At 59.6% G+C, this 112,151-nt stretch carries 113 protein-coding genes, 2 tRNA genes and 2 pseudogenes (2 of these 117 running past the window's edge); 60 read left to right on the top strand and 57 right to left on the bottom strand.

Going from position 1 to position 112,151, the window contains the following annotated elements; genetic code table 11:
- The 3 genes from HU765_RS06445 to ntrC form a co-directional block, all read left to right on the top strand.
- Positions 1-341: the 3' portion of a DUF4124 domain-containing protein gene (locus HU765_RS06445; RefSeq protein WP_186619447.1), read on the top strand. It extends 274 nt beyond the left edge of the window; the window shows 341 of its 615 coding nt (coding positions 275-615); its start codon lies beyond the left edge, outside the window; its stop codon occupies positions 339-341.
- Between the two features lie 230 nt (positions 342-571).
- Entirely contained in the window at positions 572-1,657 is a 1,086-nt protein-coding gene (gene glnL / locus HU765_RS06440) for a nitrogen regulation protein NR(II) (RefSeq protein ID WP_186552131.1), read from the top strand.
- Complete coding sequence (ntrC, locus tag HU765_RS06435; RefSeq protein ID WP_186552132.1) at positions 1,654-3,090, top strand: nitrogen regulation protein NR(I); 1,437 nt, start codon at positions 1,654-1,656, stop codon at positions 3,088-3,090. Before glnL ends, ntrC begins: the two co-directional genes overlap by 4 nt.
- A gap of 555 nt (positions 3,091-3,645) precedes the next feature.
- On the opposite strand, the gene HU765_RS06430 is transcribed toward ntrC, so the two are convergent.
- Both HU765_RS06430 and HU765_RS06425 read right to left on the bottom strand, forming a co-directional pair.
- On the bottom strand, positions 3,646-6,114 hold the full coding sequence (locus HU765_RS06430) for a leucine-rich repeat domain-containing protein (protein ID WP_186619446.1): 2,469 nt from the start codon (positions 6,112-6,114) through the stop codon (positions 3,646-3,648).
- A 186-nt stretch (positions 6,115-6,300) separates the two neighbouring features.
- Positions 6,301-6,741 (bottom strand): hypothetical protein, encoded by a 441-nt coding sequence (locus HU765_RS06425; RefSeq protein ID WP_186552134.1) that lies wholly within the window; start codon positions 6,739-6,741, stop codon positions 6,301-6,303.
- On the opposite strand from HU765_RS06425, the gene trmL reads away from it, so the two are divergent.
- Positions 6,740-7,195, top strand: coding sequence for a tRNA (uridine(34)/cytosine(34)/5-carboxymethylaminomethyluridine(34)-2'-O)-methyltransferase TrmL (gene trmL / locus HU765_RS06420; protein WP_042608646.1), 456 nt, complete (start codon positions 6,740-6,742; stop codon positions 7,193-7,195). The two genes, HU765_RS06425 and trmL, sit on opposite strands and share 2 nt — an antisense overlap.
- 217 nt (positions 7,196-7,412) lie before the next feature.
- On the opposite strand, the gene secB is transcribed toward trmL, so the two are convergent.
- From secB to HU765_RS06405, 3 genes are read right to left on the bottom strand one after another with little or no spacing between them, the layout of a single operon-like run.
- Positions 7,413-7,898 (bottom strand): protein-export chaperone SecB, encoded by a 486-nt coding sequence (gene secB / locus HU765_RS06415; protein WP_016772114.1) that lies wholly within the window; start codon positions 7,896-7,898, stop codon positions 7,413-7,415.
- A gap of 57 nt (positions 7,899-7,955) precedes the next feature.
- Complete coding sequence (grxC, locus tag HU765_RS06410) at positions 7,956-8,210, bottom strand: glutaredoxin 3 (RefSeq protein ID WP_186548424.1); 255 nt, start codon at positions 8,208-8,210, stop codon at positions 7,956-7,958.
- 1 nt (position 8,211) lies between these two features.
- A complete protein-coding gene (locus tag HU765_RS06405) occupies positions 8,212-8,625 on the bottom strand; it encodes a rhodanese-like domain-containing protein (RefSeq protein ID WP_186533775.1) in 414 nt (137 codons plus the stop codon).
- Positions 8,626-8,778: 153 nt separating this feature from the next.
- Between HU765_RS06405 and gpmI the strand changes: the two genes are divergently transcribed.
- From gpmI to HU765_RS06380, 5 genes are all read left to right on the top strand, one after another.
- Positions 8,779-10,308 carry a 2,3-bisphosphoglycerate-independent phosphoglycerate mutase gene (gene gpmI, locus HU765_RS06400; protein WP_186619445.1) on the top strand — a complete coding sequence of 510 codons (1,530 nt, stop codon included), beginning with the start codon at positions 8,779-8,781 and terminating at the stop codon, positions 10,306-10,308.
- 230 nt (positions 10,309-10,538) lie between these two features.
- Entirely contained in the window at positions 10,539-11,825 is a 1,287-nt protein-coding gene (locus tag HU765_RS06395) for a murein hydrolase activator EnvC (RefSeq protein WP_186619444.1), read from the top strand.
- Positions 11,826-11,856: 31 nt separating this feature from the next.
- Entirely contained in the window at positions 11,857-13,176 is a 1,320-nt protein-coding gene (locus tag HU765_RS06390; RefSeq protein WP_042608642.1) for a S41 family peptidase, read from the top strand.
- A 2-nt stretch (positions 13,177-13,178) separates the two neighbouring features.
- Positions 13,179-13,955, top strand: a complete 777-nt coding sequence (locus HU765_RS06385; protein WP_186548430.1) for a divergent polysaccharide deacetylase family protein — start codon at positions 13,179-13,181, stop codon at positions 13,953-13,955.
- A 118-nt stretch (positions 13,956-14,073) separates the two neighbouring features.
- On the top strand, positions 14,074-15,387 hold the full coding sequence (locus tag HU765_RS06380) for a Vps62-related protein (protein ID WP_186619443.1): 1,314 nt from the start codon (positions 14,074-14,076) through the stop codon (positions 15,385-15,387).
- Here HU765_RS06380 and HU765_RS06375 read toward each other — a convergent pair.
- The 7 genes from HU765_RS06375 to HU765_RS06345 form a co-directional block, all read right to left on the bottom strand.
- Positions 15,368-16,123, bottom strand: a complete 756-nt coding sequence (locus HU765_RS06375; RefSeq protein ID WP_186619442.1) for an ABC transporter substrate-binding protein — start codon at positions 16,121-16,123, stop codon at positions 15,368-15,370. The genes HU765_RS06380 and HU765_RS06375 overlap by 20 nt on opposite strands.
- A gap of 72 nt (positions 16,124-16,195) precedes the next feature.
- Positions 16,196-16,966: an imidazole glycerol phosphate synthase subunit HisF gene (gene hisF, locus HU765_RS06370; protein ID WP_007909211.1), complete on the bottom strand. Its 771-nt coding sequence runs from the start codon at positions 16,964-16,966 to the stop codon at positions 16,196-16,198.
- 9 nt (positions 16,967-16,975) lie between these two features.
- Positions 16,976-17,713 (bottom strand): 1-(5-phosphoribosyl)-5-[(5-phosphoribosylamino)methylideneamino]imidazole-4-carboxamide isomerase, encoded by a 738-nt coding sequence (hisA, locus tag HU765_RS06365; protein WP_064363356.1) that lies wholly within the window; start codon positions 17,711-17,713, stop codon positions 16,976-16,978.
- 42 nt (positions 17,714-17,755) lie between these two features.
- Entirely contained in the window at positions 17,756-18,016 is a 261-nt protein-coding gene (locus HU765_RS06360; RefSeq protein WP_137218353.1) for a DUF2164 domain-containing protein, read from the bottom strand.
- Entirely contained in the window at positions 18,017-18,655 is a 639-nt protein-coding gene (gene hisH, locus HU765_RS06355) for an imidazole glycerol phosphate synthase subunit HisH (protein WP_186619441.1), read from the bottom strand.
- Positions 18,655-19,248, bottom strand: a complete 594-nt coding sequence (gene hisB / locus HU765_RS06350; RefSeq protein WP_007909204.1) for an imidazoleglycerol-phosphate dehydratase HisB — start codon at positions 19,246-19,248, stop codon at positions 18,655-18,657. The genes hisH and hisB overlap by 1 nt, the downstream gene beginning before the upstream one ends.
- Positions 19,249-19,510: 262 nt before the next feature.
- Positions 19,511-21,175 carry an OFA family MFS transporter gene (locus HU765_RS06345; RefSeq protein WP_186619440.1) on the bottom strand — a complete coding sequence of 555 codons (1,665 nt, stop codon included), beginning with the start codon at positions 21,173-21,175 and terminating at the stop codon, positions 19,511-19,513.
- A 221-nt stretch (positions 21,176-21,396) separates the two neighbouring features.
- On the opposite strand from HU765_RS06345, the gene HU765_RS06340 reads away from it, so the two are divergent.
- The 6 genes from HU765_RS06340 to HU765_RS06315 all read left to right on the top strand — a co-directional run bounded on the left by HU765_RS06340 (position 21,397) and on the right by HU765_RS06315 (position 26,039).
- A complete protein-coding gene (locus HU765_RS06340; RefSeq protein WP_186619439.1) occupies positions 21,397-21,801 on the top strand; it encodes an acetyl-CoA sensor PanZ family protein in 405 nt (134 codons plus the stop codon).
- A gap of 78 nt (positions 21,802-21,879) precedes the next feature.
- Complete coding sequence (locus HU765_RS06335; protein ID WP_186619438.1) at positions 21,880-24,096, top strand: AsmA family protein; 2,217 nt, start codon at positions 21,880-21,882, stop codon at positions 24,094-24,096.
- Positions 24,093-25,160 carry an A/G-specific adenine glycosylase gene (gene mutY / locus HU765_RS06330; protein WP_186548447.1) on the top strand — a complete coding sequence of 356 codons (1,068 nt, stop codon included), beginning with the start codon at positions 24,093-24,095 and terminating at the stop codon, positions 25,158-25,160. The genes HU765_RS06335 and mutY overlap by 4 nt, the downstream gene beginning before the upstream one ends.
- Positions 25,157-25,429 (top strand): oxidative damage protection protein, encoded by a 273-nt coding sequence (locus tag HU765_RS06325; protein WP_186619437.1) that lies wholly within the window; start codon positions 25,157-25,159, stop codon positions 25,427-25,429. Before mutY ends, HU765_RS06325 begins: the two co-directional genes overlap by 4 nt.
- Before the next feature lie 91 nt (positions 25,430-25,520).
- A tRNA-Phe gene (locus HU765_RS06320) sits at positions 25,521-25,596 on the top strand.
- 95 nt (positions 25,597-25,691) lie between these two features.
- Positions 25,692-26,039, top strand: coding sequence for a hypothetical protein (locus tag HU765_RS06315; RefSeq protein ID WP_186619436.1), 348 nt, complete (start codon positions 25,692-25,694; stop codon positions 26,037-26,039).
- Between the two features lie 12 nt (positions 26,040-26,051).
- Here HU765_RS06315 and HU765_RS06310 read toward each other — a convergent pair whose 3' ends face one another.
- Positions 26,052-26,342 carry a YceK/YidQ family lipoprotein gene (locus HU765_RS06310; RefSeq protein ID WP_186548453.1) on the bottom strand — a complete coding sequence of 97 codons (291 nt, stop codon included), beginning with the start codon at positions 26,340-26,342 and terminating at the stop codon, positions 26,052-26,054.
- Between the two features lie 93 nt (positions 26,343-26,435).
- Positions 26,436-26,642 carry a hypothetical protein gene (locus tag HU765_RS06305; RefSeq protein WP_186548455.1) on the bottom strand — a complete coding sequence of 69 codons (207 nt, stop codon included), beginning with the start codon at positions 26,640-26,642 and terminating at the stop codon, positions 26,436-26,438.
- Between the two features lie 32 nt (positions 26,643-26,674).
- Between HU765_RS06305 and HU765_RS06300 the strand changes: the two genes are divergently transcribed.
- From HU765_RS06300 to vapC, 5 genes are all read left to right on the top strand, one after another.
- A complete protein-coding gene (locus HU765_RS06300) occupies positions 26,675-27,616 on the top strand; it encodes an alpha/beta fold hydrolase (RefSeq protein WP_186619435.1) in 942 nt (313 codons plus the stop codon).
- A 28-nt stretch (positions 27,617-27,644) separates the two neighbouring features.
- Positions 27,645-28,058: a hypothetical protein gene (locus HU765_RS06295; protein ID WP_186548459.1), complete on the top strand. Its 414-nt coding sequence runs from the start codon at positions 27,645-27,647 to the stop codon at positions 28,056-28,058.
- 6 nt (positions 28,059-28,064) lie between these two features.
- Positions 28,065-28,517: a hypothetical protein gene (locus HU765_RS06290; protein WP_186619434.1), complete on the top strand. Its 453-nt coding sequence runs from the start codon at positions 28,065-28,067 to the stop codon at positions 28,515-28,517.
- A 164-nt stretch (positions 28,518-28,681) separates the two neighbouring features.
- Positions 28,682-28,912 carry a type II toxin-antitoxin system VapB family antitoxin gene (gene vapB, locus HU765_RS06285; RefSeq protein ID WP_039756568.1) on the top strand — a complete coding sequence of 77 codons (231 nt, stop codon included), beginning with the start codon at positions 28,682-28,684 and terminating at the stop codon, positions 28,910-28,912.
- Positions 28,912-29,319 (top strand): tRNA(fMet)-specific endonuclease VapC, encoded by a 408-nt coding sequence (vapC, locus tag HU765_RS06280; protein ID WP_186548463.1) that lies wholly within the window; start codon positions 28,912-28,914, stop codon positions 29,317-29,319. The genes vapB and vapC overlap by 1 nt, the downstream gene beginning before the upstream one ends.
- Positions 29,320-29,389: 70 nt before the next feature.
- Here the strand turns inward: vapC and gabP are convergent, their stop codons facing one another.
- Positions 29,390-30,781, bottom strand: a complete 1,392-nt coding sequence (gene gabP / locus HU765_RS06275; protein ID WP_186619433.1) for a GABA permease — start codon at positions 30,779-30,781, stop codon at positions 29,390-29,392.
- Between the two features lie 554 nt (positions 30,782-31,335).
- On the opposite strand from gabP, the gene HU765_RS06270 reads away from it, so the two are divergent.
- The 10 genes and pseudogenes from HU765_RS06270 (at position 31,336) to HU765_RS06225 (ending at position 38,503) form a co-directional block, all read left to right on the top strand.
- Positions 31,336-32,109 (top strand): ABC transporter ATP-binding protein, encoded by a 774-nt coding sequence (locus tag HU765_RS06270; protein ID WP_186533794.1) that lies wholly within the window; start codon positions 31,336-31,338, stop codon positions 32,107-32,109.
- Positions 32,110-32,122: 13 nt separating this feature from the next.
- Positions 32,123-32,872 (top strand): ABC transporter substrate-binding protein, encoded by a 750-nt coding sequence (locus HU765_RS06265; RefSeq protein WP_186548467.1) that lies wholly within the window; start codon positions 32,123-32,125, stop codon positions 32,870-32,872.
- Positions 32,873-32,950: 78 nt separating this feature from the next.
- Complete coding sequence (locus tag HU765_RS06260; protein ID WP_186548469.1) at positions 32,951-33,646, top strand: ABC transporter permease; 696 nt, start codon at positions 32,951-32,953, stop codon at positions 33,644-33,646.
- On the top strand, positions 33,643-34,332 hold the full coding sequence (locus tag HU765_RS06255) for an ABC transporter permease (RefSeq protein ID WP_186619432.1): 690 nt from the start codon (positions 33,643-33,645) through the stop codon (positions 34,330-34,332). Before HU765_RS06260 ends, HU765_RS06255 begins: the two co-directional genes overlap by 4 nt.
- A complete protein-coding gene (locus tag HU765_RS06250) occupies positions 34,313-35,548 on the top strand; it encodes a methyltransferase (RefSeq protein WP_186619431.1) in 1,236 nt (411 codons plus the stop codon). Before HU765_RS06255 ends, HU765_RS06250 begins: the two co-directional genes overlap by 20 nt.
- Positions 35,549-35,892: 344 nt before the next feature.
- Positions 35,893-36,726, top strand: a complete 834-nt coding sequence (locus tag HU765_RS06245; protein ID WP_186619430.1) for an FkbM family methyltransferase — start codon at positions 35,893-35,895, stop codon at positions 36,724-36,726.
- Positions 36,727-36,801: 75 nt separating this feature from the next.
- Positions 36,802-36,877 (top strand) — tRNA-Thr (locus HU765_RS06240).
- 82 nt (positions 36,878-36,959) lie between these two features.
- A complete protein-coding gene (locus tag HU765_RS06235) occupies positions 36,960-37,466 on the top strand; it encodes a hypothetical protein (protein WP_186619429.1) in 507 nt (168 codons plus the stop codon).
- A 193-nt stretch (positions 37,467-37,659) separates the two neighbouring features.
- Positions 37,660-38,040 (top strand): annotated as a pseudogene (locus HU765_RS06230) (integrase); the annotation flags it as partial.
- A 193-nt stretch (positions 38,041-38,233) separates the two neighbouring features.
- Positions 38,234-38,503: a hypothetical protein gene (locus tag HU765_RS06225; RefSeq protein WP_186619428.1), complete on the top strand. Its 270-nt coding sequence runs from the start codon at positions 38,234-38,236 to the stop codon at positions 38,501-38,503.
- A gap of 550 nt (positions 38,504-39,053) precedes the next feature.
- On the opposite strand, the gene HU765_RS06220 is transcribed toward HU765_RS06225, so the two are convergent.
- The 4 genes from HU765_RS06220 to HU765_RS06205 all read right to left on the bottom strand — a co-directional run bounded on the left by HU765_RS06220 (position 39,054) and on the right by HU765_RS06205 (position 41,125).
- Complete coding sequence (locus HU765_RS06220) at positions 39,054-39,527, bottom strand: transcriptional regulator (protein ID WP_186548701.1); 474 nt, start codon at positions 39,525-39,527, stop codon at positions 39,054-39,056.
- A gap of 52 nt (positions 39,528-39,579) precedes the next feature.
- A complete protein-coding gene (locus HU765_RS06215) occupies positions 39,580-39,933 on the bottom strand; it encodes a type II toxin-antitoxin system HigB family toxin (RefSeq protein ID WP_186548483.1) in 354 nt (117 codons plus the stop codon).
- A gap of 552 nt (positions 39,934-40,485) precedes the next feature.
- Positions 40,486-40,911: a type II toxin-antitoxin system HicB family antitoxin gene (locus tag HU765_RS06210; protein WP_186619427.1), complete on the bottom strand. Its 426-nt coding sequence runs from the start codon at positions 40,909-40,911 to the stop codon at positions 40,486-40,488.
- 31 nt (positions 40,912-40,942) lie between these two features.
- Positions 40,943-41,125 (bottom strand): type II toxin-antitoxin system HicA family toxin, encoded by a 183-nt coding sequence (locus tag HU765_RS06205; RefSeq protein ID WP_186619426.1) that lies wholly within the window; start codon positions 41,123-41,125, stop codon positions 40,943-40,945.
- 470 nt (positions 41,126-41,595) lie between these two features.
- Here HU765_RS06205 and HU765_RS06200 point away from each other — a divergent pair, with 470 nt between their 5' ends.
- Positions 41,596-41,877: a DUF3077 domain-containing protein gene (locus HU765_RS06200; protein ID WP_186619425.1), complete on the top strand. Its 282-nt coding sequence runs from the start codon at positions 41,596-41,598 to the stop codon at positions 41,875-41,877.
- A gap of 44 nt (positions 41,878-41,921) precedes the next feature.
- Here HU765_RS06200 and HU765_RS06195 read toward each other — a convergent pair whose 3' ends face one another.
- The gene (locus tag HU765_RS06195) at positions 41,922-42,602 is read right to left on the bottom strand and encodes an RES family NAD+ phosphorylase (RefSeq protein ID WP_238344650.1); all 681 of its coding nucleotides are present in this window, start codon (positions 42,600-42,602) and stop codon (positions 41,922-41,924) included.
- Positions 42,599-43,006: an MbcA/ParS/Xre antitoxin family protein gene (locus tag HU765_RS06190; RefSeq protein ID WP_186619424.1), complete on the bottom strand. Its 408-nt coding sequence runs from the start codon at positions 43,004-43,006 to the stop codon at positions 42,599-42,601. The genes HU765_RS06195 and HU765_RS06190 overlap by 4 nt, the downstream gene beginning before the upstream one ends.
- 320 nt (positions 43,007-43,326) lie before the next feature.
- On the opposite strand from HU765_RS06190, the gene HU765_RS06185 reads away from it, so the two are divergent.
- The gene (locus tag HU765_RS06185) at positions 43,327-44,253 is read left to right on the top strand and encodes a LysR family transcriptional regulator (protein WP_122611119.1); all 927 of its coding nucleotides are present in this window, start codon (positions 43,327-43,329) and stop codon (positions 44,251-44,253) included.
- Here HU765_RS06185 and HU765_RS06180 read toward each other — a convergent pair.
- The 5 genes from HU765_RS06180 to HU765_RS06160 form a co-directional block, all read right to left on the bottom strand.
- Complete coding sequence (locus tag HU765_RS06180; protein WP_024011198.1) at positions 44,170-44,487, bottom strand: AzlD domain-containing protein; 318 nt, start codon at positions 44,485-44,487, stop codon at positions 44,170-44,172. The genes HU765_RS06185 and HU765_RS06180 overlap by 84 nt on opposite strands.
- Positions 44,466-45,182, bottom strand: coding sequence for an AzlC family ABC transporter permease (locus HU765_RS06175; RefSeq protein ID WP_186619423.1), 717 nt, complete (start codon positions 45,180-45,182; stop codon positions 44,466-44,468). Before HU765_RS06175 ends, HU765_RS06180 begins: the two co-directional genes overlap by 22 nt.
- Positions 45,179-45,556, bottom strand: a complete 378-nt coding sequence (locus tag HU765_RS06170) for a GNAT family N-acetyltransferase (RefSeq protein ID WP_186619452.1) — start codon at positions 45,554-45,556, stop codon at positions 45,179-45,181. Before HU765_RS06170 ends, HU765_RS06175 begins: the two co-directional genes overlap by 4 nt.
- 79 nt (positions 45,557-45,635) lie before the next feature.
- On the bottom strand, positions 45,636-46,382 hold the full coding sequence (locus HU765_RS06165) for a 2OG-Fe dioxygenase family protein (RefSeq protein WP_186619422.1): 747 nt from the start codon (positions 46,380-46,382) through the stop codon (positions 45,636-45,638).
- Positions 46,383-46,612: 230 nt separating this feature from the next.
- The gene (locus HU765_RS06160) at positions 46,613-47,899 is read right to left on the bottom strand and encodes an OprD family porin (protein WP_186619421.1); all 1,287 of its coding nucleotides are present in this window, start codon (positions 47,897-47,899) and stop codon (positions 46,613-46,615) included.
- Between the two features lie 443 nt (positions 47,900-48,342).
- On the opposite strand from HU765_RS06160, the gene HU765_RS06155 reads away from it, so the two are divergent.
- A complete protein-coding gene (locus HU765_RS06155; RefSeq protein ID WP_186619420.1) occupies positions 48,343-50,436 on the top strand; it encodes a TonB-dependent siderophore receptor in 2,094 nt (697 codons plus the stop codon).
- A gap of 185 nt (positions 50,437-50,621) precedes the next feature.
- Here the strand turns inward: HU765_RS06155 and HU765_RS06150 are convergent, their stop codons facing one another.
- The 4 genes from HU765_RS06150 to HU765_RS06135 form a co-directional block, all read right to left on the bottom strand.
- Positions 50,622-50,834, bottom strand: a complete 213-nt coding sequence (locus tag HU765_RS06150) for a hypothetical protein (RefSeq protein WP_186548505.1) — start codon at positions 50,832-50,834, stop codon at positions 50,622-50,624.
- A gap of 246 nt (positions 50,835-51,080) precedes the next feature.
- On the bottom strand, positions 51,081-52,187 hold the full coding sequence (gene aguA, locus HU765_RS06145; protein ID WP_186619419.1) for an agmatine deiminase: 1,107 nt from the start codon (positions 52,185-52,187) through the stop codon (positions 51,081-51,083).
- On the bottom strand, positions 52,187-53,065 hold the full coding sequence (gene aguB, locus HU765_RS06140) for an N-carbamoylputrescine amidase (RefSeq protein WP_186619418.1): 879 nt from the start codon (positions 53,063-53,065) through the stop codon (positions 52,187-52,189). The genes aguA and aguB overlap by 1 nt, the downstream gene beginning before the upstream one ends.
- Positions 53,066-53,368: 303 nt before the next feature.
- Positions 53,369-56,281, bottom strand: coding sequence for an aminotransferase (locus HU765_RS06135; protein ID WP_186619417.1), 2,913 nt, complete (start codon positions 56,279-56,281; stop codon positions 53,369-53,371).
- 162 nt (positions 56,282-56,443) lie between these two features.
- On the opposite strand from HU765_RS06135, the gene rfbC reads away from it, so the two are divergent.
- Genes rfbC through HU765_RS06115 form a run of 4 tightly spaced genes read left to right on the top strand, consistent with a single transcriptional unit; the run spans position 56,444 to position 60,674 of the window.
- Positions 56,444-56,989, top strand: coding sequence for a dTDP-4-dehydrorhamnose 3,5-epimerase (gene rfbC / locus HU765_RS06130; protein ID WP_186619416.1), 546 nt, complete (start codon positions 56,444-56,446; stop codon positions 56,987-56,989).
- 42 nt (positions 56,990-57,031) lie between these two features.
- Entirely contained in the window at positions 57,032-58,840 is a 1,809-nt protein-coding gene (locus HU765_RS06125) for an ATP-binding protein (RefSeq protein WP_186619415.1), read from the top strand.
- Positions 58,837-60,222 carry a sigma-54 dependent transcriptional regulator gene (locus tag HU765_RS06120; protein WP_186619414.1) on the top strand — a complete coding sequence of 462 codons (1,386 nt, stop codon included), beginning with the start codon at positions 58,837-58,839 and terminating at the stop codon, positions 60,220-60,222. Before HU765_RS06125 ends, HU765_RS06120 begins: the two co-directional genes overlap by 4 nt.
- Positions 60,219-60,674: a YiiD C-terminal domain-containing protein gene (locus HU765_RS06115; protein ID WP_186619413.1), complete on the top strand. Its 456-nt coding sequence runs from the start codon at positions 60,219-60,221 to the stop codon at positions 60,672-60,674. The genes HU765_RS06120 and HU765_RS06115 overlap by 4 nt, the downstream gene beginning before the upstream one ends.
- A 50-nt stretch (positions 60,675-60,724) precedes the next feature.
- Here the strand turns inward: HU765_RS06115 and cysQ are convergent, their stop codons facing one another.
- Both cysQ and nudE read right to left on the bottom strand, forming a co-directional pair.
- Positions 60,725-61,552, bottom strand: a complete 828-nt coding sequence (gene cysQ, locus HU765_RS06110; protein WP_186619412.1) for a 3'(2'),5'-bisphosphate nucleotidase CysQ — start codon at positions 61,550-61,552, stop codon at positions 60,725-60,727.
- A gap of 7 nt (positions 61,553-61,559) precedes the next feature.
- Complete coding sequence (gene nudE / locus HU765_RS06105) at positions 61,560-62,129, bottom strand: ADP compounds hydrolase NudE (protein ID WP_186548521.1); 570 nt, start codon at positions 62,127-62,129, stop codon at positions 61,560-61,562.
- 88 nt (positions 62,130-62,217) lie between these two features.
- On the opposite strand from nudE, the gene yrfG reads away from it, so the two are divergent.
- A complete protein-coding gene (gene yrfG, locus HU765_RS06100) occupies positions 62,218-62,880 on the top strand; it encodes a GMP/IMP nucleotidase (RefSeq protein WP_186619411.1) in 663 nt (220 codons plus the stop codon).
- Between the two features lie 150 nt (positions 62,881-63,030).
- Here the strand turns inward: yrfG and lysM are convergent, their stop codons facing one another.
- Positions 63,031-63,471, bottom strand: a complete 441-nt coding sequence (lysM, locus tag HU765_RS06095) for a peptidoglycan-binding protein LysM (protein ID WP_101156843.1) — start codon at positions 63,469-63,471, stop codon at positions 63,031-63,033.
- Positions 63,472-63,608: 137 nt separating this feature from the next.
- On the opposite strand from lysM, the gene HU765_RS06090 reads away from it, so the two are divergent.
- The 4 genes from HU765_RS06090 (at position 63,609) to HU765_RS06075 (ending at position 68,588) form a co-directional block, all read left to right on the top strand.
- Positions 63,609-64,496: a LysR family transcriptional regulator gene (locus HU765_RS06090; protein ID WP_186619410.1), complete on the top strand. Its 888-nt coding sequence runs from the start codon at positions 63,609-63,611 to the stop codon at positions 64,494-64,496.
- 92 nt (positions 64,497-64,588) lie between these two features.
- On the top strand, positions 64,589-65,425 hold the full coding sequence (gene fdhD / locus HU765_RS06085) for a formate dehydrogenase accessory sulfurtransferase FdhD (protein WP_186619409.1): 837 nt from the start codon (positions 64,589-64,591) through the stop codon (positions 65,423-65,425).
- Positions 65,422-67,770 carry an FdhF/YdeP family oxidoreductase gene (locus HU765_RS06080; RefSeq protein WP_186619408.1) on the top strand — a complete coding sequence of 783 codons (2,349 nt, stop codon included), beginning with the start codon at positions 65,422-65,424 and terminating at the stop codon, positions 67,768-67,770. The genes fdhD and HU765_RS06080 overlap by 4 nt, the downstream gene beginning before the upstream one ends.
- Positions 67,771-68,102: 332 nt before the next feature.
- A complete protein-coding gene (locus HU765_RS06075; RefSeq protein WP_186548533.1) occupies positions 68,103-68,588 on the top strand; it encodes a glycine zipper domain-containing protein in 486 nt (161 codons plus the stop codon).
- Between the two features lie 51 nt (positions 68,589-68,639).
- On the opposite strand, the gene HU765_RS06070 is transcribed toward HU765_RS06075, so the two are convergent.
- The 3 genes from HU765_RS06070 to HU765_RS06060 form a co-directional block, all read right to left on the bottom strand.
- Positions 68,640-69,071 carry a thioesterase family protein gene (locus HU765_RS06070; RefSeq protein WP_186619407.1) on the bottom strand — a complete coding sequence of 144 codons (432 nt, stop codon included), beginning with the start codon at positions 69,069-69,071 and terminating at the stop codon, positions 68,640-68,642.
- 131 nt (positions 69,072-69,202) lie between these two features.
- Entirely contained in the window at positions 69,203-70,429 is a 1,227-nt protein-coding gene (locus HU765_RS06065) for a 3-hydroxyacyl-CoA dehydrogenase (protein WP_186619406.1), read from the bottom strand.
- A 123-nt stretch (positions 70,430-70,552) separates the two neighbouring features.
- Positions 70,553-72,487: an ATP-dependent DNA helicase RecQ gene (locus tag HU765_RS06060; protein ID WP_186619405.1), complete on the bottom strand. Its 1,935-nt coding sequence runs from the start codon at positions 72,485-72,487 to the stop codon at positions 70,553-70,555.
- A gap of 423 nt (positions 72,488-72,910) precedes the next feature.
- Between HU765_RS06060 and HU765_RS06055 the strand changes: the two genes are divergently transcribed.
- Both HU765_RS06055 and nadS read left to right on the top strand, forming a co-directional pair.
- Positions 72,911-73,225, top strand: a complete 315-nt coding sequence (locus HU765_RS06055; RefSeq protein WP_186619404.1) for a type II toxin-antitoxin system RelE/ParE family toxin — start codon at positions 72,911-72,913, stop codon at positions 73,223-73,225.
- A gap of 2 nt (positions 73,226-73,227) precedes the next feature.
- Positions 73,228-73,515 carry a NadS family protein gene (nadS, locus tag HU765_RS06050; protein ID WP_186619403.1) on the top strand — a complete coding sequence of 96 codons (288 nt, stop codon included), beginning with the start codon at positions 73,228-73,230 and terminating at the stop codon, positions 73,513-73,515.
- A gap of 127 nt (positions 73,516-73,642) precedes the next feature.
- On the opposite strand, the gene HU765_RS06045 is transcribed toward nadS, so the two are convergent.
- Together HU765_RS06045 and hslO are read right to left on the bottom strand one after the other, a co-directional pair.
- Positions 73,643-75,184: a phosphoenolpyruvate carboxykinase gene (locus HU765_RS06045; RefSeq protein WP_186619402.1), complete on the bottom strand. Its 1,542-nt coding sequence runs from the start codon at positions 75,182-75,184 to the stop codon at positions 73,643-73,645.
- Positions 75,185-75,365: 181 nt separating this feature from the next.
- On the bottom strand, positions 75,366-76,268 hold the full coding sequence (hslO, locus tag HU765_RS06040) for an Hsp33 family molecular chaperone HslO (RefSeq protein ID WP_186548548.1): 903 nt from the start codon (positions 76,266-76,268) through the stop codon (positions 75,366-75,368).
- Positions 76,269-76,374: 106 nt separating this feature from the next.
- Between hslO and HU765_RS06035 the strand changes: the two genes are divergently transcribed.
- The gene (locus tag HU765_RS06035) at positions 76,375-77,178 is read left to right on the top strand and encodes a phosphatase PAP2 family protein (protein WP_186619401.1); all 804 of its coding nucleotides are present in this window, start codon (positions 76,375-76,377) and stop codon (positions 77,176-77,178) included.
- A gap of 154 nt (positions 77,179-77,332) precedes the next feature.
- Here HU765_RS06035 and HU765_RS06030 read toward each other — a convergent pair whose 3' ends face one another.
- Complete coding sequence (locus HU765_RS06030; RefSeq protein WP_186548552.1) at positions 77,333-77,740, bottom strand: S4 domain-containing protein; 408 nt, start codon at positions 77,738-77,740, stop codon at positions 77,333-77,335.
- A gap of 116 nt (positions 77,741-77,856) precedes the next feature.
- On the opposite strand from HU765_RS06030, the gene HU765_RS06025 reads away from it, so the two are divergent.
- From HU765_RS06025 to rimK, 3 genes are read left to right on the top strand one after another with little or no spacing between them, the layout of a single operon-like run.
- Positions 77,857-78,636 carry an EAL domain-containing protein gene (locus HU765_RS06025; RefSeq protein ID WP_186619400.1) on the top strand — a complete coding sequence of 260 codons (780 nt, stop codon included), beginning with the start codon at positions 77,857-77,859 and terminating at the stop codon, positions 78,634-78,636.
- Between the two features lie 34 nt (positions 78,637-78,670).
- Positions 78,671-79,132 (top strand): ATP-dependent zinc protease, encoded by a 462-nt coding sequence (locus tag HU765_RS06020; protein ID WP_186548710.1) that lies wholly within the window; start codon positions 78,671-78,673, stop codon positions 79,130-79,132.
- Complete coding sequence (gene rimK, locus HU765_RS06015) at positions 79,129-80,034, top strand: 30S ribosomal protein S6--L-glutamate ligase (RefSeq protein WP_007949201.1); 906 nt, start codon at positions 79,129-79,131, stop codon at positions 80,032-80,034. Before HU765_RS06020 ends, rimK begins: the two co-directional genes overlap by 4 nt.
- 70 nt (positions 80,035-80,104) lie before the next feature.
- Here rimK and HU765_RS06010 read toward each other — a convergent pair whose 3' ends face one another.
- From HU765_RS06010 to HU765_RS05995, 4 genes are all read right to left on the bottom strand, one after another.
- Entirely contained in the window at positions 80,105-80,506 is a 402-nt protein-coding gene (locus tag HU765_RS06010) for a biopolymer transporter ExbD (RefSeq protein ID WP_186619399.1), read from the bottom strand.
- A gap of 1 nt (position 80,507) precedes the next feature.
- Positions 80,508-81,233: a MotA/TolQ/ExbB proton channel family protein gene (locus tag HU765_RS06005; RefSeq protein ID WP_186619398.1), complete on the bottom strand. Its 726-nt coding sequence runs from the start codon at positions 81,231-81,233 to the stop codon at positions 80,508-80,510.
- A gap of 45 nt (positions 81,234-81,278) precedes the next feature.
- On the bottom strand, positions 81,279-82,082 hold the full coding sequence (locus HU765_RS06000; RefSeq protein WP_186619397.1) for an energy transducer TonB: 804 nt from the start codon (positions 82,080-82,082) through the stop codon (positions 81,279-81,281).
- Positions 82,083-82,355: 273 nt separating this feature from the next.
- Complete coding sequence (locus HU765_RS05995; RefSeq protein WP_186619396.1) at positions 82,356-84,722, bottom strand: TonB-dependent receptor; 2,367 nt, start codon at positions 84,720-84,722, stop codon at positions 82,356-82,358.
- A 165-nt stretch (positions 84,723-84,887) separates the two neighbouring features.
- Here HU765_RS05995 and HU765_RS05990 point away from each other — a divergent pair, with 165 nt between their 5' ends.
- A complete protein-coding gene (locus HU765_RS05990) occupies positions 84,888-85,832 on the top strand; it encodes a LysR family transcriptional regulator (RefSeq protein ID WP_186619395.1) in 945 nt (314 codons plus the stop codon).
- 178 nt (positions 85,833-86,010) lie between these two features.
- The gene (locus tag HU765_RS05985) at positions 86,011-87,627 is read left to right on the top strand and encodes an alkaline phosphatase family protein (RefSeq protein ID WP_186619394.1); all 1,617 of its coding nucleotides are present in this window, start codon (positions 86,011-86,013) and stop codon (positions 87,625-87,627) included.
- 107 nt (positions 87,628-87,734) lie between these two features.
- Here HU765_RS05985 and HU765_RS05980 read toward each other — a convergent pair whose 3' ends face one another.
- On the bottom strand, positions 87,735-88,655 hold the full coding sequence (locus HU765_RS05980; RefSeq protein WP_186619393.1) for a TauD/TfdA family dioxygenase: 921 nt from the start codon (positions 88,653-88,655) through the stop codon (positions 87,735-87,737).
- Positions 88,656-88,836: 181 nt separating this feature from the next.
- Here HU765_RS05980 and HU765_RS05975 point away from each other — a divergent pair, with 181 nt between their 5' ends.
- On the top strand, positions 88,837-89,757 hold the full coding sequence (locus HU765_RS05975; protein WP_186619392.1) for a LysR family transcriptional regulator: 921 nt from the start codon (positions 88,837-88,839) through the stop codon (positions 89,755-89,757).
- A gap of 95 nt (positions 89,758-89,852) precedes the next feature.
- Here the strand turns inward: HU765_RS05975 and HU765_RS05970 are convergent, their stop codons facing one another.
- Positions 89,853-90,866 (bottom strand): ABC transporter substrate-binding protein, encoded by a 1,014-nt coding sequence (locus tag HU765_RS05970; protein WP_186548572.1) that lies wholly within the window; start codon positions 90,864-90,866, stop codon positions 89,853-89,855.
- Positions 90,867-91,264: 398 nt separating this feature from the next.
- Here HU765_RS05970 and HU765_RS05965 point away from each other — a divergent pair, with 398 nt between their 5' ends.
- The 3 genes and pseudogenes from HU765_RS05965 to HU765_RS05955 all read left to right on the top strand — a co-directional run bounded on the left by HU765_RS05965 (position 91,265) and on the right by HU765_RS05955 (position 95,307).
- A complete protein-coding gene (locus HU765_RS05965) occupies positions 91,265-92,863 on the top strand; it encodes an ABC transporter permease (protein WP_186619391.1) in 1,599 nt (532 codons plus the stop codon).
- Positions 92,860-93,675 (top strand): ABC transporter ATP-binding protein, encoded by an 816-nt coding sequence (locus HU765_RS05960; protein WP_186548577.1) that lies wholly within the window; start codon positions 92,860-92,862, stop codon positions 93,673-93,675. The genes HU765_RS05965 and HU765_RS05960 overlap by 4 nt, the downstream gene beginning before the upstream one ends.
- Positions 93,676-93,689: 14 nt before the next feature.
- Positions 93,690-95,307: pseudogene (locus tag HU765_RS05955) on the top strand (arylsulfatase).
- Positions 95,308-95,422: 115 nt separating this feature from the next.
- Here the strand turns inward: HU765_RS05955 and HU765_RS05950 are convergent.
- Positions 95,423-96,496 carry a fatty acid desaturase gene (locus HU765_RS05950; RefSeq protein WP_186619390.1) on the bottom strand — a complete coding sequence of 358 codons (1,074 nt, stop codon included), beginning with the start codon at positions 96,494-96,496 and terminating at the stop codon, positions 95,423-95,425.
- A gap of 100 nt (positions 96,497-96,596) precedes the next feature.
- Here HU765_RS05950 and HU765_RS05945 point away from each other — a divergent pair, with 100 nt between their 5' ends.
- Entirely contained in the window at positions 96,597-97,601 is a 1,005-nt protein-coding gene (locus tag HU765_RS05945) for an AraC family transcriptional regulator (RefSeq protein WP_186619389.1), read from the top strand.
- A 3-nt stretch (positions 97,602-97,604) separates the two neighbouring features.
- On the opposite strand, the gene HU765_RS05940 is transcribed toward HU765_RS05945, so the two are convergent.
- The 4 genes from HU765_RS05940 to HU765_RS05925 form a co-directional block, all read right to left on the bottom strand.
- On the bottom strand, positions 97,605-98,828 hold the full coding sequence (locus tag HU765_RS05940) for a type II toxin-antitoxin system HipA family toxin (RefSeq protein ID WP_186619388.1): 1,224 nt from the start codon (positions 98,826-98,828) through the stop codon (positions 97,605-97,607).
- Positions 98,821-99,069 carry a helix-turn-helix transcriptional regulator gene (locus HU765_RS05935; RefSeq protein WP_186619387.1) on the bottom strand — a complete coding sequence of 83 codons (249 nt, stop codon included), beginning with the start codon at positions 99,067-99,069 and terminating at the stop codon, positions 98,821-98,823. The genes HU765_RS05940 and HU765_RS05935 overlap by 8 nt, the downstream gene beginning before the upstream one ends.
- A 111-nt stretch (positions 99,070-99,180) precedes the next feature.
- Complete coding sequence (locus HU765_RS05930) at positions 99,181-100,569, bottom strand: heavy metal sensor histidine kinase (protein ID WP_186619386.1); 1,389 nt, start codon at positions 100,567-100,569, stop codon at positions 99,181-99,183.
- A complete protein-coding gene (locus HU765_RS05925) occupies positions 100,559-101,239 on the bottom strand; it encodes a heavy metal response regulator transcription factor (protein ID WP_186548591.1) in 681 nt (226 codons plus the stop codon). The genes HU765_RS05930 and HU765_RS05925 overlap by 11 nt, the downstream gene beginning before the upstream one ends.
- A 136-nt stretch (positions 101,240-101,375) precedes the next feature.
- Between HU765_RS05925 and HU765_RS05920 the strand changes: the two genes are divergently transcribed.
- Together HU765_RS05920 and uraH are read left to right on the top strand one after the other, a co-directional pair.
- Positions 101,376-101,861: a heme-binding protein gene (locus tag HU765_RS05920; protein WP_186619385.1), complete on the top strand. Its 486-nt coding sequence runs from the start codon at positions 101,376-101,378 to the stop codon at positions 101,859-101,861.
- Positions 101,862-101,872: 11 nt separating this feature from the next.
- Entirely contained in the window at positions 101,873-102,283 is a 411-nt protein-coding gene (gene uraH / locus HU765_RS05915) for a hydroxyisourate hydrolase (protein WP_186619384.1), read from the top strand.
- Positions 102,284-102,443: 160 nt separating this feature from the next.
- On the opposite strand, the gene HU765_RS05910 is transcribed toward uraH, so the two are convergent.
- Complete coding sequence (locus HU765_RS05910; protein ID WP_186619383.1) at positions 102,444-103,121, bottom strand: Crp/Fnr family transcriptional regulator; 678 nt, start codon at positions 103,119-103,121, stop codon at positions 102,444-102,446.
- 84 nt (positions 103,122-103,205) lie between these two features.
- On the opposite strand from HU765_RS05910, the gene HU765_RS05905 reads away from it, so the two are divergent.
- Complete coding sequence (locus HU765_RS05905) at positions 103,206-103,730, top strand: Mpo1-like protein (protein WP_186619382.1); 525 nt, start codon at positions 103,206-103,208, stop codon at positions 103,728-103,730.
- A 107-nt stretch (positions 103,731-103,837) separates the two neighbouring features.
- Here the strand turns inward: HU765_RS05905 and HU765_RS05900 are convergent, their stop codons facing one another.
- The 6 genes from HU765_RS05900 to dibA all read right to left on the bottom strand — a co-directional run bounded on the left by HU765_RS05900 (position 103,838) and on the right by dibA (position 110,279).
- Entirely contained in the window at positions 103,838-104,827 is a 990-nt protein-coding gene (locus tag HU765_RS05900; protein ID WP_064361636.1) for a sulfate ABC transporter ATP-binding protein, read from the bottom strand.
- A gap of 3 nt (positions 104,828-104,830) precedes the next feature.
- Positions 104,831-105,703, bottom strand: a complete 873-nt coding sequence (gene cysW, locus HU765_RS05895; protein ID WP_007917679.1) for a sulfate ABC transporter permease subunit CysW — start codon at positions 105,701-105,703, stop codon at positions 104,831-104,833.
- A gap of 12 nt (positions 105,704-105,715) precedes the next feature.
- Complete coding sequence (cysT, locus tag HU765_RS05890) at positions 105,716-106,534, bottom strand: sulfate ABC transporter permease subunit CysT (RefSeq protein WP_007917680.1); 819 nt, start codon at positions 106,532-106,534, stop codon at positions 105,716-105,718.
- 173 nt (positions 106,535-106,707) lie between these two features.
- Positions 106,708-107,721 carry a sulfate ABC transporter substrate-binding protein gene (locus HU765_RS05885; protein ID WP_186548603.1) on the bottom strand — a complete coding sequence of 338 codons (1,014 nt, stop codon included), beginning with the start codon at positions 107,719-107,721 and terminating at the stop codon, positions 106,708-106,710.
- 156 nt (positions 107,722-107,877) lie between these two features.
- Positions 107,878-108,060 (bottom strand): sulfur starvation response protein OscA, encoded by a 183-nt coding sequence (oscA, locus tag HU765_RS05880; RefSeq protein ID WP_186548605.1) that lies wholly within the window; start codon positions 108,058-108,060, stop codon positions 107,878-107,880.
- Positions 108,061-108,359: 299 nt separating this feature from the next.
- A complete protein-coding gene (gene dibA, locus HU765_RS05875; protein WP_186619381.1) occupies positions 108,360-110,279 on the bottom strand; it encodes a phosphodiesterase DibA in 1,920 nt (639 codons plus the stop codon).
- 146 nt (positions 110,280-110,425) lie between these two features.
- Here dibA and desA point away from each other — a divergent pair, with 146 nt between their 5' ends.
- The gene (gene desA, locus HU765_RS05870) at positions 110,426-111,604 is read left to right on the top strand and encodes a delta-9 fatty acid desaturase DesA (RefSeq protein WP_186619380.1); all 1,179 of its coding nucleotides are present in this window, start codon (positions 110,426-110,428) and stop codon (positions 111,602-111,604) included.
- Between the two features lie 238 nt (positions 111,605-111,842).
- Positions 111,843-112,151: the 5' end (the start) of a sensor domain-containing diguanylate cyclase gene (locus tag HU765_RS05865; protein ID WP_186619379.1), read on the top strand. The gene runs 681 nt beyond the window's last position; only the first 309 of its 990 coding nucleotides appear in the window; it begins with the start codon at positions 111,843-111,845; its stop codon lies beyond the right edge, outside the window.

The raw sequence follows: 112,151 nt of genomic DNA, 5'->3' as shown, positions 1-112,151 counted from the left end.
GGGAACTGATCGTCAGCGTCACCAGCGAACCCGGCCTGCAGAGCGGCCATCGCTATCGCCTGCTGCTGGACGGCAAAAGTACCGGTGAGCCTGGACTCAGCCCGGTGTTCCCGCTGGCCAACATCGATCGTGGCAGTCATAACCTGTCGATTGAAATTCTCGACGCTCAGGGCCGGACGATCGAACGCACGGCCAACCAGCCTTTCCACATGCTGCGCATCTCCCTGGCGCAGAAACGCCAGGTCAAACCCTGCGTTGCCGATGACTATGGCGTGCGTCCCGAATGCCCGCTGAAAGACAAACCGCCCGAGCCGAAAAACCCCTTCCTGCGTTTCTTCTAACGCCCTTGTGCATTGCGCACTATATTGGTGCAACAACTCGCAGCGTACTCATATCCCAACCCATTTTGGTTCGAAACTTCCCGTTTGAGCTGGCTCCGTGCCATACAAACGCGCGTCAAACGCCTGTTTCAGGCGCCGAACGCTTCTTTTCGGAGCCTTGGTTTGGTTTTTGCATTTTCCTTTTATCAGCGCTTTGTTCTCGCGCACGCCTTGCTCCAAAAGGGGTCCAGATGACCATAAGCGACGCAATCCACCGTTTGCTGCTCGACAACCTGACCACGGCGACCATCCTGCTCGATGCCGAACTGCGCCTTGAGTACATGAACCCGGCGGCAGAAATGCTCCTGGCCGTGAGCGGCCAGCGCAGCCACGGACAGTTCATCAGCGAGCTGTTTACCGAATCCCCCGAGGCGCTCAATTCCCTGCGCCAGGCCGTGGAGCAGGCGCACCCGTTCACCAAGCGCGAAGCGATGCTCACTGCCCTTACCGGACAGACCCTGACGGTGGATTACGCGGTAACGCCGATCCTGAGTAATGGCGCGACTTTGCTGCTGCTGGAAGTTCATCCCCGGGACCGCTTGCTGCGCATCACCAAAGAAGAGGCGCAACTGTCCAAGCAGGAAACCAGCAAGATGCTGGTGCGCGGCCTCGCCCACGAAATCAAGAATCCGCTCGGCGGCATCCGTGGCGCCGCGCAACTGCTGGCCCGCGAGCTGCCGGAAGAAAGCCTGCGCGACTACACCAACGTGATCATCGAAGAGGCCGACCGTCTGCGCAATCTGGTCGACCGCATGCTTGGCTCGAACAAACTGCCGTCATTGGCAATGTGCAACGTCCACGAAGTGCTGGAGCGCGTCTGCCATCTGGTCGAAGCTGAAAGCCAGGGCTGCATCACCCTGGTGCGCGATTACGATCCAAGCATTCCCGACGTATTGATCGACCGCGAACAGATGATCCAGGCCGTTTTGAATATCGTGCGCAACGCCATGCAGGCGATCAGCAGCCAGAACGAACTGCGCCTGGGCCGCATCAGCCTGCGCACCCGCGCCATGCGCCAGTTCACCATTGGCCACATCCGCCATCGCCTGGTGACCAAGATCGAGATTATCGACAACGGCCCGGGCATCCCGGCGGAACTGCAGGAAACCATTTTCTTTCCGATGGTCAGCGGTCGTCCGGACGGTACCGGGCTGGGCCTGGCCATCACCCAGAACATCATCAGTCAGCACCAGGGCCTGATCGAGTGTGAGAGCCATCCAGGCCACACCACCTTCTCGATCTTTCTGCCACTGGAACAAGGAGCCACATCGACATGAGCCGTAGTGAAACCGTGTGGATCGTCGATGACGACCGTTCTATCCGTTGGGTTCTGGAAAAGGCCTTGCAGCAGGAAGGCATGACCACCCAGAGTTTCGACAGCGCCGACGGCGTGATGAGTCGCCTGGCCCGGCAGCAGCCGGACGTGATCATTTCCGACATTCGTATGCCGGGTGCCAGTGGCCTGGACCTGCTGGCGCGGATTCGCGAGCAGCATCCACGATTGCCGGTGATCATCATGACCGCGCACTCCGATCTGGACAGCGCTGTCGCCTCCTATCAGGGCGGTGCCTTCGAATACCTGCCCAAGCCCTTCGACGTGGATGAAGCGGTGTCGCTGGTCAAACGCGCCAACCAGCACGCGCAGGAACAGCAAGGCCTGGAAGTCGTGCCCGCGCTGACCCGCACCCCGGAAATCATCGGCGAAGCGCCGGCGATGCAGGAAGTGTTTCGCGCCATCGGCCGCTTGAGCCACTCCAACATTACCGTGCTGATCAACGGCGAATCCGGCACCGGTAAAGAACTGGTTGCCCACGCCTTGCATCGTCACAGCCCGCGCGCGGCCTCGCCGTTCATCGCGCTGAACATGGCGGCGATTCCCAAGGACTTGATGGAGTCGGAGCTGTTCGGCCACGAGAAAGGCGCGTTCACCGGCGCGGCAAATCTGCGCCGCGGACGCTTCGAACAGGCTGACGGCGGCACGCTGTTCCTCGACGAAATTGGTGATATGCCCGCCGACACCCAGACCCGCCTGTTGCGCGTACTGGCCGATGGCGAGTTTTATCGCGTTGGCGGTCATGTCCCGGTCAAGGTCGATGTGCGCATCATCGCGGCGACGCACCAGAATCTGGAAACCCTGGTTCACGCCGGGAAATTCCGTGAGGACTTGTTCCACCGCCTCAACGTGATCCGCATCCATATCCCGCGCCTGTCTGATCGTCGCGAAGACATCCCGACCCTGGCCAAACACTTCCTCAGCCGCGCCGCGCAGGAGCTGGCGGTCGAGCCGAAGCTGCTGAAAAGCGAAACCGAGGAATACCTGAAAAACCTGCCGTGGGGCGGCAACGTACGGCAGTTGGAGAATACTTGCCGCTGGATCACGGTGATGGCTTCCGGACGCGAAGTGCATATCAGCGACCTGCCGCCGGAACTGCTCAACCTGCCACAGGACTCGGCCCCGGTGACCAACTGGGAGCAGGCGCTACGCCAGTGGGCCGACCAGGCCCTGGCCCGCGGCCAGTCGAGTCTGCTCGACAGCGCAGTGCCGGCCTTCGAACGGATAATGATCGAGACGGCGCTGAAGCACACCGCCGGGCGTCGGCGTGATGCTGCGGTGCTGCTGGGTTGGGGGCGTAACACCCTGACGCGCAAGATCAAGGAACTGGGCATGAAGGTTGATGGTGGGGATGACGATGAGGGGGAAGAGGGTTAATCCGCCTTCATTACACCCGGTAGCTCCTGTGGGAGCGGGCTTGCTCGCGAATGCGGTGGATCATTAAAAATATAAGGTGACTGACACGACGCCTTCGCGAGCAAGCCCGCTCCCACATTCTGTTCCCCGGTGCACCGCAGCAAGGCACGATGAACCGTAATCGCGCACAGCATTACTGCCAAAATTCTCGGCAAGACCCTTGGTATTCCCACCCGCAATAAATACGAAAGCCCCAGATTCCGGGGCTTTCGTTTTGGCGATACGATTTTTTGTTTCCGCAGATTTAAACCTGGCACGCCCCCTGCAATACCTCTCACAGGTGATTCGTTTCACCACCCGTTTCGGGGACCTTGGTACAGGCAGGCCGGGGATTCCCCTCTTTACACCGGGTCGCACCGCCGCGCGATGCGTCCACCCTTTTGGGATCCTTGGTACAGGCAGGCCGGGGGTTCCCTCTTTATACCGGGCTAACGCGGCAAGCGAAGCCCACTTTTTTGGGAACCCTGATACAGGCAGGTCAGGGATTCCCGCTTTTTCATCGCCGTTCGCGCCACGTTAATCAAACCGTGGCCGCTTGGGCAAATGATGCAAGGGCTGGTGTTGCGCCGTTGGGTCAAATTTTCTTGTTTCCTCTTCGAGCCTTTCCAGCATTCTCCCTGGACTGGGCTCAGCGAACGCGATTTCTCGCAAAGTTTCTTGCTCACCCAGACTTGCCTTTTCGAAATGCTCAAGAAAGGACCAGACTCGGCGCTGCAAAAGTGCGCGCTCGACGAGGAACTCAGGCGTACGAATCAGATCCCTGATTTTTTTCATCATCGCAATGTTCGTCTGGTGGGTCAGCGAGCCCCAAAGGGCAATTTTCGCGGCGTGTTGCGCCTGTGGAATATTGTGCATCCAATGATCGATCACCAGATCGTGCGAGGATTTTCCCAACCAGAAATCTTTACCTGTTTGCCGACGTGCAGCGATTAACCGCCGAAAAGAGGCAGGGTCAGAAATCAGCGCGCCGGTCAGATCCAGCTCTGTTCTGAGTTCAACGGTTTCGGGGATAGATCTGATCAGGCTATAGGCCAGATCCAAACGTGTCCTGGGAATTTCGGGTGTCACGCCGTCCGGGAAGCTATTTATCCGAGTACGGCTAAGATCGACTTCCAGCAACGCCGTCATTCCCTGCAATGAGGGTGCTATCGCAAGCGGAGTTTGCGATAAGTTCAATATCTCAAGTCGCGACGGACCGTTCTGCAAACCGAGCCCGAGCGGTGGCGCGGATATGTCGGTATAGGACAGATCCAATATTCGCAAATCAGACATGTGGGTGACATCAGGCGCATGGCGCAATTCAGGATTATGGTAAAGATCAAGCACCTGTAACCGAGACGCTGCGGGCGCATTACCCAGTCCGAGAGGCACAAAGAGTAAATCACAAGAACGTGCGCGCAAGACGCGCAACTCGGTCATTCCCTGCACAGAAAGAGTCGGCCAAATACTGCAGTTCGTCAGGCTCAACTCCTGCAAGCGGGTCAACCGCGTGAAATGTTCAGAATTGGCCGGCAGCAAGAGCCGGCTGTCCTGCATCATCAATACGCTCAACGCAGGAAGTTTATTGATCTCGGCAAACAGCTCTTGGCTCTTGCCCCTGAATCCGCGCACGTCGAGGGATTCAATGTGGGAAAACATCGAGAATAAATTTTCCAGACTTCTCGAGGGGCTGCCCTCCAGGCGAAGAGAGACAATGGATTCAAGTCGAATCGAAAAACCCGGTAGCGCCAGATTCCCTCGACTTCCCAGGTCAAGTTCCAACTTGAAGCCGACCAGCCGCCCCTCACGGTAGACTTTCTCCGAACTCTCTCCCTGCCACTTGTACAGCCGGCGTATCTTGGCACCTATTGCCAGTCGCCGACTACGCTCTGCATCATCCTTGCCCTTATAACCCGCCTCCCAAGCCGTAACCTCACGGTTCAGTTGAGGAAACTCAAGCTGGAGCCGCTTCAGTTCCACCTCTGCGTCGGCCGCTTCACCAAATCGCGCAATGTAATCATCGGCATGCTGATCCGTCGCGTCTGCAAAGTAGCGTTTGACCTGCGCCCGCGTGGCCGCGACAACGACCGGCGCTTGCCCACCCGAGGGTGCCGCGCCGGTGAGCCAGGGGCGATGAAAGTTGAACGGGTTGGCATCTGCCGGGGCATTGCCGTCCGCGCCGCCGCGCAAACCTGTGAGGATGCAAACCCAGGTGTTCCGCTCGTTCCGGGTGATGGCAAGGGTTTCACCGCTACGGCTGGCGCGGTAAATATTCGCGCTGTCGGTGGCGACGGGGTCCTCGGGATGAACCAGACGCCAAGTCTTGTATTCCGGGCGGGACGCATCAAGATCCTGCATCACCTGATACGCCTGTTCATTGATGGCCACATAGAGCTTGCCATCGTGTCGTATCACGCCGTCGCTGCCCGGTTCTGCACCACTGACATCCACTCCGGTACGAAAGGCTTGCAAGTTTGCGTCGGTCAGAGGATTGGTGCGTGCATTGAAGTCGCTGTGCGGATGCCAGATGCCGCTCTCGATATCACGCAGCAACCATGGGCCGGAGGGCAGCAACTCGCTGGGAAGTCGTGCGCGATACAACCCCGTGTCCAGATCCACCCCGACAAGAACGATGCCACCGTCAGGCACCTCCACATACTGGCGATTTCTGTGCACCCTGAAACCTTCGCTGTCGGCATCCGGCAGTCCGGTCGCTGACTCCAGCCTGTAATGCTCAAGCGACCTGTATTTGAAGAGAAGGGTTTCAGCAGGCCGCGGCTGCGGGCGACCTTCGACCATCGGTGTCCGCAAGATCGTATCCCGGCCTGCATCATCGCCGAGCGAGGTGCTTCGCAGCTTCGAATCATCGACACGAACCGAAGAGGCCGTGCCATCGCGGCCGGGCGTGCCAGCCGGTGAAAAATCCTTGTCCGGATTCCGATTCGAGTGGGTGTAAACCTCCGTATCCACGCGGATGCTGCCACCGCGAGGTGGTTTTACTGGCATATTTCCATCCTTGAAAAGTCGCCCCTTGCATTCGTGCAAGAGACGATGGGTATTGGCATCCTGCCGTTTGAAGGGGCGAACGATAGCGTGCGCGAGCCTCGAATGGAGGTCGGAAAGATGGATAGTATCCGTGGGAAACAACGCCAAAGAGCGTCGGAGCGGACGGCGGTTAGGGGAACACCCTGCCTAGCGCTCTTGTAGGCGGATTTCCAGCCGCCAGCGATCATCGACTTCGCTGCCGGCCCAGTCACCCTGCAGCGGTCGTGCCGCCAGCACCGTCAGCAATAATCCGCCATCGCTTTTGCGCGCGCGCCAGTTCACGTCCTTGCCGTTGAGCCTGAGCTGGCCTTTTTGCGCCCGGCCCTCAGCCTGAAACAGTAATGCGATAGTGCCGTCGATGATTTCACCATGCAGTTTCGGTTCGTTGTTGAACCACACCACCAAGCCGCCATCGGTGACCTCAACCTGCTCCAGCACGCTCGGATCCGGCGTGGTCAGACGGCCGATCATCAAACCGACCATCAAACCGAAAATCGCCAGGGAACCGATCACTCGCGGGAATAGTTTCGAACGCCAGTCCGCTTGCGGCGTAGAATGCGCGTCATCTTTACCTTCGGAGCCGTGCATGTTTCACGTCATCCTTTTTCAACCAGAAATTCCGCCGAACACCGGCAACGTTATCAGGCTGTGCGCCAACAGTGGCTGCCACCTGCATTTGATCGAACCGCTGGGTTTCGAGATGGACGACAAGCGATTGCGCCGCGCCGGTCTCGACTATCACGAATATGCCACGTTGCAGCGTCATGCTGATCTGGCCAGTTGCCTGGAAAGCCTGGGCAATCCACGGCTGTTCGCCTTCACGACCAAGGGTTCGCGGCCGTTTCATGATGCTGCGTTCGTGCCTGGCGATGCGTTTTTGTTTGGCCCGGAAAGCCGTGGCTTGCCAGCGGACGTTCTCGACGCCTTGCCTGCCGAACAGCGCCTGCGCTTGCCAATGCGAGAGGGTTGCCGCAGCCTGAACCTGTCCAACACCGTGGCGGTTGCCGTGTACGAAGCGTGGCGCCAGAACGACTTCAAATAACCACCACTGATCGTTCCCACGCTCTGCGCGGGAATGCAGCCCGTGACGCTCCGCGTCCCTTGAGGCATTCCCACGCGGGAGCGTGGGAACGATCAGCAAATGTGGGAGCGGGCTTGCTCGCGAATGCAGAGTGTCAGTTGACATCAATGTCGCCTGACACACCGTATTCGCGAGCAAGCCCGCTCCCACATTGGACTTGCGTCAACGCATCGACCGATTATTGAACGGTCGGGGTCTCGCCGCTTTCCTGCATGCGCTGCAGCTCTTGCGCGTACAGGGCGTCGAAGTTCACCGGGGCCAGCATCAGCGCCGGGAACGAACCGCGGGTCACCAGGCTGTCCAGGGTTTCACGCGCATACGGGAACAGGATGTTCGGGCAGAACGCGCCCAGGGTGTGGCTCATCGAAGCCGCGTCCAGGTTCTTGATCAGGAAGATACCGGCCTGTTGCACTTCTGCGATGAAGGCGACTTCTTCACCGTTTTTCACGGTCACCGACAAGGTCAGCACGACTTCGTAGAAATCGCCTTCCAGCGCTTTCTGACGAGTGTTCAGATCCAGGCCGACCGCCGGGTCCCACTGCTGGCGGAAGATCGCCGGGCTTTTCGGGGCTTCGAAGGACAGGTCGCGTACGTAGATGCGCTGCAAGGAGAATTGCGGTGCGGTTTCTTCTTCGCTGGCTGCAGTGTTCTGTTGGTCAGTCATCTCAGATCCTTATCGATCTTGGGTCTTTTAGGGAGTGCTGTACGTGGGTGCAGCCGTTCAGGCCTTGAGCAGCGCGTCGAGTTTGCCGGCGCGCTCCAGGGCGTATAAATCATCACAACCGCCGATGTGCTGGCTGCCGATCCAGATCTGCGGCACGGACGTGCGCCCGGCCTTTTTGGTCATTTCGGCGCGCAGCTGCGGCTTGCCATCGACCTTGATCTCTTCGAAAGCCACGCCTTTGCTGAGGAGCAGAGACTTGGCTCGGGAGCAGTAAGGGCAGTAATCGCTGGAGTAGACGACGACATCTTTCATATCACTTCACCAATGGCAGGTTGTCGCCTTTCCAGCTGGAAATCCCGCCGGACAGCTTGGCGGCCGTGAAACCAGATTTCATCAGCTCGCGGGCGTGGGTGCCGGCGGTCTGGCCCAGAGCGTCGACCAGAATGATGGTCTTGGCTTTGTGCTTTTCCAGCTCGGCAACGCGGGCAGTCAGTTTGTCGTGGGGAATGTTCAGCGCGCCAACGATGTGGCCAGCGGCGTAATCCTTGACGGGACGGATGTCCACCACCACGCCTGCATCTTTATTGACCAGCGCGGTCAGCTCGCCGGTGCTCAGGCTTTTACCGCCGCCCTGCATCGTGTGCGCCAGCAACAGAGCCAGCAGTACGACGAAGATACCGACAAGAATGTAGTGGTTAGTGGCAAATTCAATCAGGTGAGCAACCATCGAAGGAGGTTCCAGGGCGTTAAAATGTCGGCCAGTATACACAGCCACTATGGTCGGCCAAACCCCGTCCGGCGGTGACGCGGTCGGAACTTCGCTTTAAACTCCAACTCCGTTTTGCATCGCCCTCTTCTTTATTAGCCACGAGTGGATTCCATGACGACTACGCCTAAACCTTTGGTCCTGATGATTCTCGACGGCTTCGGTCACAGCGACAGCCCCGAATCCAATGCCGTGTTTGCGGCGAAGAAGCCTGTCCTCGATCGCCTGTGGGCCACTGTTCCAAACGGCTTGATCTCGGGCAGCGGCATGGACGTCGGCTTGCCGGACGGCCAGATGGGCAACTCCGAAGTCGGCCACATGAACCTCGGCGCCGGGCGCGTGGTGTATCAGGATTTCACCCGTGTGACCAAAGCGATCCGCGACGGCGAGTTCTTTGAGAACCCGACCATCTGCGCCGCTGTGGACAAAGCCGTGGCCGCCGGCAAAGCCGTGCACTTCATGGGCCTGCTCTCCGATGGCGGCGTGCACAGCCACCAGGATCACCTGATCGCCATGGCCGAACTGGCCTTCAAGCGCGGCGCCGAAAAAATCTACCTGCACGCCTTCCTCGATGGCCGCGACACGCCGCCGAAAAGCGCCGCGTCGTCGATCGAACTGCTCGACGCAACGTTCCAGGCCTTGGGCAAAGGCCGGATCGCCAGCATCATCGGCCGTTACTTCGCCATGGACCGTGACAACCGCTGGGACCGCGTGGCCCAGGCGTACAACCTGATCGTCGATGGCAACGGCGAATTCAACGCCGCCACCGCGCAGGAAGGCCTTGAAGCCGCCTATGCCCGTGGCGAGAGCGACGAATTCGTCAAAGCCACCTCCATCGGCGAGCCGGTGAAAGTCGAAGACGGCGACGCCGTGGTGTTCATGAACTTCCGTGCCGACCGCGCCCGCGAGCTGACCCGCGTATTTGTCGAGGACGACTTTAAAGAGTTCGAACGCGCGCGCCAGCCGAAACTGGCCGGCTTCGTCATGCTGACCCAATACGCCGCCAGCATCCCCGCGCCATCGGCGTTCGCCGCTGGCAGTCTGGAAAACGTCCTCGGCGACTATCTGGCGAAAAACGGCAAAACTCAGCTGCGCATCGCTGAAACCGAGAAATACGCCCACGTGACGTTCTTCTTCTCGGGCGGGCGCGAAGAGCCGTTCCCGGGCGAAGAGCGCATCCTGATCCCGTCGCCAAAAGTCGCCACCTACGACCTGCAACCGGAAATGAGCGCGCCTGAGGTGACCGACCGCATCGTCGACGCCATCGAAAACCAGCGCTACGACGTGATCGTGGTCAACTACGCCAACGGCGACATGGTCGGCCACAGCGGTGTGTTCGACGCGGCGGTAAAAGCCGTTGAATGCCTGGATACCTGCGTCGGTCGTATCGTTGAAGCGCTGGAAAAAGTCGGCGGCGAAGCATTGATCACCGCTGACCACGGCAACGTCGAGCAAATGGCCGACGAATCCACCGGCCAGGCGCACACCGCACACACCACCGAGCCGGTGCCGTTCATCTATGTCGGCAAGCGCGACCTGAAAGTGCGCGAAGGCGGCGTGCTGGCGGACGTGGCACCGACCATGCTGATGTTGCTGGGGCTGGAAAAACCGGCGGAGATGACCGGTACCTCGATCCTGGTCTGACCGAATAGCCCAAACACCGCAAAACCCTTGTAGGAGTGAGCCTGCTCGCGATAGCCATCTGACAGTCAACTACCCTGTTGAATGTGAGAAAGCCATCGCGAGCAGGCTCACTCCTACATTGGTGTGCAGTGTTTTTCTGTCCAGTTATCACACAGCCCCAATTGGGCGTTTTTTTTGCAGCCTCGGGCGGGCATACTAGGCCGTCCCTTACCCTGGTGCCGCCCGCCCCTATGCTTCGCGTCCTGATCGCCCTTGCTCTGACCTGCCTGCTCCAACCGGCCTTCGCTGACGAGCGCGCGCAAACCCAACAGCAACTGGACGCCACGCGTCAGGACATTGCCGAGTTGAAAAAACTCCTGGGCAAGCTCCAGGAAGAAAAGTCCGGCGTGCAAAAAGAGCTCAAGGGCACTGAAACCGAGATGGGCAAGCTGCAGAAGCAGGTCGACGCGCTGCAGAAAGAACTGCAGAAAAGCGAATCCGAGCTGCAGCGGCTCGATGCAGAGAAAAAAAAACTCCAGAGCGCGCGCACTGAACAGCAGCGACTGATCGCCATTCAGGCCCGGGCGGCCTATCAGAACGGTCGCCAGGAATACCTCAAACTGCTGCTCAACCAGCAGAATCCCGAGAAATTCGCCCGCACCCTGACCTATTACGATTACCTGAGCCAGGCGCGCCTGGAGCAGTTGAAGAGTTTCAACGAAACCCTGCGCCAGTTGGCCAATGTCGAAAAAGACATCGGTTTGCAGCAGGCGCAACTGCTGGTGCAGAAAAGCGACCTCGACACCCAGCGCGAAGCACTCGAGAAAGTCCGCAAGGAGCGTCAGCAGGTCCTCGCCAAACTCAACGATGACGTGAAAGCCCGCGATCAGAAACTTGCCGCCCGCGAGCAGGATCAGGCAGACCTGTCTAAAGTCCTTAAAACTATTGAAGAAACCCTGGCCCGCCAGGCTCGTGAGGCAGAAGAAGCGCGGCAAAAAGCGCTGATCGCCCAGCAGGAAGCGGAAAAAAAGCGCTTGCGTGAGGCGCAGGCTGACACCAGCGACGCCCCACGCAAACCCGTCAGATCAAGCCCCGGCGCACTGGTATCGAGCAGCGGCGAAACGTTTGGCGGGCCTTTTGCTGCAACCCGGGGAAAACTTCCGTGGCCGGTTGATGGTCGATTACTCGCACGCTTCGGTGAAAGCCGTGGCGACGATGCCCGGACCAAGTGGGATGGCGTGATGATCAGCGCTTCCGCCGGCAGTCAGGTGCACGCTGTACACGGCGGGCGCGTAGTGTTTGCCGACTGGCTGCGCGGTGCCGGGCTGCTGGTGATCCTTGATCACGGCAACGGTTTTCTGAGTCTTTACGGCCACAACCAGACGCTGCTCAAGTCAGCGGGGGATGTGGTCAAAGCGGGCGAGTCGATTTCCACTGTCGGTAACAGTGGCGGTCAGGACACGCCCGCGCTGTATTTCGCAATTCGTCAGCAGGGTCACCCGAGTGATCCGGCGCAATGGTGTCGTGCGCAAGGATAAGCACGTAACCTAATTCAGGAGTTCGTTCGACATGCTGCATTTGTCCCGCCTTACCTCGCTGGCCCTGACGATCGCCCTGGTGATCGGCGCGCCTCTGGCGTTCGCCGCGCAACCGGCCCCGACCGTCGCTCCGGCAGGCACTGCCGCGACCGCCAAGGCACCGTTGCCGCTGGAAGAGTTGCGCACTTTCGCCGAGGTCATGGACCGGATCAAAGCCGCGTACGTCGAACCGGTGGACGACAAGACCCTGCTGGAAAACGCGATCAAGGGCATGCTCAGCAACCTCGACCCGCATTCGGCCTACCTCGGCCCGGAAGACTTCACCGAACTGCAGGAAAGCACCAGCGGTGAGTTCGGCGGCCTGGGCATCGAAGTCGGCGCCGAAGACGGCTTCATCAAGGTCGTCTCGCCGATCGATGACACGCCCGCGTCGAAGGCTGGTATTCAGGCTGGCGACTTCATCGTCAAGATCAACGGCCAGCCGACCCGCGGCCAGACCATGACCGAAGCCGTCGACAAGATGCGCGGCAAGATCGGCCAGAAAATCACCTTGACCCTGGTTCGCGACGGCGGAACGCCGTTCGACGTGACCCTGGCGCGCGCAGTGATTCAGGTGAAGAGCGTCAAGGCGCAACTGCTGGAATCGGGCTACGGCTATATCCGCATCACCCAGTTCCAGGTCAAGACCGGTGAAGAAGTCTCCAAAGCCCTGGCCAAGCTGCGCAAGGACAACGGCAAGAAGCTCAACGGCATCATCCTCGACCTGCGCAACAACCCCGGCGGCGTGCTGCAATCGGCGGTGGAAGTGGTCGACCACTTCATCACCAAGGGCCTGATCGTCTATACCAAAGGCCGAATCGCCAACTCCGAGTTGCGTTTCTCGGCTACCGGCAAGGACGAAAGCGAAGCGGTGCCAATGGTCGTGCTGATCAACGGTGGCAGCGCCTCGGCCTCGGAAATCGTCGCCGGCGCCCTGCAGGATCAGAAACGCGCCGTGGTCATGGGCACCACCAGTTTCGGCAAGGGCTCGGTGCAAACCGTATTGCCGCTGAACAACGACCGCGCGCTGAAGATCACCACCGCGCTGTACTTCACACCGAACGGCCGCTCGATTCAGGCCCAAGGCATCGTCCCGGACATCGAAGTGCGCCGCGCGAAGATCACCAACGAAGCCGACAGCGAATACTTCAAGGAGGCCGATCTGCAAGGTCACTTGGGCAACGGCAACGGCGGCGCCGACAAACCTTCCGGCTCCGCAGGCAAGGCCAAAGCCATGCCGCAGGATGACGATTACCAGTTGGCCCAGGCCCTGAGCCTGCTCAAAGGGCTGAGCATTACCTCCGGCCGCTGAGGATGTTGCTGCGCTTTCTCGGCGTCCTGTTGTGCTGTCTGGCGGGTGCTGCGCATGCAGAGCCCACCAGTCCAGCGCCGCACAAGGCCTATCTGACATTGATCATCGACGATCTGGGGCAGAATCTGCCCCGGGATCGCCGTGTACTCGCCCTGCCCGGCCCGGTGACGGCAGCGATCATGCCCGACACCCCTCACGCCACCGAGTTTGCGCGCGAAGCCCATCGCGCCGGCAAGATCGTCATCCTGCACATGCCCATGGACCCGGCCACCGGCCCCTATGCCTGGCATCCTGAACTGCCCATCGAAGAACTGCAGAAACGCCTGAACGCCGCGTTTGAAAAAGTACCGTTCACCGCCGGTATAAACAACCACATGGGCAGCCGCATGACCGCACAGCCAGCGGCAATGGCGTGGCTGATGGGTGAGTTGCAGCGACGACACAAGTTCTTCGTCGACAGCCGCACCAGCGCGCAGACCGTCGCCGCTCAGCAAGCGCAAAAAATCGATCTGGCCAGCGTTTCGCGGGATGTTTTTCTGGATGACGAGCGTACCGAAGCGGCGATTACCAATCAGCTTCAGACCGCGATCGCATTGGCGCACAAGCAGGGTTCAGCAGTCATGATCGGCCATCCGTATCCGCAGACCCTGGCAGTGCTGGAACGCGAACTGCCGAAGCTGAAGGCGCAGGGCATCGACTGGATCGATGTCAGGCAAATGATCAGCGTGCGCAGCAATCGCGCCATGGCGGGTCATGGCAAGGGCGGCGTGTATCGGTAATACGCTGTCACGCGTGAACATACATAGTTACCGCCATGGGCCTTGCCCGCATCCGGATAGTGAGACCTGCAAAAGGTCGCGACTCCCCCGAGTCGCATTCAACTATCGAGGATTGACCATGAGCACGCATGACAAGACGGCCGTCTCGGCCGAGCAAATGAAAACCATCCGTTACGACAACCTGCTGATCAATTTCACAACGGAACTTCTGCGCATCTGGGACACCACCGGTTCGCGAGCAAAACCAGCAGCCTTTTGGCGCCCAACGCCCCCAGCAGATGTGCTTCCCGGCTTCTTTTCGTTGGGCGACGTTGTGATCGATGAGCACAAAAACATTAGCGGCAGACACGTGGTAGCCGTGGTTTGCGAGGACGAAGCAGCCCGTACAGATCCGGCCAAAGGCAAAGCACTGGCTCGGCCTGATGATTACGAGCTTATCTGGAAGGATTCAGGCTCCGGATCGAAGAAAGACGGGGCCATCTGGCGCCCTGTTCCTCCCGAGGGTTACGTGGCGCTGGGATCGGTATGCTCCGACGGCCACGACAAACCTTCATTCAACGCGATACGTTGTGTGCGCGCCGATCTGGTTATCGCTTCAGCCTCCGGCGAACCGCTGTGGTCCGACAAAGGCAGCGGAGCTCGACAAAGCATTTGCGCCTGGGGCGCCATACCGCCAGTGCCCTCTGCGGATGAAATCCACTTGGCGCCAGGTACGTTTCTTGGCTTCAACGGTTACTCCAGACCGGCTCATTTTCTCGCCTACTCGTTGCGCTTCAGGATGCCGGTCGAGGACCGCCCTTTACCTCCCGCACCGGTACTTGAGGGTGTAACACCACCTTCTGTGCAAAAACCAGAACAACCGACCGGTTGCGTCCGACTGCCGTGGTTCACGGTAAAAGATCCGCAGCTCTCGCCACCCGAGCAACTGCGTAACTCGCCCTTCTACGACTTGCAGCGCACGGATCATTATCAGCTCGTCGGCCATAGTCATAACCGCACAAACGCTACCACCACGTCCCGCTGGACCGTCGCCCGCAGTCAGCGCACAGGCAGCTTGCTAGCGTTCAGCGAACTCACCTCGATCGAGTTTGATGCGCAATGGCAAAACCAGGCTGCACAGCCATTCCAGTTCAAAGCGCGATTAAATGGTGGATTCACCCGCAGCGACATCCACTCAAACCAATGGCACGACACCGGGCGCCTCGAGGTCGCCGCCATCGTCCCCAGAAACAGCGCACTAGCAGTCTATGTGCTGCAAAGTGACTACACGCTGCTGCGCGCGGACGGTAGTCGCGTTACCAGCGACATCAGTCACACCGACTGCAGCAGCCTGCATTTCAGTGAATACACGCCACCGGAACCGACGGTAACAGGCACCGCCGCCGAGCCAGTGCTCGCACAAGCGCCAGCCGCTACAGATAGCGCCCCATGATTTCATCGACCACGCCTTCTTTGCGCAGTTGATCCAGCGCGGTCTGAAGCTTGTTCACGACTTCGTCGGAAACATCCTTGTTCAGCGCCAGATACAACTCGGCGCTGTTAAAGCGCAGCACGGTCTTCAGACCGGTCACGCCATCCTGCCGCGCCAGATAACGCCCGGCAGGATCGCCGGTGGCCCATAGATCAATCTGACCGTTGACCAGTTTCTTCGCATTGTCCTGATCGCGCAGCACCACCACAGGCTTGAGGCCCTGCTTGGTCAGGGTCTCGGCAATCGCATCGCCCTTGTAGGCGCCGATCCTGTATTGGCGGGCGTCATTGAGGGTTTGGAGGGTGATCTTGCTGTCGGCCCTGGCTAACAGGATCCAGTCGTCGGGGCCGATCGGGCCAACCCATTTGAAGCGGTTTTCCCGATCGGGCAAACGCGCCATTACAAAGGCGCCGTACCCTGGATTTTCCAGCGCAAGCTTGTAGACACGCTCCCAAGGGAAACGCAGGGTCAGGCTGTACGTGAGGCCGGCGCGCTGGAACATTTCACGGACGATGTCGGTGGCGATGCCGTTGATGTTCTCGCCCTGGGCGAAATTCTTGCCGTTCTTCGCCATGTTGTACGGCGGGAAGTTTTCGGTGAGCAGCACCAGATCGGTGGCGGGGCTGGTTTCGGCCCGGGCGGTGTTAAACAACAACACCGAGGCACTGGCAAGCACAAGAAGCAGGTGTTTGATCATGTCGGGCTACCGGAATCCATGGCGTGCCCAAGAGTGCCTTGGGTACGCCATGCTGTCCACTGGCCTGTATGTTTAGCGCATGACGATGCCGCGCTTGGCCATGTACGCCTTGGCTTCCTGCACGGTGTATTCGCCGAAGTGGAAAATACTCGCCGCCAGCACCGCGCTGGCATGGCCTTCGAGAATGCCGTCAGCCAGGTGCTGAAGGTTGCCGACACCACCGGAAGCGATCACCGGTATGCCCAGCGCATCGCTGATGGCGCGGGTCACGCCGAGGTCGAAGCCATTCTTCATGCCGTCCTGATCCATGCTGGTCAGCAGAATCTCTCCGGCCCCCAGGCCTTCCATTTTCTTTGCCCACTCGACCGCGTCGAGGCCGGTTGGCTTGCGTCCGCCATGGGTGAAGATCTCCCAGCGCGGGGTTTCGCCGGGGCCGGAGACTTTCTTGGCGTCGATGGCAACGACGATGCACTGCGAGCCGAAATGCTGCGCCGCTTCGCCAACGAATTCCGGGTTGAACACGGCGGCGGTGTTGATCGACACCTTGTCCGCGCCGGCATTGAGCAGGTTGCGGATGTCCTGCACGGTGCGCACGCCACCGCCGACGGTCAGCGGAATGAACACCTGGCTGGCCATGCGCTCGACGGTATGCAGCGTGGTGTCACGCCCATCGACGCTGGCGGTGATGTCGAGAAAGGTAATCTCGTCAGCGCCCTGCTCGTCATAACGACGGGCGATTTCCACCGGGTCACCGGCATCGCGGATGTTTTCGAACTTCACACCTTTGACGACCCGGCCGTTGTCCACGTCCAGGCAAGGGATGATGCGTTTGGCTAACGCCATGGTCAGTCCTCAGCCTTGGTACGAATCGCAGAAAGCTTGCGCTTCGGCGACATCGAGAGTGCCTTCATAAATCGCCCGGCCGGTGATTGCACCGATGATGCCCGGTGCCTTGGCGTCGAGCAGCGACTTGATGTCACCGAGGTTATGGATGCCGCCGGAAGCGATCACTGGGATCTTCGTCGCAGCGGCCAGCGCGGCGGTGAACGGTACGTTGCAGCCCTGCATCATGCCGTCTTTGGCGATGTCGGTATAAACGATCGATGACACGCCGTCGGCTTCGAACTGCCTGGCCAGATCGATGACCTGCACGGTGCTGATTTCAGCCCAGCCGTCGGTGGCGACGAACCCGTCTTTGGCATCCAGACCGACAATGATCTTGCCCGGGAAGGCGCGGCAGGCTTCAGCGACAAACGCCGGATCCTTCACCGCTTTGGTACCGATGATCACGTAGCTCACGCCGGCCTTGACGTAGTGCTCGATGGTTTCCAGCGAGCGGATACCGCCACCGATCTGAATCGGCAGGGTCGGGTAGCGCTTGGCGATTGCGGTGACCACTTCGCCATTGACCGGCTGACCTTCAAAGGCACCGTTGAGGTCGACCAGATGCAGACGACGGCAACCGCCCTCCACCCACTTGGCAGCCATGCTCACCGGATCATCGGAGAACACCGTGGAATCTTCCATGCGGCCCTGGCGCAAACGGACACAGGCGCCGTCCTTGAGATCGATAGCGGGAATAATCAGCATCTGGCAAACCCTAAAATTGGAATGTTCAGCTTGGCTCGGGAATCAATTTTTCTCGAGCGCCCACAGGTCGCTTTCGATGCTTTCAAACCGCTCTTTGAGGTGGGTCTGCACATCGAAAATCGCCCTGTTGTAATAGTGCGGAGCAATCTCGCGGGTAAACAGCTCAAGAATTTCCGCCGCCTCGAATGAACCCAGGTCCAGTTCGAAACGGTCTTCCATGAACCGCTGAATCTTGCGATTGGCCTCGCTCTCCTGCTCGGCAGTGAGCGTCAGGATCGGCGGCTTGGACTTCTTGGCAGCCATTTACCAGCGACCGTCCCACGCGGCGAAGTTCTGCAGCAGTTGCAGGCCGTGGGTATGGCTTTTCTCCGGGTGGAACTGCACGGCGAAACGCGAACCATCGGCCAATGCTGCGGCGAAATCGACCCCGTAATGACCGCTGCCCACCACCTGCCGCGCGTTGGCTGCGGCGATGTAGTAGCTGTGCACGAAGTAGAAACGCGCCAGATCCGGAATGTCGTGCCAGAGCGGGTGACTGATGTTCTGCTTGACCTCGTTCCAGCCCATGTGCGGAACCTTGAGGTGCTCGCCGTCTTCATGCAGATCCTTGCCGAAGAACTTCACCGCGCCGGGGAACAGGCCGATGCAGTCGACGCCGTCGTTCTCTTCGCTGCTGTCGAGCAAGGCTTGCATGCCGACGCAGATGCCGAGAAACGGCCGATCCTGGCTGACCTCACGCACCAGCGAGTCAAAGCCGAGGCGACGGATCTCCGCCATGCAATCGCGAATCGCGCCAACACCGGGGAAGACCACGCGGTCGGCTTCGCGAATCACATTCGCGTCGCTGGTGATCATCACCTTGCCGGCACCGACGTGCTCCAGGGCCTTGGCCACCGAGTGCAGGTTGCCCATGCCGTAGTCGATAACTGCAACCGTCTGCATTACAGAACGCCTTTGGTCGACGGCATTTGCCCGGCCATGCGCTCATCCAGCTCGACGGCCATGCGCAGCGCGCGGCCGAAAGCCTTGAACACGGTTTCGATCTGGTGGTGAGTGTTGGTGCCGCGCAGGTTGTCGATGTGCAGGCTGACCAGCGCGTGATTGACGAAGCCCTGGAAGAACTCCTGGAACAGGTCAACGTCAAAGCCGCCGACGGTGGCGCGGGTGTACGGCACGTGCATCTGCAAACCCGGACGACCAGAGAAGTCGATGACCACACGCGACAGCGCTTCATCGAGCGGCACGTAGGCGTGACCGTAACGACGGATGCCTTTCTTGTCGCCGATGGCTTTGGCGAAGGCCTGGCCGAGGGTGATACCGACGTCTTCCACCGTATGGTGGTCGTCGATATGCAAATCGCCCTTGCATTCGATATCCAGGTCGATCAACCCGTGACGGGCAATCTGATCCAGCATGTGCTCAAGAAAAGGGACACCGATATCGAATCGGGCCTTTCCGGTGCCATCAAGGTTGATCGAGGCTTTGATCTGGGTTTCCAGAGTGTCGCGCTCGACAGACGCCTTACGTTCGGCCATCACCAGCTCCGCAAAATCATTGGGCGAAAAAGGCAGCCATTATAGGCACGCAGGAGGCAAACAGAAACACGAGAGGTGAGATGCCTGACGGATAGAACGCCCGGCTGTCGCAGGTAGACATGTCCATACAAGCCATTACAGGCACCCAGAAACAATTGTAGGAGTGAGCCTGCTCGCGATGAGGGCCTGACTGTCACCATTTCTGTGACTGTCAGACCGCTATCGCGAGCAGGCTCACTCCTACAGGGGTACTACATTTTACTTAGTGAAACAGTACCGCCGTCTTCTGCAGGGTCACCCATACACCCCACGCCAGCGGAATACCGACCACCAGCCACGCAGCAATAGCCAGCGGCTTGCTGCCCGGCGCGGCTTTCCACTCCAGCACGGTGCTGGCATCGGCACCCTTGTCATGGCCCAGCGCCTGTTCGGCCGCCAGTTCGGCGTCGGTCATGAAGTACTTGTCGGCCACCGGGCGCACCATCAGGTTGCACAGGAAGCCCAGCACCAGCAGGCCGGCGAGGATATACAGGGTGATGTCATAGGCAGCTGCGCGTTCCACGCCGATGCTCAATTGATATTCACGCAAGTAGTTCACCAGCACCGGACCGAGCACACCCGCAGCGGCCCAGGCAGTCAGCAGACGACCGTGGATCGCACCGACCATCTGCGTACCGAACAGGTCGGCCAGATAGGCCGGAACCGTGGCAAAACCACCGCCGTACATCGACAAGATGATGCAGAACGCCGCCACAAACAGCGCAACGTTGCCCAGATGGCCCATGTTCGGAATCAATGCGTACAGAGCAAAACCCAGAGCGAAGAACACGAAATAGGTGTTTTTGCGGCCCAGGTAGTCCGAGAACGAAGCCCAGAAGAAGCGGCCACCGATATTGAACAGGCTCAGCAGACCGGTGAAGCCGGCTGCGATCGCGGCAATCGAGGCCAACTGGCCTGCATCGAGTTGACCGAACGGCACGTCAACGCCCAGCAGTTTGCCGCCGAACACTTCCTGCAACAGTGGCGAGGCCATGCCGAGGATGCCGATGCCCGCCGAAACGTTCAGGCACAGCACCAGCCACACCAGACGGAATTGCGGGGTTTTCCACGCTACGTTCACATGGACGTGACGGTTGGTGATCATCGCGTTCGAGGCTTTCTTCGCCGGTGCGGTCCAGCCTTCAGGCTTCCAGCCTGTTGGCGGCACGCGGTACGACAGAGCGCCACCGATCATGAACACGAAGTAGATCGCGGCCATGGCCACGAAGCTCTGCCATACGCCCACGCCTTCTGGCGAAGCGAAGTGGCTCATCAACGCGGTTGCCAACGGTGCGCCGACCATCGCGCCGCCGCCGAAGCCCATGATCGCCATGCCGGTCGCCATGCCGCGCTTGTCCGGGAACCACTTGATCAGGGTCGACACTGGCGAAATATAGCCCAGGCCCAGGCCGATACCGCCGATCACGCCGGAGCCGATCCACATCAGCCAGATCTGGTGGGTATAGATACCCAACGCAGAAATCAGCAGACCGCCGCACCAGCACAGGGCCGAGACGACGCCTGCCTTGCGCGGACCGGCGTGTTCCAGCCAGCCACCCCAGATCGCTGCCGAGCAGCCGAGGAAGATGAAGAACAGCGTATAGATCCAGCCGAGCATGGAGATCGGCCAGTCGCAGTTCGAAGAAAACACCTGTGCGATGAAGCTCATGTCCGGTGCACAAGCCACTGGAGCGGTAACGCCCAATGCCTTGGACAGCGGCAACCAGAACACCGAGAAGCCGTAGGCCATGCCGATGCACAAGTGAATGGCCAGCGCGGCCGGTGGCACCAGCCAGCGGTTGAAACCGGGCTTGGCGATAATGCGTTCCTTGGACAGGAACCCAGGCTGGGCGGTGTCGAGACCGTCCGCCGTAATGCTCGTGCTCATTGTGTATCCCCCAATTATTAGTATGGTTCGCCAGCCACTGTTCACCCTCGGCCTTATGCACGCAGGCATGACCGTTTTTTTAGGTGAAGCTCCTTGAAGGCGCGACGTTAAGTCGCAGAAGGGCGGACGAACTGGCGAAGGTTACCATTCTCAGGTGACAGAAAAACCAAACTGATATCACCTTTTTTCAGTCATCTGATCTCTACACCTCGGGGAAACGCATGCCAATCATTGTCCAGACGCTGAAAGACGCCACTTATCAGGATCAACAGGATTTGCAGAAAATCTATCGCGACGCGCCCCAATGGCTGTTTGCACCGTTTTCCGCCGAGGCCGATCTGATCGAAACTGCGTTGGCGGATGGTTCTTTTATTGCCGGGCGTTTCAATGATCGGCTGCTCGGCGCCGGGCGCCTGCAAAGGCACCAGGACGTTTGGTATTTGTCTCATTTATGCGTACGAAAAGTTACTCGACGCCGCGGGGTCGCTGAACGCCTGGTGAACCAAGCGCAGAAAATGGCGTCGCAAGCGGGGGCTGACTTGCGCCTGCTGGCGCCTGCCGGGCATCTTGAGATTGAGGCTCTGGCCGCCAGGTTACAGGTACCGCTGACGGTACTGGCCACATGACGCCACCCCGAAGCAGGCCGTTGCAGCGCTATACTGCGCGGCTAGATGACGAATTCGACTAATTACAAGGACTCGCCCATGAAAGCGTTCGGCAAAATCCTGGGTCTGGTACTTCTCGGGCTGTTGCTGATCATTGTGGCGGCAGGTTTCGCCCTGACCCACCTCTTCGATCCCAACGACTACAAAGACGAGATCCGCCAGATTGCCCGCGACAAGGCCCACATCGAGCTGACGCTCAATGGCGATATCGGCTGGAGCCTGTTCCCCTGGCTCGGCCTGGAACTGCACGAGGCCAGCGTCGCCACTCTGGCAAAGCCTGCCGAACCGTTTGCCGACTTGCAGATGCTCGGCCTGTCGGTGCGCGTGCTGCCACTGCTGCGCCGCGAAGTGCAGATGAGCGACGTGCGCGTCGAAGGTCTCAACCTGCGCCTGAACCGTGACAAGAACGGTCATGGCAACTGGGAAGACATCGGCAAGGTGCCGGTGGCGCCCGGCGCGACTGCGCCAGCCACGCCTGCCGCTGCCGCCAGCGAACCGACGGTCGCCGTGGAAAAACCGGCGCAGCCCATTCGCCTCGACATCGACAGCCTGACCGTCAACAACGCCCGCGTCGAATACACCGATGAGCTGACCGGCAAGCAGTTCAGCGCTGAAAGCATCCAGTTGAGCACCGGCCCGGTCCACGATTCGACCAACATTCCGGTGAAGGCCACCGCGTTCCTCGGCACCAATCAGCCGGTGCTGCGCGTGCGCACCGAGCTCAGTGGCGAACTGCGCTTTGAACGCGCCCTGCAACGCTACAAGTTCGAAGACCTGAAGCTGTCCGGTGAACTCGCTGGCGATCCGCTGCAAGGCAAGACCATGACCTTCTCGGCCCAGGGACAACTATTGCTGGATAAAGCGGCGAACGTCGCCGAATGGACCGGCATCAAGATCTCCGCCAACCAGTTGCGGGCCTTGGGTGAGCTGAAAGCCAACGACCTCGACAAGACACCACAGATCAGCGGTGGTATCTCCATCGCGCAGTTCGATCTGGCGAAGTTCGTCGACAGCATCGGCCAGACCTTGCCGAAGATGGGCGAAGGCAGCCTGAGCAAGGTCGAGCTGGTCAGCCGCGTTGCGGCTACCCCGACCAGTCTGTCGTTCGACAACATCAACCTGAAACTCGACGACAGCAGTTTCAGCGGACGCATCGCCATCGAAGACTTCGCCAAACAGTCGCTACGCGCGATCCTCAAGGCTGACACGTTCAACGTCGACCGCTACTTGCCACCGAAATCGGCTCAGGCCAATAGCGCCACGCAAACACGTCAGGCTGAAGTCGCCAATACCGAGGCAGGTGCCGTGGCAGGTACTACGCCACTGCCGGATAAACCGAGCAAAACCGCCTGGAGCACCGAGCGCCTGCTGCCGGTTGAGCGTCTGGCCAAACTCGACGTCGATGCCGACCTGACCTTCGGCCAACTGACCCTCGACAAACTGCCGATCCAGAACGCTGCGCTGAAAGCCACCGGCCAGGGCGGTCTGCTGACACTGACCAACCTCAGTGGCGACCTGTACAACGGCGGTTTCGTCGCCAACGGCACGCTGGACGTGCGCCCAAGCGCCCCCGTATTGAATTTGCAGACCCGCCTCAATCGCGTTCCGGCGGAAAAAATCATCGAAAGCCAGGGCAAGAATCCGCCGGTCAAAGGCTTGGTGACTCTCACCAGCACCGTCACCGGCAGCGGCAACAGCCAGCAGGCGCTGATCGACACACTGAACGGCAACGCCAGTTTCGTCATCAACAACGGTGTGTTGCTCAACGCCAACCTTGAGCAGCAATTGTGCAAAGGCATCGCCACGCTCAATCGCAAAACCCTCAGCGGCGAGCCTCGAGGCAAAGACACGCCGTTCGAGGAACTCAAGGGCAACCTGACCGTGCGCAACGGGGTTGCCAGCAACCCGGACCTGAAAGTGCGTATCCCCGGCATGACCGTCAACGGTGACGGCGATATCGACCTGCGCGTGCTGGGCATGGATTATCGCGTCGGCATCATCGTCGAAGGCGACACCAGCGCCATGCCCGACCCGGCCTGTCAGGTCGGCGATAAATTCGTCGGCATCGAGTGGCCGCTGCGCTGCCGTGGCCCGCTGGAGCTGGGCGCGAAGGCGTGCCGCATCGACAATGACCGTCTCGGTCAGGTGGCGAGCAAACTGGCCGGCAACAAACTCAGCGAAAAGATCGACGAAAAACTGGGTGACAAAGTCAGCCCGGAACTGAAAAACGCATTGAAGGGGCTGTTCAAGCGATGACAGCGGAGCAGTTTTCCACGGCGGTGCTGGAGTGGTTCGACCGCCACGGCCGCCACGATTTGCCTTGGCAGCAGAACATCAGCCCGTATCGGGTGTGGGTCTCGGAGATCATGTTGCAGCAGACCCAGGTCAGCACCGTGCTCAATTACTTCGACCGGTTCATGGCCGCGCTGCCGACGGTCGAAGCACTGGCCGCCGCGCCGGAGGATGAAGTGCTGCACCTGTGGACCGGGCTGGGTTACTACACTCGCGCACGCAATCTGCAAAAGACCGCAAAGATTGTCGTCAGCCAGTACGGCGGCGAATTTCCACGGGATGTGGAAAAACTCACCGAGCTGCCGGGGATTGGGCTGTCCACTGCTGGCGCCATCGCGAGCATCAGCATGGGCCTGCGCGCGCCGATCCTCGACGGCAACGTCAAACGCGTGCTGGCGCGCTTCACCGCGCAAGAGGGTTATCCCGGCGAACCGAAAGTGGCCAAACAGCTGTGGGCCAACGCTGAGCGCTTTACCCCGCACGACCGGGTCAACGCCTACACCCAGGCGATGATGGATCTCGGCGCCACACTCTGCACGCGCAGCAAGCCGAGCTGCCTGTTGTGTCCGCTGGAACGCGGCTGCGAGGCACACATGCTCGGCCTGGAAACCCGCTACCCGATCCCCAAGCCGCGCAAGGCCATCCCGCAAAAACGCACATTGATGCCGATGCTCGCCAACGACGAAGGCGCGATCCTGCTTTACCGCCGCCCGTCGACGGGTCTGTGGGGCGGTTTGTGGAGCCTGCCGGAACTTGACGACCTCGACGATCTGCAGCATCTGGCCGATCAACACTCGCTGACAATGGGCCAACAGCAGGCGCTGCCAAGCCTCGTCCACACGTTCAGCCATTTCCAGCTGTCCATCGAACCCTGGCTGGTTCAGGTGCAGGAAGCCAGCCACCACGTGGCCGAGGCCGACTGGCTCTGGTATAACCTCGCCACCCCGCCGCGCCTGGGCCTCGCTGCCCCGGTCAAGACCTTGCTCGAACGCGCGGCCGCCGTCTTGAATGCAGGAGAATCGCCATGACCCGCACCGTAATGTGCCGCAAGTACAAAGAACAACTCGAAGGCCTTGAGCGCGCACCGTTCCCGGGCGCAAAAGGTCAGGACATCTACGACAACGTGTCCGCCAAGGCCTGGGCCGACTGGCAGAAACACCAGACCCTGCTGATCAACGAAAAGCGCCTGAACATGATGAATGCCGAAGATCGCAAATACCTTCAAGGCGAAATGGACAAGTTCTTCTCCGGCGAGGAATACGCCAAGGCCGAAGGCTACGTGCCGCCCAGCGAATAACCTGCAATTTTCGTAAGCGACGGAATTAATTTAAGAAATTTTCAAAAAGTCGTTGACGTAAATCCGAAAAACCCTTTTAATGCGCCCCGTTGCCCAGATAGCTCAGTCGGTAGAGCAGGGGATTGAAAATCCCCGTGTCGGCGGTTCGATTCCGTCTCTGGGCACCAAATACCGAAAACCCTGAATCGCAAGATTCAGGGTTTTTTTATGTCCGGGATTTGATGGACACTGCTTACCCCTTACGGAAAAGGGCCATCACTCGATGAATCAAAAACGAACCCGCGTCCCCCTGCCCCATCCTTCGCCGTATCGGCAAAGCCGGGTAAGTTATTGGCTGACCGTCCTCGCCGGCGTGCTGATCGCGATTGCCATCTGCCTCTCAATCTACATGCTGATCGAAAGCTGGATCACCGGCTCCATCACCACCAACAATCGCGGGCCGCGCAGCACCTACACCTTGGCACTGCAACCTCGGCGATACTGGTTCGAGTTCGTTTGGCAGAGCTTCTGGACGGCGTTCATGCTGGCCATTGGTGTGTTTGGGTTGTGGATTTATCGCAAAGAGCGGGTACGTGAGCAGAGGCCGAAGCGCAAGCGCACAGGTCGATAGTGCATGCCGCCTTCACAGGGTGTTGATGTAATCGACGGGCAACAAGACTGTATCCACAGCGGCATCCACTGGCAGGGATACAACAGTGATGACCGGGCAGACGATCATCATGTAACAGATGATCGCTGCCGGCATGCCATCGCTGCCTCCTCCCCGAACACCGAGCAGGTGTAGGCCGCCATCGACCCCTCGGTAATACTCGGCGTCGGACAGACCATCATTCAAGCGCCCGATAAACGTTCCGCAGCCAACCAACAGCAGTGCCAGGCCTATGACACAGCCAATTCGCAGAATCCCTTTCAAAACAGCGTTTCCTTACGTCACAAAATACTGGGCGCGGGATTGTACTCGCGCCTTTCACTCGTGACTGCTTTTCCTGCTGACTCGGCATCTCGGTTAGACCAGATTGCCTGTTGCGCGGCGGTACTCGAACGCTGTCATGTTGGGATTATGCCGCTGCGCGTTGCATGAACTGGAGCGGATGTGAAATGAACGGTCTCTTGGACTTATGTAAATCGTGACGCAGCGCGTCACGAATTCGATCACATTGAATTCGGAACGCACTGCGTTCCGTATATTGCTCGGCGCCAGTTCCAGGCTCATTCTCGATCCACCTTCGCAAAGGCCGAGCCTTTATGAACAAATGCCTTTCGACCAACCCGGTAACCATTGGCGAACCGTTCATAGAGAACGCAGCCGACGGCTACGCACTCGGCGGCTTCACCTGGCGCCACAGTTCGCCCGATCCACAGTGCCCAGTGGTCATCATCAACGCCGCCACGTCCGTGCGCTGTCGCCACTACTCACGATTCGCAGCCTATCTGTTCAGCCATGGCTTCGACGTGATGACCTACGACTATCGCGGCATCGGCGAATCGCGCGGCGAGTCGATCAAAGGGCTGCGCGCCTCGTGGAGCGACTGGGGCGCGCTGGATTTCGAAGCGATGCTCAAACGTGCGCAACGGGAGTTTCCCGGGCAGCCGATTGATGTGGTCGGCCACAGTTTCGGCGGTTGCGCGGCGGGCCTGGCCGAATCCGGGAGGGTGATCCGACGATTGGTCACCGTCGGCGCACAGTTTGCGTATTGGCGCGATTACGCTCCCGAGCAGCGCTGGCGAATGTTCGGCAAGTGGCATGTGGTGATGCCTTTGATGACGCTGCTCTGTGGCTATTTTCCCGGCAAGCGCCTCGGCTGGCTGGAAGATACGCCAACCGGCGTTGTACGCGACTGGAGCACGCCTGCCGCGCGCTTCGAACAGCGCCCGAGCGGTCGCGCCCTGTTGCAGAAAACGGGTGCCCTGCCCTTCGCCAGCGTCCGCGCCCAAACCTTGGCCGTCAGTATCAGCGATGACCCCTACGGCACGATCCCGGCGATCGAACGCCTGCTCGGCTACTTCAGCAACGCGGCCAAAACCCACCTGCGCATCGCGCCGCAGGACATCGACGAGCAACAAGTCGGACATTTCGCCTTTTTTCGCAGCGCATACCAAGCCACACTATGGCCCATCGCTCTGACCTGGCTGCAAACTGGCGCACTGCCCCGCGATACGCCCGGACGGCAAGTGCCCTGCAGCTGAGCCCTCTCAACGCACCACGGAACAGATCATGGCCTCCGCCAACAAGCAGCAAAAACGCGCCACCCGGGCCAAAGCCAAGGCCAAGCAGAACCGCACCAAGCGCGCCGAAGCGCCGGTCGAGCTCGACCCGAACGACGACCGCATCGATTTCGAATCGGTGGACCTGACCGAACTGTTCAAGAAAATGATCGACGCCGAGAAGATCAGCCAACAAGCGATGTGCGCGGCTTTCCTTGAAGACCCGCTGCTGGAGCTGGTGTATGAGCAGGAAGGCGAAGAAGGCGCGATGGATTTCATCCTCGCGGCGTTGATCGAGTATCGGCAGTGGTCGCAGGAAACCGACGAGGCCGGCGCGCTGGCATGGATCGAATCCCCGGCCTTCCAGGCCGACTATGTGGCGGCGTCCGACGTGATCGCCGCACAAACCCAACAGAAGAACTGAGCTCCCATGGCATCCCTGAACAAGCAACAGAAACGCGCCAAACGCGCCAAGGCCAAAGCCAAGCAAATCCGTATGGTCGGGCGCAAGCCGCTGGATCAGGACGAAGACCTCGGCCACCTCGCCGAGCCGATCCCCGATTACACCCTGGCGATGTTCAGCAAAATGCGCGACGCCGAAGCCGTCAGCCGCAACGAGATGTTGCTGACCCTGCTGCGCGAACTGGCGTTCATCATCGTCGATCACCCTGAATTGCTCGACATGGAAAACGCCGACAACGAAGGCATGGCCGCCACCCACCTGGCCGCCGACATGCTGATCGACTACCGCATGTGGGCCGATGGCATGACCATCGAAGAAGCCCAGGCCTGGCTGAGCGAGCCGCAGTTCATCACCGATTTCGGGGTGGCGCTGGATGCTTATGGGAAGTCGGTAGACAACCAGGAAGAAAAGAGCGAATAACCGCTGCTCAGAAATCAAAACGGCCGCGAGTCATCCCTGACAGCGGCCGTTTTTTGTTTGGATGGCTTAGCTACCCTTTGTCCGATGACAGTGTATATCCCGTTGACATATCCCGAGCACAACTTATCCTTAGGCCATCACAGGATCAGACCCAGAGGTCAAATATGGAACAGACCACAATTTTCATGAGCAACAGAAGTCAGGCAGTTCGGCTGCCAAAGGCAGTTGCGATGCCCGGCGACGTTAAACGAGTGGAAGTCATTGCGATTGGCAGAACACGCGTCATTACGCCTGCTGGAGAAAGCTGGGATAGCTGGTTTGATGGCGACAGCGTCAGCCCTGATTTCATGGCTGACCGTGAGCAACCCACTGATCAGGAGCGCGAGTCGTTCTGATGATCAAATACATGCTAGATACAAACATCTGCATCTTCACCATCAAGAACAAACCACAGGTTGTCCGGGAAGCTTTCAATCGACATTCCGGGCAATTGTGCGTCAGCGCTATCACGCTTATGGAGCTTATTTACGGTGCTGAAAAGTCCGCGGCCCCGGAAAAGAATCTGGCGATCGTCGAAGGTTTCGTTGCGCGACTGGAAGTCTTGCCTTTCGACAATGACGCAGCCGCACAGACCGGGATGATTCGATCTGAACTTGCGAAAGCGGGAACACCGATAGGGCCGTACGACCAAATGATCGCAGGCCACGCGCGGTCACTTGGACTTATCGTGGTCACGAACAATGTGCGGGAATTTGAACGTGTTTCCGGATTGCGTATTGAGGACTGGGTTTATCCCGACTGAGCAAAGCTCACAAACAAAAACGGCCGCTTGTCGTCACTGACAGCGGCCGTTTTGCATTACGCGTAATGGATCAGTTCAACACCACCGCGCCACGCTTTTCCAGCTTGCGACGACGCGCCACCAGCAGACCGGCGGCCACCACCATCAGGCTCAGCAGGCCTGTCGCGAGGATTTCCACGCGGTGCGCTTCTTGGAACAGCATGATGGTCAGCGCCGCGATGATGAAAATGATCACCGCGTAGGTCAGGCCTGGAAACAGCCACATGCTGAAGACGATTTTTTCGCCCCGCGCCATGCGCTGTTTGCGCATACGCAGTTGCGAGAACGCGATCACCAGATACACCAGCAGGGCGATGGCGCCGGAGCTGGCCAGCAGGAATTCGAACACCGCAGCCGGAGCGACATAGTTGGCGAAAGTGCAGAGGAATGCGGCGCCGGTCGACAGCATCACAGCCCAGTAAGGCGTGCCGCTTTTGTTGGTACGGGTCGACATGGCCGGCGCATCGCCGCGCTTGCCGAGGGAGAAGAGCATGCGCGAAGAGGTGTAGAGCGCCGAGTTCAGGCAACTGGTCACCGCGACCAGCACCACAATGTCGACGATCATTTTCGCGTTCGGGATGCCCATACGCTCAAGCACGGTCTGGTACGAACCGAGGTTGGCCAGTGTCGGATCGTTCCATGGCACCAGCGCCACGACGATGAAGATCGACACGAGGTAGAACAGGCCGATCCGCCAAATCACCGAGTTGGTCGCCTTGGAAATCTGCTTGCCCGGGTTCTTCGATTCCGCCGCCGCGATGGTGACGATTTCGGTGCCCATGAACGAGAACATGGTGGTCAGGATCGCGCCCAGCACAGCACCCATGCCGTTCGGCAGGAAGCCACCGCTGTCGAACAGATGCGACACGCCGCTGACCTGACTGGTCGGCAGGAAGCCGAAAATCGCCGCAAGGCCAAGGCCGATAAAGCCAATGATCGCCAGCACTTTGATCAGGGCGAACCAGAACTCGAACTCGCCGTAATTTTTCACGCTGAACAGGTTGGTCACGGTCAGCAACATCGTGATGACTAAAGCAAAGGCCCAGATATCGACGCCCGGGAACCACGCATGCAGGATGGTCGCGGCGGCGTTGGCCTCCAGCGGAATGACCAGGACCCAGAACCACCAATACAACCAGCCGATAGTGAAACCGGCCCAATGGCCGATGGCGCGGTCGGCGTATGTCGAAAAGGAGCCGGTGTCCGGCGAGGCCACGGCCATTTCGCCGAGCATGCGCATCACCAGCACCACTAGCGTACCGGCAGCAGCGTAGGCCAGCAGCACGGCGGGGCCGGCGGCGGCAATGGCATGGCCGGAGCCAACGAACAGACCGGCGCCGATCACACCGGCGATCGACAACATGGTCACATGACGCGGTTTGAGCCCCTGTTCGAGGCCGTTGGAGCTTGGAATACTGCTCATCGAAACTACCTTTGCAAGGAAAGCGAGTGCATCCGGCCCGCCTGAAATTCCCTTCTCGTAAAAAGAATCCAACGGGCTGTTCCTTATTCTGCACGCAAGATTTGCGCCAAAATGTTTCAAGTCCCTGCATGCCGGGGGCGTTGCGGTCAGTTCAGCTTTCGATGCAAGTCCTTGTGTTTAATGTCTATTCGCCAAAGCGTTACCCTGCGACTCACTTTCAAGACGAATTCGCGCACCAGAAACACACCTGAAAAGTGCGTGATGCACAGAAAAAGCGCAATTGAGGAACGTTCGGCCGGATAGCGCTTCCAACACCCCGCCAAAGCTGGCAACATCGCGCCTTTTTTTACGCGACACCCACGGGCTTGCATGATCAAACACCCGTTCGGTTGTTGACGGGGCGACAGTCTGCTGCGCCGATGCGACAACCTGCCACATGCCACCCGTTTACCGCTCGTAGCGCTGTTGGCTGCCATTGAAACGCTATGCTAGCTTGGCCGCCTCGCCAGGAAGGCCCGCCAACAGCAGGAGCGCAACATATATGAGGAACGCACATGGCTGAGGCCACGCCCGCGCTTGAAATCCGCAACTTGCACAAACGCTACGGACAGCTTGAGGTGCTCAAAGGCATCTCGCTGACCGCCCGCGACGGCGATGTGATCTCGATCCTCGGTTCCTCCGGTTCCGGCAAGTCCACGTTCCTGCGTTGCATCAACCTGTTGGAAAACCCGCACCAGGGCCAGATTCTGGTGGCCGGCGAAGAACTCAAACTCAAAGCCGCTAAAAATGGCGAACTGGTTGCCGCCGATGGCAAGCAGATCAATCGCCTGCGTTCCGAGATTGGTTTTGTATTTCAAAACTTTAATCTGTGGCCGCACATGAGCGTGCTCGACAACATCATCGAAGCCCCGCGCCGCGTGCTCGGCCAGAGCAAGGCCGAGGCCATCGAAGTCGCCGAAGCCCTGCTGGCCAAGGTCGGCATCGCCGACAAGCGCCACGCCTATCCGGCGCAACTGTCCGGCGGTCAGCAGCAACGCGCAGCGATCGCTCGCACACTGGCGATGCAGCCGAAGGTGATTCTGTTCGACGAGCCCACCTCCGCCCTTGACCCGGAAATGGTTCAGGAAGTACTTAGTGTCATCCGCGCATTGGCCGAAGAAGGCCGCACCATGCTGCTCGTGACCCATGAAATGGGCTTCGCCCGTCAGGTCTCCAGCGAAGTGGTGTTCCTTCACCAGGGCCTGGTAGAAGAGCAAGGATCGCCACAGCAGGTGTTCGATAACCCGCTTTCGGCGCGCTGCAAACAATTCATGTCCAGCAACCGCTAACGGAGCAACATGCATGCAGAACTATAAAAAGGTCTTCCTGGCCGCAGCCGTCACCCTCGCGTTCAGCGCCGGTGCCATGGCTGAAACTCTGAAGATGGGCATCGAAGCGGCTTACCCGCCGTTCAACAACAAAGACGCCAGCGGTCAGGTTGTCGGCTTCGACAAAGACATCGGCGACGCCCTGTGCGCGAAGATGAAAGCCGAATGCACCGTGGTCACGTCCGACTGGGACGGCATCATCCCGGCCCTGAACGCGAAGAAGTTCGACTTCCTGATCTCCTCGCTGTCGATCACCGAAGAGCGCAAGGGCGCGGTTGATTTCACCGACCCGTACTACTCGAACAAACTGCAGTACATCGCACCGAAAAATGTCGACTTCAAAACCGACAAGGACTCGCTCAAGGGCAAGACTATCGGTACCCAGCGCGCCACGCTTGCGGGCACCTGGCTGGAAGACACTTATGGCGATGACATCAAAGTCAGCCTCTACGACACCCAGGAAAACGCCTATCTCGACCTGACCTCCGGTCGTGTCGACGCCATCCTCGCCGACAAGTACGCCAACTATGACTGGCTGAAAACCGACGCCGGCAAGAACTACGAGTTCAAGGGCGACCCGGTCGTGGAGAGCGACAAGATTGGCATCGCCGTGCGCAAGGGTGATCCGCTGCGCGAGAAGCTGAACGCCGCGCTGAAGGAAATCGTCGCCGACGGCACCTACAAAAAGATCAACGACAAGTACTTCCCGTTCAGCATCTATTGATTCTGACCTGCGGGACCGGCGCCGAGATCGTTCGGCGTCGGTTCCCGACCTTGCCTGCCGCGATTTGAACAGAAATCCATGATTATCAACCTCTACGGATTCGGCCCGGCCCTTGCTGCCGGCGCGCTGATGACTGTCCAGCTGGCGCTCACGGCCCTGTGCCTGGGGCTGGTGCTCGGCCTGCTTGGCGCCTTGGCCAAGACTTCCCCGTACAAGCCGCTGCAATGGCTTGGCGGCACCTATTCGACCCTGGTGCGAGGCGTCCCGGAATTGCTCTGGGTGCTGCTGATCTACTTCGGTACGGTCAACCTGATGCGCGCCCTCGGCGAGTACTTCGGCAACCCCGACCTGCAACTCAACGCCTTCGCCGCCGGAGTGATCGCACTGGGCCTGTGCTTCGGCGCCTACGCCACGGAAGTGTTCCGCGGCGCGCTCCTCGCCATTCCCAAAGGCCACCGTGAGGCCGGCCAGGCCCTGGGCCTGTCGAAATGGCGGATCTTCACCCGCTTGATCATGCCGCAGATGTGGCGCATTGCCCTGCCGGGCCTGGGCAACCTGTTCATGATCCTGATGAAGGACACCGCGCTGGTGTCGGTGATCGGCCTGGAAGAGATCATGCGTCACGCGCAGATCGGCGTGACCGTGTCGAAACAACCGTTCACCTTCTATATGGTGGCGGCGGTGATGTACCTCGGCCTGACGGTGCTGGCGATGACCGGCATGCACTTCCTGGAAAAACGCGCCGCCCGCGGCTTTGCGAGGAGCGCTCAATGAACTGGGACGTCATCATCAAATGGCTGCCGAAACTGGCACAAGGCGCGACCCTGACCCTGGAACTGGTCGCCATCGCGGTAATAGCCGGCCTGCTGCTGGCAATTCCGCTGGGCATCGCCCGCTCCTCGAAGCTGTGGTACGTGCGTTCGCTGCCCTACGCCTACATCTTCTTTTTCCGCGGCACGCCGCTGCTGGTTCAACTGTTCCTGGTCTATTACGGCCTGGCGCAATTCGACGCCGTACGGAAAAGCTCGCTGTGGCCATACCTGCGCGATCCGTTCTGGTGCGCCACGGTGACCATGACGCTGCACACGGCGGCGTATATCGCCGAGATTCTACGTGGCGCCATTCAGGCGATTCCACCGGGCGAGATCGAAGCGGCGCGGGCTCTGGGCATGTCCAGACCCAAAGCGATGTTCTACATCATCCTGCCACGCGCGGCGCGCATCGGCCTGCCGGCCTACAGCAACGAAGTGATCCTGATGCTCAAGGCCAGCGCGCTGGCCAGCACCGTCACCCTGCTCGAACTGACCGGGATGGCGCGCACGATCATTGCCCGCACCTACCTGCCCGTGGAGATTTTCTTCGCGGCGGGCGTGTTCTATCTCGTCATGGCCTATGTGCTGGTGCGCGGCTTCAAGCTGCTGGAGCGCTGGCTGCGCGTTGATGCCTGCCAAGGCCGCTGAAACTTCCCACGTGCTGACGGGCGAGGACTTACTCGCCCGCTTCACCGCGCTGGATGCTTTTCTTACAACGCATCAGGCGTTGTGGAAACCCCGACCGTTCACTCATCTTTCGCTTGCTTGGGAAGCGTCCTGCCCCGAGTTGTCTTCGTGGCTACGCGGTCGATCGCTTGAAGACGCCGAGCAAGCTCATAATCATCCTGCCGATCTCATCGGCGCTCCGGAGCCGTTCGCTTCTCTGGCGAGGTTGTCGGCCGAGCTGAGTGCTGTCGGTGAGTTGCCGGGGCATCCACTGGACGCCGCCGGCCATCGCTTGAATGTCGATGTACCGGGACGCAAGTGGCAGCAGATCGAGGCGTTTGCCAGTCGCTTGTCTTTTTCTGCGAAGCCGACGCATTGGCTGGATTGGTGTTCGGGCAAGGGACATCTGGGGCGGCGCTTGTTGAGTGGCTCGCAACAGCTGACCTGTGTCGAATACGATCCCGCGCTCGTTGCCAGCGGTCAGGCATTGAGCCAGCGTCATCATCTACATGCCTTGCATGTGGAGCAGGATGTCCTGGCGGCGGATGCTTCTGCGGTCTTGAACGCGGCCCACACCCCCGTCGCGCTCCATGCCTGCGGCGATCTGCACGTGCGGTTGATGCAACTGGCCAGCGCGGTCGGCTGCCAACAAATGGCGATTGCCCCGTGCTGCTACAACCGCATCAGCCGCAACGAATATCAGGCATTGTCCTCGGTCGGTATGCGATCTGTCCTACAGCTTTCGCAGGAAGATCTGACCCTGCCGATGAGCGAAACCGTCACCGCCGGGGCACGGGTCCGACGCCAGCGCGACACCTCCATGGCCCGACGCCTCGCCTTCGACTTGCTGCAAAGAACATCGCGCGGCATCGACGAGTACTTGCCTACCCCGTCGCTGCCAAGTGCGTGGCTAGATAAGCCGTTCGCCGACTACTGCCGGGATCTGGCAGCACTGAAAGACTTATCCACCGTCGGTTCGCCAGATTGGGAGGCGCTGGAAGCCGCCGGTTGGCAGCGCCTGGCCGAAGTACGCAATCTGGAATTACTGCGCGGACTTTTCCGACGTCCGCTGGAGCTTTGGCTGAACCTGGATCGAGCACTTTTCCTTGTCGAGCAGGGCTACAACGTCCGCCTCGGCACCTTCTGTGAAATACCGCTCACACCGCGCAACTTGCTGCTGCTGGCCGAACGCGAATAAACGGCCAGCAGCCTGTGGATAACTCTGTTGATGAAATTTCGCTGGATCCAATATCCATGCCTGTTTCACGGCAATATCGACCTTGGTCATTTTTTGTTCACATGGATAAAAAACCAGAAAAACAGAGATTTGCGCACAAAATGAGAACCGCTCCGCGAAAACAGGCCTAAGCGCATGGGCGAGCCAGCGCGTTGTGCATAAGCAGCCAATCGAAACGACATAACCGCCGAATCCGCAGCCTGCACAGCGAATATTTGCGAGCGTCCGCCAGCCTTGCTATACAAAGCCTGAACGCGCCGCCCGCGCACGCCAGAACAAGAAAAACCGACCGACAGGAAGCGACCGTGTTCATCTCTTATGCACAGAACTTTGAAGACGTCCGCCTGTGGCGTGCGCTCAAGCAATTCGAACACGGCTTCTACATCGACATCGGCGCCAATGACCCGTGCCACGACTCCGTCACCAAAGCGTTCTACGACAATGGCTGGCAGGGAATTAACGTCGAACCGATGCAGAATTTCTACGACGCGCTCTGCCAGCAGCGCCCGCGCGACACCACCGTGCAGTGCATCGCCAGCGATCAGCCCGGCGAAGTGACGTTCTACGGCATCCCGGACACAGGCCTGTCCACCGCCGATCCCGCCGTGGCCCAGCAACGCAAAGACCTCGGCATGAACGTGCAGCCGCTCACGGTCCAGGCGCGCACGCTCACCTCGATCTGCGAACAATACGCCGCCGACCGGCCGATCCACTTCCTCAAAATCGACGTCGAAGGCCACGAAGAAACCGTCCTGCGCGGCATGGACTTCAGCCGCTTCCGCCCATGGATCATCGTTGTCGAAACCCCATGGCTGCGCGACCACACCTGGGAGCCATTGGTCACAGATGCCGGCTACCAGTCAATCCTGTTCGACGGCCTCAACACCTGGTTCCTCGCCGACGAACACCTCAACCTCAAACCCGCCTTCGACATCCCACCCTGCAACCTCGATAACTTCCACCTCTGCCGCGGCCACGCCCTCGCCCATCCGCTAACCCCCGACGAACCCGACACCGCCCGACAACTCGCCGCAGCCCTGCACCGCGCCGAACAGGCCGAAACGCAACTGCACGCACTGCAAAACAGCCGCACCGTGCGCCTTCTGCAAAAGCTGCGTAACACCCTGCGCAGCGCTTGATTGCAGCCGCCACAAAAATAGTCTGAATTCAGGGGTTTACAGGATCCACCCAATCGCTATAATCGTCGCCCACACGCCGGTATAGCTCAGTTGGTAGAGCAACTGACTTGTAATCAGTAGGTCCCGGGTTCGACTCCTGGTGCCGGCACCATACAGAAAAAGGCTTGCAGCGATGCAGGCCTTTTTTTTGGTCTTCACACGTAACAACGCACGTAACAACGGATCCGCGCAATATGGATATGAATGAAGCGGAGAGCTTCCCTTCACCCGAGTTCATTACGAGGAATGGGGATCTGTTCGAAAAGCATTTCCCACCAGATCTCGATGAACAATCAATGATCTTGAAGGCTCATTTGCTGCTTGAAGCAGCTTTGCGGGATTTCTGTGCGCACTGCGTGCCTAACCCTCAACACCTGTTGGGCGCAAGATTTCAGTTCAATCAGGTTCTTAGCCTTGCGCAAGCATTGTGCCCAATTGCACCAAATGACTTCGACCAAAAGCTCTGGGCAATTGCTAAAGAAGTCAACAAACTGCGCAACGCAATGGCTCACGAGCTTGAGCCGGACGCAAAGAAAATTGATGGATGCAAAAAATCCATCATGCAAAAAGTTAATGATGAGGAGCCCGGCCGGAGTTTGGATTTTCGAGCTTGTCTCGAATATCTGCTTGGAGCTATTAGCGCTTTCCTTCAAATCGCCCTTTTGTTGTATCAGTCCTCCCCTCGCGACGAGAAAACGTAGCAGCTTGATCTTGTTGGGTGCGGGGCTATCGTGACTAGCAGCGGCATTTTGCTGCCCACGGAGGAAAGGCAATGCAACGAGACCCCGATTTGATCCGGCTGCTGATGCTGAAGTTGGAGGCGATGGATAAACCAGCCTCGGCGATTTTCATTATCAATAGCAAAGATGACATGGTTATCCCTGGCTACGACCCCGACAAAGTCTCGTCCGATGGACGCCGCGACTGCGCACAGTGTGGGAAAGCGCGAAGGCTTTGCGCGCCAGGGTTTGGGAACGCCGTAAAACACCTATCCCGATCGCGGCATCGAAGCGCTTTATCATCGTGGCCAGCCACGGTGGCCCGCTTCGTAAAACGAGCCTCGACACCGCCTGGCAACGCTTCATCACTTTGGCAATTGCCGACGGAAACATCGATCCGGAAGATCGCTTCGCGCTGCACGATCTGAAACGGCGTGGCATCACTGACACGACCGGCACCAAGGCCGACAAGCAGGAGGCGAGTGGCCACCGTGACGCGAAGATGATGGATGTCTACGATCACAGTATTCCCGTCGTTTCACCTTCCGCCGATTAATAGTGAAATCCAGCCAGCTGGCCCTTGGCATTTAATGCCGACCAGCTGATGCTGGATACGAGAAGACATTGGGTGTTGCCACTGTGTGCAGACCCTAGGAGTACGCTCGATCGCAGCACTTCCGGCCAATTTCACGGTCTACCGAATGCCCATTTGGGTCTAGCGCACTTATTTTCCAAAGAGACACATTCGAATGAAGACTGCTGCAGCTTTTGCATTTTCCTGGCTGTGTTTCGCCTCTGCGGGCGCATTTGCTGATGATCCGGATAAGGATTATCGAGAGGCCCACAAGCGCTATTGGGAACACCAGCGCGAAATGGATAAAGCGGACATGGAGGATGAGAAGGAGCATCGCAAATTTCACGAAGAGATGGATCGTGAGGAGCGCAAGCATTACGAGGAAATGGAGCGGGAGGACGCAAAGCGTAGAGCCGAATACTATCGTGAGCGCTATAAAAACTGAGCCAATCACGCTTGAAACGCGCCTGCAAGGCTCCAGCCAGAGCATGCATGAGTCCAGCTCGCGCCGCCATTGCCGAACGGAACACCACGTAACAGACGCAACGAGGTTCCCTGAACATGGGAGGGCGGGGTTGTCCTCACGTAACAATGAATCGCGTAAGTCGTTGATTTTATTGTTTAAAGCGCCTTCCTTGTAATCAGTAGGTCCCGGGTTCGACTCCTGGTGCCGGCACCATATTCAAAGCCCCGCAATGCGGGGCTTTGTCGTTTCAGAAGTCAATCATTGACTTCTGCCTTTTGCTGAAAGTGTCGGGATGGGAAAAGCGGTGGTTGATGATGTTGCGGCTACTCTAGGCAAAATTTGTTAGAGACGTAGGCGCTGCTTATTTTACGAGGCGTTTCCTGAAGAGGATGCTTTAGAGCTATTAAAAAGCCCCGTTCCACATCGACTGTGGCGGGGCTCTGAGTACAATTATTTGTTAGTTAGCACGATCTGCTCTTCGTTAATTTACCAGTTACTTTAAATATTAAACTGTACAACTCTCAAGTTCTTACACAACACCATGCATAAAAAACTCAACTGGAACTTTAAAAAAGTCAGAAAAGCCTTTTATTTGAGCTACAGTCATTTTTCGTTTGTTGTTCAATATTTCCGAAATAGCACTCTGACTTGCAATATCAGCTAGATCTTTCTGCTTTATGCCACGATCATTCATTAGAAAGGCTAATGCTTCCGATTGTGAAGAGTACGGAATCAGCACGGTTGCAGTCTCATACTCATACACGCGATCTGCAACCAACTCCGCAAAACGGGCAGCTGCGTGATCTTCACTATCTGCATGAGAGTAGAGCTCATCAATAAGCGTCATCCGCCCCCGCAAGTCATCATCGCTTTCTATAGGATCATGACATGCAGATAACAACTTGGACACTGTCGCTATTTGATCGCTCATACTATCAAACATTGGTGAAATATTAGCTATGAAGGTCTCTAGTCCAGTGGCTTCGATCTTATCACGCTTCATCTTGTCACCTATAATTTCATAATACATAAATTGAGTCGATCTTCCTTGTCAACTACTTAACATCACTATTGCACCACTTGTCATATCCAGCATGGGGCAAAATATCCTTGATAAAAATGGTGCCATTCCGCGTGTTGATCCACACGATAATTCGACACTCATTCTTCTTGATATCAAACACATAAATATCAAGAGGTCCTTTTTGGCTTGGGAGTCTTAGCTTGGAGCGAGGAATACGGTCAACGTTCCATCCTGAAGTATTGACCCAAACCTCACGAATCTGCTCAAAGGACTCGAACCGAAGGGGCGGTCTGTCAAAGGTGGAAAGCCACAATGTGAGTGGGTCTTTCCACTGGCTGTATTTTTCGATGGCTTCAGCTACCGCCGTTTTGGCAATCACTCGCATGTTCTTTTTTTCTCCGGCGTCCCTACATGCAGCGAAGATTATCGCGAATTCAGATATCTGTCAAACAGATATATCTGGATTGCAGATAACATTTCGAACACCTGCCAAAGCACAAATCTACCCGTCTTTGCAAAGCTGGAAACGGTACTGCGTTGTTTGACGATTTCCATGATTTTTTAGTCCTGGAAGCTGCGGTAGCCGGGTACGCAGTGGCGGGGCCGGAGAATCGTTATGTCCAACGAAGCATCTGTTCCAGCCAGATTGGCTGGCATCAAATTTCGTGCGGAAACAATCGACTCCTGGTGCTGCACCATACAAAACGAAGCCCCTGCATAATGCAGGGGCTTCGTTTTTTCTGGGATGTGCTCATCACTCCTCCTTGAATTGCACAAGGACGGTCGCAGGCAGATAACAGAATTTCGCCTTCGTACTAGCGGCCAGCAACCAAATTGAGCCTTCGGCAAGCCTGCTGTAAAAACATCGAGCTCGCCCCGAACATACTTTCTCAGGCTGAGGGCCACGGCGCTGCTTTTCCAACCGTCCGCGCTGAACCTACGCAGCCTCAACCGAAAGCGAAATCCTTCGCCCTAGCTGCTGCAGCGCTCGCTCAACGTTTTCGATCTTGGAGTGGTGCAGGAAATCGACCAGCCGATCGACCTGCGGCCGTTGCACGCCGAGACGACGCGCCAATTCGGCCTTGCTTAAACCTGATTCCAAAAGCGTATTCCACAACGCAACCTTTGCGGCAGTCAGTGCAGGAAGACGCAACACGACATCGTTCTCCTGGTCTCCTGAATGACCAGTAGGAATCATCCGGCGATCATCCACATAGATGGAGAATGCTGTCTCAATAGCGTCAATGGCGGTATCCAATGCCTCCCCGAGGGTATCGCCGACCGCGTGCATCTCTGGAATCGCCGCACAAGTCAGCCAGACGCTGACCGGCTCTTCGTGAACTTCCAAGGCATATTCGAACATCACGCTTCCTCTCATGGGGTACAGCTGAGCCTCAGTCCTTGAGGCCCAACTGTTTGATTATCGTTTTTCTCAATCCTTCGCCCATTTCCTTGGCTCCGTGGTCGGGAAACACAGTTGATTTGCCATTCAAGGAAACCTTGAAGTGGCTGCCCTTACCGGCTTGGAACTCAACGCCTTGGGCTTTCAACCATCGCCGAAACTCGCTGTACTTCATGTGCATCACTCGCTGTTTCGGTAGAGCGAATGTGCAACATATTTGTTGCACATGCAACACGAGTGTTGCATGTGCAACTGAAACCCTCAAGGCCAGCACTCGGCCACGATTGTGCGCTCGATCTTCTCAGGCTACCGTCACACCCGTCGCTGCCAATTCAGCGACCGGGCCTGAGAACCCGGGTAAGATACAGGCGCACCAGCGCGCCAACCCACGATTGCCGGCGCTTTTTTGTGTCTGCATTCACGTGTAATGGCGGCTGTGCGTGGGAGACCTTCGGGTCTGCCGGGTTCCTGTATCTCCGGTTTCTCAGCCTGCGCATAGCTGCCACCCTTTCGCCTGAGAACGAAAATGGCGGCTCTCATTTGATACAGGGAGTTTCACAAATGAATGCCATTGATCTATCCGCAATCCGCCTGTCAGCGATGCCCGTCGCTTCCCGCCTCTTGTCGAATATCAGGTGAAGCGAAATGACCAATTATCCGGATCTGAAAACCCCCGGCCTCACGCATTTTTCCTTCCAGGCAAATCAAGCGCTGTTTCGCACCAATCGTGGTGTGCCAGTGATCGCCGCGCTCTCTCACGCCTCACACCTGCTTCACATCTCCAAGCTACTGACCGCTGACTCTACGGCCTCTAGCGACCCTGACCTTCACGCCTACGCCTCGCAATATCTGCAAGAGTTAAGCAAGGCGCTGATCGATGATGTGGTGAAAGTGATGTACGCGCCGCCAGACAAGCCGTTGATGTAAATCATGCGTATGAAGCCCTCGTTGATGCGAGGGCTTTTTGCGTTTCAGACCTGACTCACCTCAAACACAAACGAAATCCTCCCCTGACTCGCACTCCACACATAGCGCAAATGCTTGCCCTGTTTCGGAATCGACACGGCAGGCGGCCGAAACGCAGCAACGCATTCCTGACCGGGCAATCGCACGCTGTTATAGAGCAGTCCCCAGGATTCAGCATCGCGCAGTTGCCGCGCAAACACCTGTGATGGGCCGTAGGCCTCGGGGTCGGGTTGATGCAGGTGCTCAAAGCCGTGACGAACATCGTGCAGCGGCTTGACCACCTGATTGACGTAAGTGCGCATAGTCAACTCAAGATCAGCTTCCTGAGTCGCAGCAAGAAAGCGTTCCTGATGGAAACAGGTTTCGGCAATGGCGGCTGCCTGGCTGCTGGCGGCGTAGTAGACGCCGAAGGTGCCGTCGCTGAAGCGGCTGCGTTTGCCGACGTGGGTGAACGCGGCCATTACCGGGCTGGAACCGGGGCCGGACAGGCGGTCTTCGGGACGGACGCGGGCGAGTACGCCGGCCTGTTCGATCAGGCGATCATTGGTCAGCGCCTCGATGGCGTAGGCGACTTCAAGGTCTTCGGGGTCGAGTACGTCTTCGAACAGCGCAATCGGCGGAAAGCTGCTGTTGACGATGCGATAGGCGCGCGGCCATGGCACATCGACCAGCGCTGGCGCTTTCAACCGCGGACTCCGTCGAGGTAGCGGCGCACATCGGCGATGTCGACCACCCTCCCCGCCAGCATGTAATCCAGTGCGGTTTGGCCATTGAACGGTGCTGCCGTGTTCGGGCTGCTGACCCAGGCGTAAGCGCGCTCGCGACTGTTGCTGAAGATGATGCTCAACGCCTTGTGAATGCCCATCAGATACGAGATGCGCTCAAGGGTGTCGTTGGGCAGGCGTATGTTCGGCAGGTGTTTGTATTTGTAGAACGTGGTATTGCCGACACCACCGAGCAGGGTGCGCTGTTGCTCAGCGTTGCAGCCCCAGTGTTCCATGAGGTTAAAGAAGAACTTCAGCGCAACGCGACCGGCTTCGGGGGCATCGAGTTGTTCGCGTGGTTGTAAAGCGGGGGATGAAGATGGCATTTGCCGCCTCCTTAGATTTATCGATGCTCAAAGCGTAGTACAGATATGTATCGAAATCCAAGATTAGTACATAAGTGGATTTAAGCTCTGGTTAAGACAAGCCGTCCATGTTGTCGAAACCTCAGCTATTTTTAGACCCCCATCACCCCCGCCCCAGCAAAAACCCCAATCCTCTGTCAGCCTCCAGCCATCGGCGGGGAAATCAATTCGCTACTAAATCCGCGACAACTATGCTCAGGTGCAGGAATATAGCCGGCATAGGCGCCGGACCGGTCCTCTCGTAAACAACAATACCCAGCCCACTTCAGAGGGCATTACCCATGGATAGCAGAACCCTACGCAACCTCATGCGCATCGTGCAGACCGGCTCGTTGTCGGCCGCAGCCGAGCATTCGTGCCTGACGGTGCAGGCGTTGGCCGCGCAATTGAACAAGGTCGAAGAGCAGTTCGGTTTCCGCTTGTTTCGGCGTTCCAACAAGGGCCTGACGCTGACGCCGCAAGGCACGGAGCTGACGCCTTACATCGATAAAGTGCTGATTGCCACGCGGCAGATGGAAGAGAAAGTCGAGGCGCTGAAGGTGCCGGGCCAGCGCACGTTGAAGGTGGCGTTGAACAACACGCTGTCGCCTGACTTCAACCGACGCATGATCGGACGTCTGATCGAGGTGTTTCCCGATTACCAGATGGAATTCAGTTACGCCGAGTCGATGGAAAACCTCAGCAAGCTGAAGAATGAGGATTTTGACCTCGCCGTGCTGATCGGCCCGCAGCGGCCGGGGCTGCCGAGCATCGTTCTGCCGGAGGTACAGGTGCAGGTGGTGGGCGCGCATTGCGGCCAGGAAAACGATCCGCTGACGCTGCTGGGCAATAAGTTTCAGGTGCGTCCTGCGGAAGATTGTCCGTATTCCCACAGCTTTTTGCGTTTTCTCGACGCCGGGCTGGGCAATCACGAGAACGGCCAGCGCATGGTCTATTCGTGCAGCGAAACCCTGACGCTGTCGCTGATCACCCAGATGGATGCGGTCGGCATGGTTTCGCGTGAAGCGGCGCAGAAAAACGGCCTGACGATTTTCCCCGGGTTCGAGGATTTCCTCGAAGTGCGCCTGGCGGTAAACAATCCGGAGTTATCGCACCAGGCGTTGAACGATGTCGTCGATTTGCCGCTACATGAACGAGCCGAGCGCAATGTACGCAGCCGTCCCCACCGCCACACTGAGAAAGAGGTTTTTGCTGAAATACGCACATAACAACGTCGGAATCGCGGCATAGAATTCCGGGCGGTCGAGTTGGATCTGCCGGTCCTTGATCAACAAGGGCGTGAGGCTGATCGCGGCGACGATCGCCACCGGCAAATATTCCAGCGCCCGCGCCACGAACGGCGGCCAGTGCTCGGTGTTGATTTGCAGCGGCAAGGCGCGTGGCAGAAAGGTCACGGCCATCATCAGCACGACCACCAGAATCAGGAACGTTTGGTCAGGCATACACCCACTCCGCAGCCCACAAACGTGGCGATGAATACGTTGAATGGCGAACTGCCGATCAGGCTCAGCACCCCCATGCACACCACGGCAGCCGCGGCCGCAATGAGTTTGTTGCGCGTATTGCACAGCGAGACCAGTACGTAGAGCATCATCGCCGTCAGCGCGTAGTCGAGCTGATATTTGATCAGGTGCGCCGCGTACTGCGCGCACACTGCACCGAGCAAGCCGCCGAGTACCCACGAGGTGTGGCAGAACAGGTTGAAGCCGATCAGGTAGCGCACGTTCACCGGCGCACCGCTGCCGAGCTTCACGCTGTGAAACGCAAAGGACTCATCGGTCAGGCCGCTGGCGTAGCACCAGCGCTCCATACGACTCATACCCAGTGCACGCAGGGCCTTGGCCATGTACACCGACATCAGCATATGGCGCGCGTTGATCAGAAACGTGGTCAGCACGATGGTGGTCAGCGACGCGCCGCTGGAAATCAGCGCCAGCGCGGCGAACTGCGAAGCACCGGCATAAACGAACAGGCACATCGCCACGGGCAGCCACATGGGCAACCCGGCGTTGACGGCCATCAGCCCGAACACGAACGACACGGTGAAATACCCGGCGACCACCGGACTGGCTTCGGCAAACGTGCGCGACGGCTGATCAGCAGCCATCAGCCGCGCACTGCCGGACGTTTCATTCATAGGTCCCTCTCAAATGTCCGTTCGCCATGGGGCTCGCAAAAACCCTGGGCGGTCCAGAATCGCTTGCCCGCGAGGTTAGCATCGTCGACGAACAGAAACATCCGCAGCACGCCGACCCGTTTCATGTCGGACGACGCCGCTTCAACCAGGCGCTGCCCCACGCCCTGGCTGCGATAGCCCGGACTGACAGCCAGATGATTGATCGTGCCGCGGCTGCCAAGCATGCCACCAAGCACCGCGCCGACGATCTCGCCGGTCACGTCGAAGGCGAGGTAAGCCGTGGTGGTTTTCTGGATCAGTACGCCGCGCAGGCATTTGGCGTCCTGCCATTCGCAGAACGACACTTCGTCGAACTGCCGGAAGAAACGCTCCATGCGCTGTGCATCCTTGGCCGTGGCGCGGCGCAGCACCACCGGCGTCGAGCATTCGACGCCGTCGATTGGGGTGATCTGATTAGCGAACAATGTCGAAAGCGGTCCCGGGCCGCGAGAAAGAAATCGCCAGAATCTGCCGATACGCCATGGCATGGGTATGGGTGTTGCGCGCCGGGGTCACATAGTGGCGCATGTCGCGGTCGAGGAAGTAGGTGGTATCGAGAATTTCCTCGTACGTAGTCGCCGCCAGTTGATGCTCGTGGATGTCGTACAAACGACTCTCCGCACCCTCGACATTGTTGCGTCCCCAAAAGTGCACGCCGCTGAACGGATAGCCGTCGCAGTGAATGCCTTCAGGGGTGATTTCCAGCTGCTTGCCGGGTTTGATTTCGATGCGGATCTGATGAATCTGGCACTGCCAGATTTCGTCGTGCAGTTCCTCCGGCAACACGCTTTTGTACACCTCGAAATCGGTGTCGATCAGGCTGCGCATCACCGGTGAAGTCAGCACTTCCTCGGAGAAGTCCTGAAAGTGCCGTACCACGCCGCCGACGTAGGCGTTGTGCTCTTTCGACTGCACATAGGCGCGATGTTCGAGTTGCTTGAGTTCACGCGTCTTCGGGTTGTACTCGAAGTCGCTGTAACGACGGTAACGCATACCCGCGTCGGCCTGACCGTAATAACTGTCTGGCTCCATGTTCTCCCAACTTTTGGTCAGTCTGACAAAGTCGGCGAAATGACCGTAGAGATTGAAGTCACCACCCTGGACGTTGACAAACTTGTCGCGCCGTAGCGATTCGCCCACTTCTCTGTTTAAAACGATCATTACCCAAATCTCCGCTGCGTTGAGCGGCCTAATCTATTAGGTGGAGAATTTGCGTCCATGAGAAAGAATTTCAGGCATTTGAAAAGCCATTTGAAACGAGGCTTGAAGCGACGCGAAAACAACTTTTACGTGACAAAAACACGGGTTTTCCGGTTTTTCGCTGGAAAAACATCAAAAGAAAACCCCGAAGGCCTCGGGGTTTTCTTTTGTTTCTTACGCGCGATCGTTCATCAGAAGATGTTGATCGGGTAGTCCACGAACACGCGCAGCTCGTTGCCGCTGACGTTGTATTCGCTGGATTTCTGCGACACGCGCAGGATCGAGCTGCGCAGCTTCACGCTCAGGTCTTTGGCCGGGCCGCTTTGCACGACGTACTTGAACTGGTTGAAGATCTCGCGCTCGGTGCCGCCTTCGCTGGTGGACGTGGTGATGTTGTCGCCACGCACATACGCGAAGTTGTAGCTCAGACCCGGTACGCCGAATGCGCCGAAGTCCAGGCCGTAGCCCAGCTGCCAGCTGCGTTCGTCTTCGGCGTTGAAGTCCGACCAGTAGGAGTTGGCCAGGTAGATGGAGTTACCACCGTCGCCGACACGACCCTGATCTTTCTGATAGCCGCCGTAGGCGTAACCCAGATTGCTGTCGCCGGTGGAACGCTGGTGCGCCACTGTAAACGAGTGCGGGCCGGTGGCGAAGGTGGCGGCCAGGCTCCAGATCTTGTTATCGTCGCCGGTTACAGCGTTTTCGCGGACATAGGAGTTGTCCAGCTTGGTGCGATAACCGTTGAAGTCCAGGGTCAGCGATTGTTCCTTGTTGAAAGGAATCACGTAGTTGGCGTTCACGTATTGTTTCTTCAACACGTCTTCAACGTCGGACGCGTACAGCGCGCCTTTGAAGTTTTCGGTGAACTGGTAACTACCGCCCAACACGTTGATCGCCTTCAGGCCGCCGCTGTCACGGCCTTCATCGCTCTTGCGCGATTCGGCGGTGAAACGCCCGGCGTTCAGCTCCAGGCCTTTGATCTCGCGGGAGGTGATCAAGGTACCGGTGTAGCTTTCCGGCAGCAGACGCACGTTGTCGTAGCTCAGCACCGGCAGGGCCGGCATCTGGTCGCCGTAGGTCAGCACGGTGTTGGAGAAACGGAATTTTACCGCTGCGCCGCCCTTGGCGATGTCATGCGCCGCGCGACCGTCATTTTCCTGTTTGAAGAAGTCGATACCTTGCGCGCCGGTGCGGCCCTTGCCGCCGTCCAGACGCAGCGCGTACAGACCGAACGCATCCACGCCGACACCGATGGTGCCTTGGGTGAAGCCCGACGAGAACGTACCGATGGCCGCTTGGCCCCACTCGGCTTTGTCTTTATTGCCGTCCTCGTAATCACGATTGATGTAGGCGTTGCGCAACAGCACTTTAAGGCTGCTGTCTTCGACAAAACCCTTGGATTCGGCCTGGTCGTTAGCCATGGCCTGTGTAGCACTCAACATCCCCAGTGCGATCAGACTGATCCGCTTGTTCAACATGTTGTTTTCCTTATTACGGGTTGAAACGCGCTGTGTCGAACGGCTGAAACGGCGCTTTTGCACTCTTCTATTCACCCCGAAACAAAAAGACCCGCCTTGATCGAATCATGGCGGGCCTGCTCCTTGTTTTGAATCATGGCGGTTGGCCACAGGCGTTGGACCGAATCGTAGCCGCGCCCTGAACAGTGTGTCAATTTCAAGAATCGTCTTTAAATAGGCGAAAAACGTCTAAGAAACGTAAAGTTTGCGCTGACTCCTTGCACAGAAATGCCGCCATTCAGTGAATCCAGCGCTTGTTCATATTCAACGCGATGCGCGTATCGAATACGACACATATTGAAACAATCAAACAAAACGACTTCTCAGGAATAATTAACGCTAGCAAATGCAAAGCATTACCATTCGCGCGCTCGAATTCTTCCACCCTTTCGGATGCGCTTCAGATGCCTGCCCCGTTCCGTTTTACGCCCGTCACCCTTGGGCTCTCGGCTTTTTTGTCCAGCAGTCTTGCCTTCGCGGCGACCGAACTGCCCGCCACCTCGATCAGCGCCGAAGCAGCAGCGGACGACCCGCGCGTGAAAGTCAGCAACACCGCGACCCGTACCTCGACACCCGTACGCTACGTGCCGCAGGCAATCGATTCGATCAAGACCGCCAACGTCGCCAACTACGGCACCAATGACATCGGCGACGCCCTGAGTGGCATGCCCAACGTCAGCAGCAGCGCCGACACCCGCTTCGACAGCCTGCGCATCCGTGGTTTCGATGCCAGCAACGATTTCTATCTGGACGGCATCCGCGACGACAGCCAGTACAAACGCGACCTGCACAACATCGAACGCGTCGAAGTGCTCAAAGGCCCGGCCGCCGTGCTTTATGGCCGTGGCAGTCAGGGCGGGATCGTCAACCGGGTGAGCAAAACGCCGGAAGCCGGGCGCCGCTCCACTGTTGAAGCCCAGGGTGGCAGCGAAGATTTGCGCAGTCTTTACGCCGACCTCAGCACCGACCCGAGCGGCACCATCAGCCTGCGCCTGAACCTGGGCAACATGGATGAAAACAGCTTCCGCGATGGCGTTAGTGGCAATCGCCAGTTGCTCGCGCCGTCGATGAGTTGGCAACTGACGCCCGACCTGAACTGGCTGGTGCAGTACGAATACAGCCGTTACAACCGCACGCCGGATCGCGGCATTCCCGGGGTCAACGGGCGCCCCGCCGACGTCGGCCGTGACACGACCTTCGGCAACGACCACGACTTCATCGACGACAAATCGCAATCGCTGCGCTCGAAACTCACCTATGAGATCAACGATAACTGGCAACTGCGCCAGACCCTCGGCGTGTTCAAGCTCGACAGTGATTTCGACAACACCTACCTCACCGGTTACACGCCGGCGACCAACAAGGTCACGCGCCAGCACTGGCAGCAGGACCTGACCACCCGCAACGTCTACAACAACCTTGAACTGGAAGGCGGTTTCGATACGTTCGGACTTGAGCATCGCTTGCTCACCGGGGTTGAAATCGGCAGCCAGCGCCGCGATCCAACCTTGTACAACGCCGCCACCGGCAGGACGCCCGGCGCGCAGCCCGTGCCGTCACTCGACCTGTACAACCCCAACCGCGACCTGCGCCACATCGGTCGCATGCAAGTCTCCAGCAGCAGCCACACCGAGGTCGAAAGCCGAGCAGTGTACGTTCAGGATCAGCTACGCCTGAACGATCAATGGCAACTGCTCGGCGGTTTGCGCTACGACACCTTCGACATCGAATCGACCAACAAGCTGCGCAACATTTCCGAAGACCGTGACAGCCACAGCACCAGCCCGCGCGTCGGCCTGGTCTGGACGCCCCTGCAGAATCATTCCTTCTATGCCTCGTGGTCGAAGACGTTTTCGCCGGTGGGCGGTGGTTTGATCGGCATCACCCCGGGCGCGGCCGGCAATACCAACGACTTGAGCCCCGAGCTGACCAAGCAGAAAGAAATCGGCGTGAAGAGCGACTGGCTCGACGATCGCCTCAGCACCACGCTGGCGGTCTATGACCTGGAGCTTTACAACCGCCGCACCACCGATCCGAATGATCCGACGCTGACGGTAATGTCCGGTCTGCAACGCTCACGCGGGATCGAACTGACCGCCACCGGCAACATCGTCGGCAATTGGTACCTACGTGGCGGCGTCGGTGTGCAGGATGCAACCATCGAAAAAGACAACAACGGCCTGGAAGGCAAGCGCATCAACAACGTGGCCAAGCGCAATGGCAGCCTGTTTCTCACCTGGAAACCGCAAATGGGCTGGTACGGCGAAACCGGCCTGACGCTGGTCGGCCAGCGCTATGCCGACAACGCCAACACCGTGGTGTTGCCGGGCTATGGCCGTTGGGATGCGCTGCTGGGTTACCGGTTGAAAGACTGGGATTTACGCGCGGCGCTGAACAATATTACCGATCGCGAGTACTACGCTTCGGCGACCAGCGCCTTCCAGATTCAGCCGGGAGCGCCGCGTAGCGTGGTGATGACGGGCACCTACAGCTTTTAGGCCAGCGCAAAAAACTGTGGGAGGGGGCTTGCTCCCGAAGGCGCCGAGTCAGTCGACATTATTGTCACTGATCCGACGCATTCGGGAGCAAGCCCCCCCACAGGTTCAATGTTCACAATGGTTTTTGTGTCCTGCATAAAAAAGCGCCGCCATCCCGGCAGCGCTTTGACCTGTCCTTGTTGTTCTTATCCTTCCATTACATCCCATAACGCTTGCAGTTCGGCCTCGCTGAACAGGCCAGCGGGGTAGCGCTCGATCATCATCCGGCGCGGATCAGGTTCCCTGATCTGACGCGTTCCATTGGACTTCAACCAATGCGCGACCAGCTGCAGCGATTCGCCGTTTACCGCCATGGGATGCACAGTCCGCTCGCTGACTACGTTCATTTCGGCGTTCATTTCAGCGCTCTCTCCCCGTTCATGAGCGGCTACGGTATCCAAGATTCATGACAGAACTGTTGAAGTTCCTCTCCCTCCCTAGTGCACTGGAACCGATACAAGAGCTATGCCAAGACTCGGCATCTGTCGACAGGCGGATACAAAAAAGCCCGCCGTCCTTTCGGGCTGCGGGCTTGTGTTCATGCGTAGCGAGCTAATCATTAGCCTGGCCGATTTATTAACCAACTCAAGCTGTTACGACTCAACTCACTCTTTGTGCGGCGCTGGCTGCTGCTGGGTAAGGCAGTGAATATTGCCGCCGCCCAGTAACAGTTCGCGGCCCGGCACCATCACCACTTCATGCTGCGGGAACAGCTTCTGCAGAATCTCCCTGGCCGGTGCGTCCATCGGGTCGTCGAAGCTTGGCGCGATGATGCCGCCGTTGACGATCAGGAAGTTCACGTAGGAACCGGCCAGGCGCACGGACGGGTTACGCTCCTGGGAACCTTCGACCGCATCGACCCCGGCGCACTCTTCTTCGGTCGCGTACAACGGCCCCGGAATCGGCATTTTATGCACCGTGAACGGGCGACCCTTGGCGTCGGTGCTGCCTTGCAGCACTTTCATCGCGGCCTGGCAACGCGGGTAGTTCGGATCCTGCGGATCGTCCGTCCACGCCAGCAGCACTTCACCCGGACGCACGTAGCAGCAGAAGTTATCCACATGGCCGTCGGTTTCGTCGTTGAACAAGCCGTCCGGCAACCAGATGATCTTATCCACAGCCAGATTGGCGCTGAGCACCGCTTCGATCTCTTCGCGGCTCAGGTGCGGATTGCGATTGCGGTTGAGCAGGCATTCTTCGGTGGTGATCAGCGTGCCTTCGCCGTCAACGTGAATCGAACCGCCCTCGAGCACGAAGCCCTCGGTGCGATAACGCGGGCTGCGCTCGATCTCGAGGATCTTGCCGCCGACTTGCGAGTCGCGGTTCCACGGCGAGTACAGGCCGCCATCGAAGCCGCCCCAGGCGTTGAAATCCCAGTTCACACCGCGCAGTTCGCCGCTGTTGTTGATGACAAAGGTCGGGCCGCTGTCACGGACCCAGGCGTCATCGCTGGACATCTCGACCAGACGAATATTCGGCAGATCGAGGCGCGCACGGGCGTTTTCGTATTGGCCGGCGGAGACCGCAACGGTCACCGGTTCGAAACGCGCGATGGCCTTGGCCACCGCCGCGTGTGCGGCTTGCGCCGGTTTGCCGCCCAGGCGCCAGTTGTCCGGGCGCTCGGGCCAGATCATCCAGGTTTGCGTCTGTGGCGCCCACTCGGCCGGCATGTGGAAGCCGTCGGCGCGCGGGGTACTTTTCAATGTGGTCATCAGGACTCCAGGGAACCGTCGAGGGTTTTCAACGCGCCGTACAGATTGGGACGGCGGTCGCGGAATGAACCCCACGCGCTGCGAATATGTTCCAGCTCGTCGAGGTTGAACGTGTGCACAAGAATACCTTCTTCGGTTTTATTCAGCTCCTGCACTTTTTCGCCGAACTGATTGGCGATGAACGACGAGCCGTAGAACGTGATGTCGTAGCCATCCTGTTCTTCGTTGCCGATGCGGTTGCTGGCGATCAACGGCATCAGGTTGGCGCCGGCATGGCCCTGCTGCACACGCTGCCAGTGATCGCGCGACGAGATGGTCTTGTCGTGCGGTTCGCTGCCAATGGCGGTTGGGTAAAAGAGGATTTCCGCGCCTTGCAGGGCCATGCTGCGCGCCGCTTCCGGAAACCACTGATCCCAGCAAATGCCCACGCCGATTTTCGCGTAACGGGTTTTCCACACCTTGAAACCGGTGTCGCCCGGGTTGAAGTAATACTTCTCGTGATAACCCGGGCCGTCCGGAATGTGGCTTTTACGATAAATACCGAGGTTGCTGCCGTCGGCGTCGATGATCGCGATGCTGTTGAAACGCGCGCGCCCGGCCAATTCGTAGAAGCTGATCGGTAGCACCACTTGCAGCTCTTTGGCGATGGCCTGGAAATGCTGGATCGCCGGGTTGTCCTCGACCGGGGTCGCCAGTTGCAAGTAATCCGGATTCGGCTTCTGGCAAAAGTACGGCGCCTCGAACAATTCCTGAATCAGGATGATCTGCGCGCCTTTGGCGGCGGCTTCGCGGACCAGCCTTTCAGCGGTTGCGAGGTTGGCGTGCAGATCCCAGGAACAGGCCATCTGCGTGGCGGCGACGGTAACGATACGGCTCATGAATCATCTCCGGGCAAGTGCTTTGACAGTCGGAAAGTCGACCGAAAAGGAAACGCGCGCACCGGAATGAAACCGCCATGCCGGAGCAATGGCGACTTTATAGCCGATAAATATCTGGTTTAGAAGCACCACGAGAGCGCTCCGCCTGAAAATAATTAAATTAAGCCGATAAAAATCGACAACTCATCACAAAATAAATGTGGGAGCGGGCTTGCTCGCGAATGCGGTGTGTCAGTCATTGAATGTGGCGACTGGCATACAGCTTTCGCGAGCAAGCCCGCTCCCACAAGGGATTTGCGGTGTTTACAGCCCTTCGGCCAGCACCCGATCCAGCATATCGACAAAGAAGTCCACACTCTGGCGCGACGTCACCATCGGCGGTTTGATTTTGAGAATATTCAGGTCGTCGCCGGTCGGCTGCATGAAAATCCCCAGCTCGCGCAGGCGGTCACACAGCAATGCAGTCTCTGCAGTCGCCGGCTCCAGCGTCTCGCGGTTGCAGACCAATTCAAGGCCGAGGTAGAACCCGGAGCCATGCACCGCGCCCACCAGCGGATGTTTATCGATCAAGGCCTCGAGTCGCGCCTTGAAGTGACCGCCCACCGCCTGCGCGTTTTCCCAGAGTTTTTCTTCCTCCATGACGTCCAGCACCGCCATGCCGATCTGACAGCTCACCGGGCTGCCCCCGGCCGACGAGAAGAAATAACCCTCGGCTTCCAGCGCCTCGGCGATTTCCCGGCGGGTGATCACCGCACCCAAAGGCTGGCCGTTGCCCATGCCTTTGGCCATGGTGATGATGTCCGGCACCACACCCTGATCTTCAAAGCCCCAGAAAAACCTGCCCATGCGCCCGTAACCGACCTGCACCTCATCGGCGATGCACACGCCGCCCTGCGCACGTACCAACGCGTAAACCTGTTGCAGGTAGCCCGGCGGCAGCGAGATACCGCCCGCGTTGCCATACACCGGTTCGCAGATGAAGCCGGCCAGTTGGCGCTTGTGTTCAGCGAGCTTGTGCAGATGATGCTCGACGCTGCGCACGTAATCCGGCGCCGAGTCCGGGCCACGGAATTCACCGCGATAGGTATTCGGCGCAGTCACCGGATGTACCCAGTCCGGGCGGCTTTCCAGCGCTTTCGGGTTGTCGGCGATCGATGTCGACACCGCATCGGCGCCAACCGTCCAGCCGTGATAGGCCTCCAGCACGCTGATGATGTCGCGACCGCCGCTGTAGGCCCACGCCAGGCGAATCGCCAGATCGTTGGCCTCGCTGCCGCTGTTGACGAGGAACACCCGATCCATGCCCGCCGGCGCCAGTTTGAGCAGGCGCTCGGAGAACTCCGCAACCGCAGCGTAGTTGAAACGCGAGTTGGTATTTAGCAGCGACCACTGACGCGCCGCGACCGCGGCCATGCGCGGATGACCGTGACCGAGCACCGCGACGTTGTTAAGCATGTCGAGGTACGAACGACCCTGCATATCGATCAGGTGATTGCGCCAGCCGCGTTCGATGCGCGGCGGGTCAGCGTAATAGTGCTTTTGCGTGCGGGCGAAACTGGCCGCGCGACGCTCCAGCAGGGTTTTTCCGTCCAGCTCCGGTTCGGCATCGCAGGCCAGTCCCAGCAGCGCGGCCGGCGACGGACACAAGGCCTGCCACGCCGGCGCACGCGAGGGTGTGCAGAACAACGGCGCAGCGGCGTGTTCGCCTCGACACAATTGCACGCGCAAGGGCCCGCTGATTTCACCCAGCGCCTGCCCTTTGTCCAGCGCCGTGCCGCTGGGCAGATTGGTCGTGACGCCCCACAGACGAACGCTCAGTTGCGCACCGTTGAGTTGCAGCGCGCCGTCACCTGCTGACTGCAGCACTCCGGCAAATGGCGCTGCCACAGCGGTGCCATGGGGCACGTGCAATTCGACATGCAGCGCGAAGGTGTCCGGCTCCTCAGCGCTGTCGGCACGGGTACGCGACAACCGGTATTGGCCGTAACGGCTGGCAGCCAGGCCATGGGCAGCGGCCGCTTCAGCCAACAGGCGCTGATCGATGCCCGCCTGCTCCCAGTTGCCAGCCTCGAAATGCGGACTGAGCACGCCCAGGTCGATCAAAGCGAATTCACGTCCGACCAGGCTCGGCAGCAGCGGCGCAAACCCATCGCTGTCGATGGCGGGCAAGGCGTAACCGACGGCGTCGACAATCGCCGCTTCCATCAGCGCCAACGGCACGGAAGTGGCCACGCGGAAAATCTCCCATTCGTGGCTGAGATTGTCACGACTGTAAGTGTTGCCAGGATCGATGCTGACCTGCTGCTCGCCACTGAGCACCAGCACCGCTGCCCGCGCCACGATCAATGGCCACAAGGCTTGCAGCTCTTCGTACTGCAACGGGTTGGCCGCGTGATAGGCCTTGACTGCCGGCAGGATCACAAACGGATCGCCATCGGCGTGATGCAGCAAAGCGGCGCAGGTCACCGACAAATCCGTGATGCGCCAGGTGCGCACCAGATCGCCAAAATCAATCACTCCCTGCAACTGCCAATGACGCTGGGCATCCCGCTGCCAGACGACATTGTCGTCAGTGATATCCATGTGAATTGCCTGCACCGGCAGTTTGTCCAGCAGCGGCTGCAAACGGCGCTCGGCCTGCTCGGCGGCAGCGCTGATCGATGCGCGTTGCTGCGCGTCCGTGACCACTGGCAACAGATGCTGGATCAACGCATAGGCGTGACGCGCGTCCCATTGCAAGGTGCGCTCAAGACCCGGGTGATCAAAGCCTGCCAATGCCAGGTCCATCTCGCCGCAGAGCCGGCCAAAACCGGCTACCACCTCACGGCCCAGATGATTGAAATCGGTCAGCGGCTGGCCGTCGATGTACTCCAGCAGCCGCACGTGCACCGCTGCGCCATCGGCTTGCAATGACAACAGATCTTCGCCGTTATTGGCCGTAATCACGCCGGGCACCCTGATCGAAGAATGCTCGGCGAGGTACTTGAGGCCGGCATGCTGGGCTTGCAGCTCCACCAGGGCGTAATCGCCACGACAGATTTTCAGCACGAAGCGCCCGCGTGCACTGTCGAGGCGATAGTTCAGGTCCTGCTGGCTGCCCAGTGCCTGCAACGTGCCGCTGAGACCGTAATGTTCGCGCAGCCATTGCAGCGCCTGGGCCTCTGAAACCTGAGGAGCTGGCAAACTGGCGCGATGAATCAACGTGGCGAGCGGCATGAAACGACCCCTGAAATTTTATTAGGCGCTTATATCGCCATTGCCTCGGTCGTTACGCAACCCCCAGGCGCGTGCAGACCGGGTATTTCCACCCGACGCTCGCACCCCGCAGCACTTTGCGCAAGAATGTCGCCCATTCACACCCTATCAATGGAAATCCTCATGAATGTAATCACCACCGACTTGCCCGGTGTTCTGATCATCGAACCCAAGGTTTTCGGCGACGAGCGCGGTTTTTTCTACGAGAGCTTCAACGCCAGGGCGTTCCAGGAAGCGACCGGTCTGGACACCCAATTCGTTCAGGACAACCACTCTCGTTCGCAAAAAGGCGTGTTGCGTGGCCTGCATTACCAACTGCAAAACACCCAGGGCAAACTGGTCCGTGTGACCGTTGGTGAAGTGCTTGACGTGGCTGTGGACATCCGCCGCAGCTCGCCGCATTTCGGCAAGTCGGTGGCGGTGCGTCTTTCCGCTGAGAATCACCGTCAGTTGTGGATACCGGAAGGCTTCGCCCATGGTTTCGTGGTCCTGAGCGAGTTCGCAGAATTCCTCTACAAGACCACCAACTACTACGACCCGTCTTCCGAGCGCAGCATTCGCTGGGATGACCCAGCGCTGGGCATCGACTGGCAACTGGACGAAGCGCCGAAGCTGTCGGCCAAGGATGCGGCTGCCGCGCTGCTCAAGGACGCTGACGTCTTCGCTTGAGGCCGGGCATAATGCGCCTGTCACCTCAGGCGCAACCGGCTTATGAAACCCACTCTCCCCCGCAGACCCCGCTGGCGCAGCCTCGCGCTGCTGGCCCTGTGCCTGGCGCCATTGCTGTGGCCACTGGAACATCTCGCCGAGCGCTATTACCGCAGCGAACTGGCCAGCCAGAACCGCCAGACCCTCGATCTCTACGTTGCCAACCTGCTGGGCACCCTGCACCGCTACGAAGTGTTGCCGCAGATCCTCGGCGACCTGCCGGCCCTGCGCGCTGTACTCGGAGCGCCTGATGACGGCGTAACCCAAGGCAACGCCAATCGTCTGTTGAACAACATCGCGGCGCAGACCGGCGCCGAAGTCATGTACCTGATGGACACTTCAGGCAAGACCCTGGCAGCGTCAAACTGGGACAAACGCGACAGCTTCGTCGGCCGCAACTTCTCCTTCCGACCGTATTTCAGCGAAGCCATGGCCGGGCGCCTGGGGCGCTTTTTCGGGCTCGGCACCACCTCGGCCAAACGCGGCTACTTCTTCGCCGCGGCTGTGCGCAAGGGCGAAACGATTATCGGCGTACTGGTCATCAAGGTCGACCTCGACCACACCGAAAGCCTGTGGGGCAAAACCCCGGAACAACTGCTGGTCACCGACCACAACGGTGTGGTCATCCTGACCTCGCGCCCGGAATGGCGCTTTCGCGCAACCCGCATGCTGAGCGATGCCGAGCGTGCGGCGATCACCGCAATCCAGCCCTACCCGACCCGCGAACCACGGCCGCTCAACCTGAGTCCCGACGCCTGGCTGACGCAGACCCACGACATCGCCGAAACCGGCTGGAGCGTCAGCATTCTCGCCCCCCGCACGCTGATCGACCGGCCGGTGCGCACCGTTGTCGCGATCGGCGGCGCCACCCTGCTGGTGGTGATGCTGCTGGTGGGGTTGATGATGCAGCGTCGCCGCCATTATCTGGAACGCATCGCCTTTGAAGCCAAGGCCCGCCGCGAACTGGAAGGCCGGGTCGCGGAACGCACCAGCGATCTCGAAGGCCTCAACCGCCGGTTGAAACAGGAAGTGCTTGAGCGCGAACAGGCGCAGCAGGAACTGGTGCGCGCTCAGGACGACCTGGTTCAGGCCGGCAAACTGTCGGCGCTGGGCACCATGTCCGCGAGCATCAGCCACGAACTCAATCAGCCGCTGGCGGCGATTCGCAGTTACGCGGAAAACGCTGAGGTGTTGCTTGATCATCAGCGCACTGAAGACGCCCGCGGCAACCTTAAACTGATCAGCGAACTGACCGGGCGCATGGCCTCGATCATTGCTCACCTGCGCGCTTTCGCCCGCCGTGATCGCCACGCCCCGGAAAGCGTCGCCCTGCAACCGGCGCTGGACGATGCGCTGGCGTTGCTGGCCAAACGTCGGCGCAGCATGGAAGTCGAACTGATCCGCGATCTGCCGGCCGCCACGCTCTGGGTCGAAGCCGGCGAAACGCGTCTGCGCCAGGTGCTCGGCAATCTGCTGGCCAACGCCCTCGACGCACTGACCGAAAAAGGCCCGCCGCGCAAACTCTGGCTGAGTGCCGAAGCCACCGCCGATGGCGTCAATCTGTACATTCGCGATAACGGCCCGGGGTTCTGCATGGAAGCCTTGGGGCGCGCCAGCGAGCCCTTTTACACCACCAAGACGCGCACCCAGGGCCTGGGTCTGGGCCTGGCCATCTGTGAAACCCTGATGCGCGCCTTTGGCGGTGAACTGTCGTTCGCCAACCACAAACAAGGCGGCGCCCTGATCACCCTGCGCCTGCGCGCCGGCGCACCCGGGGTCAGTCTGCAACCGTCCGAGGACCGAAGTGCATGACCATCGATAATCGCATTCAGGTGGTGCTGATCGACGACGATCCGCATCTGCGCCAGGCCCTCGGCCAGACACTGGATCTGGCCGGTCTGAAAATCCTGCCGCTGTCCGAAGCCAAGGGCCTGGCCGGGCAACTGGAGCGTGACTGGCCGGGCGTTGTGGTCAGCGACATTCGCATGCCGGGCATGGACGGCCTCGAACTGCTCAGTGAATTGCACGCACAGGATCCTGAGTTGCCGGTGCTGCTGATCACCGGTCACGGCGATGTGCCATTGGCGGTGCAGGCGATGCGCGCCGGCGCTTACGACTTTCTGGAAAAACCGTTTGCCAGCGATGCCCTGCTCGACAGCGTGCGCCGCGCCCTGTCGCTGCGCCGCCTGGTACTGGACAACCGCAGCCTGCGCCTGGCCCTCAGCGATCGCAACGAACTGAGTGCGCGGCTGGTCGGCCACTCGACGCCGATGCTGCGCCTGCGCGAGCAGATCGGCGCGCTGGCAGCGACCAAGGCTGACGTGCTGATTCTCGGCGAAACCGGCGCCGGCAAAGAGGTCGTCGCCCGCGCACTGCACGACTTGTCGAGCCGCCGCAACGGCCCGTTCGTGGCCATCAACGCCGGTGCACTGGCCGAGTCGGTGGTGGAAAGCGAGTTGTTCGGCCACGAGCCCGGCGCATTCACCGGCGCGCAGAAGCGCCGAATCGGCAAATTCGAATTCGCCAATGGCGGCACGCTGTTTCTCGATGAAATCGAAAGCATGAGCATGGACGTGCAGGTCAAGCTGCTGCGCATGTTGCAGGAGCGCGTAGTTGAACGTCTGGGCGGCAACCAGTTGATCCCGCTGGACATCCGGGTCATCGCCGCCACCAAGGAAGACCTGCGTCAGGCCGCCGATCAAGGCCGTTTCCGCGCTGACTTGTATTACCGCCTCAACGTCGCGCCGCTGCGCATTCCGCCGCTGCGCGAGCGTGGCGAAGACGCGCTGATGCTGTTCCAGCATTACGCCGATGAAGCCAGCGCCCGCCACGGCTTGCCGCCCCACGAACTGCAACCGGCACAACGTGCGTTGCTGCTGCGCCATACCTGGCCGGGCAACGTCCGAGAATTGCAGAACGCTGCGGAGCGCTTTGCCCTCGGCCTGGAACTGGCGCTGGACAACGGCGCTGCCGAAGGCCCTGGCGGCACACCCGCCACGGTCATCCACGGCGGCCTCAGCGAGCAGGTGGAAAATTTCGAGAAGTCGTTGATTGCCGCCGAACTCGCACGCTCGCACAGCTCAGTGCGCAGCCTCGCTGAAGCGCTGGGTATTCCACGTAAAACCTTGCACGACAAGCTGCGCAAGCACGGCCTGAATTTTGGCGACAGCAGCCACGGGGAAGACAACGAATGAGCAGCGAAAGGGAATATCTGCAAACGGTGCTGCATCACGACATTCCGCTGACCGCCGAGATGGGTCTTGAGGTGCTTGAATGGCGTGAGCAGCAATTGAGCCTGCACCTGCCGCTTGCGCCCAACGTCAATCACAAGAGCACCATGTTTGGCGGCAGCCTGTACTGCGGCGCGGTGCTGGCGGGTTGGGGCTGGCTGCATCTGCGCTTGAAAGAAGAAGGGATTGAAGACGGACACATCGTGATTCAAGAAGGGCAGATCCGTTATCCGCTACCGGTGACGGGGGACGCCGTGGCGATTTGTCCGGCGCCGGATGCTGTGGTGTGGAAAAGGTTTCTGGCGATGTATCGGCGTTATGGCCGGGCGCGGTTGACGCTCGATACGCGGATTGTGAATGCTGGACGTGCAGACGATGCGGTGAGGTTTACCGGGCAGTACGTTTTGCACCGTTGAAGCAAAAGATCGTCCGAAGGCTCGGGCCGCGTTCGGACGATCTTTTGATCTCAGGAGCGAGCCAGCTCCAACAACCGCGCACGCCATGCAGCCTTCGCCGGCAATGCCAGAAAAAACTCGTTCAACAGCGATTCCCGTGCCGGATAACAAAACGCTTCACCGTTCAGATCCAGCACCTCGCCACCCGCCCCTTCCAGCACGCCCTGCGCCGCCGCCGTGTCCCACTGCGAGGTCGGCGCCAGTCGCGGATAACAATCGGCAGCCCCTTCGGCGAGCAGACAAAACTTCAACGAGCTGCCGATATTCGCCAGTTGCAGCTCACCGAGACTTGCGCTCAACCCCGCCAGCAGACGCTCTTGCTCGGGACTGGAATGCCGGCGGCTGGCGACCACTGTGAACGCTTCTCCCGGCCCCGGGACATCGCGCACCTGGATCGCGACTGGCGTGGCGCCCTTGTCGCCACGCCAGGCACCGAGCCCGGCACCGCCGACGTAAAAACGATCGCTGGTCGGCATCGTCACCACGCCAAACACCACCCGGCCATTTTCGATCAGCGCGATGTTGACGGTGAATTCTTCGCTGCCGCTGATGAATTCCTTGGTGCCGTCCAGCGGATCGACCAGCCACCAGCGCTGCCATCCGGCGCGAACGCTTTGCGGGATATTGGCGTCTTCTTCGGATAACACCGCAATACTCGGATCCAGCGCTGTCAGGCCGGCGACGATGATGTGATGCGCAGCCATGTCGGCAGCCGTCACCGGCGAATCATCGGCCTTGGCCGTCACTTCAACACCGGCGCGCCAGAACGGCAAAATCGCCTCGCCGGCCTGCAAGGCCAGTTGCACCACGGGTGCCATCAGAGGATGGGGGAAATTCATCGACGCCTCACTCATAATTGAACACCCCGCGCTGGCTCAGCAGATCGCGGGTCAAATAAAGCGCCGCCAGCGCGCGCCCTTCGGAAAACTGCGGGTTGAGCGCCAGCGCCGACAATTCGCGCAGATTGACCTTGTCGACCCGCATCGGCTCCGGCTCGTCGCCCTCCAGCCGCTCTTCGTAGAGATCGGTCGCCAGCACCACCTGGATCTTCTGGCTCATGTAACCGGGCGACAGCGACAGCTCGGTCAGATGCTCCAATTGCCGCGCGCCAAAACCGGCCTCTTCCTTGAGTTCGCGCTCAGCCGCCGCCAGCACGTCTTCGCCCGGCTCGATCAGGCCCTTGGGCAGCGACAGTTCGTATTCGTCCGTGCCGCCGCAATATTCCTCGATCAACACCGCATGTTCGGCGTCGAGCATCGCCACAATCATCACCGCGCCATAACCTGCACTTTTGCCGACCAGGCGCTCGTAAGTGCGCTCTACGCCATTGGAAAAACGCAACTTCAGCTCTTCGACACAAAACAGGCGGCTGGTGGCGACAATCTCGCGGGCAAGTACGGTGGGTTTCTGGCGCATGCAAAGCTCCTTGGCGTGAACGCGCTACTATAACGCGGCTTTCCCGATTGTTTGCGTCGGATATCTTTCTACTGTTCGAGACGTTGCCATGCCTTCATTACCGTGGTCCGACATCGATACCGTTCTGCTGGACATGGACGGTACGTTGCTGGATCTGCACTTCGACAACCACTTCTGGCTGGAACATCTGCCCCAGCGCTATGCCGAACTGCACGGCGTCAGCCGGGCCATGGCCGAGATGGAGTTGCAGCCGCTGTTCGAGCGCCACGCCGGCCAGTTGCAGTGGTATTGCCTGGATTTCTGGAGTGCGGAACTGAAGCTGTCGGTGCGCGAGCTGAAACAGGAGACCGCGCACTTGATTGCCCTGCGCCCGGATGCCGACACCTTTCTCGACGCGATCAAGCGTGCCGGCAAAAGGGTGATCATGATCACCAACGCGCACCGCGATTCGCTGTCGCTCAAGCTGGAAAGAATCGAACTGGCGCCGTACTTCGAACGGCTGATCAGCTCGCATGATTATGGTTATCCGAAAGAAAATCCGCAGTTCTGGGATGCCCTGCAGGCCGACATCGGTTTTGATCCGGCGCGCAGCCTGTTTATCGACGACACCTTGCCGATCCTGCGCAGCGCGAGGGATTTTGGCGTGGCGCATTTGCTCGCGGTGAAAGAGCCGGACAGCCGCAAGGGGCCGAAGGACACGGCGGAATTTGCTGCGGTGGAGGATTATCGCGATCTGATTGCCGGTTTATAAACGCCGAACTGTGGCGAGGGAGCTTGCTCCCGCTGGAGGCCGAAGGACTCCCGAAACCCGAAAAACGCGATGTCAGACAATCCGCGTCTGCCGGTCTGGGGCTGCTGCGCAGCCCAGCGGGAGCAAGCTCCCTCGCCACAGGGTTGCGAACTACTTCGGAATACGCAGCTTTTGCCCCGGGTAGATCTTGTTCACATCCTTGAGCATCGGTTTGTTGGCTTCGAAAATCTTCTCGTACTGGTTGGCGTTACCGTAGACGCGCAGTGAAATTGCGCTGAGTGTGTCACCTGCTTTGACCTCGACAAATTCGGCTGCCACCACCACCGGTCCGGTCACGGTGATCTGATCATCCACACTGCCTACGCCAGCAATATTGCCGACCGCGAGCAGAATCTTCTCCTTCTCCTCCTGGCTCGCGACCTCACCTGTCACCGTTACCTTGTCGCCATCCACGGTCGCCTGCACGTTGGGATTGCCGAGCCCGACCTTGCTGATATGTTCCTTCAATTGCTCGCTAGCGTTGGCATTGCCTGGGGTCAGCAGATCGATCAGCTTTTCACCGGCTTCTTTCACAAAGCTCAAAAGACTCATAGCGCACACTCCTTGATTTGGGTTCCAGACGTCCAAGCCTAGACCACCCCAGACAATCCCGGTTCCAGTCCGACCAATGACGCTGCCGCGCCGCAGGCGGTAGAATCGTCGCACCCCGCCAACCGCCCGGAGCGAAGATGGACATCAAGCAGCTGAAATTCCTCATCGCCCTCGACGAAACCCGCCATTTCGGCCAGGCCGCCGCGCGTTGTCACATCACCCAGCCGACCTTGTCGATGCGCCTGCGCAGCCTCGAAGAGGAGCTGGACCTGCCGTTGGTCAACCGTGGCCAGCGCTTCGAAGGTTTTACCGCACCGGGCGAGCGCGTATTGGCCTGGGCGCGCACGGTGCTGGCGGCGTACGACGGCTTGCAGGCCGAGGCGGCGGCGTGCCGCGGTAACCTGATCGGTACGCTGCGTCTGGGCGTGGTGCCGCTGTCGAGTTTCGATCCGTTGCCGCTGATGCAGCGTTTGCACGCCGCGCACCCGGAGCTGCGCTTCGAGCTGTCGTCACTGAGCTCCGAGCAGGTGCTTGAACATCTGGCGAACAACCGCATCGATATCGGTGTGTCGTATCTGGAGCGTCTGGACAATGAGCGGTTCGAGTCGCTGGCGTTCGCCGAGACCCGCATGGGTTTGCTCTACGATGAGCGCTCCTTCACGTTTGGCGAGGCGCCGCTGAGCTGGGAGGCGCTGATTGAATTGCCGCTGTGCATGCTCACCAGCGGCATGCACTTTCGCCAGTCCATCGACCACAACTTCCACAGCCGTGGTCTGACGCCGCAACCGCTGCTGCAAACCGACGCCGTCCATCAATTGCTGCAAGCGGTACACGGCGGTTTCTGCTGCGCGATCATGCCGCTGGATGGCGGTGCGGAAACGCTGGCCGATCACCTGCGTCTGCACCCGATCGAAAACGCCCGCACCCTCGCCCCGCTGGGCCTGATCATGCGCCGCGGCGCGCCGCGTTCGGCGCTGGCGGAAGCCTGTTTCGCGCTGTACCAGAAATTGCCCGAAGACACTTGATCGACGGCATCTATCGGTAGATCGGTAATAGCGATTAGACGCGACATCTTGCCGCGCCTAGTCTTAACGTTGATCAAACCGTCGGTGATGCCATGAACGCCAAGCGCCCAGCCTGCGCGGCGCCTGCACTCGAAACGCCCGCGACCGCCAGCCAGACGTACAGTTACAGCGATTTGCCTCGCGAGGAATTGGCCAGCACTGCGCTCGCCGAGGAAGTCGCGTTGGCGATTGCCTACAACGGCATCAGCCAGGCCGTGATGCTGGTGACGCCGACCGACCTTGAAGATTTCATCGTCGGCTTCAGTCTCGGCAGCGGCATCATTGAACACGCCAGCGATATCTACGACCTGCAACTGACCGCTGCCGGCTCGGCGCAATACGCCCAAGTGACCATCGCCAACCGCGCGTTCTGGAACCTCAAGCAACAACGTCGCCAGTTGGCCGGCACCAGCGGTTGCGGTCTGTGCGGTGTAGAAGCCGTCGAGCAGGCCCTCCCTGATCTCAAGGTGTTGCCTGGCGCGGCGTTGCCGCCGATCGAATGGCTGGATGGTCTGCGCCAACGCATCGGCGCCTTCCAGCCGCTCGGCCAGCATTGCGGCGCGGTACACGCGGCGGTGTTCATGAACGCCAGCGGAGAACTGCTGCTGGGCCGCGAAGACATCGGTCGGCATAACGCCCTCGACAAGCTGATCGGCGGGCTGATCCGCCAGAAGATTTGCACAACAGGCGGGCTGGCGATCGTCACCAGCCGTTGCAGCCTCGAACTGATTCAGAAAGTGTTGCGTGCCGGCATCCAGACATTGGTCAGCCTGTCCGCACCCACGGGCCTTGCCGTGCAATGGGCCAGGCGCCACAACCTCAATCTCATCCACCTGCCGCAGAAAAGTGCGCCGCGGGTGTACAGCCCCGCGATGGAGAATCAAGCGTGAGCCAACATCATCAAGCCGACCAGAAACCTGTCCCGCGTTACAAGCCGTACAAAGGCGCCGCCGGCGGCTGGGGCGCCCTGATCAGTGTGGCCCAGGCCTGGTTGACCAGCGACAATGCCCTGAAGAACTTGCGCATGATGCTCAAGACCAACCAGAACGGCGGTTTCGACTGCCCGGGTTGCGCCTGGGGCGATTCGCCGGAAAGCGGCATGGTCAAGTTCTGCGAGAACGGCGCCAAAGCGGTTAACTGGGAAGCGACCAAGCGCCGTGTGGATGGCAAATTCTTCGCCAAGCACAGTGTTACGTCGCTGCTGGAGCAGAGCGATTACTGGCTTGAATACCAGGGCCGTCTGACCGAGCCGATGGTGTATGACGCCGAGACCGATCGCTATAAACCGATCAGTTGGGACGATGCCTTCGCCATGATCGGCAGGCATCTGCAGAGCCTGTCGAGTCCGGACCAAGCCGAGTTTTACACCTCGGGGCGCGCCAGCAACGAAGCGGCTTATCTCTACCAATTATTCGTACGCGCCTTCGGTACCAACAACTTCCCGGATTGCTCGAACATGTGCCACGAGGCCAGCGGCGTGGCGTTGGCGCAGAGCGTCGGGGTTGGTAAAGGCACGGTGACCTTCGATGATTTCGAACACGCCGATGCGATTTTCGTCTGGGGCCAGAACCCCGGTACCAACCATCCGCGGATGCTTGAACCTCTGCGTGAAGCGGTCAAGCGTGGCGCTCAGGTGGTGTGTGTCAATCCGCTGAAAGAGCGCGGCCTGGAGCGCTTCCAGCATCCGCAGCACCCGATCGAAATGCTCACCAACGGTGACAAGCCGACCAACACTGCGTATTTCCGCCCGGCCCTCGGCGGCGACATGGCGGTATTGCGCGGCATGGCCAAGTTCCTCCTGCAATGGGAGCGCGACGCGCAGAAGGCCGGCGAGCCGGCGGTGTTCGATCACGATTTCCTTAATGCCCACAGTACCAACGTGCTGGAGTACCTCGGGGTGGTCGATGACACACCGTGGGAGCAGATCGTTGAGCAGTCCGGCCTGACGCTGGTCGAAATCGAGCAAGCCGCGCGCATGTACGCCAAAGGCAAGAACGTGATCATGTGCTGGGCGATGGGTATCACCCAGCATCGCCACTCGGTGCCGACCATTCAAGAAATCGCCAACCTGATGCTGCTGCGCGGCAACATCGGCAAGCCGGGTGCCGGTCTGTGCCCGGTGCGCGGCCACAGCAACGTGCAGGGCGACCGCACCATGGGCATCAACGAGCGTCCGCCGGTGGCATTCCTCGATTCGCTGGAGCGGCGCTTTCAGTTCAAGGTGCCGCGCCACAACGGTCACAACGTGGTCGAGGCGATCCATGCGATGGCCGAGGGTCGCGCCAAAGTCTTCATCGGTCTGGGCGGCAACTTTGCCCAGGCCACGCCGGACAGTCCGCGCACTTTCGCAGCATTGAGCAATTGCGACCTGACCGTGCAAATCAGCACCAAACTCAACCGCAGTCACCTGGCTCACGGTAAAGATGCGCTGATCCTGCCGTGCCTGGGACGGACCGACATCGACATCCAGAGCGAAGGCCCGCAAGCGGTCACCGTCGAAGATTCGTTCAGCATGGTGCACGCTTCCAATGGCCAGTTGCAGCCGCTGTCGAACCAGATGCGCTCGGAGCCGTCGATCATCGCCGGCATCGCCGCCGCGACACTGGGCAGCAAGCCGGTAGACTGGAACTGGCTGGTGGCCGATTACGGGCGCATTCGCGAACTGATCGCCGACACGATCCCGAACTTCAAAGACTTCAACGAAAAGATCAAAAACCCGGGCGGCTTCTACCTGGGCAACTCGGCCGGTGCACGCAAGTGGAACACGCCCTCGGGCCGCGCCAACTTCCGCGCCAATCAGCTGCCAAAAGACCTGGTCCACGAACGCACCCGCGCCACCGGGCAATTGCCGGATCTGATCCTGCAATCGATGCGTTCACACGACCAGTACAACACCACGATTTACGGTCTCGACGACCGTTATCGCGGAGTGAAGGGCCAGCGTGACGTGTTGTTTGTCAACGAGGCCGACATCATCCGCCTGGGCTTCCGGCCCGGGCAGAAGGCCGACATCGTGTCGCTGTGGGACGATGGACGTGAGCGCCGGGTGAAAGGTTTTACATTGTTGGCGTTCGATATTCCCGCAGGACAAGCGGCGGCGTACTATCCGGAAGTCAATCCGCTGGTGCCGCTGGAAAGCACCGGGGACGGCAGCCATACGCCGACTTCCAAATTCATTGCGATCCGGCTGGAAGCGGCGAGTGAGACGGGGTTGATCATGGCTAAATCCGCTTAATAGCGGTGCCGGATCCGGCCCCTTCGCGAGCAGGCTCGCTCCCACCGTTGGAATGCGTTTCAATGTGGGAGCGAGCTTGCTCGCGAAGGCGTCGATTCAGGCGATAAATTTCTAAGCTCAGCCACTTTTCGACCGCCCACAAAAAAGGCCGTTTTTGCATAAAAACGGCCTGTCCGAAGTAGCTAAAGACCGGCGAAAACCGGTTAAGTTCCGGTGAAAAAACAGTAACTTGCAATATTGTATACAAGTCGTGTTATTCGTCGGATTTTGATTGTCACGCCCCTTGCAGAGCCTCAGGATCGGCGCCGTCATCCCTTTGAGGCTCATCCTCTATGAAGTTCTCCTCGATTCTCTTGTTGTCCCTTGGCCTGGTCAGTGGCTTAGCTTCTGCCGGAGGCACCACCGAAGCAGGTGTGGGCGGCGCATTGGGCGGGGTTCTTGGCTCGGTCGTCGGTCAGTCGTTAGGCGGCAACACAGGTTCCACTATCGGCGCAGCCCTGGGCGGCGCGGGTGGTAGCGCAGTCGGCGCAGACAAACGCAGCCGTGGCGAAGCCGCCATCGGCGGTGCACTGGGTGCAGCGGGCGGTAACGTGGTTGGCCGCAGCCTGGGCGGCACCACCGGCAGCCTGATCGGCTCCGCCGCAGGCGGCGGCGCGGGTGGCGCGCTGGGTAACTACATGGGCAACAAGAGCGACGACGATGATCGTCACTACGATCGCCGCTATGACGATCGTCGCTACTACCGCGACCGTGGCCATCCAGGTCGTGGTCACGCTTACGGCCATCGCAAGCACCACAAGCACTATCGCCACGATTAAGGCGAAGGCTTGAATAGAAATCGCAGCCCCAGGGCTGCGATTTTTTTTCGGCTAGATAACCAAACGCTCCAACGCCCCGCGCAACCCGGCAGGAATCGGCACAGGCTGATTACTCGCACGATCCACAAACACATGCACGAACCGCCCCGCCGCACACGCTTCGCTTTCGCCCACCTTGAAAACCGCCAGTTCGTACTGCACCGAGCTGTTGCCCAGCTTGCCTACCCGCAAACCGACCTCGATCAGATCCGGGAAAGCGATCGAAGCGAAGTAATCGCACGCCGAACTGACCACAAATCCCACCACCTCACCGTCATGGATATCCAGACCACCGACCTGGATCAGGTAGGTGTTTACCGCCGTGTCGAAGAAACTGTAATAGGTGACGTTATTTACATGACCGTAAGCGTCGTTGTCGTGCCAGCGTGTGGTGATGGACTGGAAGTGCGGGTAGTCGGTGCGTTGAGGCGTCGGGTTGGACATTGATCGGCAATTCCCAAGAGTATTTTCGGCGAGTCTAATTCATAACCCGGATATGGCTTTCGCGAGCAGGCTCGCTCCCACAATGGAATAGGCCAACCTGCTCGCGAAGACGTCAGCATGGACGAGCAGTGTCAACGCTCAGCAAACCCTTTCCCCTGCGCTGCCAAATCGCCGATCAACCGCGCCGGCTGCCACTGATCGCCCTGCCGCGTCTCCAGCGCCAGCAAGCGCTGATGAATAGCGGCCAGCCCTTGCCGGTCCGCCCAGGCCATCGGCCCGCCCTTGTCGGCGGGAAACCCATAGCCGTTCAGATACACCAGATCGATGTCATGGGCCGACCCGGCAATGCCTTCCTGGAGAATCTTCGCGCCTTCGTTGACCAGGGCCAGCAGGCAGCGCTCCAGAATCTCGTCAGGCCCGATCTCGCGGCGCTGAAAACCCAGTTCCTCGCTGATGCGTAATACCAGCGCATCCACCTCAGGATCATGCTCGGCCTGCCGGCTGCCCGGCTCATAGTGGTAGTAGCCATTGCCGGATTTCTGACCAAAACGGCCCATTTCGCACAAGCGGTTATCGACCTGTACTTCCGGCGCCTGCTGCCCTTTGCCGGCCAGCTCGCGAGCGCGCCATTCCAGATCGATGCCCACCACGTCGTACATCCGAAACGGGCCCATGGCAAAACCGAAACCCTGCAGCGCCGCGTCAACCTGATGTGGAAAAGCGCCTTCAAGCAGCATCTTGCGTGCCTCCAGAACATACGGATGCAGCATGCGGTTGCCGATAAAACCGTGGCAGTTGCCCGACACGACACTGACTTTGCCCATGCGTTTGCCTAACGCCAAGGCAGCTTCCAGCGCTGCCGGTGAAGTTTGCGCACCGCGCACGATTTCCAGCAGTTTCATGATGTGCGCCGGGCTGAAGAAATGCAGACCCAACACCTGTGTCGGGCGCCGCGTAGCCGCCGCGATAGCATCGATGTCCAGCGCCGAGGTGTTGCTCGCCAGCAGCGCTTCGGGCTTGAGCAGGCCATCCAGTTCACGAAAGATCTTTTGCTTGAGCTCAAGGTTTTCGTACACCGCTTCGATCACCAGGTCGACGTTGCGGATTGCCGAGTAATCCGCCGCTGCACTGACCCGAGCCATACGCGCATCGGCCTCGGCCTGATCGATCCGCCCCTGTCGCACGTTGTGGGCGTAAGTCTCGGCCACGCTGTCGAGCGCTTGCTCGAGCATCTGTGGATTGTTGTCGACCCACTGCACAGCCACGCCGGCATTGGCCAGGCACATGACAATGCCCCGGCCCATGGTGCCCGCGCCGATCACGGCAGCCTGCTGAATATCGAAGGATGTCTGGCTCATGTTGTTCTCTTGTTGGCGATCCGAAGACAGATCCCAACCATAGTCAGCCCGTCGCGGTTTTTGAAGTTTATTAGCGTGATGAGCGACATTCAGCGGATGGATGCAGCGCTCACGAACTCCTCGTTAATCGAGCAAATGGTCCTCAGCCCAATGACGCACCTGCGCGTAGGGATATTCCTCCAGCGCTGCATACCCCGGGATCGCCCGTGCCTTGAGCCTGGTGAACAACGGTACGCTGATACCGCACAGGAACCGCGTCAGGCGTTCAGCCGTCGGAACGCTGCCCGTGTGCTGTTCATGCTTGTGGATAAAGTCCCCACACAACGCCGCAAAGTTTTTATCCACAAGCGCTGGCAACGCTGGCGGCTCCGGCAATCGTGCGACCTGGCCATGACACACCGAACAATGGCCACAACGCTCAGGGGCATGGTGATCACCGAAATACTCGGCCAGGCGATAACCCAGGCAGCGTTCAGTGGCGAACACCTCAAGCATGGCGTGAATCCGCGCCACTTCGGTCTGTTCGTGCCGGGAGAAATACTCGTGCAGCTCAGCGCTCAGGGCATCGCTGTCGAAGTCGCTGTGCAGCAGGCTGTAAACCTCGGTCATTTGCTTGCTTTCAAGCTCGACCCAGCCTTTTTCCTGAAAGTAATCGAGCGCCGTCACCACGCGATTGCGCTCGGCGGAATACTGCGTATACATGGCCTCGAAATTCACCGTGGCCCAGGTTCGTGCGCGCGGTGACGTCTGGATGATCGCCGCGACGAAATCCCTGCGCTCGCCTTCGAAGCGCTGGAGCAGTGCTTCAGGTTCCAGCAAATATTTGAAGCGGTACTCGACGTAGTAGGCGTAACGCGGAGCGATCAGACCGCGCAGCTCCAGTTGCACCAACAACGTCTTCAGCGGCAACGCGCGAATATTGCTTTGATCCGCCAGCGGTCCGAGCAGAAACTCCCATTGTCCTTCCGGCACCGAAGCTTTCAGTTCGTCGAGAACATAACGAATGCCGTCGCGCTCGGGCGTATCGCCGTAAACGAAGTTTTCCAGCACATTGAGGCTGTCGCGGTTGGCCAGCACCAGGCAATCCGAAGGCTGCCCGTCGCGCCCGGCGCGGCCGATCTCCTGACTGTAGTTTTCAATGGACTTGGGCAAATCGAAATGCACGACGTTGCGGATGTCGCTCTTGTCGATGCCCATACCGAAAGCAATGGTGGCGACGATGCAGTTCGACCGTCCGGCCATGAAGCGCTGCTGAATGCCTTCTCGCCGATCGTGGGGCAGACCGGCGTGATAAGCCTCGGCCTGGATGCCGTTACGTTCCAGGTGCTCGGCGATGTGTTCGGCGGTTTTCTGCAACGTGACGTAGACAATGCTCGGTTGCCCGGGGCGCTCGGCCATCCACTCGACCAGCCGCCGGCGCTTGTCCTGGCCACGTACCGGCTCCACCAGCAGATTCAGATTGGGCCGATAGAAACCGGTGGTCACCACGTCCTCAGGGGCGATGGCGAATTTGCTCTGCATGTCGGCGATGACTTTCGGCGTGGCCGTGGCGGTGAGCAGCAAGGCCTGCGCAATGTTGAACTGGCGCTGGTAGTCCGGCAGTTTGAGGTAGTCGGGACGGAAGTTATGACCCCACTCCGAGATGCAGTGCGCCTCATCCACGACCAATAGCGAAATCGGCACCTGCTGCAAAAAGTTACGGAAGCGCTCGTTTTTCAGGCGCTCCACGGAAATCATCAGAATCTTCAACTCGCCAGAACGCGCACGGGCCATGACCTCGTTGGCATCCTCACGGCTCTGTGCCGAATCAATACTGCCCGCCGAAATGCCGTGGCGCTTGAGGAAGGCCAGCTGATCCTGCATCAAGGCCAGCAGCGGCGAGACCACCAGCGTCAGGTGTGGCAGTAAAAGCGCGGGCAGCTGGTAGCAAAGAGACTTACCGGAACCGGTGGGGAAAATCGCCGCCGCCGAACGCCCGGCCAGTACTGCAGTGATGGCCGTTTCCTGGCCGGGCCGAAACTGTGGATAACCAAAAACCTGTTCCAGGGTGTTGTGCATTCGCTGTCACTCCTTTGACCGCTGTCATGCCAACAGCCTAGCGGGCGATCACAGCGAGTCGAGAAAAGGTTGCGGGGCAAATCGATACGGGATGATACAGCCCAGACACCCAGGTCATGGCCTGAAACACACGCCAGGTTTTGTTTATCGCGATGTTTTCCAGTCTCGCGTTAACGTTCCCGCTCAGGCACCCGTACCGCGACATAAAGGCCGATGCGCGTGCAATCACACAAAGGAATGGTCATGTCGAACACACTGAAGTTGCCCCTCATTCTCCTCATTGGGTCCCTGCTGCTAGGTGGGTGCATGCCGGTCCCCGATGGCCTGCCGGAACTTGCCACGGTAGTGGCGACAGATGCGCCGTCTAGGGCCTGAAATTGAACTCAGCATTGCCTGCAAGTAAGTCACTGGCGTACATTGACGATGATTTTCATTGAGACCTCAGTCTTCACCCGCCGAGTCATAGCGCTTCTGGACGACGATACTTATGCCGCCTTCCAGAAGCAGTTGGTTGTAAACCCGTCTATCGGCGACGTAATCGAAGGGTCCGGAGGGATACGCAAAGCACGAGTCGCCTCCAAAGGCCACGGCAAGCGAGGTGGCGCACGGGTGATCTACTACCATTTCATCTCTGCGTCACAGATCGCTCTCTTGATGATTTATCCAAAAAATGAGCAACACGACCTTACATATGACGAGCGAAAAGTATTGAAGGCAATGATCGGAAACTGGAGATAACCATGAGCAAGTTTTTTGATGAGCTGATGGAAAGCGTGCAGGAAATGGATGAAATCCTGCGGGGCGAGAGGAAACCTTCCCGCGAATTTTATGTGGATGCATTACAAATCAAAGAGATCCGTAAAGCCACGGGCATGACCCAGGCAAAATTCGCGGCTTTGATCGATGTCCAGTTGGGAACGTTGCGTAATTGGGAACAAGGTCGCCGGCAGCCAACGGGGCCGGCTAAAGCGCTGCTCAAGGCTATTCACAACGACCCTGTACACGTACTGAGTGCACTGGCTGACTGAACACTACAGACAAACGTCGACAGCAACGCTTAGCCATTGACGCCAGCGGGGTTCGGTCAGACTTAAAATCGAGAATTAAAAAAAACCGCCCCAAAAGGGCGGTTTTTTATTTGCTGCAAACCAATGCTTACAACGTCGGCCCAGCAGCCTTGATCGCGTCGCTCACTTCAAACTTCTTGAAGTTCTCGATGAACAGACCGGCCAGTGCTTTCGCCGCCTCGTCGTACGCCGCCTTGTCAGCCCAAGTGTTACGTGGGTTGAGCAGGTTGGTGTCAACGCCCGGTACGGCCAGTGGCACGTCGAGGTTGATGGTGTCGAGGTGCTCGGTGGCGGCACCGATCAGCGCGCCGCTCTGGATCGCTGCGATCACTGCGCGAGTGGTCGGGATGTTGAAGCGCTGGCCGACACCGTAGCCGCCGCCGGTCCAGCCGGTGTTGACCAGGTAAACCTTGGAGCCGAAGCCGCGGATGCGCTTGATCAGCAGCTCGGCGTATTCACCGGCCGGACGCGGGAAGAACGGTGCGCCGAAGCAGGTGGAGAACGTCGACTTGATGCCGCTGCCCGAACCCATTTCAGTTGAGCCCACCAGTGCGGTGTAGCCGGACAGGAAGTGGTAGGCCGCTTGCTCTTCGTTGAGGATCGACACAGGTGGCAGTACGCCGGTCAGGTCGCAGGTCAGGAAGATCACTGCGTTTGGCTCGCCGCCCAGGTTCTTCTCGGAACGCTTGGCAACGTGCTCCAGCGGGTACGCGGCGCGGCTGTTTTGGGTCAGGCTGACATCGGTGTAGTCGGCGTGCTTGGCATCGTCGATGACAACGTTTTCCAGCACGGCGCCGTGCTTGATGGCTTTCCAGATGACTGGCTCGTTCTTCTCGGACAGGTCGATGCACTTGGCATAGCAGCCGCCTTCGATGTTGAAGACAACGCCTTCGCCCCAGCCGTGTTCGTCGTCACCGATCAGGTAACGGCTTTCGTCGGCTGACAGGGTGGTTTTACCGGTACCCGACAGACCGAAGAACAGGGTCACGTCGCCCTCTTCGCCGATGTTGGCAGCGCAGTGCATTGGCAGCACGTCAGCGGCCGGCAGCAGGAAGTTCTGCACCGAGAACATGGCTTTCTTCATTTCACCGGCGTAACGCATGCCGGCGATCAGCACTTTCTTCTGCGCGAAGTTGATGATCACGCAACCGTCGGAATTGGTGCCGTCACGCTCAGGCACGCACTCGAAGTTGGCGACGTTAAGCACTTGCCACTCTTCACGGCCAGCCGGGTTGTACTGGGCCGGGTTGATGAACAGGCAACGACCGAACAGGTTCTGCCAGGCAGTCTGCGTGGTCATTTTCACGGCCAGGTAGTGATCTTCGGCCGCGCCTACATGCACGTGGGAAACGAAGTGCTCTTGCGCGTTGTTGAAGGCTTCAACGCGGCTCCACAAGGCATCGAACTTGTCGGCCGGGAACTTGCGGTTGATCGGGCCCCAGGCGATAGCGGCCTGAGTGGAAGGCTCTTCAACGATGAAACGATCGACTGGCGAACGACCGGTACGGTGACCAGTGCGAACAACCAGAGCGCCGGTATCGGCAAGCTCGCCCTCACCGCGTTGCAGGGCTTCTTTTACCAGATCATCAACACTCAGATCGGTGTACACGGCGTTATTGGCTTGCGTCATGAGGTTCCCCGTCGGCCAGTGGCCGAGTGTGCTCCAAACGTTTTGTAGTAGAAAGTCGTGCACTACTACCGCGAAAAAAGTGGGCCGGATTATGCCAGAAAAGCCCAAAAAGAGTAGGGTCCTCCCGTCGTAACGGCGATATTCCGTCATTACGCAGTGAATTTACCTGCGCTGAACCGTTTTAGTGCCGGGTATCTGACGGCGTGTCGACACCCGCGCCAGCAAACAATTGAGCGATATCGGCGGCATCAAACTCGTAACGCTCATTGCAAAACTGGCAATCGATCTCGATTTTGCCACCCTGTTCAGCGACCAGTGCCTGCGCGTCTTCCAGCCCAAGACTGACCAGCGCATTGCCGGAGCGTTCCCGGGAACAGCTGCAATTGAAGCGCAGATGCTGCACATCAAACAGGCGAACCTGCTCTTCATGGTAAAGACGGTGCAGCACCGTTTCGTTGTCCAGACTCAATAGTTCATCGGCCGCCAGCGTGCTGGCCAGCGCGGTGATGTGCTGCCAGCTCGCGGCGCGATCTTCTTCGTCTTTCAGGCGATCGGCCGGCAGTTGCTGCAACAGCATGCCCCGGGCGCGACGGCCATCGGCGTACAGCTTGAAACGGGTGCCAACCTGCTGCGACATGACGAAGTAGTTGGTGAAGCAGTCGGACAGGGTTTCGCCGTCAAGGTCGACGATGCCTTGATAGCGCTGCCCCACAGTCGGATCGACGGTCAGCGCCAGAACGCCGTCAGGCATCAGATCGCTGAGGGTGGCGTCCGCAGCAATCTGCTCGGCGTTGTAGCGCGCCAGGCCGCGGATCTCGCGCTCGCTGGAACATTCGATCATCAGCATCGGGATCGGGCCCTCGGAGCGCGCCTGCAAAATCAGCAAGCCATCGAACTTGAGCGTGCCGACCAGCAACGAAGCCGCCGCCATCAGTTCGCCGAGCAACTGCGCGACCGGCTCCGGGTACGGGTGTTTGGCGAGGACTTCGGCGTAGCTGCGCTCCAGCGCCACCAGTTCGCCGCGAGTGTCGCTGTCATCGAAGATGAAGCGTTGAGTGAAATCGGTATCCGCTAGGTCGGTCATAGGTCTGGGTATCTGAAGTGATGACAAAATGGTTACAAAACGTGAAAATTTGCGCTTGCTGGCACTTTTTTTGGCGCCGGCGCTTTTTCGCCATGGGAGGCATTTTATGAACAATCCGGGTTTGTTCCAATCAAGGTGGAACCTCGGCCGGCTGGTTCTGTGCAACGTAGTGCCACTGGCGCTGCTGGCTTTCTGGTTATGGCCTACGGGCCAGCTGCTGTGTGTGGTTTTCGACGAATGGCTGTTCCGCTCGCTCAATATGCCATTGGCCAGCCACCCGATATGGCTCCACATCTGGGCAATTGCAAGTCTGCGTCCGTTCGACATCGTTGTCGGGTTGATCCTGCTGTCACTGCTGATCAAGGGCGACTGGGTATTCCGGTCGATTGATGTACGTCGCGCATTCTTCGGTTTTTTCTCGATCCTGCTGTTGATGGTGGTGATTCGCGCGCTGTTTTCCAGATTCGCCGATCACATGGGCTGGCAGCACAGCAGTCCCTCAATGGTGATTGAGGGCGCCGTGCACCTCAGCGACTACTTTCCCCACCTGGAAAAAACCTGGGAATTGAAAGACCGCTCGGGCCAGAGTTTCCCCGGCGATCACGCTTCGGTGCTGTTGATCTGGGCGCTGTTCATGGGCGTGTTCAGCCGCACTGTTGCGCAATTTCTGACGGTCTGGGGCTTGGCGCTGCTGTTCATGCTGCCGCGTCTGGTGGCCGGCGCGCATTGGGGTCAGGACGATTACATCGGCGGTGTGCTGCTGGCGGTATGGGCGTTGGGTTGGGGTTATTACACGCCGTTTGCCTATCATGCTTCGAACTTATGCTTGAAGCTGACCGCACCGATTTTCGCCCTGATGGGCAAGTTGCCGATGGTGTCGCGGATGAGCGTGGTGTCCCGCGCAAACTGACAAACCTGTGGCGAGGGAGCTTGCTCCCGCTCGGCTGCGCAGCAGTCGCTAACCGGACGATGCGCTTGTGGTTTGCAAACACTGCCCGACCGCACAGGGCGTCCTTCGGCCGCCGGCGGGAGCAAGCTCCCTCGCCACAACTTGCGTTCAGCGCTTAATCGTCGTGGCTGTTGCCACGAAACTTGAACAAGTCGCGCCGCTGCTTCTTGCTCGGCTTGCCATCGGTGCTCACGCCCAAAGATCCGGCCTTGCGCATCGCCGCAGCCGCTTCACGTTTGGCAACGCTCGCCTCAGTCTCGCAATACAACGTCTGCGCCTCAGGTGCGCCGCGTCGTACGATCGACAAGGCTTCGACCCTCACCGTGCGCACGTCGAAACCTGTACGAATCTCGAACTCATCACCGATGCGCGGTTCTTTGCCCGGTTTGCAGCGCTCGCCGCGACAGTGCACCTTGCCACTTTCTATCGCCGCTTTGGCCAAGGCACGGGTTTTATAAAAACGCGCCGCCCATAACCATTTGTCGAGACGGACCTTGTCGTCCTCCTCCTGTTTTTGCGCCATATGAATTCCTCAGTCAGCCAGTAGTCGGAACTGTACTACCGTTTCTGGCGGGCGCAACAATCCAGCCCTCCAGATAAACTGTGATCTTCGCCGCCTGAGCGGCCTGGAGTGACCAAGTGACCCGATTTCCTTCTTCCTTAACCTCGCCCAAATACGGCTGCCAAGGCTGCCAGGAAAGCGAGCCACTGCACTTCGATTTCGCCTTCGCCTATCAACCTATCGTTGACCTGCGCGACCAGTCCGTATTTGCCCATGAGGCATTGGTCCGGGGCGTGGCGGGCGAAGGCGCACTGTCGGTGTTAAATCAGGTTACAGAAGACAACCGCTACCGTTTCGACCAGCTCTGCCGGACCCGCGCCATCGAAGGTGCGGCCAGTCTTAATATGCAGACACACTTGTCGATCAACTTTTTGCCCAACGCCGTCTACCGTCCAGAGCTGTGCATCCGCAGCACGCTGGAGGCCGCCAGAAAACACAACTTTCCGATCAACCGACTGATTTTCGAAAGCGTGGAAAGCGAGCATGTAGATAATTATCGCCATTTGACCAATATTCTGCGTGAATACCGCGAATTCGGCTTCAAGACCGCCATCGACGATTTCGGTGCCGGTTATTCGGGGCTCAATCTGCTGGCTGATTTCCAACCGGACCTGATCAAACTCGACATGGCGCTGATTCGCAATGTCGATCACGACCGTGTCCGCCAGGCGATCGTACGGGGGATTGTCACAATCTGTGCGGAGTTGGACGTTACAGTCATTGCCGAAGGCATCGAGAGCGCCGGGGAACGGGATTTTCTGGCGGACTGTGGAATATTTCTGATGCAGGGTTACTGGTTCGCCAAACCTGCATTCAAAGCCTTGGCCCAAGTGCCATCCGAGGCCTGGACGCGTTAACCGTTGGTTATTTTCATTGAAGACATTTGATCATTTGACCGTTGTCGGTCTGCGCGAGTGGGTGGCGCTCCCGGGTCTGGGAGTCGCCGGTCTGCGCGCGAAGATCGACACCGGTGCCAGTACCTCCAGCCTGCACGCCACTGACATCGAGCCGTTCGAGCGCGACGGCGAAAAGTGGGTGCGCTTCACCGCGCATCTGGGCACGGTGGTGCAATTGCGTCACCGGCGTTGCGAAGCGCCGCTGGTCACGCGCAAGACCATTAAAAGCTCCAACGGCCACGCGCAAGTGCGCTACGTGATCAGCACCACCCTGGCCCTCGGCGACCGGGTCTGGCCGGTCGAGTTCACCCTTGCCTGCCGCAAGTCCATGCGCTATCGCCTGCTGCTGGGTTCCAAAGCCTTGATCGATGGTCAGTTGGTGGTCAATCCGGGCATCAAATATGTACAAGACAAGCCGGTGTTCCCGGTATCTACCTTTTCCACAGGTGTTGCATGAAGATCGCTGTGCTGTCGCGAAACCCGCGTCTGTATTCCACCCGCCGTCTGGTTGAAGCCGGAACCGAGCGCGGGCATGAAATGGTGGTGATCGACACCTTGCGCGCCTACATGAACATCGCCAGCCACAAGCCGCAGATCCACTACCGCGGCAAACCGCTGGAAGGTTTCGACGCGGTGATTCCGCGGATCGGTGCATCGGTGACGTTTTATGGCTGCGCGGTGTTGCGCCAGTTCGAAATGATGGGGGTGTTCCCGCTCAACGAGTCGGTGGCCATCGCCCGCTCACGGGACAAATTGCGTTCGCTGCAACTGCTGTCGCGCCGCGGCATCGGTCTGCCGGTAACCGGTTTTGCCCACTCGCCGGACGATATTCCCGACCTGATCGACATGGTCAACGGCGCACCGCTGGTGATCAAAGTGCTGGAAGGCACCCAAGGCATCGGCGTGGTGCTGTGCGAAACCGCGACGGCGGCAGAGTCAGTGATCGAGGCCTTCATGGGCCTGAAGCAGAACATCATGGTCCAGGAATACATCAAGGAAGCTGGCGGTGCGGACATCCGTTGCTTCGTCGTCGGCGACAAGGTGATCGCGGCGATGAAACGTCAGGCCAAACCGGGTGAATTCCGCTCCAACCTGCACCGTGGCGGCAGCGCCAGTCTGATCAAGATTACCCCGGAAGAACGCATGACTGCGTTGCGCGCAGCCAAGGTCATGGGGCTGGCGGTGGCGGGGGTGGATATCCTGCGCTCCAATCACGGGCCGCTGGTCATGGAAGTGAATTCGTCGCCGGGCCTGGAAGGGATCGAGACCACCACCGGGAAGAATGTGGCGGGGATCATCATCGAACACCTGGAGAAGAATGGCGGGCCAAACATGACGCGCACCAAGGGCAAGGGCTGAGGTCTGGCAAACAGATAAAAAAAGGGCCGCACCCTGCCAAGGAGACGGCCCCGGAAAATCGTCAATCCTGTTACCGCGCAGTAATCACCGACAACTTGGTGATCCCGGCGCGCTCGATCGAAGCCATGGCTCGCGCCACTTCGCCGTAGTTCACCCCGTCATCGGCCTGCAACTGCACGCGCACTTGCGGGTCCTTGGCCTTCGCCGACTGGAGACTCAACTCCAACAAGTCCGGCTGAATCTCATCCTTGTTGATAAACAGCTTGCCGGCAGCGTCAATGCTCACCACCAGCGGGTCCTTTTGCTCAACCGGCGCGACCGCCTCGGTCTTCGGCAAGTTGATCGGTATCGCATTGGTCAGCAGCGGCGCGGTGACGATAAACACCACCAGCAGCACCAGCATCACGTCCACTAACGGCGTCACGTTGATCTCGCTAAGCACCTCGTCGCTGTCTTGCGTGGAGAAGGCCATATCAGGACGCCTCCTTCACTTTCGTTGCGTTGCCCGGCGCTGCAACCTTGTGCGCAGTCGGGTGGATCAGCACCCTGAATGCACTCTTCTGCGCCAGGCTGTAGAAGTCATGGGCGAAGTCATCAAGATCCGCCGCGGTCAGTTTCAAACGCCGTAAAAAGTAGTTGTAAACCAGCACCGCCGGCACCGCGACGGCGATACCCACACCGGTCGCAACCAGTGCCGCACCGATCGGGCCGGCCACGGTCTCGAGGCTCGCCGAACCGGCCGCGCTGATGCCCTTCAATGCCTCCATGATTCCCCATACCGTGCCGAACAGACCAATGAACGGCGAGGTGCTGCCAATACTTGCGACGACTGCCAGACCAGTTTCCAGCGAACGTCGCTCACGCACGATCTGCTGGCGCAAGGCGCGTTCCAGGCGATCCTGATGGTTGATCGCCTGGCTCAGATCACTGGTCTGCGGCGCCTCGCCCACCTGTATCGCCGCATACCCGGCCTGAGCCACCCGTGCCGCGGCGCCGGGCCGGGTTTCGCTCAGCTCGGCGGCAGCGTCCAGACTCGACGCCGCCCAGAAGCGCTTGTGGAACTGGCGGTCCTGCGCTTTCAGGCGCCCGAACTGCACAGCCTTGAGCAATGCCAGACCCCAGGTGGCGACGGAAAAAACCACCAGCAGCCAGATCACCGCGCTTTCGATGGATTCCAGTGGAGATGCCAGTAACGTCATGATGTGTTCCCTCGTGTAAACATTTCGCGCGAATTTGGTTTCGGTTTAATGAATCTTGAAATCGATGGGCACGCTGACCCAGCCGTTCTGGGCGACATCACCTTGCTTGGCCGGGACAAAACTCCAACGCTTGACCGCGTTCAGTGCGGCGTCGTCGAGCTGTTGCCGGCCACTGCTTTTCTGAATCTGGATCTCGCCCGGTTTGCCGCTGGCCAATACCTGCACGCGCAATAACACCGTGCCTTCCCAGCCTCGTCGCTGAGCCAGCGCTGGATATTCCGGTGCCGGGTTTTTCAGGTAGGCGGCACTGGCCGAAGCCGGCGTGACCGGTGCAGGCGCCGGAGCTGCGGGTGGCGCTGGCGCGGCGACCGGGGCGGCAGGTTTCGGTGGTGCTGGCGGTTGCTCGACTGCTTTGGGCGCCGGTTTTGGTGCAGCCTTGATCACCGGTTTGGGTTTCGGGGCTGGTTTGGGCGGTGGCTTCACCGCCAGTTCGTCTTCTACCGGCGCTGGCGGCTCGACCACAGGCGCCGGTGGCGGCACGACGGCCGGAGGCGCTGGTGGTGCCGGGCGTGAAAATTCGATAGTCATCGGTGGAATTTCCGGCGGCACGACGGGTAGCACCGGTGTCGGTTTCTGGCTGATCCAGTAGATCACCGCGCCATGCACCAGCAGCGCCAGCACGCCAAGCAAAATGGTTTCGCGCCGGCTCAAAGTCCCCTTGGGCGCACGCTGCAAACGCAACTGCCCTAACGGCAGGCGGTGCGGCCGGCCGAGATCGACCAGTTCGCCAACCGGCGATTGACGCCACAGCAATTCCCCTGCGCTGGCGGCGGTCTGGACATTGCCCATTGATTCACTCCCTGCGGTCTTTTGCGTTCGCTACAAAAACTGTCGATCCACCGTTTGTTGAATCCCCCACGGTCGATTGACGAGTCGATCATTGGGCCTTTCGCTTATCTCCGAAAGTAACCTTTGACGTTATAGCTAGGCATTTATGGAATAAAAAACCGGTCATTTTTTCCAAAGCCGCACGCCGCGCGGGCTGCAGCGATGGCTAAAAAACCGCATGCTTTGCAGGCATCGAAAGTATTCACTCGCGGCATCAAAATCCGGCATCGCTCATCAGAAGTCATAGCGGCCGGTGACGCCCAACGTGCGCGGCGTGCCCAGCAAGCCTTCATAGCCGCCGTTGCCGCCCGTCCAAAGGGTCGTGTAGTAGGTTTTGTCGAAGGCGTTTTTCAGCCACAGCGACACGTCCCACTGCCCCTGATTGAAATCGCCGCGCAGGCCCGTGGAGAAGTTGACCACGGCGTAGCTGGGGATCTGGCCGTAATCGGAATCCTCAACCGTGCCCACCGCTTTGGAGCGGAACGCATAACTGCCGGTGACGTAAGGCTCGAAGCCGTTATCGAGGTTCCATTTGTATTCGCCGTTGGCGTTGCCGATCCATTTCGACGCGCCGACCACTTGATGGCCGCTGAGGTCGCAGGAGGCCGGTGCGCCAGGGGCCTGGCTGACTTCAGGTGGGCACGGCGCATCTTTGTAGGAGAGATAGCTGACGTCGTTATAGGAGCCGTTGAAATTCAGGGTCAGGCCACGCAGCGGCACCACCATGCTTTCGAACTCGACGCCGCGCGAGCGCACGGAACCGGCGTTGGTCAGGTACTGCACGCGGTTCGCGGCGTCGTAGGCGTTGGTCTGGTAGGCGTTGACCTGCGTCCAGAACACGTTGGCGTTGAGTTGCAGGCGGTGATCCCAGAGGGTGCTTTTGAAACCGAGTTCGGCGTTATTTGCGCGTTCGGTACCGATCAACAGCGAGTCGGCGCCAGCAGTCGGTGCAGAGCCGACCGCAAGGTTGACCCCACCGGATTTTTCGCCGTGGGACAGCGTGGCGTAACCGAGTACATCGTCGGTGATGCGATAGCTCAGATTGAGCAGACCGGAGGGGCTGGAGCTGTACTGATTCAAGTCACCTGAGTCGTAGGCGCCGGCACGCCCCCGGCGCGCATTGGCTGCCGCGCCAGCCACCGCCACCGCCACACCGCCGACCGGCGCGTTGCGGCTGACCCAGGCGTTTTTCTCTTCATAAGTGCCACGCACCCCGGCGGTGAAGTCCAGACGCTCGGTCAGGTGCCAGGTGCCTTGGGCAAACAGGGCGAAACTGTCGGTCTTGATATGCCCATTGCCGACACTGGTGACATTGGCCAAGGCGCCTGCCGGCGTGCCGTTCCAGATATCTGCCTGCGGGCCGTACCAGGCGAAGGATTTGTTGTCCAGGTCCGAGCCGAAATAGTAGGCGCCGACGACATAATCGAAGAACTCGCCCTTGGGCGAGGCCAGGCGAAATTCCTGCGAATACTGTTTGTCTTCCACCGACACCCCGGCGTTGTAACTGGCCGGCACGTTGAGGCCGTCGTCGTTGCGCGGGGTGAAATTCCAGAAGCGATACGAGCTGATCGAGGTCAGGGTGAAGTCGCTCGGCAGCGTCCAGTTGGCTTCCACCGACGTGCCGCCCTGATGCACGGTGACGTGCTGCTCGTTGTCGAGATTGACCTTGCGGTGCCGGCCATTGACCAGCGTCGCCCCGGCCACGCTGGCCCGCGACTGATAAAGATTAACGCCGTTGATGGTCGACCCGGTGTTGTAGAGCACGCGAGTGCCTGCACTGGAATCTTCTTCGTTGTAATCGCCGATCCAGCGCAGATTGAAATCTTCATTGGGCTTGAACAGCAACTGCGCACGGAACCCCTCGCGCGAACCGCCGTTGAGGTCATGACCGTCGTATTCATTTTTGATGTCGCCGTCACTGCGCGTGCGATAAGCGGAAAAGCGTCCGGCCAGTTGATCGTTGAGCGGCCCGGAAATCGTGCCCTTGGTCTGAAAATAACCGTCCTCGCCCACCGATGTTTCGATGCTGCGCTCAGGCGTGAAACTGGGCGCGCGGGTACTGATGTTGATCACCCCGGCGGTGGTGTTTTTGCCGAACAGCGTGCCCTGCGGCCCACGCAGAACTTCGAGCTGTTCGATGTCCATCAGATCGAACACCGCCATCCCCGGGCGCCCCAGATAAACGTTGTCGATGTACAAGCCGACGCTGCCTTCCAGTCCATCACTTGCCGGGTTGTTGCCCAGACCACGGATCGACACGCTGGACTGGCGCGCGTGCATGTAGGCCACATTGACGCTGGGCACCAGTTGCTGCAAATCCTGAATGCGGTAGACCCGCTGCGCCTCCAGGTTCTGCCCGCTGACCACGCTCATCGGCGTCGGTACGTCTTGCGAACTCTCCTCGCGGCGACGGGTGGTGACGGTCACGGTTTCCAGTTGCGAACTGTTGGCCGCCGCCTTATCTGCCGGGACCGGCAGCGGGGTTTCGGCCTCGGCAGCATAACCGTGGGTCCAACTGGCGCTGCCTGCCAGTAACAGGGCCAGAGGCAGGCGTTTGAGCCGTCGGGGTGATGGGGGTGACACGAGGTTCAACGGACTCATGGCGCGGCTCCTGGTCAAAAAACACACAGTCATCTTCAGCGCTGCATATTCTTTTGAGTTATTTATTTATGGATTTACAAATATTTACTGCATAAGAGATTGCCTTTATAAGGAGTCGACCTAATGCATATCCAATGCATTTCCCGGATATTTTCCATGTGAAAAATGCATATCGATCTGCGCCAACTTCGTCACTTCATCGCCCTGGCTGAACAACGCAGCTTCGTCGCTGGCGCACAGGCGGTGAACCTGTCGCAATCGGCGTTCAGCCGCAGTATTCAGGCGCTGGAACACAGCGTTGGCTGCCAGTTGGTCGACCGTGGGCGCAAGGAATTGCCGCCGACCAAACAGGGTCAGGTGCTGCTCGAACATGCGCGGCGACTGGTCAGCGGCGCGCAACAAATGGCCAACGAGATCAGCAAGTTCAATGGGCTTGAAGCCGGAGAATTACGCTTCGGTTGTGGGCCGGCGCCGGCAGCCGGATTGATTCCGCGCGCGATTGGCGCCTTCATCGGCCGTTACCCGAAAGCGCGCGTGCAGTTCCAGGTCGATGACTGGCAGAGCCTGAGCAAACGCTTGCTGAGCGAAGAGTTCGAGTTCTTCGTCGCCGACACCCGGCAATTCGAGGCCGACCCGGATTACCTGACGCACCGATTGCGGCCGCGCAAATGGCATTTCTGCTGCCGCGCCGGGCATCCGCTGACGGCGTTTGCACGCGTCAGCGCCGAGCAGTTGATGAGTTATCCACTGGCAGTGAGCATTCGTCCGCCGAACCTGCGCAAGGTCATCGTCGACCTCAGCGGCCGCCCGGATTTCACGCCCAGCGTAGAGTGCGAAAACAGCTCCAGTCTGCTGAGCGTGGTGCTGCGTTCGGAGGCGATCGGGATTGTCGGCGCTTATTCCGATGCGCTGCATCTGGCCAAGGCTGAGCTGGTGTGCCTGAAGATCGAAGGCCTGGCCGATGATCTTGAGGAGCTGTACACCCGCTACGGGATCGTCAGCCGCGCGGGGTATCGATTGTCGCCGTTGGCCGAGGCGATGATTGAGCAGATCAAGGCGATTGATGCGATGGATGAGGAGGTGTGTTCGTTGGAGAATTTCGCAGTCTGATTGGGCCCCTTCGCGAGCAGGCTCGCTCCCACATTTGAAATGCGTACCTCTGTGGGAGCGAGCCTGCTCGCGAAGGGGCTGATGCAATCGCTGCATAAATCTCATTCCCCAAATGCACTTGCCCAACACCCCCACCGAAAGCGAAAACCCTCACCTGTCCCATTGACCGGTGAACCCCATGCCCACCCCGCCCAATCCCGTGCGCAACGTGCTCTACATCATGTGCGATCAACTGCGCCGCGATTACCTGTCCTGCTACGGCCACCCGCATCTGCACACGCCCAACATCGATCGACTCGCTGCTGAAGGCGTGCGCTTTTCCCGCGCTTATACCCAAGGCACGATCTGCGGCCCGTCGCGGATGTCGGCTTACACCGGACGCTACGTCAGCAGCCATCAGGTGGCGTGGAATGCCGTGCCGTTGCCATTGGATGAACTGACGATTGGCGATTATCTGCGTCCCCACGGGATTCGTACCGCGCTGGTCGGCAAGACCCATGCGACCGCAAATGTCGACGCCCTGCAGCGTCTGGCGATCGACCCTGGAAGCGATCAAGCCACCATCCTCAACGAAGTCGGTTTTGAACCGTACATGCGCCATGACGGCATCTATCCCGACGATCCGCTGTTTGACGAAAAACGCGAATCCGCGCCTTACACCCACTATCTGCGCGACCACGGTTTCGACGGGCGCAATCCCTGGCACGACTGGGCCAACGCCGCCGAAGGCGAAGATGGCGAAATCCTCAGCGGCTGGAAAATGCGTCATGCGAATTTGCCAGCACGTATTCCCGAGCAACACTCAGAGACCGTCTACACTACAAATCGCGCCATCGACTTCATCACCGAGCAAGGCGAAAAATCGTGGTGTTTACACCTTTCCTACATCAAACCGCACTGGCCCTACATCGTACCGGCGCCGTACCATGCGCTGTACAGTACGAAATCGATTCTCGAACCGGTCCGCGCGACGCCCTCCGAAGCCAGCAATCACCCCGTCTACACTGCCTTTCGCCTGCATGAGGAAAGCCTCAATTTTTCCCGCGATTCAGTACGATTAAAGGTAATCCCCACCTACATGGGCCTGGTCAAGCAAGTGGATGATCAGTTGGGGAGGCTGTTGGATTTTTTGCAGAGCAACGGGCGCTGGGAGGACACCTTGATCGTGTTCACCAGCGATCACGGCGACTTTCTTGGCGATCACTGGCTCGGCGAAAAGGAGTTTTTGCTGGAACAGGCAGTGGGTGTGCCGCTGGTCGTGCGCGATCCGCGGGCAGCGGCGGATGTCACTCGCGGCACAGTCGATGAGCGCTTGGTGGAAACCATAGACGCGCTGCCGACATTTCTTCAGGCGCTGGGATTACCGGGAGCCGAGCACCGGCTCGAAGGGCGCTCGTTGATACCGCTGCTGCTGGGCGAGAATCCGGGTTGGCGCCGCTATGCAATCAGCGAATACGACTACGCCTTCCAGGCCCCGGCGCGCGAACGCCTCGGCCAGCCAATCGACCGCTGCCGTATGACCATGGTGCGCAGCGAGCGCTGGAAATACCTGGCGTACGACGGTTTTCGACCGCAGCTGTTTGATCTGCTGAATGATCCGCAGGAGCTGCGCGATCTGGGGGATGACCCGGCTTATGCGGCGGTGCGCGAGGAGCATCTGGGGTATCTGTTCGAGTGGGTGCGTGGGTTGAAGCGGCGTACGACGATCAGCCATGAAGAGATCGATTTTCGCGGGCAGCGGTTTCGTTATGGTGAGCCTGAAAGCGAGAAGGTCGTTCAGATCGGCGTGTGGTAAACGTCCTTCGCGAGCAGGCTCGCTCCCACAGGGTTTGGCGTCGATCACATCCGTTGTGTTCGACAAAAATCCACTGTGGGAGCGAGCCTGCTCGCGAAGAGGCCCGATCAGACGCCGACGATATCCGCGCCTTTGATGGTCTGACTGCGCTGCCCATTCACGCCCACCGGCACTTCGCCCTTCAGCGTCACCCGGCGCACCACGCGATCCTGGGTGCCGTAATCATCGATCGCATAATGCTGCGTCGAGCGGTTATCCCAGATCGCCACATCACCAGCCTTCCAGCGCCAGCGCACGGTGTTTTCCTGGCGGATCACATGGCTTTGCAGCAAGCCGAACAGGTGCGCCGAATCCGCCTGCGAATAGCCCTTGATGCGCTTGACGAAATGCCCCAGCAGCAGGCTTTTTTCGCCGCTGACGGGGTGCACGCGCACCACTGGATGCTCGGTCTCGTAGACCGTGGAGGTGAACACCTTGCGATAACGCTCGAGTTTTTCTGCCGATACATCCGGTTTGGCGCTGGCGTAGTCGTATTCGTTGCTGTGCACGGCGACGAGTTTGTCGGCCAGTTCACGCAACTCGCTCGGCAAGCCGCTGTACGCCGTCGCGGTGTTCGCCCAAAGGGTATCGCCGCCAAAGGCCGGGGCGACTACCGAACGCAGGATCGAGGCTTTCGGGTAAGCGTCAACGAAGGTCACGTCGGTGTGCCAGGAGTTGGCGCGCTGCCCTTCGGCGCCGTCCAGCTCGAGCAGATAACGCGTGCCTTCGCGCGAAGGGACCGTCGGATGCGCCACCGGCTCGCCGAGCAGATGAGCGAAGGCTTCCTGGCGCTGATCGTCGAGCTGAGTCTGCTCGCGGAAGAACAACACTTTGTATTCGACCAGCGCCTGTTGAATCGCTTCGACAGTGGCCGCGTCCAGCTCACCGGACAGGTGCACACCGCGAATCTCGGCGCCGATACGGCCGGCCACCGGGTGAATGTCCAGCGTGTGGAGAGCGGGTTTTACAGCGAGTGCGGCATTGCTCATGGGAAGACCCTCATCGACTGCTTGCGGTTGAACGGCAGCGAAACAACGCTCTATCTATATTCCATTTACATCTAATAGATATTTACATGCTTCGTTGACGGAATAAGAGGTTGCATTTAAAACCTCTAGCAACCCTCGTCGCAAATGCCTTCGAGCTATTTTTAGGATGCCAGAAAAGCATATGGACCTTCGCCAGTTGCGCTACTTCATCGCCCTCAATGAGCACCGCAGTTTTGTCCGTGCGGCAGACGCGATGGGCATCACCCAACCGGCGTTCAGCCGCAGCATCCAAGGGCTTGAGCAGGAGTTCGGCTGCGTATTGGTCGATCGCGGCAACAAGGATTTGCGCCCGACGCCAGAAGGTCAGGTCGTGCTGCAACACGCCCTGACCCTGGTACAGGGCGCGGCGTTGCTCAGCGCCGAAGTGACGCAGATGACCAAGCTCGATGCCGGCGAAGTGCACTTCGGTTGCGGCCCGGCGCCGGCGGTGAAACTGGTGCCGGATGCGGTGGCGCAGTTCATCAACGCGCACCCGAAAGTACGCACCTGCTTCCAGGTGGACAACTGGGAAAAACTCAGCCGAGCGCTGAGCCGCGAAGAGATCGAATTCTTCATCGCCGACATCCGCCATTTCGAGGCCGATCCGAACTTTCAGACCCAACCGCTGACGCCCAAGCGCGGGGTGTTTTTCTGCCGACCGGGGCACCCGTTGCTGGCCAAGGAAAGCCTGTCGACCAACGACATGTTCGACTACCCGCTGGCCGCCACGCTGATCCCGCCGGGCATTCGCAAGCTGCTGGCGAACCTCAGCGGGCGCATCGATTTTTCGCCAACCATCGAAACCGAGCACTTTCCGGCACTGGTCAAAGTCGTGTTGCAATCCAATGCGATCGGTGTCGGCACGGAGGAGGCATTTGTCGAGGACGTCGCCAAGGGTTCGCTGGTGTTATTGCACTGGCGCAACCTGCCACAAAACCTTGAGAGCATGAACGCACGCTGCGGCATCGTCAGCCGCACCGGGTTTCGTCTGTCACCGGCGGCCCGGGCGATGATCGAGACGCTGGTGGCGGTGGATCGCCAAGAAGATCGCGTTGCTGTTTAGAACGCCATCGCGAGCAGGCTCACTCCTACAGGGGAACGCATTCCAGATGTAGGAGTGAGCCTGCTCGCGATAGCGCCAGACCAGACGCCGAAAATTCAAAGTTGCGCTGCAGAAAGCTCAGGCGCCACCCAATCACTGACCTTGAACGGTTTGCGAATCAGCTTCTGCTGCGCCGCCAGGTCGACCTTGTCCTGCAGGCTGCTGAGGAACACCGGGTCCAGCGTCGAGGGGAAAATCTCGCTCAGATTCTGATCTTTCAGATCCTGAGCGAGGATCACTGGCGGATAGCTCGCCAGCCCCGACACCAACTGTACATAGGCGTCTTTGTTGCTGTCCTGAGTCAGCCATTGCACAGCCTGTTGTTGCGCCTTGAGCAGTCTGGCGATGACTTCAGGGTGCGCGTCGACAAACTTGCCGTTGCCGAGCAAAACCGCCTGCACGCTACCAGCGCCGCCAAGGTCTTTGGTGTTGAGCGGCAACTCCGCCAGGCCTTTGGCTTGCAAAGCACTCAAAGCGGAGCTGCCCCACGAGGCATCGATCTGTCTGGCCGCGAGCGCCGACACCGCTGCGTTGAAATCCAGATTGATGACTTTCACATCCTTCTCGCTCAAGCCCTGGCTCGCCAGCGCCGCATCGAACGACAGCTGCGTCGCCGTCCCACGGAAGATCGCCACGCGTTTGCCTTTGAGATCCTGCAGGGTCTTGATTCCCGAACCCGGCACCACGCCAAGGTATTGCTTGACGCCGCGCGCGGACGCGCTAAGCAAGCGCGTGTCCAGGCCGTTCGATTTGCCGATGATCGCGGCGAGATCACCGAGATAGGCCAGATCCACCTGGCCATTGGCAAACGCCTCGTTGATCACCGGTCCGGCGCCCTTGAAGAAGCTCCACTGAATCTTGATGCCCTGCTCGGCGAAGGCCTTTTCGAAGATCTGCTGATCGCGCAACACATCAACGATACCGCCGCCGCTGTGCTGCGTACCGGCGCTGAGGTCGGGCACGGCGATGCGAATCTCCTTGAGCTCCTCGGCCTGCGCACTGAGCGCAAGCAATCCTGCCAGTGCCGGGGCGGCCAACAGGCTGATGACACGTTTGAAGGGAAGGTTCATGGGTGCGGCTCCTTGATCGCTGAGAAGCCGAAAGTAGGCTGAATGCGCACCTTCACTTAAATACTATAAATGCACATTTTTATAGTTTTTTGCGCTAAGCAAGCGTAGCCGGGGGCTGTAGCGGCGTATGCATTAAGGACATCGAAAATATTCTTCGAATGCATTGGATGCGCGTCGCCCTGGAAGCCTTAAATGGTCTTGCTTATCTCTTAATAGAATTGATTTGAATTTTGTTAGACCAATATTGCATAACCGCACGTCATCTGTGGGAGCGGGCTTGCTCGCGAAGACCCTGTGCCATCCACCATCACTGGCACCTGACACTACGCCTTCGTGAGCAAGCCCACTCCCACAGAGGCAAAGCGGTTCGTCATGCAACCCGACAACGGAGGTCACCCATGGCCCGTCAATCCCTGCTCAGCCTGCCGCTGGCCGCGCCGCCGCTGAAAAGCCGCCGCTCCTGGCCAAGTCTGAACCAGCGTCTGTTGCCCTGGCTGCTGCCCATCAGTCTTTTTGCCCTGTGGTGGTTGGCCGCGCGCAATCAGTGGATGAGCGAGCAGATTCTGCCGACGCCATCGCTGGTCTGGAGCAGCGCTGTCGAACTTGCGCAAGGCGAGCTATGGAGTCATTTGTGGATCAGCCTGCAACGGCTGTTCTGGGGTTTGCTTGGAGGTATTTCGGCAGGCGCGATGCTGGGGGCCACGCTGGGTTTCAGTCGGCGTCTGGAGCGCTTGATTTTCCCGACCTTCGCCGGGTTGGCGCAGGTGCCGACGCTGGCGTGGATTCCGCTGTTCATGGTGTTTTTCGGCATCGGCGAAGTGTTGAAACTGGTGGTACTGATCAAAGCCATCGTCGTACCGGTGACCCTGCACACGCTGGTCGGCGTACGCGATGCGCAACCGAAACTGCGCGAAGCCGCCGCCGTGTTGCGCCTGCCGCCGCGTCTGTTGATTCGTCGGCTGGTACTTCCTGCTGCGCTGCCGGCGTTCATGGCCGGTGTGCGCCTGGCACTCGCCGCCGGCTGGACATCGCTGCTGGCGGTCGAGCTGCTCGCCTCCAGCGAAGGCATCGGTTACCTGATGGTCTGGGCGCGGCAGCTGTTCATGCTCGATATCGTGTTCGTGTGCATCGTGATCATCGGGCTGATCGGCGTGGCCATGGATCGCGGCATCGGTTTGCTTGACCGTAAACTGGTGCACTGGCCGCATCCGGCCACCGCGGAAATTCGCCGCGGCCCGCGTTATCAGGGCTGGCAGCGCCTGCAACCGTGGCTGTTGCCACTGGGCTTGCTGGCGCTGTGGCAGGTGGCGAATGATCAGCAGTGGGTCGACGCGAATATTCTGGTCAGCCCTGTGGCCGTGGTGAGCACGACATGGGATGGCCTGCTCGACGGCACGCTGGCCAACGGCATGGCGTTGAGTTTGAGCCGCACCCTCGGCGGCTTGCTGCTCGGTGGCGGACTCGGTTTCGCCCTGGGCCTGCTGCTGGGACTGTCGCGTTTGAGCGAACGCTTGCTCGGCCCGACCCTTGCCGCGTTGCGCCAGATCGCCATTTTCGCCTGGGTGCCGCTGCTCACGGCGTGGTTCGGTCTCGGTGAGTTGGCCAAGTGGGTATTCGTCGCCCTCGCCGGGTTTTTTCCGCTGTTTATCGCCACCCAGCGCAGCGTCGCCAACCTGTCGCCGCAGCTCAACGAAGCGGCGCAAGTGCTGCGCCTGAGCCTCGGCCAGCGCCTGCGTCGGCTGGTGCTGCCGGGCGCTGCGCCGGGGATTTTCGCCGGACTCAGGCTAAGCCTGATTTACGCCTGGCTTGGCACCATCGGCGCCGAATATTTCATGCCGTCCAACGGTGGCATCGGCAGCCAGATGATCGGCGCACAGCAACTGCTGCGCATGGATCTGATCATGGCCGGCATGCTCTTGGTCGGCCTCACCGGCGCCTTGCTCAACCAGATTGGCCAACGCCTGGAAATTCGCGCCACTCGCTGGAGACACGCATGAACGCACCGATTGTCAGCTTCAACCACGTAGGCAAATCCTTCGACGTCGACGGTTTCGAGCTGGAGGCCATTCGTGAATTCAACCTGGACATCGCCGAGGGCGAATTCGTCGCCATTGTCGGCTCCAGCGGCTGCGGCAAATCTACCCTGCTGCGGTTGCTGGTCGGCCTCGATACGCAATTTCGCGGGCAGATCGACGTCGATGGCAAAGCCGTCAGCGGCATCGGCGGCGAGCGCGGCATCGTCTTTCAGGAGCACCGTTTGTTTCCCTGGCTGACCGTTGCCGACAACATCGGCCTGGGCCTGGTCAACGAGCCGCTGAGTGCGGCGCAAAAGCAACAGCGCATCAGCGATTTCATCGATCTGGTCGGCCTGCGCGACTTTACCCGCGCTTACCCGCATCAGCTCTCCGGCGGCATGGCACAGCGCGTGGCAATTGCCCGAGGCCTGGTCGCCAGCCCGAGGATCCTGCTGCTCGACGAGCCCTTCGGCGCCCTCGACGCACTGACCCGCCAGCAAATGCAGGACGAGCTGCTGGCGATTCGCGAACGAGCAAAAATCACCACAATCCTGGTGACCCACGATGTCGAGGAAGCAATTTTTCTTGCCGACCGCGTGGTGGTGATGGAGCCGCGCCCCGGGCGGATCAAGCAAGTGGTCGACATCGCCCTGCCCCATCCACGTCAGCGCAGCAGTTTCGACTTCCATCAACTGCGCGAAGAACTGCTGCACGAACTGACCAATGATGACCATTACCAACCGAGCGCACCGGTGCAGATCCGCGATCTGCCGCTGACGTTCATTGCCTGCTGAACAGGAGTTCCGCCATGCCGCAACGCCCCAATTTTCTGGTGATTCTGGCCGACGATTTAGGCTTCTCCGACATCGGTGCGTTCGGCGGCGAAATCGCCACGCCGAACCTCGATGCCCTGGCCCACAATGGCCTGCGCCTGACCGACTTTCACACCGCACCGACCTGCTCGCCGACGCGCTCGATGCTGCTGACCGGCACCGATCACCACATCGCCGGCATCGGCACCATGGCCGAAGCACTCACTCCGGAACTGATCGGCAAACCCGGTTACGAGGGTTACCTCAACGACCGCGTCGTCGCCTTGCCCGAGCTGCTGCGCGAGGCCGGCTACCAAACCTTGATGAGCGGCAAATGGCACCTCGGTCTGAAGGCCGAACTCGCCCCACATGCGCGGGGTTTTGAACGCTCGTTTTCGCTGCTGCCGGGCGCCGCCAACCACTATGGTTTCGAGCCGACCTACGATGAACAAACACCGGGCCTGCTGAAATCGACACCGGCGCTGTACATCGAGGACGATCAATTTCTCGACGAGTTGCCCAAGGATTTCTATTCGTCCGATGCCTTCGGCGACAAGCTGCTGCAATACCTCAAGGAGCGCGACCAGACCCGACCATTCTTTGCTTATCTGCCATTCTCCGCGCCGCACTGGCCGTTGCAGGCACCCGCCGACATCGTCGAGAAATACCGCGGTCGCTATGACGCCGGCCCCGAAGTGCTGCGCCTCGAACGCCTGGAAAAACTCAAGGCTCTGGGGCTGATCGAGGCGGATGTCGAACCGCATCCGCTGATCCAGCTCAGTGCGCAGTGGGACGCATTGAGCAAAGAGCAAAGAGCAAAAGCAGATTTCCGCACGGGCAATGGAAGTCTACGCGGCGATGGTCGAACGCATGGACTGGAACATCGGCCGGGTCGTCGATTACCTGCGCCAGCAGGGCCAGCTCGATAACACCTTCATTCTGTTCATGTCCGATAACGGTGCCGAAGGCGCGCTGCTCGAAGCGTTTCCCAAGTTCGGCCCGGAGCTGATGACCTACCTCAACCAGCATTACGACAACAGCCTCGACAACATCGGCCGGGCCAACTCCTACGTCTGGTACGGGCCGAACTGGGCGCAGGTAGCGACCGCACCGTCGCGGCTGTTCAAGGCGTTTACAACCGAGGGCGGGATTCGTGTACCGGCGCTGCTGCACTATCCGCAGCTGCCGCTCAAAGGGCAGATCAGCCACGGCTTCGGTACGGTGATGGACATCACCCCGACCATTCTCGATCTGGCCGGCGTGCGCCATCCCGGCAAACAGTGGAAAGGCAAAGCGGTGGCGCCGTTACGCGGGAAGTCGTGGCTGGGCTTTTTGTCCGGCGAGACCGCGCAGGTGCATGACGAACACACGGTGACGGGTTGGGAATTGTTCGGACGCCGGGCGATCCGCCAGGGGTCCTGGAAAGCGGTATTTATTCCCGGACCGGTGGGGCCGGCGAACTGGCAGCTTTATGATCTGGCGAGTGACCCGGGTGAGATTCATGACTTGGCGTTGAGTCAGCCGGACAAGCTCGATGCATTGATCGGGCATTGGCAGCGCTATGTGGAAGAGACCGGGGTGATCCTGAGTGCTTCGCCGTTTCAGCCGGATTGATGTCGCCTGATCTGACGCCTTCGCGAGCAAGCCCGCTCCCACAGGGGATTTGTGTCAATCACAGATCCAATGTGGGAGCGGGCTTGCTCGCGAAGAGGCCTTTAAAAACAACCCATCAGGCCTGAGCTGTACGTACCTCTTCGTTCACCCCTTCAGCCCGGCGCACAAACCGGTTCGCCCGCCCAAACGTGCCGAAATCATTAAAGCGCACCCCCATCTCGCGCATCACCTTGTGCGCCACCGGCACGGTCATCTGGCGGATGTAAAACGGCTCCTTGACGACGAAATGATGAATCCCGTGACTGCTGCCAAAGTTGAAGCAGAACGCCTGCAACGGCCACAGCCACCACGGGTTCAACACCTGACATTGCTGCAACACATTGCCCGGTTCGATATCGCCGTAGTAATGCATGTTCGAGCTGATGAAATGCAGGCAGAAGGTGCGCAGCACGTTCGGGCCGATGATCACCACCACCGCGATATCGACCACCTGCATGACCGACAACGTGGTGGCGGACCACTCGATTGGCGCGCCCAGCACGTAGCCAATGCCGTTGGCCGCGTGAAACCCGAGAAACACATACCACGCGCCCCAATGCAGCAGCGCCAGCGGTGCGTAGACTTTCACAACGCGTTTGAGAATGCTCAGCTTGTGCGCCCAGGTCTTGGCCCGCAGCATGCGAATGAACGCTGACATGACGTTATCACCGACCATCAGCAGCCGCGCCAATCCCCACGGCTCACCGTTGGTGATCGCGCGTTCTTCCATGTCGGCTTCGGTGCCGGACACCTTGTGGTGATTGAGGTGCAGATGGCGACGAATCCACGGGTTGATCGTGCTCGGTCGCGCCAGCCACACCAGGCCCATCATCAGATTGTGCGGCACGCGTTGCTTGCGGAAATACATGCTGTGGATCAAGTCGTGCTCAAGCTCATGGGTCAGCGAAGCGAAAAACGCGTTGAGCAACAGGCACACCCACCACGCCATGTGGCCCGTGACGTACAGCGCCGCCGAACCGATCATCCCGGCCAGGGCGAAAGCCAGTATTCCCGCGCCGAGGGCATCCTGATGCCGCAGAATCGGATAACGCTCACGCAATTCCACGCCCTTGGCCAGCACCACCTCGCGAATATGCGCCGATCGCAGCACAGCATTGTGTCGCTGGGGACTTGCAGAAGTACCGTCCATGCTCCCATCCTCTGGTTATCGATGTCCGCATCCTGCCTCGGCCGGGTTCGAAACGCGGTAGCCGAGCACGCCAACCTGTTGACCGGAAGCGCCAATCAGCATGAAGGAACCGACCTCCCTCGCCAGCTGGACCCGTGCCTTGCGCAAGCAACTCGACGCGCTGGGGCTGGACAGTCTTGCCCTGTGCCAACAGGCCGGACTCGATCCGGCGTTGATGGACGACCCCAACGCGCGCTACCCGCTGTCCGGCACCACGCGCCTCTGGGCGCTCGCCGTCGAAGCCAGCGGCGACCCGGCTCTGGGCCTGCGCGTGTCACGTTTTGTCAGCCCGACCACCTTCCACGCGCTGGGTTATGCGCTGGTGGCCAGCGGTAGCTTGCGCGAGGTGTTCGAACGGATCGTACGTTATCACCCGGTGGTCAGCGATGCGCTGGAGCTTGAGCTGAGCCGCAACGCCGACCGCTATCAATTTCGCCTGAACGTTCCGTCAGGCAATCCGGCGCCGGCCTTTGAAGCCATCGATGCGTTCACCGCAATCTACGTGCGCACCTGCCGCAATCGCCTCGGTCGCGATTACGCGCCACTGGCGGTCTATCTGCGCCGCCCTGAGCCGAGCGACGCCCAGCAATGGCACAAAGTCTTCCGCGCCCCCGTGCATTTCGGCTGCAATGAAGATCGTTTGGAGTTCGCCCTCGCCGACTTTGACAGCCACCTCGACGACGCCAACCCGGAACTGGCCGAACACAACGAAGCCGTGCTCAAACGCACCATGGCCCAGCTCAAACCGCTGACCTGGGAACGCAAGGTGCGCGATGCCATTGAAGAACAATTACCCGAAGGCGAACCGAGCGCCGAACGCATCGCCCAGGCGTTGCACCTGAGCCTGCGCAGCCTGCAACGGCATCTGGCGGATGAGGGTTGCCGCTTCGACACCCTGCTCAACGAAAGCCGCGAGAATCTGGCGCTGCTGCACCTGCGCGATCCGCAGTGCTCGTTGAGTGAGGTCAGCTATCTTCTGGGGTTCGCCGACACCAGCAGCTTCAGCCGCGCGTTCAAGCGCTGGACGGGGATGACGCCGGGGCAGTTTCGCGATCAGTTGCGTTGAGTTTCAACTATTGAGCAGGCTACGCGCCAGACCGGCCGACCATTGTTCGATCATTGCAGCGCCCACCTCAGCGAAGGCAGGATGATTTGCGCTGTACTCCGCCATTTCGCCCATTGCTTCCTGTACGCCCTTCGCGACCATTTGCAGTAACTGGTTGCAACTCGCTTCACTCAGATTACAGGCCGAACGACCAAACTTCATAAGCATTTTATGCTTGGGCCACGCCTTCGAACCGCCCAGCAGTAGTGCCATGCTATCGCTCTTGATGTAGACCGATGTGGTGATGATGTCGTACGCCGGAGCAAGCCTGACCAACGAGCGCTCTGCACAATCTTCATACAGCACACCAAAATTTTTCAGGTGAGCATCGCCATTTTTCAATGCCGCTGATAACGCGACAATTTTGAAGAAAGCTTCCAGCGCATTCTGGAGCAGTGAGGGTGAAACAAACGCGTTGATCTGCCGTGCTACCCCTTCGTAAGAGCCGTCGTATTTGGCCTTCGACGGCCAGCCGTTGAGGACGCAAAAGTCTTCGAAACCGAGGTATCCGCTGTCGCTCAAATCAAAACGCTCGATGACGAGAAATTTGCCGTGCTCGCTGAGCTCGAAATGCGGCACGTCAAGGCCACAAAGCTGCGCAGCGCGCATGCAGAAATATTCGTTGGTCGCCAGTTCGGGATACTCTTCGGCACGAAACGCTTTGACCAGATGAGTTGAGCCTCGGTGAGTCAGTCGGTCTATCGCAGCGGCACTGTCACGCACCAACACCTTGGGCTGGACGCCTGAAACACCGGAATATTCTCCATAGGTCTGCAAAAGATCCTCGAACAAACCTTGCGCACCATCATGAACCAGCAATTCAGCCAGCGAGGTCTCAGGAGGGCGATCAGTTGTCGATGCGCTCGCGATCGAAAGGCGGCCGAGTTGATGTGGGCCGACGATGCCCAGCAAAGCGAAGTCATCGAAGCCGCGCACGGCTTTGCTGAAACGCCGAACCAACTCATCGCGCAACGCACCTTCGGGAAGATTCATCTCGAATATCGGATGGATGCCGCGCTCACAGCCATAACTTTCCAAGCGAGTCGGCATCGTCAGCGAAACGGAATTTTCATCAGTCGCATCGTTCCGGTAGCTGAACACGCTATCGACATCTGCGTGCCCGCGCCCCAACGTTCCAACCTCACAGCCGCCGACACTGACCCGCAAGCGGTCCAAAGCCTCAGTCATGGAAGTTCACCTTTCGCAGCGTGTCGAGCGTCGGACGACGAGAGACGCGGGGAATTGCGGCCAATTCGTAACCGAATCCGTTAAGAATCGCTTCGACTTTGCGCAGGCCGATTTCCGGAATTGTGTTGTTTTCAATCCCCGAAATCGTTGCGCGGCTCATGCCGTATTGCTGCGCCAAAGCTTGTTGAGACAATTTTTGAGCCTTACGCAAGCTTCTGATCAACTCACCAATCTTTTCCATCACCGCTCCAAATGCATTGTTTACGATGCAAATACACCTAAAAGGTAAAAGTGCATCCTAAACGATGCATATTGATGAGCTTAGCGTAGATGGTCAGCCATCGCTAATGCCTTAGCACCGAATCCCAAACCCTAACTCAAACAACGTCCCGGCTGCATCACTACTCACCCGCACCCGCCCGCCATGCAACTGCATGATCGACCGCACGATCGCCAGCCCCAACCCACCCGAATCCCCCGGTTCCGCACGCGAAGGGTCGACGCGATAAAAGCGGTCGAACAGTTTGTTCAGATGCTCCGGCGCAATTGCCGGGCCGTGGTTGTGCACTTGCAGCCAGCACATACCCGGTTCATCGCGGCGTTGCAGGCTGATCAGGGTGCCGGGGTCGGCGTGGCGGACGGCGTTGGCCAACAGGTTGCCGAGGGCGCGTTGCAGCAGTTGCTGGTCGGCGAGCAGTTCACCGTGCATGCGGTTTTGCAGTTGGAGGCCACGATCATCGGCCAGGGCTTCGAAGTAGTCGCAGAGTTCGTCGCCGACGTTTTGCAGACTCAGGGTCTGCAGATTGAGCGCGCGTTCGGCCTGTTCGGCGCGGGCAAGGAACATCAGATTCTCGGCCATGCGCTTGAGCCGTTCGAATTCTTCCATGTTCGAGGCCAGCACTTCCTGATATTCCGCCGTGCTGCGTGGATGGTTCAGGGCCTGGCCGTTGCTCGCCAGCAAGGTGTGCAACGGCGTGCGGATTTCGTGAGCGAGGTCGGCGGAGAACTGCGAGAGACGCTGCACGCTGTCGTCCAGCCGCGCGAGCATGGCGTTGAGCGCATGCACGGGTTCGCGCAGTTCTGTCGGCGTGCCTTCGACGGGCAGGCGTCGATCAAGGCTGCGCAAATCGATGCTGCGTACCGCTTCGCTCAACTGACGCAACGGTTGCAGCCCCCGGCGCAGCAAGAGCAATCCCAAGGCAAAGGCGAGCAGTGCGCCGAGGCCGACAGACAGATACAGACGCAGCCGATAACTGCCGAGCATCTGCTCGCGCTCGCTGAGCACTTTGCCGGCGATCACCGTCAGCCCTTCGCCGTTGGGGCCTTGGGCCTGGCCGGACAGCAGCGCCAGTTCGGCGCCGTCGCTGGCCTGCCAGGTGAGCACGTCACGGCGCTGCGGCATTTGTTCTCGCGGCAGCGCGTTCAGCGCTGGCAACTCGCGCTGACGCGGGTTGATTGCGATGACACTGGAGCCGTCAGCCCGACGCACCAGCAGCAGGCTGTCGAGGTTGCCGAGCATGTTCTGATACAGCCGTGGCCGCGCCTGCAAGGCGTCGAGGCTGTCGCTGTCGGCGAGCAAGGCGCGCACTTGTTCGAGGCGACCGAGCAGGGCCATGTCGTCACGAAAGGCCAATTCCGAGGCCAGCGAGCGGTAGAGGAACACGCCAATTGCGCTCAGCACCAAGGCGCAGACCGTGGCGAAGGCCAGCGCCAGGCGCCAGGCGATCGACTTACTCCGCATCGTCCGGCGCTTCCAGCTGATAGCCGACGCCGCGCACGGTGTGGATAAGTTTTGGCATGTACGGATCGTCGACCTTGGCGCGCAGACGACGCACGGCAACTTCAACCATGTTGGTATCGCTGTCGAAATTCAGGTTCCACACCTGCGAGGCAATCAGCGTGCGCGAGAGCACTTCGCCCTGGCGGCTGGCGAGCAACTGCAACAGGGCGAATTCCTTGTTGGTCAGGGCAATGCGCTGGCCGCCGCGACTGACCCGGCGGCGCAGCACGTCGATTTCCAGGTCGGCGATGTTGTACGACTCGGCTTCACGCATCGGCCCGCGCCGCAGCAACGTGCGCACCCGCGCGAGCAATTCGGCGAAGGCGAAGGGTTTGAGCAAATAGTCGTCGGCGCCGAGTTCGAGGCCGCGCACGCGGTCTTCGATGGCATCTTTGGCGGTGAGAAACAGCACCGGCGTGGCGCCGCGCTGGCGGATCAGCTGCAGCAACTGCCAGCCGTTGAGACCGGGCAGCATGACGTCGAGGATGATCAGGTCGTATTCCTGCTGTTCGATAAAATAACGGCCATCGAGGCCGTTGAGCGCCACGTCCACGGCAAACCCGGACTCGCCCAGGCCCTTGGCGAGGAAATTGGCGGTTTTGGCTTCATCTTCTACAACCAGCAAACGCATGGCACACCTCGATTGATCAGGCACACAGGCTAGGCGTGTTCGGCGCCGTTGCCCATTACAAACTTGTAATCAGACTGACGAGGTTCTGACGAAGTGCGCCAGCTAAGGTGCAGGCCTTCCCATCCGGAGCCTGCACATGACCGTCAAATACCTTGTCGCCAGCTTGATGATCGGCCTCAGCGGCGCCGCCGTCGCCACGCCTGAACTGCCGCGTCACGCCGATCTCGATTCGAAAACCGCACGCTGGCTGGCCGATAAAGCGATGAGCAGTTGCACCGGCACGGTGTCGGTACTCGACCGTGGCGGCAACCTCTTGGTGACCCTGCGTGGCGATGGCGTCGGCCCGCACAACACCGCCGCCAGCCAGCGCAAGGCTTACACCGCGCTGTCGACCAAGACGCCGACGCGGCTGTTTGCCGAACGCGCCCGCAGCAACCCGGAAACCGCCAACCTCAACACCCTCGACGAGTTGCTGTTGCTGGGCGGCGGCATCCCGCTGTTCGCCGGCAGCGAATTGGTCGGCGCCATCGGCGTGGCCGGTTCCGGCGGCGGCGAGCAAGACGAAAACTGCGCCCTCGCCGCAGCCGACAAATCCGGCCTGACCATCACCCGTTCCCACTAAGGAGATCCTCCATGACCACCCTGCGCATGACCCTCGCCGCCCTTGGCCTGAGCGCTTTTTCAAGCCTGGCGCTGGCCGCCGGCAATCCGCTGAGCGTCCACGTGCTTAACCTGGAAAACGGCCTGCCGTCACCGGGCATCAACGTCACCCTGGAAAAACACGTCGGTGAGAACTGGCAACCGCTCGCGCAAGGCATCACCAACGAGCAAGGGCGGATCGCCGAACTGTTCCCGGCCAAACAGCCTTTCGAAGCGGGCGAATACCGCGTGGTGTTCAAGACCGGCGAGTACTACCAGAAGATCAGGCACGAGACGTTTTTTCCGGAAATTCCGGTGATCTTCCAGGTGAAGCAGACTGATCAGCACTACCACATCCCGCTGCTGCTCAGCCCGTACGGTTTCTCGACCTATCGCGGCTCGTAAAATAAACACAGATCCTTTGTTGGAACTGGTCTCTGTGGCGAGGGGATTTATCCCCGTTGGACTGCGCAGCGGTCCCATATTTCAGGGCCGCTTCGCGCCCCAGCGGGGATAAATCCCCTCGCCACAGGTGCCAGTCCCGACATTGGGTCGGTGTGAGTTTTCAGATCGTGGCCAAGGCACGCAATCGCGCGCTATCGAGGATTTCGATTTCGCCGTACGCCAGACCAATAATCCCCTGCCCCTGCAAATCCTTGAGGATCTGATTAGTGGTCTGCCGGGACAGCGCGAGCATCGCCGCCAATTGCTCCTGCGGCAGTTGCAGCACACGACGTGGCGCCTCGAGTTCGCCGTAGCCTTCGGCAATCATCAGCAAGCGATGGGCCAGACGCGCCGGGGCTGGCAACAGGCTCAGCTGTTCAAGGTTGATAAAGGCCAAGCGCAACTTATGGCTCATCAGCAGCGCCAGATGCCGCCAATACAGCGGCTGTTCATCGAGCAGCTTGAGCAACGCTGCCTGCGGAATATTCAGCAAGGTGCACGAGCCGACGGCATAGGCGTCATGGGTGCGTGGCTGGCCGTCGAACAGACAGATTTCACCGAACCAGTGCGGCGCCTCCACCAGGCTCAGCAACGCCTCTTTACCCTGCTCGCTGACCGCGCCGATGCGCACGGCGCCGTCGAGCACCGCGTACAGACCGCACGGCGCATCGCCACGCTGGAACAGACGCTGCCCCGTCGTCAGCCGCCGCTCGCGGGCCAGCGCCAGCAGGCTATCCTGAAAGGACACCGGCAGATGACTGAACCACTGGCCGCTCAGCAGCCGTGCACGAATTTCCATAACCACTCCTGGAGTGTCGCCTGCCCGACAGAGCGAACGCGGATCCCGAGGGATGATGCGGTCAACCCTACTGGAGGAACAACAATGAAAAGCCTCGTCGATCACCTCAGTCAATACGCCGCCTACCACCGCGACCCGCGCAACATTGCCAGCCACTTTATCGGCATTCCGCTGATTGTGGTGGCGGTGGCTGTCTTGTTGTCGCGACCGCAGTGGTCGCTGGGCCCGTTGTGGCTGTCCCCCGCCGTTGTGGTGGCGCTCGCCTCGGCGTGGTTTTATCTGCGCCTGGAACTGAAGCTCGGCGTGTTGATGACGGTGCTGATGGGCCTGTCGGTCTGGGCCGGGCATGCCCTGGCGCAGCAGAGCACGATGGTCTGGCTGAGCAGCGGGTTGGCGATGTTTGTGGTGGGCTGGGTGATCCAGTTTGTCGGGCACCACTACGAAGGGCGCAAACCGGCGTTTGTCGATGACATCAGCGGGTTGATTGTCGGGCCGTTGTTTGTCGTGGCGGAACTGGCGTTTTTGCTCGGGATGCGGCAGGAGTTGAAGCAGGCGATCGAAGCGCGGGCAGGAGCGGTGCGGGTCAATCCGAATCGTGCGGCTGTCTAGATCGTATTCGCGAGCAGGCTCGCTCCCACAGGGATTTTGGTTGTTCACAAATTTTGTGTTCAACACCCATCCACTGTGGGAGCGAGCCTGCTCGCGAAGCTTTGCTTCTAAAGGTTGGCGACTTTTTGCCAGACCTTGGGTTTGAAGAATAAGGTCTCACCCTTGGCCAGGCCGATCAGGCTGTCGTGATCCTTGACCACTTCGGCCTCAATCAGATCCGTCTGCCCTTCCACCTTCAGCGTCACCCGCGTCGTCGCGCCCAATGGGCGAATATCGCGCACCTCAGCGGCATGGTGATCTTCCAGTTCATGTCTGGACAGCGACACCTCGTGCGGGCGGAACAGCACGTGGTTGTCGTCGCTGAGCAGCAGGCGGTTCGAGTCGCCAAGGAAGTGATAAACGAAATCGCTGGCCGGGTTTTCGTAGACGTCGCCCGGTGAGCCGATCTGTTCGATCACGCCCTTGTTCATCACCACAATGCGGTCGGCGACTTCCATCGCTTCTTCCTGATCGTGGGTCACGAACACCGACGTCAGGTTAATATCCTCGTGCAGCCGCGCCAGCCAGCGACGCAGTTCTTTACGCACCTTGGCGTCGAGGGCACCGAACGGTTCGTCGAGCAGCAGCACTTTCGGCTCCACCGCCAGGGCACGGGCCAGGGCAATGCGCTGACGCTGGCCACCAGACAACTGCTCCGGGTAGCGATCCGATAACCAGTCCAGTTGCACCATGTTCAGCAGTTCATGAACCTTGGCGGCGATCTGGCTTTCGCTCGGGCGCTGGTTTTTCGGCTTCATGCGCAGACCGAACGCGACGTTGTCGAACACGGTCATGTGGCGGAACAAGGCGTAATGCTGGAACACGAAACCGACGTTGCGATCACGCACATCGTGGCCGGAAACGTCCTCGCCATGGAAAACGATGTTGCCCTGATCCGGGGTTTCCAGACCGGCGATAATCCGCAGCAAGGTGGTTTTGCCGCAGCCCGACGGGCCGAGCAGCGCCACCAGTTCACCGCTCTGGATGTCCAGGCTGATGTTGTCCAGCGCCTTGAACGCATTGAAATTCTTGCTGACGTTACGCACTTCGATCGACATGAATTATTCCTCCGCGGCGCTGGCGCGCAGGCGGTTGATACGGTTTTCGCTCCACTGCTTGAGCAGCAGGATGAAGAGCGCCAGGATCAGCAACAGGCTCGCCACGGCGAACGCGGCCACGTGGTTGTATTCGTTGTAGAGGATCTCGACGTGCAGCGGCAAGGTGTTCGTCACCCCGCGAATGTGCCCGGACACCACCGACACCGCACCGAATTCACCCATGGCCCGCGCGGTACACAGCACCACGCCATAGATCAGGCCCCACTTGATGTTGGGCACAGTGACGTGCCAGAACATCTGCCAGCCATTGGCGCCCAGCAGCCGTGCGGCTTCTTCTTCCTGCGTGCCTTGTTCCTGCATCAGCGGAATCAGTTCACGAGCCACGAACGGCACGGTGACGAAAATCGTCGCCAGCACGATGCCCGGCAGGGCGAAGACAATCTGAATGTCATGATCCTGCAGCCACGGCCCGAACAGGCCCTGGGCGCCGAACATCAGCACGTAGACCAGACCGGCGATCACCGGCGATACCGAGAACGGCAGATCGATCAGCGTGACCAGCATGCTCTTGCCGCGGAATGAGTACTTGCTCACGCACCACGCTGCGCTGACGCCGAACACCAGATTCAGCGGCACCGAAATCAGCACGGCGAACACGGTGAGTTTCAATGCCGACAGTGCATCCGGTTCAAAGATTGCGGTGAAGAATGCACCGAGACCATTCTTCAAACCTTGCGATACGACGATGAATAATGGCAGCAGCAAAAACAGGAAAAAGATCAGCCAGCCAAGACCGATCAGGATTCTGCGCGAAGTGGCGCTGCCGCGCCGCGCAGCATTGGCCGAGGAAGCGGCCGCAATAGACGATTGGGACATGTTCGCGCCTCCTTATGGGGTTTCGATGCGCCGCTGCAGCAAGTTGATCAGCAGCAACAGGACAAAGGAAACCACCAGCATCAACACGCCGATGGCCGTGGCGCCGGTGTAATCGTACTGGTCGAGCTTGACCATGATCAGCAGCGGCAGGATTTCGGTTTTCATCGGCATGTTGCCGGCGATGAAAATCACCGAACCGTACTCACCGACGCCACGGGCAAATGCCAGGGCAAAACCGGTCAGCCAGGCGGGCAGCAGCGCGGGTACGAGGATGTGGCGGAATACTTGCCACGGCTTCGCACCGAGGCAGGCGGCAGCTTCTTCGACTTCGCGAGGAATGTCGGCCAGCACCGGCTGCACCGTGCGCACCACGAAGGGCAGCGTAACGAAGGTCAGCGCCAGGGTGATGCCCAACGGCGTGTAGGCGATCTTGAAGCCGAGGTCAGCGGCAAATTGCCCGACCAGTCCGGCCGGCGCGTATAGCGCGGTCAGGGCGATGCCGGCCACGGCCGTGGGTAGCGCGAACGGCAGGTCGATCATCGCGTCGATCACCTTGCGCCCGGGGAAGGTGTAGCGCACCAGCACCCAGGCCAGCAGCGTGCCAATGATGCCGTTGATGATCGCTGCGCACAGCGCGGTGCCGAAGCTCAGCTTCAACGCCGCCAACACCCGCGGTGCGGAGATGATCGTCCAGAACTGATCCCAGGTCAGCTGGGCGGCGTGGACGAACATCGCCGCCAGCGGGATAAGCACAATCAGGCTGAGGTACACCAAGGTGTAACCCAGCGTCAGCCCGAAGCCGGGTATGACGGGGGAGATACGACGCGACATATAAGTCCTTGGTTAAAAAGCATTCCGCTGAACGCACCAATGTGGGAGCGGGCTTGCTCGCGAAGAGGGAGTATCAGTCAACTTTACGTCGTCTGACACTCCGCTTTCGCGAGCAAGCTCGCTCCCACATTTTCCGCGCCTGGCTTCAGGCTTGATGTGAGGCTGAAGTCAGCTTACTGCGCCTGATAAATCTGGTCGAACACGCCGCCGTCGTTGAAGAATTTCGGCTGTGCGGATTTCCAGCCGCCGAAGTCCTTGTCGATGGTCACCAGCTCCAGTTTCGGGAACTGCTGGGCGTATTTGGCCGCGACGTCCTTGTCCCGTGGACGATAGAAGTTCTTTGCGGCAATTTCCTGGCCGGCCGGGCTGTACAAATGCTTGAGGTAGGCCTCGGCGATCTGCGCGTTGCCCTTCTTCTCGGCGTTCTTGTCGACCACGGCCACCGGCGGTTCGGCGAGGATCGACAGCGAAGGCACGACAATATCGAATTTGTCAGCGCCGCCGTCTTCTTTCAGCGCCAGGAACGCTTCGTTTTCCCAGGCCAGCAACACGTCACCCTGACCGTTATTGACGAAGGTGATGGTTGAACCACGGGCGCCGGTGTCGAGGATCGGCACGTGCTTGAACAGGGTTTGCACGTATTGCTTGGCCTTGGCTTCGTCACCGCCGTTGGCTTTCAGGCCGTAGGCCCACGCGGCAAGGAAGTTCCAGCGGGCACCGCCGGAGGTTTTCGGGTTAGGGGTGATGACCGAGACGTCATTCTTGATCAGATCGCCCCAGTCCTTGATGCCTTTCGGGTTGCCCTTGCGCACCAGGAACACGATGGTCGAGGTGTACGGCGTGCTCGCTTGCGGCAAACGTGTCTGCCAGTCGGCAGGCAGCGACTTGCCGAGTTTCGCCACTTCGTCAATGTCGCCGGCCAGCGCCAGGGTCACCACGTCGGCACGCAGGCCATCGATGACTGCTCGCGCCTGTTTACCCGAGCCACCGTGCGACTGCTGGATTTTCACCGTGTCGCCAGCGTGGTCTTTCTGCCAGAACTTGATGAATTCGGCGTTGTAATCCTGATACAGCTCGCGCGTCGGGTCATACGACACGTTGAGCAGCTCGTAATCCTTGGCAACGGCGGAACCGGCAAACACGGCACTGGCCAGCGCAGCCAAAGCGTAACGGCGAATCGACGACATGGTGAAAGCTCCTGGAATTCTCGGTGGTGGCTTTTTCTTATGTATTGCGAAGATCGGGTGTGTCGGTTCAAAGATCGCAGCCTGCGGCAGCTCCCACATCAAGCTCCCCGCAGGAACTGCCGCAGGCTCGGGCCGCGATCGGACGATCTTTTGATCTCAGCCCGGTTGCTTGCCCGGTTGCTGCAAACGGAATTTCTCTTTGCGTTCTATCTGCACGACCTGAGCGTTGTGCACAGTGATCTCCACCGCGCCGAACCGCAGATCGCGCAGGGCGCTCTGGATTTCACGCAAGATGGTGTTTTCGTCCTGACCGTCAACGCTGCGAAGGGATGCGCTCATGGTGCTGCTCCTTTGAAGGGGATTTGCCTGGCAGTGGCGGCACTGCGTTCGGCGTGGGAGCAATATAAGAGAGCCACAGATATTCTTAAAAAGACTATTTAAGAATGTTTATATAACCGGAAAAACAATATGAGAGACGGCAAGGGGTTTGCGCTGATTTGAAATCGTTAAGAGAACTTGTGGCGAGGGGATTTATCCCCGTTGGGTCGCGAAGCGACCCCAAAAAAATGGGACTGCTACGCAGTCCAACGGGGATAAATCCCCTCGCCACAGGATCGGTGATAGCCATATAGGTCTATTCAGCCAATCAATGGCGTTTTCGCCCAATCAAGCCGATCCGCAGACACCGGCCGCCCAAACCAGTAGCCCTGCCCCAGATCACATTCCTGCGCCTGCAGAAACCCCGCCTGCTCAACCTGCTCGATCCCCTCGGCATGCACCTGCATCCCCATGCTCCGGGCCAGTGCGATAATCACCCGGACAATCGCCGCATCGTCTTCGTCCCACGGCAGCCCGGCGACGAAACCCTGATCGATCTTCAGCTTCTGTACCGGCAGACGCTTGAGCCGCAGCAGCGACGAATAACCCGTGCCGAAATCATCGATGGCCAGGCGCACGCCCAGCTCTCGCAAGCGATGCATCTGCTCAAGCGCCACTTCCGGATCATCCATCACCGCACTTTCAGTGACTTCCAGTTCCAGGCAGGCCGGATCCAGCCCGGTGTCGTGCAGCACCTGCGCCACTTGCTGGTACAACTCACGCCGGGCAAACAAACGCGATGACACGTTCACGGCGACGAACGACAGCACTACGCCACTCTGCTGCCATTGGCACATCTGCCGGCAGGCCTGCTGCATCACCCAGGCGTCGATGTCGGCGATCAACCCGGTGCGCTCGGCAATCGGAATGAATTCCGCTGGCGACACCAGCCCCCGCTGCGGATGCTGCCAGCGCACCAGTGCCTCGACACCGATCAGTCGGCTGGTCTGCAAGTCATGCACCGGTTGGTAGTACACCCGCAGCTCCTGCTGCTCCAGTGCGCGCCGCAATTCGAAGGCGATTTCGACCCGCTGCTGGGCGTGGGCGGTGAGTTCCTCGGTGTACAGCGCATAACCGTTGCGCCCGCTGGTTTTCGCCTTGGACAGCGCCGCATCGGCATTGCGCAGCAACTGCTCGGCGTTCAGCGCGTCACTGGGAAACAGACTGATGCCGATACTGGCATTGATGAACAATTGATTGCCGTCGATGCAGAACGGCTCTTTGAGCGCATCGAGCATGCGCTGGGCCAACGCCGCCGCCTGTCCCGGCTGTGGGCAACGCTCCAGCAGCAGCGCGAATTCATCGCCGCCAAGCCGCGCCAGGGTGATGCCCGCCCCGAACAGGCCCTGCAAGCGCGCCGCCACAGCCTTGAGCAGGCGATCGCCGACGTTATGCCCCAGGCTATCGTTGATCAGCTTGAAATGATCCAGATCGAGCATCAATAGCGCACATCCGTGCCTGTGTGTCTGGGCCGACGCCAGCGCTTGTTCGGCGCGGTCGCTGAACAGCAGGCGGTTGGGCAGGTCCGTCAGCGGATCGTGGTGGGCGAGGTGCTTGAGTTCCTGCTCGGAATTCTTGATGGCGGTAATATCGGAAAACACCGCCACGTAATGGCTGAGCCGGCCCTGGTCATCGTGAATGACGCGGATGGTTTGCCATTGCGGATAGATCTCGCCGCTTTTACGACGGTTCCAGATTTCGCCGCTCCACTCGCCGGACGCGCTCAGCGTGGCGAACATCGCCTGATAGAAACCCGGCGGGTGGTGGCCGGACTTGAACAGGCTGGGCTGCTGGCCGATCACTTCGTCGCGCTGATAACCGGTGATCGCCATAAAGGCGCGATTGACGTGGACGATCAATCCCTGACGATCGGTGACCAGCACCCCTTCGCGGGTGCAATCGAACACGGCGGCGGCCTGCCGCAGGCGCTCGCGGTCAGCGTGGCGCTCGCGCAAGCGCGCGCCGATGCCGATAAACGCGCACAGGCGTGCCCGCGCCACGAAAATCAGCCCGGCGCTGATCGCGGCCAGCACATAACCGTTGATCAGTTGCCATCGGACAACATCGACGGGGTCATGGAAGAAATTGTTTAATAAATGATCAGTGCCTTGCAGCCAGACCACGGCAAGTACCAGATAGAGCAGCGCTGCACGCAAGGCATCGCGATAAGTGGCAGGCATTCGACTGTCCATGTCCCTACAAAAAGGTTGGAATTATAGGTCAAGAAACATCCAGCGACGCTTCTCTTGAAGGGCGACTGGTTTTATCTGTGTGCTTAGTGATAATGCAACGGCTGTTTTTATCTTTATCGAGGGCCCTATAGCCTATGTGGTACGAAGGTTTTCTTGGCTTGTCGGCCTGGTCTCTGGTCGCAGTCACCTTACTGATGACCCATGTGACGATTGTCGCCGTCACGGTCTATCTGCACCGCTATTCGGCGCACCGTTCGCTTGAGCTGAACGCTGGCCTGAAACATTTCTTCCGCTTCTGGCTGTGGCTGACCACGGCGCAGAACACCCGCGAGTGGACCGCTATCCACCGTAAACACCATGCCAAATGCGAAACTGAAGATGACCCGCACAGCCCGGTCGTCAAAGGCCTTTCCACGGTACTGCGCACCGGTGCCGAGCTGTACCGCGCCGAAGCGCAGAACCCGGAAACCCTGCGCATCTACGGCAAGAACTGCCCTGAAGACTGGGTCGAACGCAACGTTTACAGCCGCTACCCGCTGCTCGGCGTGGCGATCATGGGCGTGATCGATCTGCTGCTGTTCGGCACCATCGGCATCACCATCTGGGCGATCCAGATGATGTGGATCCCGGTGTGGGCCGCCGGCGTGATCAACGGCCTGGGCCATGCCATCGGCTACCGCAACTTCGAATGCCGCGACGCGGCGACCAATCTGGTGCCGTGGGGCATCCTGATCGGCGGCGAAGAACTGCACAACAACCATCACACCTACCCCAACTCGGCCAAGCTGTCGGTGAAGAAATGGGAATTCGACCTCGGTTGGGCGTGGATCAAAGTCTTCAGCTTCCTGGGTCTGGCCAAGGTGCAGCGCGTCGCCCCGATTGCCCACCGCGTCGAAGGCAAGGGCAGCCTGGACATGGACACCGCGATGGCGATCCTCAACAACCGTTTCCAGATCATGGCCCAGTACCGCAAGCTGGTCATCGGTCCGCTGGTCAAGCAGGAACTGGCCAAGGTCGATCATTCGGTGCGCCACCAGTTCCACCGGGCCAAGCGCCTGCTGTCGCGGGAAACCAGCCTGCTGGAAGATCGTCATCACCTGCGCATACAGAGCATGCTCGAGCACAGTCAGGCGCTGAAGGTCATTTACGAAAAACGCCTGGCATTGCAGCAGATCTGGGTGAAGACCAGCTCCAATGGTCACGACATGCTCGCAGCCATCAAGGAATGGATTCACGAGGCGGAGGCCAGCGGCATCCAGTCCCTGCGTGAATTTGCCGATCAGCTGAAAACCTACTCGCTGCGTCCAGCGTAACCGCTGCCCCTGTGGCGAGGGGATTTATCCCCGTTCGGCTGCGCAGCAGTCGCGAAATCGGGTGACGCGTTTTTCCAAAAGACGCGTCACCCGTACCACCCGGCGGAAGCACACCACCTCGCAACCAAAATCGCGGAACTTCGGCAAAATTCCCCTATCTCAAAAGCACTTCGCCATCCCGGCGGGCTGTTCTGTGGCCGTTGTCGATATTGCGGCACGCCCTTTGAGATCTGTGCCGATGGTCAACAATAACCAGAAAGACACCCCCCTTGCGCAGTGGCCCGAAGCCGCGCAAACCCTTGTGGCGCTCATGCACGCCCAGGGCGAAGTCGCCCGACTGAGCGAACGCGAACAACTGATCAGTTCGCTGCTGGTCAGCGTCAACGCCGTGTTATGGGCCTTCAATTGGGAAACCCGGCAAGTGCTCTACGTCAGCCCCGCCTACGAACGGGTCTTCGGCCGTTCCGCCGCACTGCTGCTGGCTGATTACAACCAGTGGCGTGACAGCATTTATCCCGATGACCTGGAATATGCCGAACAGAGCCTC

Source organism: Pseudomonas sp. SWRI81, assembly GCF_014268545.1.
In the GTDB taxonomy this organism is placed as follows: domain Bacteria; phylum Pseudomonadota; class Gammaproteobacteria; order Pseudomonadales; family Pseudomonadaceae; genus Aquipseudomonas; species Aquipseudomonas hamedanensis.
This window is presented reverse-complemented; position numbering and strand designations above follow the sequence as displayed.

Excerpts from the sequence above, each read along its gene's own strand:
- HU765_RS06035 (WP_186619401.1), top strand. The coding sequence starts at position 76,375 with ATGAACAATCCGGGTTTGTTCCAATCAAGGTGGAACCTCGGCCGGCTG.
- aguB (WP_186619418.1), bottom strand. The coding sequence starts at position 53,065 with ATGAGCCGTATCGTTACCGTCGCCGCCACGCAGATGGCCTGTTCCTGG.
- mutY (WP_186548447.1), top strand. The coding sequence starts at position 24,093 with ATGACAGCGGAGCAGTTTTCCACGGCGGTGCTGGAGTGGTTCGACCGC.
- HU765_RS06405 (WP_186533775.1), bottom strand. The coding sequence starts at position 8,625 with ATGGTTGCTCACCTGATTGAATTTGCCACTAACCACTACATTCTTGTC.
- glnL (WP_186552131.1), top strand. The coding sequence starts at position 572 with ATGACCATAAGCGACGCAATCCACCGTTTGCTGCTCGACAACCTGACC.
- dibA (WP_186619381.1), bottom strand. The coding sequence starts at position 110,279 with ATGCCTGCCACTTATCGCGATGCCTTGCGTGCAGCGCTGCTCTATCTG.
- HU765_RS06005 (WP_186619398.1), bottom strand. The coding sequence starts at position 81,233 with ATGACGTTACTGGCATCTCCACTGGAATCCATCGAAAGCGCGGTGATC.
- secB (WP_016772114.1), bottom strand. The coding sequence starts at position 7,898 with ATGACTGACCAACAGAACACTGCAGCCAGCGAAGAAGAAACCGCACCG.
- HU765_RS06260 (WP_186548469.1), top strand. The coding sequence starts at position 32,951 with ATGATTATCAACCTCTACGGATTCGGCCCGGCCCTTGCTGCCGGCGCG.
- HU765_RS06255 (WP_186619432.1), top strand. The coding sequence starts at position 33,643 with ATGAACTGGGACGTCATCATCAAATGGCTGCCGAAACTGGCACAAGGC.
- HU765_RS06340 (WP_186619439.1), top strand. The coding sequence starts at position 21,397 with ATGCCAATCATTGTCCAGACGCTGAAAGACGCCACTTATCAGGATCAA.
- HU765_RS06165 (WP_186619422.1), bottom strand. The coding sequence starts at position 46,382 with ATGATCGTTTTAAACAGAGAAGTGGGCGAATCGCTACGGCGCGACAAG.
- HU765_RS06250 (WP_186619431.1), top strand. The coding sequence starts at position 34,313 with ATGCCTGCCAAGGCCGCTGAAACTTCCCACGTGCTGACGGGCGAGGAC.
- HU765_RS06335 (WP_186619438.1), top strand. The coding sequence starts at position 21,880 with ATGAAAGCGTTCGGCAAAATCCTGGGTCTGGTACTTCTCGGGCTGTTG.
- HU765_RS06175 (WP_186619423.1), bottom strand. The coding sequence starts at position 45,182 with ATGAATGAAACGTCCGGCAGTGCGCGGCTGATGGCTGCTGATCAGCCG.
- HU765_RS06055 (WP_186619404.1), top strand. The coding sequence starts at position 72,911 with ATGATTTTCATTGAGACCTCAGTCTTCACCCGCCGAGTCATAGCGCTT.
- HU765_RS05930 (WP_186619386.1), bottom strand. The coding sequence starts at position 100,569 with ATGCGGAGTAAGTCGATCGCCTGGCGCCTGGCGCTGGCCTTCGCCACG.
- HU765_RS06295 (WP_186548459.1), top strand. The coding sequence starts at position 27,645 with ATGGCCTCCGCCAACAAGCAGCAAAAACGCGCCACCCGGGCCAAAGCC.
- HU765_RS06075 (WP_186548533.1), top strand. The coding sequence starts at position 68,103 with ATGAAGTTCTCCTCGATTCTCTTGTTGTCCCTTGGCCTGGTCAGTGGC.
- oscA (WP_186548605.1), bottom strand. The coding sequence starts at position 108,060 with ATGAGCGCATCCCTTCGCAGCGTTGACGGTCAGGACGAAAACACCATC.
- HU765_RS06360 (WP_137218353.1), bottom strand. The coding sequence starts at position 18,016 with ATGGCTGCCAAGAAGTCCAAGCCGCCGATCCTGACGCTCACTGCCGAG.
- HU765_RS06270 (WP_186533794.1), top strand. The coding sequence starts at position 31,336 with ATGGCTGAGGCCACGCCCGCGCTTGAAATCCGCAACTTGCACAAACGC.
- HU765_RS06375 (WP_186619442.1), bottom strand. The coding sequence starts at position 16,123 with ATGATCAAACACCTGCTTCTTGTGCTTGCCAGTGCCTCGGTGTTGTTG.
- nudE (WP_186548521.1), bottom strand. The coding sequence starts at position 62,129 with ATGCGCCAGAAACCCACCGTACTTGCCCGCGAGATTGTCGCCACCAGC.
- vapC (WP_186548463.1), top strand. The coding sequence starts at position 28,912 with ATGATCAAATACATGCTAGATACAAACATCTGCATCTTCACCATCAAG.
- HU765_RS05970 (WP_186548572.1), bottom strand. The coding sequence starts at position 90,866 with ATGAACCTTCCCTTCAAACGTGTCATCAGCCTGTTGGCCGCCCCGGCA.
- aguA (WP_186619419.1), bottom strand. The coding sequence starts at position 52,187 with ATGACCACATTGAAAAGTACCCCGCGCGCCGACGGCTTCCACATGCCG.
- HU765_RS05885 (WP_186548603.1), bottom strand. The coding sequence starts at position 107,721 with ATGTCGTCGATTCGCCGTTACGCTTTGGCTGCGCTGGCCAGTGCCGTG.
- rfbC (WP_186619416.1), top strand. The coding sequence starts at position 56,444 with ATGAATGTAATCACCACCGACTTGCCCGGTGTTCTGATCATCGAACCC.
- HU765_RS06090 (WP_186619410.1), top strand. The coding sequence starts at position 63,609 with ATGGACATCAAGCAGCTGAAATTCCTCATCGCCCTCGACGAAACCCGC.
- HU765_RS06235 (WP_186619429.1), top strand. The coding sequence starts at position 36,960 with ATGGATATGAATGAAGCGGAGAGCTTCCCTTCACCCGAGTTCATTACG.
- HU765_RS06030 (WP_186548552.1), bottom strand. The coding sequence starts at position 77,740 with ATGGCGCAAAAACAGGAGGAGGACGACAAGGTCCGTCTCGACAAATGG.
- HU765_RS06290 (WP_186619434.1), top strand. The coding sequence starts at position 28,065 with ATGGCATCCCTGAACAAGCAACAGAAACGCGCCAAACGCGCCAAGGCC.
- HU765_RS05985 (WP_186619394.1), top strand. The coding sequence starts at position 86,011 with ATGCCCACCCCGCCCAATCCCGTGCGCAACGTGCTCTACATCATGTGC.
- HU765_RS06325 (WP_186619437.1), top strand. The coding sequence starts at position 25,157 with ATGACCCGCACCGTAATGTGCCGCAAGTACAAAGAACAACTCGAAGGC.
- HU765_RS06070 (WP_186619407.1), bottom strand. The coding sequence starts at position 69,071 with ATGTCCAACCCGACGCCTCAACGCACCGACTACCCGCACTTCCAGTCC.
- HU765_RS05920 (WP_186619385.1), top strand. The coding sequence starts at position 101,376 with ATGACCGTCAAATACCTTGTCGCCAGCTTGATGATCGGCCTCAGCGGC.
- HU765_RS06315 (WP_186619436.1), top strand. The coding sequence starts at position 25,692 with ATGAATCAAAAACGAACCCGCGTCCCCCTGCCCCATCCTTCGCCGTAT.
- HU765_RS06265 (WP_186548467.1), top strand. The coding sequence starts at position 32,123 with ATGCAGAACTATAAAAAGGTCTTCCTGGCCGCAGCCGTCACCCTCGCG.
- HU765_RS05960 (WP_186548577.1), top strand. The coding sequence starts at position 92,860 with ATGAACGCACCGATTGTCAGCTTCAACCACGTAGGCAAATCCTTCGAC.
- HU765_RS05935 (WP_186619387.1), bottom strand. The coding sequence starts at position 99,069 with ATGGAAAAGATTGGTGAGTTGATCAGAAGCTTGCGTAAGGCTCAAAAA.
- hisB (WP_007909204.1), bottom strand. The coding sequence starts at position 19,248 with ATGGCCGAACGTAAGGCGTCTGTCGAGCGCGACACTCTGGAAACCCAG.
- HU765_RS06205 (WP_186619426.1), bottom strand. The coding sequence starts at position 41,125 with ATGAAGTACAGCGAGTTTCGGCGATGGTTGAAAGCCCAAGGCGTTGAG.
- HU765_RS06425 (WP_186552134.1), bottom strand. The coding sequence starts at position 6,741 with ATGCACGGCTCCGAAGGTAAAGATGACGCGCATTCTACGCCGCAAGCG.
- cysT (WP_007917680.1), bottom strand. The coding sequence starts at position 106,534 with ATGTCGCGTCGTATCTCCCCCGTCATACCCGGCTTCGGGCTGACGCTG.
- HU765_RS06160 (WP_186619421.1), bottom strand. The coding sequence starts at position 47,899 with ATGTTGAACAAGCGGATCAGTCTGATCGCACTGGGGATGTTGAGTGCT.
- HU765_RS05980 (WP_186619393.1), bottom strand. The coding sequence starts at position 88,655 with ATGAGCAATGCCGCACTCGCTGTAAAACCCGCTCTCCACACGCTGGAC.
- hslO (WP_186548548.1), bottom strand. The coding sequence starts at position 76,268 with ATGACCGACCTAGCGGATACCGATTTCACTCAACGCTTCATCTTCGAT.
- grxC (WP_186548424.1), bottom strand. The coding sequence starts at position 8,210 with ATGAAAGATGTCGTCGTCTACTCCAGCGATTACTGCCCTTACTGCTCC.
- trmL (WP_042608646.1), top strand. The coding sequence starts at position 6,740 with ATGTTTCACGTCATCCTTTTTCAACCAGAAATTCCGCCGAACACCGGC.
- HU765_RS06430 (WP_186619446.1), bottom strand. The coding sequence starts at position 6,114 with ATGCCAGTAAAACCACCTCGCGGTGGCAGCATCCGCGTGGATACGGAG.
- HU765_RS06170 (WP_186619452.1), bottom strand. The coding sequence starts at position 45,556 with ATGGAGCGTTTCTTCCGGCAGTTCGACGAAGTGTCGTTCTGCGAATGG.
- HU765_RS05950 (WP_186619390.1), bottom strand. The coding sequence starts at position 96,496 with ATGGACGGTACTTCTGCAAGTCCCCAGCGACACAATGCTGTGCTGCGA.
- cysW (WP_007917679.1), bottom strand. The coding sequence starts at position 105,703 with ATGTCCCAATCGTCTATTGCGGCCGCTTCCTCGGCCAATGCTGCGCGG.
- HU765_RS06210 (WP_186619427.1), bottom strand. The coding sequence starts at position 40,911 with ATGTTCGAATATGCCTTGGAAGTTCACGAAGAGCCGGTCAGCGTCTGG.
- HU765_RS06380 (WP_186619443.1), top strand. The coding sequence starts at position 14,074 with ATGAGCACGCATGACAAGACGGCCGTCTCGGCCGAGCAAATGAAAACC.
- lysM (WP_101156843.1), bottom strand. The coding sequence starts at position 63,471 with ATGAGTCTTTTGAGCTTTGTGAAAGAAGCCGGTGAAAAGCTGATCGAT.
- HU765_RS06045 (WP_186619402.1), bottom strand. The coding sequence starts at position 75,184 with ATGACGCAAGCCAATAACGCCGTGTACACCGATCTGAGTGTTGATGAT.
- fdhD (WP_186619409.1), top strand. The coding sequence starts at position 64,589 with ATGAACGCCAAGCGCCCAGCCTGCGCGGCGCCTGCACTCGAAACGCCC.
- HU765_RS06215 (WP_186548483.1), bottom strand. The coding sequence starts at position 39,933 with ATGCGAGTGATTGCCAAAACGGCGGTAGCTGAAGCCATCGAAAAATAC.
- desA (WP_186619380.1), top strand. The coding sequence starts at position 110,426 with ATGTGGTACGAAGGTTTTCTTGGCTTGTCGGCCTGGTCTCTGGTCGCA.
- HU765_RS06125 (WP_186619415.1), top strand. The coding sequence starts at position 57,032 with ATGAAACCCACTCTCCCCCGCAGACCCCGCTGGCGCAGCCTCGCGCTG.
- HU765_RS06180 (WP_024011198.1), bottom strand. The coding sequence starts at position 44,487 with ATGCCTGACCAAACGTTCCTGATTCTGGTGGTCGTGCTGATGATGGCC.
- vapB (WP_039756568.1), top strand. The coding sequence starts at position 28,682 with ATGGAACAGACCACAATTTTCATGAGCAACAGAAGTCAGGCAGTTCGG.
- HU765_RS06395 (WP_186619444.1), top strand. The coding sequence starts at position 10,539 with ATGCTTCGCGTCCTGATCGCCCTTGCTCTGACCTGCCTGCTCCAACCG.
- hisA (WP_064363356.1), bottom strand. The coding sequence starts at position 17,713 with ATGCTGATTATTCCCGCTATCGATCTCAAGGACGGCGCCTGTGTCCGT.
- rimK (WP_007949201.1), top strand. The coding sequence starts at position 79,129 with ATGAAGATCGCTGTGCTGTCGCGAAACCCGCGTCTGTATTCCACCCGC.
- HU765_RS06065 (WP_186619406.1), bottom strand. The coding sequence starts at position 70,429 with ATGAGCCAGACATCCTTCGATATTCAGCAGGCTGCCGTGATCGGCGCG.
- HU765_RS06115 (WP_186619413.1), top strand. The coding sequence starts at position 60,219 with ATGAGCAGCGAAAGGGAATATCTGCAAACGGTGCTGCATCACGACATT.
- HU765_RS06155 (WP_186619420.1), top strand. The coding sequence starts at position 48,343 with ATGCCTGCCCCGTTCCGTTTTACGCCCGTCACCCTTGGGCTCTCGGCT.
- gabP (WP_186619433.1), bottom strand. The coding sequence starts at position 30,781 with ATGAGCAGTATTCCAAGCTCCAACGGCCTCGAACAGGGGCTCAAACCG.
- HU765_RS06190 (WP_186619424.1), bottom strand. The coding sequence starts at position 43,006 with ATGCCATCTTCATCCCCCGCTTTACAACCACGCGAACAACTCGATGCC.
- HU765_RS06385 (WP_186548430.1), top strand. The coding sequence starts at position 13,179 with ATGTTGCTGCGCTTTCTCGGCGTCCTGTTGTGCTGTCTGGCGGGTGCT.
- HU765_RS06390 (WP_042608642.1), top strand. The coding sequence starts at position 11,857 with ATGCTGCATTTGTCCCGCCTTACCTCGCTGGCCCTGACGATCGCCCTG.
- HU765_RS06300 (WP_186619435.1), top strand. The coding sequence starts at position 26,675 with ATGAACAAATGCCTTTCGACCAACCCGGTAACCATTGGCGAACCGTTC.
- HU765_RS06060 (WP_186619405.1), bottom strand. The coding sequence starts at position 72,487 with ATGCACAACACCCTGGAACAGGTTTTTGGTTATCCACAGTTTCGGCCC.
- uraH (WP_186619384.1), top strand. The coding sequence starts at position 101,873 with ATGACCACCCTGCGCATGACCCTCGCCGCCCTTGGCCTGAGCGCTTTT.
- HU765_RS06305 (WP_186548455.1), bottom strand. The coding sequence starts at position 26,642 with ATGAGCCTGGAACTGGCGCCGAGCAATATACGGAACGCAGTGCGTTCC.
- HU765_RS05945 (WP_186619389.1), top strand. The coding sequence starts at position 96,597 with ATGAAGGAACCGACCTCCCTCGCCAGCTGGACCCGTGCCTTGCGCAAG.
- HU765_RS06135 (WP_186619417.1), bottom strand. The coding sequence starts at position 56,281 with ATGCCGCTCGCCACGTTGATTCATCGCGCCAGTTTGCCAGCTCCTCAG.
- HU765_RS06185 (WP_122611119.1), top strand. The coding sequence starts at position 43,327 with ATGGATAGCAGAACCCTACGCAACCTCATGCGCATCGTGCAGACCGGC.
- HU765_RS06010 (WP_186619399.1), bottom strand. The coding sequence starts at position 80,506 with ATGGCCTTCTCCACGCAAGACAGCGACGAGGTGCTTAGCGAGATCAAC.
- HU765_RS05925 (WP_186548591.1), bottom strand. The coding sequence starts at position 101,239 with ATGCGTTTGCTGGTTGTAGAAGATGAAGCCAAAACCGCCAATTTCCTC.
- nadS (WP_186619403.1), top strand. The coding sequence starts at position 73,228 with ATGAGCAAGTTTTTTGATGAGCTGATGGAAAGCGTGCAGGAAATGGAT.
- HU765_RS06000 (WP_186619397.1), bottom strand. The coding sequence starts at position 82,082 with ATGGGCAATGTCCAGACCGCCGCCAGCGCAGGGGAATTGCTGTGGCGT.
- yrfG (WP_186619411.1), top strand. The coding sequence starts at position 62,218 with ATGCCTTCATTACCGTGGTCCGACATCGATACCGTTCTGCTGGACATG.
- HU765_RS05995 (WP_186619396.1), bottom strand. The coding sequence starts at position 84,722 with ATGAGTCCGTTGAACCTCGTGTCACCCCCATCACCCCGACGGCTCAAA.
- HU765_RS06220 (WP_186548701.1), bottom strand. The coding sequence starts at position 39,527 with ATGAAGCGTGATAAGATCGAAGCCACTGGACTAGAGACCTTCATAGCT.
- ntrC (WP_186552132.1), top strand. The coding sequence starts at position 1,654 with ATGAGCCGTAGTGAAACCGTGTGGATCGTCGATGACGACCGTTCTATC.
- HU765_RS06150 (WP_186548505.1), bottom strand. The coding sequence starts at position 50,834 with ATGAACGCCGAAATGAACGTAGTCAGCGAGCGGACTGTGCATCCCATG.
- hisH (WP_186619441.1), bottom strand. The coding sequence starts at position 18,655 with ATGCAGACGGTTGCAGTTATCGACTACGGCATGGGCAACCTGCACTCG.
- HU765_RS05990 (WP_186619395.1), top strand. The coding sequence starts at position 84,888 with ATGCATATCGATCTGCGCCAACTTCGTCACTTCATCGCCCTGGCTGAA.
- HU765_RS06225 (WP_186619428.1), top strand. The coding sequence starts at position 38,234 with ATGAAGACTGCTGCAGCTTTTGCATTTTCCTGGCTGTGTTTCGCCTCT.
- gpmI (WP_186619445.1), top strand. The coding sequence starts at position 8,779 with ATGACGACTACGCCTAAACCTTTGGTCCTGATGATTCTCGACGGCTTC.
- HU765_RS06120 (WP_186619414.1), top strand. The coding sequence starts at position 58,837 with ATGACCATCGATAATCGCATTCAGGTGGTGCTGATCGACGACGATCCG.
- hisF (WP_007909211.1), bottom strand. The coding sequence starts at position 16,966 with ATGGCGTTAGCCAAACGCATCATCCCTTGCCTGGACGTGGACAACGGC.
- HU765_RS05905 (WP_186619382.1), top strand. The coding sequence starts at position 103,206 with ATGAAAAGCCTCGTCGATCACCTCAGTCAATACGCCGCCTACCACCGC.
- HU765_RS05940 (WP_186619388.1), bottom strand. The coding sequence starts at position 98,828 with ATGACTGAGGCTTTGGACCGCTTGCGGGTCAGTGTCGGCGGCTGTGAG.
- cysQ (WP_186619412.1), bottom strand. The coding sequence starts at position 61,552 with ATGAATTTCCCCCATCCTCTGATGGCACCCGTGGTGCAACTGGCCTTG.
- HU765_RS06200 (WP_186619425.1), top strand. The coding sequence starts at position 41,596 with ATGACCAATTATCCGGATCTGAAAACCCCCGGCCTCACGCATTTTTCC.
- HU765_RS05965 (WP_186619391.1), top strand. The coding sequence starts at position 91,265 with ATGGCCCGTCAATCCCTGCTCAGCCTGCCGCTGGCCGCGCCGCCGCTG.
- HU765_RS05975 (WP_186619392.1), top strand. The coding sequence starts at position 88,837 with ATGGACCTTCGCCAGTTGCGCTACTTCATCGCCCTCAATGAGCACCGC.
- HU765_RS05910 (WP_186619383.1), bottom strand. The coding sequence starts at position 103,121 with ATGGAAATTCGTGCACGGCTGCTGAGCGGCCAGTGGTTCAGTCATCTG.
- HU765_RS05900 (WP_064361636.1), bottom strand. The coding sequence starts at position 104,827 with ATGTCGATCGAAGTGCGTAACGTCAGCAAGAATTTCAATGCGTTCAAG.
- HU765_RS06345 (WP_186619440.1), bottom strand. The coding sequence starts at position 21,175 with ATGAGCACGAGCATTACGGCGGACGGTCTCGACACCGCCCAGCCTGGG.